Genomic DNA, 115,343 nt, shown 5'->3' on the forward strand with positions numbered 1-115,343 from the left:
CGCTCGATCCAGCACCTGCCGGATGTCCGTTTCGGTCAGCGAGCGCAGCACATAGACACGCGCGCGCGAGAGCAACGCGTTGTTCAATTCGAATGAAGGATTCTCGGTGGTGGCGCCGACGAACACGAAGGTGCCGTCCTCGACCCACGGCAGGAACGCATCCTGCTGCGATTTGTTGAATCGATGCACCTCATCCAGAAACAGCACCGTGCGACGGCCCGCGCGGCGTGCCTCCGCGGCCTGTTCGGCGGCGGCGCGAATGTCTTTTACCCCAGCCATCACTGCCGAGAGCGCGATGAACTGCGCATCGCACTGGGCAGCGACGAGACGGGCGAGCGTGGTCTTGCCGGTGCCGGGCGGCCCCCACAGGATCATCGAATGTAGATGCCCACCTTCGAGCATGCGTCGCAGCGGCTTGCCGGGGCCGAACAGATGGGTCTGTCCGATATAGTCCTCGAGCGATGCCGGGCGCATGCGATCCGCGAGCGGTCGCGCGTCGATGGCATCCTCGAACGGCAGATTCACGGCTTCTGAGTCCCGGTCACGCGCGATCCCACCAGCGATTCCAGACGCTGCGCCCAGCCCCCCAGGAACCACCAGCACAGCAGCAGGCCCGCGACGATACCGGTGCCGTTGGCGAATACATCGTTCACGTCCGCCTGACGTCCCAGCCCCATGGCGCCCTGCGCGAACTCGATCAGTATGCCCATGACGAGCAGGCCGATGCCAATGACCCAGTAGCGCGTGCGTGGATAGATGCCGGCGAACCAGCACGAGAGCAGCAGATAGCAAATGAAATGCTCGGACTTGTCGCTCAGGCTCGGCGGCTGTGGCAGCTGACTGGAGGGCACCAGGCACACGATGATGGCGAGCGTGATGGCGAGCCAGCCCAGGCCCAGCCACAGGCGCGGAAATCTCAACGGCAACATGACCATCAATTCCTGGAGGTATCGCCGATCACGTCGGCACCAGGCGGCACAGTAAAGGTGAATCGTGACGGATCGAGGGCAGGATTGCGTTCCAATTGTGCGAATTCCAGATTGGTGGTCTGACCGAGCTTGTCGGCCAGCTGCATGAACTTGAGCGTATTGCCCTCAAACCCCAGGCGCACCCATTTGAAATCGGTGTCATCGCGCTTGGGCTCCAGGCGCACCCAGAACACCTGGGCTTCCTGAGCGGTCTGCGTGACGTTGAAGTTGTCCTGCAGATTGCCCTGACCACTGAGCAGCATGGCGGGCGTCGCCGACAGGGTGTCATCCAGCTTGCGCACCGTGACCTGTTCGAGATCCGCGTCGTACAGCCAGATGCGTGCGCCATCGGCGACGATGACCTGCTCGTTGGGATCGCGATAATCCCAGCGGAACCGGTCGGGCCGGCGGATCGCGAGCGTGCCGCTCGCCTGCTCGACGGTGAGCCCGTTGCGATCGGTGAGCGTTTGCTTGAACTGCGCCTGCAACGATTGCAGACCTTGCAGAAAGCCTTCGACTCTCTGCCGGCCCGCGGCCGGATCGGAAGCCGCGAGCGTCACCTGCGCGAGCATCGTCAGCAGCAACAACGAGAAACGTTTCATCGTCCTACTCTTCGATTGGCGGCGGCGCCAGCACTTCTCGGGAACCATTGGACTGCAGCGGACCGACCAGACCGGCTGCCTCCATGGTCTCGATCATGCGCGCGGCGCGGTTGTAACCAATCTTGAGCCGGCGCTGCACGCCGGAGATCGAGGCCTTGCGCGATTCGACCACGATCTTCACGGCCTGGTCGTACAGCGGATCGGACTCGGCATCGCCTCCCTCGCCGCCTTCGCCGCCCTCCTCGTCCTCTCCCTTCAGACCCGGAATCGGCGTGGAAGGTCCCTTCAAAATCTCATCGACGTAGGTCGGCGGCGAAGAGCCCTTCAGGCTGCCGACGACCCGATGGACTTCGGCATCCGAGACGAACGCACCATGCACGCGCACCGGCACCGAGGTGCCCGGCTGCAGGAACAACATGTCGCCGTGACCGAGCAGCGCCTCGGCGCCCATCTGATCCAGGATGGTGCGCGAGTCGACTTTCGCCGACACCTGGAAGGCGATACGCGTGGGAATGTTTGCTTTGATCAGGCCGGTGATCACGTCCACCGACGGACGTTGCGTGGCGAGGATCAGGTGGATGCCCGAGGCACGCGCCTTTTGCGCCAGACGGGCGATCAGCTCTTCGACCTTCTTGCCGACGATCATCATCATGTCGGCCAGCTCATCGACGATGACCACGATGAACGGCAAGGGCTCCAGGAACGGCACTTCGTTCGGATCGCCTTCGGGACCGAGCATCTTCAGCAGCAGCGGATCGCGGATCGGCGTCTTGGCCTCCTGCGCTTCCTTGATCTTGCGATTGCAGCCGGCGAGATTTCGCACGCCGAGCGCGGCCATCGTTTGATAGCGACGCTCCATCTCGGCCACGCACCAGCGCAGCGCGTTGGCGGCTTCCTTCATGTCGGTCACGACCGGTGCGAGCAGATGCGGGATGCCTTCGTACACCGAGAGCTCCAGCATCTTCGGATCGATCATGATCAGCCGCACGTGCTCGGCCGAGGCCTTGTAGAGCAGCGACAGCACCATCGCGTTGACCGCGGTGGACTTACCCGAGCCGGTCGTACCGCCGACCAGCAGGTGGGGCATGCGAGCGAGGTCCGCGCACATCGGACCGCCGCTGATGTCCTTGCCCAGCACCAGCGCAAGCGGCGAGGACATGTCGTCGTACGCCTTGGACTTGATGATCTCGCCCAACGTGACGATCTCGCGCTTCTCGTTGGGAATCTCCAGGCCCACGGTCGATTTGCCGGGAATGACTTCCACGACGCGCACGCTGATCGCGGACAACGCACGCGCGAGGTCTTTCGCGAGATTCGTGATCTGGCTGACCTTCACACCCGTGCCGAGACTCAGCTCGAATCGCGTGATCACAGGGCCGGGATTGACCGCCACGACCTCGGCCTCGACGCCGAAGTCCTTCAGCTTGATCTCGACCAGACGCGACATGGCCTCGAGCGCCTCGGACGAATAGCCCTGCTGCTTCGGCGGCGGGTCATCGAGCAGCGACAGCGGCGGCAGCTCCTTCGACTGCGGCGCCTCGAACAGCGCGACCTGACGCTCCTTCTCGACGCGCTCGCTCTTCTCGACTTTCGGCGCGACCGGCTCGATCTTCGGCGGCGGCCGCGCCGCGACGCGCTTCTTCTCTTCGCGAATGACTTCGCTGCGCGCCTCCTTCACCTCGCGGCCTTGTTTGATCTCGCGCGCGGTGTTGAGCCGGCCGGAGAGCCATTCGAACGCACGCAGCGTCGCGCGGCCCGTGACATCCATCACCTGGATCCACGAATGACCGATGAAGAGCGACACGCCCGCGAGCCACAGGGCGAGCAGCATCAGCGTCGCGCCGAGGAAGGACAGGCCGGAGTCCAGACCATGCCCGACCAGCGAGCCCAGCACGCCGCCGGCGGAGTCGGGGTAGCTGCGAATGGTGAAATGCAGGCTCGCAAGGCCGCAGCTGGTGGCGAGCGTCAGCAGGAAGCCCGCGCCTCGAAACGCGAGCGTCGCGCGCGACTGTGCATCGTCCTTGCTGCGATCCCGATACAGCAGCCAGCCGGCGAAGCCGATCATCACCGGGAACAGGAACGCGGGCGCGCCGAACAGCAGCACCAGCAGGCCCGCCATGTGCGCGCCCAGCGGTCCGATGACGTTGGCGATCGGCCCGGGCTCGCCGGTCGTCGCGAACGACGGATCGTGGCGGTCGTAGGTGGTCAGCGCCGCGAGCACGATCAGCGCGAGCGCGCCGAAGACCCACAGGGCCCCCTCGCGCAACGAGCGCACGACCGTGGACGCCAACCCCATTCCCTCGCGAGCGTCAGCCCTGCTGGCCAAATCGAGTCACCCCAACCAAGTGCATAAGAAAAGCTTCGTAAACCACTGATAACGAATATACATTAACCGGGGCCCGCCGGGCCAAGCCGAATCCTGAACGGGACGGACGGGATAGCCGGTGACGCTGTCCGTCGATGACCTGCATCGAACCCGTCTATTTGGCGCCGCCGGGGCGCATTCCTTACCATGCGCGCTCTTGGTCGTTCCCGAGGGGCGGCGGGGTTGCCGTGACACCGCGGCGTTGCTATTCGCGGCCGCTGCCCTCACAGATTGTCAGAACTCTCGAGTCGACGCGTTAAGGATCGTGAAGGTGAATCATACATGAGCACTCCCCGCCACTCCCGGTTGATCATTCTGGGGTCGGGCCCCGCAGGCTATGCTGCCGCCGTCTACGCCGCGCGCGCCAATCGCAAGCCGCTGCTGCTGACCGGCCTCGAGGAAGGCGGCCAGCTCATGACCACGACCGAGGTCGACAACTGGCCGGGCGACCCGCACGGTCTCACCGGACCGAAGCTGATGGAGCGAATGCGCGAGCACGCCGAGCGCTTCAACACCGAAGTCGTGAACGACCACATCAACAGCGTCGATCTGTCGCAGCGTCCGTTCCGCCTCGAAGGCGACCGCGGCGGTTACACCTGCGATGCGCTGATCATCGCCACCGGTGCGACCGCGAAGTACCTGGGCCTCGAATCCGAGCAGAATTTCCGGGGCCGCGGCGTGTCCGCCTGCGCGACCTGCGACGGCTTCTTCTTCAAGAACCAGAAAGTCGCGGTCATCGGCGGCGGCAACACCGCGGTCGAAGAGGCGTTGTATCTGTCGAACATCGCCTCGCACGTGACGCTGGTTCATCGCCGCGACAAGCTGCGCTCGGAGAAGATCCTTCAGGATCATCTGTTCGAGCGCGAGCGCGCCGGCAAGGTATCGATCGTGTGGAATCACAACGTCGATGAAGTGCTCGGCGATGACAGTGGCGTCACGGGCGTGCGCATCGCGCCCATCGCGGGCGGTGCGAAAAAGGATCTCGAGGTGACCGGCATGTTCGTCGCCGTGGGGCACGCACCGAACACGCAGCTCTTCGAGGGTCAGCTGGAAATGAAAGGCGGCTATCTCGTGGTGAAGTCCGGCATCGCCGGCAACGCGACACAGACGAGCGTTCCGGGCGTGTTCGCCGCCGGCGACGTGGCCGACCACGTGTATCGCCAGGCGATCACCTCCGCCGGCACCGGCTGCATGGCGGCGCTGGATGCCGACAAATATCTCGACCAGCTCGATGCGGCCAGACACAAGACCTGAGCCGGGCGCGCTCGTGGTGAGGAGCGCCTCGTTCGCGGGGCACTCTCTCGCCTGATCGGTAAGATCAGCAAAGCAATGGCTGCGACTCTCCAGGCACGCATCGTCACCAGCATCGATCGGCTCCCCGCCGCGCAATGGAATGCGCTGGCGCTCGGGGGCAATCCGTTCGTGCGGCACGAGTTCCTGCTCGCGCTGGAGCGCACCGGCTGCGTGGGCAAAGCCGCCGGCTGGCTCCCCAATCACCTGGTGCTCGAAGAGGCCGATCGACTCATCGCGGCCGTACCGCTGTATCGCAAGAGTCATTCGTGGGGTGAATTCGTTTTCGACTGGAGCTGGGCGCGCGCTTACGATCAGGCCGGCCTGCGCTACTACCCGAAACTCGTGAGCATGCCGCCGTTCACGCCAGCGACCGGGCCGCGACTGCTGATCGCCCCCGATGCGCCGGGCGATGCACGCACGCGCTTGAACACGGAGCTGCTGACGTACGCGAAGTCCGAGCACCTCTCCTCCGCGCATCTGTTGTTTCTGACCGATGAGGATCGTGCGGCGCTGAGCGATAGCGGTTACTCCTGGCGCAAGGACTGTCAGTTCCACTGGCACAACCGCGGCTATGAAACATTCGACGACTTCATCGCGACGTTCCGTTCCGACAAGCGCAAGAAGGCCTTGCGCGAGCGTCGGCGCGTGAGCGAAGGCGGCGTCACGTTTCGCACGCTCATCGGTGCCGAGATGGATGAGCGACTGTGGAACATCGTGTTTGGATTTTCCGCGGCCACCTTCGAGGCGCACGGTCACGAGCATTACTTGAACGTCGAGTTCTTCAAGAGTGTCGCCGCGGTAATGCCGGAATCCATCGTGATCAAGCTCGCGGAATATCAGGGCACGCCGATCGCAACCGCGATTTTCTTTCGCGGCGATGAGGTGCTGTACGGTCGCTACTGGGGCGCGGCCGCGAACTTCCACAGCCTGCATTTCGAGACCTGTTACTACCAGGGCATCGAGTACTGCATCGAGCACGGCTTGAAGCATTTCGAGCCCGGCACGCAGGGCGAGCACAAGGTGCCGCGCGGCTTCGAGCCCACCGAGACCTGGTCGGCGCACTGGATCGCCGATGCGCGCTTTCGCCGTGCGATCGACCACTATCTAAATGATGAGCGCGCGGCGATCGATCAATATATCCTGCAGGTCGAGGAACATACGCCATACCACCGAGGGCCTTGACCCATGCGCGGCTCGATTGTCTGGCTGTCGGAGCACGATTCACCGGATGCCTTCCCGCCGGTTGACCGGGCCCTGGTCGAACCCGATGGATTGCTCGCCGCCGGCGGTGACCTGTCACCGATGCGCCTGCTCGCCGCCTACCGGCGCGGGATTTTTCCCTGGTACTCGCGCGGCCAGCCCATCCTGTGGTGGTGCCCCGATCCGCGCGCGGTGCTGATGCCCGATCAGCTCAAGGTCTCGCGCAGCCTGCTCAAGTCCAGCCGCAATCGCGGCTTTGTCACGCGCATCGACACCGCGTTCCGCGATGTGGTGCGCGCCTGCGGCAGCAGCGAGCTGCGCCCGGGCGGCACCTGGCTGTCCCCGGAAATGCGCGCCGCCTACATCAAACTGCACCGCCAGGGGTTCGCCCATTCGGTGGAGACCTGGCTCGAGGGCCGCCTGGTCGGCGGCCTCTACGGGGTCGCGCTCGGCGGCATGTTCTTCGGCGAATCGATGTTCAGCACCGAGCGCGATGCCTCCAAAGTTGCGCTGAAACGGCTCTGCGAGGAGCTGATTTCGCGGGGCTTTCACATGATCGACTGTCAGATGTCGACCCCGCACCTGATGAGCCTGGGCGCCCGGATGATCCCCCGAGGGGAGTTCACCCAGGTCCTCGGGGAGCAGGTGGGCGCCCCCTTCCAGCCGGGTCTGTGGAACGAGGACACCCGGGCCGCCGGGAACGAAGCGCTGCCCGCGGACGTATGACGTCCAGCGTCAATTGCAATGGCTAGGGCCTTTATGCACAATTCGCGCGCCTTGCCGGCGGGCCCTGCCGGACAGTCATTGAGAGTGCATGTCGAAAGAAGATGCGATTCAGATGGAAGGCCGCGTGATCGACACGCTGCCGAATACCACATTCAAGGTGCAGCTGAATAACGGCCACACCGTCATTGCGCACATCTCCGGAAAGATGCGCAAGAACTATATCCGCATCCTGACGGGCGACGCGGTCACCGTGGAGCTCACGCCCTACGATCTGACCAAAGGCCGCATCGTGTACCGCGGCCGCTGACGAGCCCAACCTGAGGACTCTTCTTCGACAGACGCCCCCACTGCGCTGTCGACACTCCGCTCTCCGCAAATGGCCGGCAGCAGCGGTTACGGCTGCCGATCCACCTCGAGCAGCGCCTGCTCGGTATCCGCGCGTGCTTCCACTTTGAGCTTGTCGTCCGGACCGACCGTCACGAACGCGTGACCGCCGCCGACCAGCCGGCCGAATAGCAGCTCCTCGGCGAGCGGCCGCTTGATCGCTTCCTGGATCACGCGCGCCATCGGCCGCGCCCCCATCTTCGGATCGTAGCCCTTCTTCGCCATCCACTCGCGCGCGGCGTCGTCGATGTGCAACTGCACGCCCTTCGATTCGAGCTGTGCTTCGACCTCCACCAGCAGCTTGTCCACCACGCGCTGAATGGTGCGCGGATCCAGGCCGTTGAACTGGATGATGCCATCCAGGCGGTTGCGGAACTCCGGCGAGAACATGCGCTTGATCGCCTCCATGCCGTCGGTCGCGTGATCCTGCTGGGTGAAGCCGATCGACGGACGATTCATCTCGAAGGCACCGGCATTGGTGGTCATGACGATGACCACGTGGCGGAAATCCGCCTTGCGGCCGTTGTTGTCGGTGAGCGTGCCGTGGTCCATGACCTGCAGCAGCAGGTTGAACACATCCGGGTGCGCCTTCTCGATTTCATCGAGCAGCAGCACCGAGTGCGGATGCTTGTTGATGGCCTCGGTGAGCAGGCCGCCCTGATCGAAGCCCACGTAGCCCGGCGGCGCGCCGATCAGACGCGACACCGTGTGACGCTCCATGTATTCGGACATGTCGAAGCGGATCAGCTCCACCCCCAGGGCCAGCGCCAGCTGACGGGTGACCTCGGTCTTGCCGACACCGGTGGGACCGGCGAACAGGAACGAGCCGACCGGCTTGCGCTGATCGCCCAGGCCCGAGCGCGACATCTTGATGGCCGAGGCCAGCGAGTCGATCGCGGGGTCCTGCCCGTAGATGACCAGCTTCAGATTGCGCTCGAGGTTCTTCAGCACGTCCTTATCGGTCGTCGACACGTTCTTCGGCGGGATGCGTGCGATACGCGCCACCACATCCTCGATCATCTGCGTCGTGACCGTGGTCTCGCGCTCGCCCTCGGGCTTCAGGCGCAGACGCGCGCCCGCCTCATCGATCACGTCGATGGCCTTGTCAGGCAACTGCCGATCGTTGATGTGGCGCGCGGCGAGCTCCGCCGCGGACACCAGCGCATCATCGGCGTACTTCACGTTGTGATGCTCTTCGAAGCGGGAGCGCAGCCCCTTCAGGATCTCCACCGTCTCGGGCACCGTCGGCTCGATGATGTCGATCTTCTGGAAGCGACGCGCGAGCGCGTGATCCTTCTCGAAGATGCCGCGGTACTCGCTGTAGGTGGTCGAGCCGATACAGCGCAGCTCGCCATTGGCGAGCGCCGGCTTGATCAGGTTCGACGCATCCATCACGCCGCCGGACGCGGCACCCGCGCCGATGACGGTGTGGATCTCGTCGATGAACAGGATCGAGCCCGGATTCTTCTTGAGCTCCGAGAGCACGCTCTTCAGGCGCTTCTCGAAATCGCCGCGGTACTTCGTGCCGGCGATCAAGGCGCCCATGTCGAGCGAGTACACGGTGCTGTCGGAGAGCACCTCGGGGACCTTGTCCTCGATGATCATGCGCGCGAGGCCTTCGGCGATCGCGGTCTTGCCGACGCCGGCTTCACCGACGTACAGCGGATTGTTCTTGCGACGACGGCACAGGATCTCGACGGTGCGCTCGATCTCGGTCTTGCGACCGATCAGCGGATCGATGCGCCCTTCCATCGCCTGCTTGTTCAGATTGGTCGTGAACTTCTCGAGCGCGGTGCCGCCATCGGGCTCGCCCCGCTCCGCTTCGGTGCCCGGTGCCGACTCTTCCTTGTCGGGACGGTCCTCGGCGATCTTCGAGAGGCCATGGGAGATGTAATTGACGACGTCCAGGCGGGCCACGTCCTGCATCGAGAGCAGGTAGGCGGCGTGCGAGTGCTTCTCGCTGAAGATGGCCACGAGCACGTTGGCCGCGGTCACTTCCTTCTTGCCGCTCGACTGCACGTGGAACACCGCGCGCTGCAGGACGCGCTGGAAGCCCAGCGTCGGCTGCACTTCGCGATCGTCATCATCCTTTAACCGCGGTGTGGTCTGATCGATGAAATCCTTCAGGTCCTTGCGCAGCCGAGCGACATCGGCGCCGCAGGCACGGAGGATTTCCCGGACTTTCGGCGTGTCCACGATCGCGAGCAGCAGATGCTCGACGGTCATGAACTCGTGCCGCGCTTCGCGCGCCGACTGGAAAGCCTCGTTGAGACAAATTTCGAGTTCGCTGCTTAACACGGACTGACTCTCAGATACCTAAACACTTTAAAGAGTGGACCGCCACCTCGAGCGGAGGTTCGGGGGCCCGCCGCCGTCGGTTTCCAGCGTGGCAGGGCCACGGCGGGATGCGGTGAACCTCTTCACGTTTCTTCCATCGTGCACAACAGAGGATGCTGGTGCTGACGCGCATATGTGGTCACCTGCGCGACCTTGGTCTCGGCGATTTCAAAGGTGAAGACGCCGCACACCCCTTTGCCCTTGGTATGCACTTCAAGCATAACGCGCGTGGCGGTCGTACGATCCATGCCGAAGATACGTTCCAGCACGTCCACGACGAATTCCATCGGCGTGTAATCGTCGTTCAGCAGGACCACCTGATACAGCGGAGGCCGTTTGAGCTTGGGCTCGGCTTCCTCGGTGACCAGTCCCCGCTCATGCCGTGTGCTCTCTTCCGTCATCAACTTAACGCGCAACCAGTTCGCACTCTTTATAGGGGGGAACCCCGGACAATACAAGGCAGCATCCGACGCACTGCACTTTGGCTCCCCGCTACGGTCCAAACGCGTGTCTCAGCGGGTGCCCGGGGTCTTCGATCCCGGTCGGCGCGGCGTCGCGTCACGACGACGGCCGCAGCCACGGACTATGATCCGCGCGCCTGGATTGCTGCCGATTTCGCGGCATCGCCCAACCGCCGGGCGCTGTCGGTCCCAGCGGTCAGCCCGGGGTTTCGGATTCGGGCATTTGCGACAGTGTTTTCATCAATCGGAACAATCTCTTGTGACAAACTAACGCCACTCCGTATCATGTCGTGTCCGGCTGCCTTCGAGCAGCTGCACCGTAGCCAGCACTGATCTGCCGCCGGCTGCGAATAGGTGGAAGACAACACTGGTCGTCTAACTTAGATCTCGTATTCGAACGATGCCGCTGTCCGCCAAATTGCACGAATTTCAGGACCTCACGCCGCAGCAGTGGCTCGACCGGGTGTCGCGTACCGCGCCTCAGGTCGTGATGGTGGTGCTGGTGATCGCGATCGCCTGGCAACTGGTCCAGCTCACCTGGCTATTGTTGGATCGCGGGCCGCAACCTCAAGCCCCCACCGCACCGCCGCCGATGAACGTGGCGCCGGTACGCAGCGGCATCGACATTCAGGCCATCGTGAACGCGCATCTGTTCGACGTGGCGGCCGCGCCGGCCGCGCCCGATGCGGCCAATGCCCCGGCCAGCCAGGCCAACCTCGTGCTCTCGGCGGTGTTCGCCTCCGAGGATCCGACCAAAGGCCTCGCGATCATCGGCGAGTCGGCGCAGAGCGCGAAGGTGTTCGCGGTGGGCGGCATGGTGCGCCAGGGGCTCAAGCTGCATTCGGTGTACATCGACAAGGTGATCCTCGACCGCGGCGGCAGCCTCGAGGCGCTCGCGCTACCGAAGCCCAACTCGGCGCTCGTGATCAATCGCCCGCCGCCGCCTCAGCAGAATCAGGTCGCCGAGAATCTGCGACGCATCGCCGAGACGAATCCCAGTGCTTTTGCCGAAATCATCCGGCCGCAGCCGGTGTTCGCGAACGGCGTGCAACGGGGCTATCGCGTCTACCCCGGTCGCAACCGCGCGCAGTTCAGCAAGCTGGGCCTGGTGCCGGGCGATCTGGTGCTGTCGATCAATGGCACGCCGCTGGACGATCCCCAGCGTGGCATGGAGATCTTCAACACCATCGGCAGCGCCGGCCAGGTCAACGTGACCGTCGAGCGCAACGGTCAGACGCAGGAGCTGTCGCTGAACATGGCGCAGGTCAACGTGCCTGATGCCAACGGTGGTAACGGTGGCGCAGCGTCGCGACCGAACCCACGCCCGAATACACCGCAGCCGCCCGCCGAATGAGCGGTGGCCGCCAAGAACGAACGTCCGCCTTTGCTAGTCAAGGACCGTCCATGACGATTTCTTCAACCAACCCCGCTGCAGGGAAGCCGCAACGCGTGCTCAGCGGCAACCGCTCCGGCCTGCTCGCGCTCACCCTGACATGCCTGCTCACCTGCATGTCGGCGACGGCGCAACAACCGCCGCAGCCCAACGCGCAGCAGAGCACGATCACGCCGAATTTCATCGATGCCCAGCTGACCGACATCATCGATGCGGTCGCGACCATCACCGGCAAGACCTTCATCGTCGATCCCCGCGTGCGCGCGCAGGTCACGATCCGCTCCTCGACGCCGATGACGCCGGATGCGTTCTATCAGACGTTCCTGTCGATTCTGCAGGTGCATGGCTTCATCGCGGTCCCAAGCGGCGAGAACATCAAGGTCCTGCCCGATGCCAACGCGCGTCAGATTCCCGGCAACGATTTACCGAACAGCATCAATCCGAATTCGGACGAAGTGGTCACGCAGGTGATCTCGGTTCGTAACATCAACGCCGCGCAGCTGGTGCCGGTGTTGCGTCCGCTGATTCCGCAGAACGGCCATCTGGTCGCCTACCCCGCCTCCAACATGCTGATCGTCTCGGACCGCGCCAACAACATCGCACGCATCATGCGCATCGTGCAGCGGCTCGATCAGGCGGGCGATGAAGAGATCGAGATCATCCGCCTGGACAACGCGAGCGCCTCGGAAATCGTGCGCGTCGTGAACGCGCTGTCGCAGGGCGCGCAACAGCAGGGCGAAGCCCCCGGCCTGCAGGCGAAGCTGGTCGCCGACGATCGCACCAACAGCGTGCTGATCTCGGGCGAGAAGTCGCAGCGCCTGCGCCTGAAGGGCCTCGTCATGCATCTGGACACGCCGCTCGAAGCCGGCGGCGACACTCAGGTGCGCTATCTGAATTACGCCGATGCCGAGCAGATCGCCGGCAAGCTGAAGGAGCAGGTCACCGGCATCACGCAGGCCGCGCCCGGCGCGCCGGGTGCCGGCGCCACCGCGAGTCCGACCGCAGCGGCCGATCGCAACACCACGATCTGGGCCGACAAACAAACCAACGCGCTGGTCGTGACCGCCGCGCCGAAGATGATGCGTCAGATCATGGGCGTCGTGGACAAGCTCGACATCCGTCGCGCGCAGGTGCATCTCGAGGCGATTCTGGTCGAGATCACGCAGTCGCGCGCCGCCGAGCTCGGTGTGAACTGGGCGGTGTACAGCGAAGAGCAAGGCAGCACCATTCCGATCGGCACGTTCAATCAGCCTGTGGGTGGCACGAGCCTGGGCAGTCTCGCCTCCGCCATCATCAACCCGGACACGGCGACCACCGCGTCGCTGCCCACCGGCCTCACGCTCGGCGCCGGCATGATCAAGGATGGCGGCTTGAACTTCGCGGTGCTGTTGCGCGCGCTGCGTAACGATGGCAGCAGCAACATCCTGCAGACGCCCTCGATCACGACCCTCGATAACGAAGAGGCCGAGATCAAGGTCGCGCAGGAAGTGCCGTTCATCACCGGTCAGTACACCAACACCGGCACCACCAATCAGGGCTCGGTGAATCCGTTCCAGACCATTCAGCGTGAAGAGGTCGGCAACATCCTGAAGATCACGCCGCAGATCAACGAAGGCACGGCGGTACAGCTGAAGATCGAGCAGGAGAACTCCAACCTCACGCAGGGCGTGACCGGTGCGGTCGATCTGATCACCAACAAGCGCACCATCTCGACGACGGTGCTGGTCGAGGACGGCGGCATGATCGTGCTCGGCGGCCTGATCACCGAGTCGGCCAACGAGGGCGAGTCGCGCGTGCCCATCCTCGGCAATATTCCGATCATCGGTGAGCTGTTCAAGACTCGTAACGGCACGAAGGAAAAGCGCAATCTGATGGTGTTCATCCGCCCGACCATCCTGCGCGACGGCGTACAGGCGGCGATCACGACCAGCGCGAAGTACAACGTGCTGCGCGATCAGCAGCTGCAGCGTGGCAACCGCAAAGGCAAGGTGACGTTGCTGCCGGGCGAAAAGCAGCCGCTGCTGCCGCCGATCGAGGAGCTGTCGAAGTACGCCGACCCGACCGCGGGTGCGCAGGCCCCGGCGCCCGGCACGAATCCGGAGGCACCGCCGCCGGCGCAGACGCAGCCTCTGCCCGAGCAGACGCCGCCGCCGAAGCAGTAATCGGCTCGTCATCTCTCACGACATGGTGTTGTCATGAGCGCACAAGTTGAAACTCCCGTCGTCGCGCGTGGCGCGACGACCGTTCCCTCCACGGGGATGCTCTCGTTCACGTTCTGCAAGCGCCATGGCGTGCTGGTGCAGAAGGTGAATGAAACCTCCGCCGAGGCCGTTTATCGCGCCGGCGCGCAGCCCGCCGCCATCGCCGAGGTACGTCGCGTGCTCGGCGTGCCGTTGCAGCTGCGACGCGTGGACACCGATGCCTTCGATCAGCTGCTGCGTCAGCAGTACGAAGGCGGCAACTCGGCCATGCAACAGGCCGGCGCCGGCGTCGAGGAAGACACCGACCTCGCCCACCTCGCGCAGGATCTGCCCGAGCCCTCCGATCTGCTCGAGAGCGACGATCAGGCGCCGATCATCAAATTGATCAACGCCATCCTCACCCAGGCGGTCCGCGAGAACGCCTCCGACATTCACATCGAGCCGTTCGAGAATCGCCTGGTCGTGCGCTTCCGCGTCGACGGCGTGTTGCGCGAAGTGCTGCAATCCAAGCGCGCGGTCGCGCAGCTCGTGGTCTCGCGCATCAAGGTCATGTCGAAGCTCGACATCGCCGAGAAACGCCTGCCACAGGACGGTCGCATCTCACTGCGCGTCGCCGGTCGCGCCGTCGACGTTCGCGTGTCGACCATTCCCGCCGGTCACGGCGAGCGCGTCGTGCTTCGTCTGCTCGACAAGCAGGCGGGGCGACTCGAGCTGAACGCGCTCGGCATGGATCCGCGCACGCAGAAACTGCTGGATGAGCTGATCCACAAGCCTCACGGCATCATCCTGGTCACCGGCCCGACCGGCTCCGGTAAGACCACGACGCTCTACTCCGCGCTCGAGCGCATCAACGACAACACCCGAAACATCCTCACGGTCGAGGATCCGATCGAGTACTACATCGACGGCATCGGTCAGACCCAGGTGAACACCAAGGTCGAGATGACCTTTGCGCGCGGTCTGCGCGCCATCCTGCGTCAGGACCCCGACGTGGTGATGATCGGCGAAATTCGTGACCTGGAAACGGCGCACATCGCCGTGCAGGCCTCGCTCACCGGTCACCTGGTACTCTCGACGCTGCACACGAACACCGCGGTCGGCGCGGTCACGCGTCTACGTGACATGGGCGTCGAACCGTTCCTCTTGTCCTCGAGCCTGATCGGCGTGCTCGCACAGCGCCTGGTGCGCGTGTTGAATCCCGAGACGCGCGAGTCGTATGCCGCCGGTGAGTACGAGCGTCGTCTGCTGAACGTGCCGGAAGGCGCGGCCTCACCCACGTTGTATCGCCCCGGCGCCGATGCAGCCCTGGGCTTCAAGGGCCGAACCGGCATTCACGAGCTGGTGCTGGTCGATGACAGCATGCGCACCATGATTCACGACGGCGCCAGCGAGCAGGAGCTGGAACGTTACGCGCGCACGCTCACGCCGAGCATTCGCGACGATGGCCGATCCAAGGTGCTCTCGGGTGTGACCACGCTCGAGGAAGTCCTGCGCGTCACGCGCGAGGACTGAGCGCGCGTTTAATTACGGGGAGTCGCTTTGAGCGCTTTCGAATACACCGCGGTCGATGCATCAGGTCGCGAACGCAAGGGCGTGCTGGAGGGCGATACCGCACGGCAGGTTCGTCAACTGCTGCGCGATCAGGCGCTCTTGCCGCTCACGGTCAATGAAGTCACACAGCGCGAGCAGAAGCAGCAGAAGGCCCGCTTCTCCATCGGCAGCGGCGTGTCGGCGAGCGATCTGTCGCTGCTGACGCGACAGATCGCAACCCTGGTTCGCTCCGGCCTGCCCCTGGAAGAGGCGCTCGCCGCGGTCTCCGAGCAGACCGAGAAGCCGCGAGTTCGCAGCATCGTCATGGCCGTTCGTGCCAAGGTCATGGAGGGTCACACGCTCGCGGACGGTCTCGCCGACTTCCCCACCGTGTTCCCCGAGCTGTACATCGCAACCGTCGCTGCGGGCGAGCAGTCCGGACATCTCGACACCGTGCTCGAACGTCTGGCCGATTACACCGAGAACCGCGAGCAGATGCGCAGTAGCACGATCACCGCGATGCTCTATCCGGTGCTGCTGTTCTTCGTGTGTATTGCAATCGTCGCGCTGCTGCTCACGTTCGTGGTGCCGAAGATCGTGAAGCAGTTCGAGAACTCCAAGGCGGAGCTGCCCATGCTCACGCAGATCCTGATCGCGATCTCGGATTTTCTGCGCGACTGGGGCTGGCTGATGATTCTGGGCGCCATCGCCGTCGGCTGGCTGTTCAAGCGCTGGTTGCGCGATCCGAACGCGAAGCGTCGCTTTCATGCCCTGCTGCTGCGCCTGCCACTGATCGGCAGAGTGGTGCGCGGCTCGAACACTGCGCGCTTCTCACGAACTTTCTCCACGCTGACCTCGAGTGCGGTGCCAGTGCTGGAGGCGCTGCGCATCTCGGGCGAAGTGGTCACCAACCTGCCGATGCGCGATGCCGTTCAGGATGCGGCGACCCGCGTCCGCGAAGGCGCGCCCATCGGCAAATCGCTGGGCCAGGCGAAAATATTTCCGCCGATGATGATTCACCTGATCTCCAGCGGCGAGTCCAGCGGCGAGCTGGAGACCATGCTGGACCGTGCGGCGACCAACCAGGAGCGCGAGATGAACTCGATCCTGAGCGCGGTGGTGGGCATGCTCGGGCCCCTGATGATCCTGTTCATGGGTGGCATGGTGCTGCTGATCGTGCTCGCCATGTTGCTGCCGATTTTCCAGCTCAACACCTTGATCAAGTGAGCCGTTCCAGGGGCGCGCGCCGGAGCGCGGACGGACCTGGTTCACCGAATTGGCAAAGACGCTATTGCTAGCGGCCCGCCTTCCCTCTATATACTCGCGCCGTAAACACCCCTGGGGCGCTGCGGCAAGCTGTGGGATCGCAGTCGATGAGCGAGAAGCCGGAATCCGAAGAGTTCGATGAAGAAGAGGACGATGGCGGTGCCGTCGAGTCCTCCGAGGATCTCGATGTCGATCATTTGATGGCCGACATCGACAAGCGTAAGAAAAACGTCACCAAAGCCGGCGAGCCGGCCTGGCGGCGGCTCGAGCGCATTCGCGAGGAGCGCGAAACCGCCGCGCAGCTGTCCGATTTCGACGATTACGAGATCGGCATGGACGGCGATGGCGCCGACGACGACGCCTCCACGCTCGACGAAGAGTAGCCGCGTCATTGACCGCAATCGTCCGACGCGACGCGGCGCGTTGGAACCTGTCCGATCGTGCAATCGTTGGCTTTCGTCATGGGAGGCACCCGGCCATCGATCGGCTCCTTACGCGAAGAAGCCCGGCATTGCCGTGCCTGTCCGCTGTGGAAGAGCGCGACCCAGACGGTCTTCGGTGCGGGTCGCGCATCCGCGCGCATCGTGCTGATCGGTGAACAACCCGGTGACCGTGAAGACCTCGAGGGCAAACCTTTCGTGGGTCCGGCGGGCAAGCTGCTCGATCGCGCGCTGGAGCGCGCCGGGATCGAGCGTGCACAAACGTATGTCACCAACGCGGTCAAACATTTCAAGTTCGAGCCGCGCGGCAAGCGCCGCATTCACAAGAAACCCAACGAACAGGAGATCACCGCCTGTCGCACGCAGTGGCTCGATCGGGAGCTGCGAGCGATCGCCCCGACACTCGTGATCGCGCTGGGCGCCACCGCAGCGCGCGCTGTGCTCGGACGCGCGACCGCGATCGGCAGGAGTCGCGGTCACATCATCAAAGGTCAGTCGTTGGTCAGCGAGATCGCGGCGGACGTGATCGTGACCGTGCACCCCTCCTACCTGTTACGAGTGCCAGAGGAGGATCGCGAGAACGCGTTTGAGGAGTTCGTGAAGGATCTGAAGCTGGCGCGTCGATACGCGCCGGCCTGAGCGCCTCAATTGGGGCGGAAGTCGACCCGGTCGCTGGTGGCGGTCGGCACGCAGAAGATGCCGATCGGGCTCGAACGGCCGCGCAGCACCAACGATGGCAGCGGCATCGCGCCCACGTCGACCCCACGCTTGTCGAGCAGATTTTTCACCGCATCCGAGAACAGCATCTCCCCAGCACGCGCGCGCTGACCCAGACGCGAGGCCACGTTCACCGTGTCACCGATGATGGTGTAGTTCATGTACGCGGGCGAGCCGACGTTGCCGGCGATCACTTCACCGACGTTGATGCCGATGCCGAGGCCGGTCTCGACGCCGTAACGATCCTTCCAGCGATGCGCGAGCTCCGAGAATTTCTCCAGCATCTGTTTGGCCGCGACGATCGAGCGCTCGGCACCATCTTCCTGCGCGACCGGCACGCCGAAGCCCACCAGCAGACTGTCGCCCGCCATGCTGAACACCGTGCCTTCGTATTCGAACGTGATGTCGGTGAGCAGCTTGAAGAACTCATTCAGCAAGTCGACGACCTGCTCGGGGTTGAGCCGCTCCGAGAGCGCCGTGAAGCCGCGCATGTCGGCGAACATCACCGAGACCTGCGTGCGCTTGTGCGTGCCGGCGAACATGGTGTCGAGCAGCTCGGGGCTCGCGAGGATCTGATCGGCGAGCTTCGGAGAAATGTAACGACGGAAAGCCGCGCGAATCAGCTCGCGACGCTTCACCTCCTCGGCCAGTTGCTCGGCGGCGAGCTGCCGGCGCGTCGCACTCGCTTTGAGCAGCGAGCGCACCCGGACCAGAAACTCCTCCCGGCGCACTTGATGCGTGAGGAAGTCATCGACGCCCGCCTCGAACGCGAGCAGCCGCTGCTTGGAGGATTTCGCCAGGCCCACCAGCGGCACCAGCAACGTCGTCGGATTGGCCTTGAGCACGCCCGAGACACGCGCGAGCGCAGTCGCATCGGCCTCCACGTCGAGCACGATCAGATCGGGCGCACGGCGCGCGACGCTCGCGATGACCTGGTCGGGCTCGACCATGTCGTCGATGCCGATGTCGGACGCATCGAGCAGTCGCGTGAGCACCCCCCGGGTGCTCTCGGAACTGCTCACCAGCAATGTTCTGTACGTCGCGGACAGGGTCGCGGACATCGTCCGTAATTCCTCGTGGTCTTGAGCTCGTCCCCATCGTCTTCATTCAGGCGACTGCAGGAGGAGGGTCCTGGATAGCCCAACTTTTTCGGCCAGACGATCAGGGCATGTCACACGCACCGCCCGTCGTGCGAGCGCGCGACGGAAACTGCGTAACGACATACGCTTGGCGTCGCATCCTACCGACATTGCGCAACTAACGCCAAACCGCGCTGAGTTCTGTCAAAAGACCGTAAACTGCACCTCAGTCCTCGACCTCGACGGAATGCCCGTGATTGCCAGACTGTTCAGATCGCGCATCGGTCGGGTCGCCCTGCTCGGCCTCGCCTCGCTCGCGGCGGCGGGCCCGGCATTCGCGGCCAGGATCGCCTATTACGACGCCACCTATCGCGCGAGCTTCAAGCCCGGCGTCGATCACGCGCAGGTGGAGCTCGAGTTGCAGGGCGAGAAGCTGCCGAGCAAGGTCGTGCTGCAGGTGGATCCCAAGCGCTACAGGAACTTCCGCTCGAGCGAGCCGCTGGAGGTGGGCGCGAAGGAGATCGTGTGGCGACCGCAAGGTCAGCACTCGAGTCTGCACTACGAGTTCATCGTGAACCATCAACGCGCCTCGGGCAGCTACGACTCCTACATCACCGACAGCTGGGCGCTGTTTCGCGGCGACAAGCTCACCCCGAGCACGCGCGTCACCTCGGCGCGCAATCTTCGCTCGCGCACCGTGCTGCAATTCACGCTGCCCACCGGATGGTCGGCGGTCACCCCCTTTCCGTCCGCGGGTGAACATGCCTTTCGCATCGACGATCCGAAACGGCGCTTCGATGAGCCGGCGGGCTGGATGCTGATCGGCAAGATCGGCGTGCGCAGCGAACGCATCCAGCACGTCAACACGCTGATTGCCGCGCCCGAAGGCGAAAGCGCGCGTCGTCAGGATGCCCTCGCCTTCATCAACTGGAACCTGCCGAAACTGCTGGATGTGTTTCCGGACTTTCCCAAGCGAGTGCTGATCGTCTCGGCGGGCGATCCGATGTGGCGCGGCGGCCTGTCGGGCCCCGCCTCGATCTTTCTGCATTCGGACCGGCCACTGATCAGCGAGAACCGCACCAGCCCGTTGTTACATGAGCTGGTACACGTCGCACTCGGCATCCGCGGTGACAACGAGAGCGACTGGATCGTCGAAGGCCTCGCCGAGTTCTACTCGATTCAAACCCTGCGCCGCTCCGGCGGCATCGGCCAGAAGCGTTACGAGCAGGCGATGGACAACTTGAAGAAGTGGGCGCATCGGGCACCGACGCTGTTCGCCAGGGCCTCGACGGGCCCGACCACGGCGCGCGCCGTGCTGGTGTTTCAACAGGTCGATGCGGAGATTCGCTCGCTCACCCAGGGCAAGGCGAGCCTGGATGACGTCGCGCGCAAGCTCGCCGCCGACCGCGGCGAGATCAGCCTGATCCAACTTCAGGAGATCGCGCAAGCCGTCGCCGGCAAGCCGCTGCAATCGCTGCAGCGGGATCGACTCACGAAACCTTTGGTTGAACCAGGGCCGTGATCTTCATCGCGGTCTCGAGCGCGCGCAGCCCGTCCTCGCCCGTCACCACCGGCGTGCTGCGCTCACGCACCGCTTTCAGGAACGCTTCGATCTCGGCGAGCAGCGCATCGCCCTGATCGAAGTTCTGCTCCTCGATCGAGACCTGCGCGGGCGACTCCACCGGCGCCGCATCTTTCTTCCTGATCACGGTCAGGATCTTCTGCTGCATGTCGACGGAGAGATAGGCATCGTCCTGGAAGATGCGGATCTTGCGCTCCTGCTTCAGGCTGATGCGACTCGCCGTCGTGTTCGCGACGCAGCCGCCCTGAAAGCGCAGTCGCGCGTTGACGATGTCGATCTCGCCCGAGAACACGGTGGCACCGACGGCGTCGATGTGCTCGATGGGCGTGCCGACCAGCTCCTGGATCAAATCGATGTCATGAATCATCAGATCCAGCACCACGCTCACGTCGGTGCCGCGTTGTTTGAAGGGGGCGAGCCGATGCGACTCGACGAAGCGCGGCGTCTGCAGCCGCTCCGCCGCGGCGAGCACCGCCGGATTGAAACGCTCCAGATGGCCCACCTGCAGAATGCGCTTGTGGGTGCGCGCGAGATCCACCAGCTCGCGCGCTTCGGCGACGCTGGTCGCGATGGGCTTCTCGATCAGCACGTCGATGCCGTTCTTCAGCAACTCGCAACCGATCGCGTGATGCAGTGGGGTCGGCACCGCGAGGCTCACCGCATCGACGGCACCGAACAGCTCGCGATAGTCGCTCACCGCCTTCGTGCCCAGCTCGGCGGCGACCTTGGCGCAGGCCTCCGCATTTGCATCCACCACGCCCACCAGCGTCGAACCCGCAATCTGCGCGTACTTCTGCGCGTGGAATCGCCCGAGATAGCCAACGCCGATCACGGCGGTACGCAGCGGCGCGGCGTGGGTTGCTTCTGACATGTGCTTCGAGCCCAAAGGTAAAGATTGCGATGATAGCTGTTGCGAGCCGGGGGACTAGTCGCCAAGATGCGCGCCAATTTATCTGCACAGGCCCGCATGAACGCCGCAGCCCATAACGAGGACGATGTCTCCGAGGAGCAACCCCGCACGCATCGACTGCGCTTCGAGCTGATCTTCGGCAGTCTGTGGCTGGCCCTCGGCCTGTTCGTGCTGCCCGCGCTGATCTACTGGGTCGGCGGCGCCCTGCTCGGTCCCTATGGAGAGAACGCCAGCCTCGGCACGTTCTATAGCGATTTCTTCGGCGATCTGGCCGGCGGCTCCGGGCGCGCCTGGACCATCGCGCTCGGACCACTGCTGCTCATCTATCTGATGCGCGCGATCTTCATCGGCGTGAAGGCCGACGGCGTCGAACGTCCCTCCCTCGACGACGACGAACCGCCGCCGCCACGCCGCGCGCCGCCGCCCAAGGAAAAGGAAGCCAGGCGTCCCGCGCGCGTCGAGCCACGCATGGGTGGGGATTGAGTCGATCGAATCCGCCCAGCGCGCGGGCGCGAAGTTCATTCACAGGGATTCGTGACGCAGCTCACAATTCCCAGTGAAGAACCGGCACCCGCCGAAGCTCGGCGTGTACGCTGCAAGCGGTTGATATTAAAAAGAATCTGTTGGTTTTCTTTACACTTTTTTCGTTGGGAAGAACTGCAGTATGTGGCTGGCCCGGTTATTCGGCGGCCGGAAGGTGAAAGAGACAGAACCGCCCGCGCGAGTCGCGCCGCGGATCTCCGATACCCCCGCTCCGCCCGCGAAACGTCCGCTTGTCGTCGGCAATGCCAAGCGCGGCATCCATGCCGACAAGGTGAACAAGGCTAAGAGTGGCTTCGATCCATACAACAGCGGTTCCTTCGAGCGCGGCAAGGCCTGGGAACGGGTCATCCGCCGTTAGGCGCCCAGAGGATCTCCCCAGCGCCACCTTGAGGGTTTTCCCTCCGGCAGATTCGGGGGTAAAACCGGCGGCGCGGCCGCAGTCTAGATCGTCATTCCGGCCAGTACAGCGCCGCGATGCCGGCGACCACCGCCCACATCGCCAGCTGCGCCAGCCAGCGCCATTTCAGGGTCTTGAGCAGTCCGAGCAGGCTCGCGCCGGAGACCGCCGCGAGCACCAGGAAGACCCCGCTACTGCGCAGGAGCGCGGGGAACTCGCTGCCCATTGCCGGGTTGCTCCCCTTGAGGACCAGGAAAATGACCACCACACCCAGCAGGCCGAACGTAATGGCGGCCGCCGACCCAAAGATGATGGCGTTCAGGACGGCGAGGGGTCTCATGAGCGGCTCCCGCGACCGTGCGTGTTAAGTTCATGCAACCCACGATGGGTCCGTACTTGATCGGAGTGCAGCGTCTCTCTAGCCTTGCCCATAGAATGGATCTGTCCTGCCTTGCTTGCGGTTGAAGGTTTAGGTCGAAATCGGGACCGGCCCGCCTCAATGGCCACGGCCCCCTCCCCCTGATGAGGATGTGAAACAGTGTATCAGTCGCCCTCGCACGAACCCGCCAAGCAGCGGCGCACCACGTTGATTTTCAGCTTGCCCGCGCTGCTGGTGGTCTGTGCGTTACTGGCCGGCACGGCGCAGGCGCCGGTTGCCAAGGCGGTCGCGACCGCGAACCCGCAGGAACTCTCCCCCACCGAGCGCCAGCGACGCGTCAGCAAGCTGGTGAGCAACGTGATCGAGCGCTCGCATTACCGCCAGTCGCCGATCAACGACCCGGTGTCCTCGCTGGTGCTGGACCGTTTCATCGAACAGCTCGATGGCAGCCGCAGCTACTTCCTCGCCTCCGACATCGCCGAGTTCGAGCGCTATCGTTATCAGCTCGACGACGCCGTGGTGAACGGTCAGCTCGAGCCCGTGTTCGCGATCTTCAATCGCTTCCAGCAGCGCAACAAGGAGCGCGTGAAATACGCCGTGGACCTGCTCAAGACCGAGCCGGACTTCACCGTCGATGAATCCTTCGAGTTCGATCGCGCCAAGGCGCCGTGGGCCAAGACTCCCGAGGAGCTGAACGACATCTGGCGCCGTCGCGTGAAGAACGACGCGGTGTCCCTGATGCTCACCGAAAAGACCTGGCCGGAAACCAAGGACATCCTGCAGAAGCGCTATGAGCGCGTGGTCAAGCGCACCGAGCAGGTGACCAGCGACGACATCTTCGAAGTGTTCATGAATGCGTTCGCGCACGTCTTCGATCCGCACTCGAGCTACTTCTCGCCGCGCAATTCCGAGGAGTACCGCATTCAGATGAGCCTGTCGTACGAAGGCATCGGTGCCTCGCTGCAGCTGGTCGACGACTACGTGACCGTGCTCAACGTGCTGCCCGGCGGCCCGGCGGCCATCAACGGCACGCTCGGCGCCAACGATCGCATCATCGCGGTCGGTGAAGGCAAGAACGGCAAGATGGTCGACGTGATCGGCTGGCGCCTGGATGACGTGGTTCAGATCATCCGCGGCAAGGTCGGCACCACCGTGCGCCTCAACATCCTGCCCGCGGGCGCCGCGCCCGGCTCCCCGGAGAAGGTGCTGGAACTGCAGCGTAACAAGGTGTCGCTCGACGCCCAGGCCGCGCAGAAGGAAGTGCACACCATCAAGCGCGGCGATCGTGAGATGAAGGTCGGCGTGATCAACGTGCCGAGCTTCTATCAGGACTTCGAAGCCAAATCCTCCGGCGCCAAGGACTATCGCAGCACCACGCGCGACGTGCAGAAGCTGCTCACCGAATTGAAGGCCGAGAAGATGGACGCGCTGATCATGGATCTGCGCGGTAACGGCGGCGGTCATCTGACCGAAGCGACCGCGTTGTCGGGCCTGTTCATTCCGGCCGGCCCCATCGTGCAGCTGCGCGAGACCGGTGGTCGCGTCGAAGTGCTGGATGATCCGGAACCGGCCACCGCTTGGGACGGCCCGATGATCGTGCTGGTCGATCGCTACAGCGCGTCGGCCTCGGAGATCTTCGCAGCGGCGATTCAGGACTACGGCCGCGGCATCATCGTCGGCCAACAGACCTACGGCAAAGGCTCGGTGCAGAACCTGTATCCGCTGGATCGGTATGCGCTCGGTCCCGATCCGGGCTTCGGCCAGCTCACCGTCACCATCGGCAAGTACTACCGCGTGACGGGCGAGAGCACCCAGCACCGCGGCGTGCAGCCGGACATCTCGATGCCGACGGCCATCAGCCCCGAGGAAGTCGGTGAGAGCACGCGTGAAAGCGCCCTGCCCTGGGATCGCATTCGTCCGGCGGAATTCAACAAGGAAGGTCAGCTGACCCCGGCCATCGCCGCGCTCGAGCAATCGCACGAGCAGCGCATCGCGACCGCGCCGGACTACCGCTCGCTGCTCGCCGACCTCGACGCGTTCGAGAAGGTGCGCACCCAGAAGAAGCTGTCGCTGAACCTGAAGACGCGCGTCGCCGAGCGCGAGCAGATGGAGACGGAACGACTCGCCCGCGAGAATGAGCGTCGCAAGCTGCGTGGTCAGCCGCCGGTCGCGAAGCTCGCCGACCTGACCGGTCAGGAGCCGCCCGATGCGGTGCTGGATGAGACGGTCGAGATCGCCGCGGACTTGAGCGGCATGAGCAATCTGTATCTGTCGCGCCTGAAGGCCCAGGGCGACCGGTCGGATTCGACCCGGAACTAACCGCTAAACGAGCAACCTCAGGCGCTGCTCATTGCAGCAGCGCCTGATACAGATCCCAGTAATCGTCCACCAGGACGTTCACGCCCGCCTTGTCCTTGTTGCCCGTCTCGAGCCCCGACACCAGCGTCACGGCAACCGGCAACGTACCGATCGAGTCCGTCAGCGGCACCGTGTCCGCATCGCTGCGATAAGAGACCACTGCCCGTAACGCATCGGTGCGCTCCTTCAATCCACCGAGATCGTCTTTTTCGTTTTTGACGATGGCGAGCGCCTCGCGCAACAACATCATCAGCCGCGAGCATTCCTCGCGCGTGCCATATTTCATATCGAACACGCGCTTGGTGGTCGTCTCCTTCGCGAGCACCGCGAGGCCGCCGCCGGACAGCGTCACGACCAGCTGTTGCGCATAGGCGATCACCGCGGTATTGACGATGCGACGGCCGTCGATGGAGATTCCCTCGAAGGCCGGTGCGGCCCGGTCTTCGAGCGTATTGCGGTCATCGCTGAGATCGGTGACTTCGGTGGCCGCAAGATCCCATTGTTCACGCTCGGTCGCGATCTCCTCGCTCAGGCGCCGGCGACGCGCGTAGTTCCAGAAGCCGCGCATCTTCTCGAGTTTCACGTCCTGCAGCTTCAGCTGCGCTTCCATCATGTCGGCGCGCGAGCGCGCGGTCGCGATCCGTCGATCGAAATCGGCGAGCTGTTGACGACGCGCGCGATCGAATTCCAAGACGTGACGACGCTGCTCACGATCGGCCTGTTGCTGCTGCAGCTGTTGCGCGAAGCGTGCGACTTTCGCCGACGAGGCGCGCCACAGCGAACGCAATTGGAAATAAACCAAGCCGTGCGGGCCAGTCTCCGGATTGCCCAGAAATTCTTCGAGCTGCAACAGCTGCTCGCTGTGACGAACGTAACTGGCTTCGTGTTTGTTCAGCTGCTCGATCAGCTTGTGACGCTCATCCTGCAGCCGCGACAGCTCTTTCTTCAGCTCGGCGCGATTCCAATAGAGCTGCAGCAGCCGCTCATCTTCAGCAGGGGGACGCGCGCCCGGCGCGAGGAGCTGGCGCAGATTGCTCAGCCGGTCGGAGAATTCCATAGCGAGCCCGGTACGGGCAAAGGGAAGGACGTTCAGGGAGAGTTGATTACCACTCGTCGATTTCGGCTCTGATCAGCGAAGCATTTCACCCAGCTGCCACTTGCCGAAGTCGGGGAAGTCGATACATCCGAGCTTCCTCAGGTGGCTGTCAACGCGGGGAAGTGATGACCACGCTCGACGCAATAATCGAGCCATTTGTTGAGCATGACGTTGCGCAGCCAGCGATCGCCCAGATCGCGTGCCAGCTGCGAGCGCAGCGATTCGAGCATCGCATGACGATGCCAGCGCGCGCACGCCTGCACTTCGGCGAGCCGCGCATCGCGATACACGCGGATCAGCAGATCCGGATCGGCCAGCGGCCCGGCTTCATCGTCGAACACATAGGTGAGCCGCAGCGTGGTCGTGTAGCGGCTGCGCTCTTCGATCGCCAGATGCAACGGACAATCGCCGTCCACCACGGAAATCTGCGTGGCCGCCGCGCGCTCCACGTCCGGCACCAGCCAGGCAAGACGGATGTAATTGCTCTCATACAGCGACATCAAGCTGACGAAGCTGCCCGGACGGGAGCGCCAGCTGACGGGGCAATTCACATCGCTTGCTGTAAGGTCTATCGACATGGTCCGAATATAGCACAGCAGTTTCGCACTACTGCCAGTGGTGTGTGACTTGCGTCACGGGGCAATTCATGTGTCATCCACGCAGTTCCAATACATGCGACATGCGTGCCATGTGTGGGCACTTCGGCTCGCTTGCAAGGGCTCAAGGACGCAGCCGACGCTCCACGCCCGTCCGGTCGAGAATGCGGCTCGCGATCTCCTCGATGGAACATTCGGTGGTGTTGATGCATGGAATGTCGTAGCGACGAAAGATCGCCTCGGCGGTGCGCACTTCGAAGTCCACTTGTGAGGGTGAGGAGTAGTTGCTGTTGGGCCGGCGCTCGTTGCGGATCTGTTGCAGACGTTCCGGCGCGATGGTGAGACCGTACAGCTTGCGCTGATGCTTGATCAGCGCCGCCGGCAGACGCCCGGTCTCGAGCTCCTCGTCAGCGAATGGATAATTGGCGCCGAACACGCCGTACTGCAAGGCCAGGTACAGGCAGGTTGGCGTTTTACCGGTGCGCGAAACGCCGACCAGGATCAGATCGGCGCGCTCGTAGTCGCGCGTGACAGCGCCGTCATCGTTGGCGAGCGCGAAGTTGGTGGCGTTGATGCGCGTGGTGTAGGCGCCGAGGTCCTGCATGCCATGCGCCTTGCCCTGCGCGCGCGAGGACTTGATCTTCAGCTCCATCTCCAGCGGCCCCATGAAGGCGTCGAAGAAATCCAGGAACAGGCCGTTGGCGCGCTTGATGATCTCGCGCAGGTCCTCCTGTACCAAAGTACTGAAAATCACGGGCCGGACGCCTTCCGTCTCACCCGTCGCGTTGATGCGACGAACCGCCTCCTCCGCCTTGTCAACAGTGGAGATAAATGGCAGAGTCACCTGCCGAAATGCCTGCCCATCGAACTGCGTCAGCAGGCTGTGCCCCATGGTCTCGGCGGTCACGCCGGTCTGGTCGGACACAAAAAAAACCGTTCGTCTTTCCATTCTTCTGTCGCCAAGACTCACGCGCCATCGCGTATTGCGGTTAAAATCCCGGGGCTAAGTACATCGCTCGAGTGTCTACGAGGACCGCCCTTGACCGCTTACACAGTACCCTTCGAACAGCTCGGACGCCACGATGTCGACACCGTCGGCGGCAAAAACTCCTCACTCGGCGAGATGATCAGCCATCTGGCCAAGATGGGCGTGAGCGTGCCGACCGGCTACGCGACCACCGCGCAGGCGTATCGGGACTTCCTCAAGCACGAGGGGCTGGCCGAGCGCATCTCCAAGGAGCTCGCCACGCTCGATGTCGATGACGTGGAGAAGCTCACCGAGGTGGGCGCGAAGATCCGGCAATGGATTCTCTCCACGCCGTTCCCGCCGCAGCTCGAGAAAGAAATTCTCGCCGGCTACGAGCGCATGGGCGAGGGTCGCGATGTCGCGGTCGCGGTCCGCTCCTCCGCCACCGCCGAGGATCTGCCGGACGCCTCCTTCGCCGGCCAGCAGGAAACATTCCTGAACGTGCGCGGCAAGGAAGCGCTGATCAAGTGCGTGCACGAAGTGTTCGCCTCGCTCTACAACGATCGCGCCATCGCCTATCGCGTGCACCAGGGCTTCGCCCACGACGTGGTCGCCCTCTCCGCCGGCATCCAGTACATGTGCCGCTCCGACGTGGGCGCAAGCGGCGTGATGTTCACGCTCGATACCGACTCAGGCTTCCGCAACGTCGTGTTCATCACGGCCTCCTACGGCCTCGGCGAGACCGTCGTGCAGGGCGCGGTGAATCCCGATGAGTTCTATGTCTACAAGCCGACGCTGAAGTCGGGCCACGCGCCCATCCTGCGCCGTACGCTCGGCGCCAAGGCGATCAAGATGGTCTACGGCGAGCCGGGCAGCGGCGAGCGCGTGAAGACCGTCGATGTCGCAACCGAGGATCGCAACCGCTTCTCGATCGATGATGCCGACATTCTGGAGCTCGCCAAGCAGGCGCTCATCATCGAGCAGCACTACGGCTGCCCGATGGACATCGAATGGGGCAAGGACGGCGAGACCGGCAAGATCTATATCCTGCAGGCGCGTCCGGAGACCGTGCAGAGCCGCGCCGGCCGCACCGTGCAGCGCTACTCGCTGAAGAAAAAATCCAAGGTGCTCTCGAGCGGCCGCTCCATCGGTCAGCGCATCGGCGCCGGCCCCGCCCGCATCATTCGCGACGTGAAAGAAATGACTCGCGTGCAGAGCGGCGACGTGCTGGTCGCCGACATGACCGATCCGGATTGGGAGCCGGTGATGAAGCGCGCCTCGGCCATCGTGACCAATCGCGGTGGCCGCACCTGTCACGCCGCCATCATCGCGCGCGAGCTCGGCATTCCCGCGGTCGTGGGCTGCACCGATGCGACCGAGACGATCAAGGAAGGCATGGAAGTGACGGTCTCCTGCGCCGAAGGTGACACTGGCTTCGTGTACGAGGGCGCCCTGCCCTTCGAACAGAAAATCGTCGAGCTGGATGCGCTGCCCCCCATCAAGACCAAGATCATGATGAACGTCGGCAACCCCGACCGTGCCTTCGACTTCGCCGGCATTCCGCACAAGGGCGTGGGTCTGGCGCGTCTGGAATTCATCATCAATCGCATGATCGGCGTGCACCCGCGCGCGCTGCTCGAGTTCGACTCGCTCGCCAAGGATCTGCAGCAGACCATCCGTCGCCAGATGAATGGTTACAAGGATCCGGTGAGCTTCTACATCGACAAGCTGTGCGAAGGCATCGCGACCATCGCCGCGGCGTTCGCGCCGGAGCCGGTGATCGTGCGCATGTCGGATTTCAAATCGAACGAGTACGCGAATCTGATCGGCGGCCGTCAGTACGAGCCGCACGAAGAGAATCCGATGCTCGGCTTCCGCGGCGCCTCGCGTTACGTGGATGAAACGTTCCGTCCCTGCTTCGAGCTCGAATGCCGCGCGTTGAAGCGCGTGCGCGAAGAGATGGGCCTGACCAACGTGCAGGTGATGGTGCCCTTCGTACGTACGGTGAAGGAAGCCGAGCACGTCACGCAACTGCTCGCGCAGAACGGCTTGAAGCGCGGCGAGAACGGGCTGAAGGTCATCATGATGTGCGAGCTGCCGACCAACGCGCTGCTCGCCGATCAGTATCTGCAGTTTTTCGACGGCATGTCGATCGGCTCGAACGACATGACCCAGCTCACGCTCGGCCTGGACCGCGACTCGGCCATCATTGCCAAGCTGTTCGACGAGCGTGATGAGGCGGTGAAGGCCTTGCTGAAGCTCGCCATCGACGCCTGTCGCAGGCAAGGCAAGTACGTGGGTATCTGCGGCCAGGGCCCCTCGGATCATCCGGATCTCGCGCGCTGGCTGGTCGAGCAAGGCATCGAGAGCATCTCGCTCAATCCCGACACCGTGGTCGAGACCTGGCTGTTCCTGGCGGGCGGCTCGGTGGCCGCGAAGTAACGTCGTCACGTCGCGGCGGCAGGCATCCCTGCCGCCGCGAATCCGTCCTCAAACCCGCAGAAAGTTCGTCCGGTAGTGCTGCAGCTCGCGAATGGAATCGCGAATGTCGTCCAGCGCCAGGTGCGTCGAGCTCTTCTGGAAACTGCTGTACACCTCCGGCGACCAGCGCCGCGCCAGCTCCTTCAGCGTGCTCACATCCAGGTTGCGGTAGTGAAAATACCGCTCCAGGGCCGGCATCTCGCGTGCCATGAAGCGACGGTCCTGACAGATGCTGTTGCCGCACATGGGCGAGACGCCCGGCTCGATCCAGCGGCTCAGAAACTCCACCGTCTGGCGCTCGGCCTCCTCGACGGTGATGGTGCTGGCACGCACGCGGGCGGCGAGGCCCGAGGCGCCGTGCTGGCGACGGTTCCAGTCGTCCATGGCGTCCAGGGTCTCATCCGACTGATGGATGGCCAGGACCGGCCCCTCGGCCAGGGTGTTCAGGTGCTTGTCGGTGACCACGGTGGCGATTTCGATGATGTGGTCGGTGTCGGGCTTCAGGCCCGTCATTTCCAGATCGATCCAGATGAGTCGGGTCGGGTCGCGGTCGGTCACGGTACGCTCTGCGCATTAAAGATTTGATGGGACATCATAACAGCTGGCGTATCGGCTTCCCCGTCGGGTACAAGGATGTACCCCGCCGCCGCAGGCGGCGGCGAGCGGCAAAAGTCGCACCTTTTGCCAACTCGCACGAGGGTCGTGGCAGGCTGCCCGATCCCGAGTTTTGTGTGTGCCTCGGCACCCATTGGAAAGACTTCAATGCATTGGTTTACCGGATTGTTTCTATTGCTGCTGCTCGCCTCCACGGCGACGCGCAGCTGGCTGAATCAGCGCCAGGTCGCGGCCGTGCGGCGGCACCGCGGCCGGGTGCCCGAGGCCTTCGCCCAGCAGATCGACCTCGAGGCCCACCAGAAGGCTGCGGACTATACGGTCGCCCGCGCCAGCCTCAACCGCTGGGATGTGTTGCTGGATGCGGCCCTCGCCCTGGCGCTCACCCTGGGCGGTGGCATCGATCGCATCGATCACGCGTGGCGGGCGGCGGGCCTGTCGCCGACCTGGCATGGCACGGCCGTCGTCCTGTCGACTTTCCTGATAGTGAGCGCCATCGGCCTGCCGCTGTCTCTGTGGCGTACTTTTGGTATCGAGGCGCGCTTCGGCTTCAATCGCACCACGCCGGGGCTGTATATCGCCGATTTGTGCAAGAGCCTGGCGCTGGGGCTGCTGCTCGGCACGCCGCTGCTGTTCGTGATCCTGTACCTGATGCAGCAGGCCGGCGCGCTGTGGTGGCTGTACGCCTGGCTGGTGTGGGTGAGTTTTTCCGTGCTGATGACCTGGGCGTACCCCGCGATCTTCGCGCCGATGTTCAACAAGTTCACGCCGGTGACCGACGCAACCCTCAAGCAGCGCACCGAGGCGGTCCTGCAACGCTGCGGCTTCGAGTCCAAGGGCGTGTTCAAGATGGACGGCTCGCGCCGCTCCTCGCATGGCAACGCCTATTTCACCGGCATCGGTCGCAACAAGCGCATCGTGTTCTTCGACACCCTGCTCGAGCGTTTACAGGTCGCTGAGGTCGAGGCCGTGCTCGCGCACGAGCTCGGCCATTTCCGGCTGAAACACATTCGCTCGGGCCTGATCGTGTCGGTCGTGATGGCGCTGCTCGGCTTCCTGCTGCTCGATGCGCTGATGCGCTGGCCCGCCTTCTATGCGGCGCTCGGCGTGAGCACGCCCTCCACGCACGCAGCGCTGCTGCTCTTCATGTTCGTGCTGCCCGCCTTCACGTATTTCCTGACGCCGCTCGGTGCGTGGTGGTCGCGCAAGCACGAGTTCGAGGCGGATGAATTCGCCGCTCAACATGCGAACGCAAGCGAGCTTGCGAGCGCGCTCGTGAAACTGCATCGAGACAATGCGAGCACGCTCACGCCCGACAGCCTGCACTCGGCCTTCTACGATTCGCATCCGCCCGCGCTCGTGCGCATCTCGCGCCTGCAGTCGCTGGCGACAGCGCGCTCATGAGCGAGGCGGCTGAGGCGCCGGCACGCGTCACCGAGTCGTTCGGTCGTCGCGTCATCGTCGAAACCCACGCCGGCGAGCGCATGTCGGCCGAGCTCTTCGGCAAGCGACTCACCTGCGTGTGCGGCGATGAAGTGACGATTCGCGGTCCGTCCCAGAGCAGCGGCGACGTGGCAAAAGTCGTGAGCGTCGCCCCTCGCCGATCGTTGTTTGCCCGCACGGACAGTCGCGGACGCACCGAGCCGCTCGCGGCGAATCTGTCACTGATCATCGTGATCGTCGCGCCGAATCCCGAGCCGGATCTCTACATCGCCGATCGGTATCTCGCAGGCGCCGCGCTCGCAGGAATCTCGGGCGCGCTGATCGTGAACAAGTCGGAGCTGCCAGGTGCGGAGGATGCCGAGTTCCAGGCGCGCGTGAACGACTACGAGCGCGCAGGCTATCCGGTGCTACGTGTCTCGGCGAAGAACGAGCCGACGGTTGCGCCCGTGCGCGAGCTGCTCGCCAACCACAGTGCCATGCTCGTCGGCCAATCCGGCGTCGGCAAGTCCACGCTCACCAATCGCCTCGCGCCCGAGTCCGAGCGCGCCACGCGATCCTTGTCCGATTCGACCGGTGAAGGCCGGCACACGACGGTCTCGACCGCGTTGTTTCGTCTCGAAAGTGGTGGCGAGCTGATCGACTCGCCCGGCGTTCGCGACTATGCGCCGCCGCCGGTCGAAGATGCGATGGTGCAGGTGGGCTGGCCGGAAATGCTGAAGCTCGCGCACGACTGCAGATTCAACAACTGCCTGCATCTGCGCGAGCCGGGGTGCGCCGTGCTGGCCGCGCTCGCCGGCAACACGATCTCGGCGCGTCGCTACGAAAGTTATAAACGCCTGCTCAACATCATGCGCGGGCTCGCGCCGGAATACGAGCGCCGGCGCTGAACTGCGGCCTTCCGGGCGCCAGCCTCAGAAATCCTGACGCTCGGGCAGCGACGCCCTGTTGTCGCGCCCCCGCCTGCTTTGCTATCAAAGCAGCCATGACGACGCTCTACCATCCCGACCTGCTCCTTCAGCCCCCCGAACGCCTGAGCCTCGCGCTCGCGCCGACGCCGCTGCATCGTTTATCTCAGTTGAGCGAGTTGCTCGAGACGAACATCTACTGCAAGCGGGACGATCTCACCGGCTTCGGCTTCGGTGGCAACAAGATCCGCAAGCTCGAATATTTGCTGAGCGATGCGCGCCGGCGGGGCTGCGATTGCCTGGTCACCAATGGCAGCAACCAGTCGAACTGGTGTCGCACGGTCGCCGCGGCGGGCGCATCGCTCGGCATGGACGTGCATCTGGTGCTCGCAGGCCCGGTGCCCAACGCCGACACGGGCAACCTGCGCCTGTCTCGTCTCGCGGGCGCGCACATGACCCACATCGACACCGAGGATGACGCGGTACTGGAAGCGGCCTGCAACGAGCTTGCGGAGTCGCTCAGAGCGAGCGGTCGCCATCCCTATCAAATGATCGTCGGCGGCTCGACCGGCCTGGGCTCGCTGGGCTACGTGCACAGCCTGCAGGAGATCATGGAGTACGAGCAGCGCACTCAACTGCGGTTCTCACGAATCATCCACGCCACCGGCTCGGCGGGCACGCAGGCGGGCTTGGTCGCGGGCGCCGCGCTGCTCGGCTGGCCGGGCGAAGTGATCGGCATGGCGGTGTCGCGCGCGAAGGAAGAGCAGATTCCCAAGGTCCGCCGCGTGCTCGAGCAGATGTTGAATCCAGCGGCGCTGGCGCGCGCCAAAATCGTGGTCGAGGATGCCTACGTCGGTGCCGGCTATCGCAAGAACACGCCACAATGCCTCGAAGCCGTGGAGCTGTTCGCGCGCACCGAGGGGATTTATCTCGATGAGGTCTACACGGGCAAGGCGGCGGCGGGCCTGATCGACTACGCGCGCACCAAACGCTTCTCGCCCACCGAAAACATCCTGTTCATTCACACCGGCGGCTCGCCGCAGCTCTTCGAATAACGCCCACCTCCGCCGGAGCCTTCGCATGTCCGCCGACTTCGGTTGGTTGAGCCTCGTGCCGCCCGCGATTGCCATCGGCATCGCGCTTGCGACCAAGCGGGTGTTGATCTCCCTGTCCGCAGGCGTGCTGTGCGCGGTCGCAATCCTTCACAGCGGCGAGCTGCATGTCGTGCCGGCGCGCGCACTCGACCACCTGATCGACACCACCATCAAGCCGGACAACCTGCGCCTGGTGCTGTTCAGCGTACTGGTCGGCGGGCTGCTGCGACTGATGAAGGACAGTCGCGCGTTCGATGCGCTCACGCGGCTGCTGCAGGGACGCGAGCGCGGCTATGGCAAGCGCACGGTGTTCGGTCTGACCTGGCTGTTTGGCGGCTCGCTGATCCTCGAGACCTGGAGCAACGTGCTGATCAACGGCGCGACGATGGGCTCGCTCTACGACCGGCTCAAGATCGCGCGGGTGCGGCTCGCCTATTTCATTCATACCATCGGCATCAACGTGGTCGCGCTGGTGCTGGTGAACTCGTGGGGCGCCTTTTATCTCGCCCTGGTCCAGGCGCAGAACGTGCCGAACCCGCTGGATTTTCTGATCCGCGCCATGCCGTACGCGCTGTACTGCTGGATCAGTCTGATCCTCGTGGCGGTAGTCATGATGACCGGCCTCACCGTAGGTCCGATGCGTCAATTCGACGCGCTCGCCCCCGCCGGCACGACCGAGACCGCCGCGGCCGCAAGCGATGGTCGCGAGCCACGACTGCGTCACATGCTGATTCCGATCGCGAGTCTGATCGGCATCACGCTGTGGAGTCTGTATCTCACGGGCAATGGCGACATCACTGCGGGTGACGGCTCGAAGTCCATTCTCTACGCCGTGGTGGCGACGCTGTTCATCACCGGCCTGCTGTTGCGCATCGATCGGGTCTTCGGCTCGCTGGACATCGAGAAGAAAATCATCGCCGGCAGCGCGGAGTTTCTCGACGTGGGCTTTCTGATCGTGCTCGCGCTCGCGCTCGGCAAGCTCACCCAGGCACTCGGCACCGGTCCCTTCGTCGCGCAGCTGTTACAGAGCTCACTGCCAGTCGCGGTGATTCCCGCGCTCGTATTTCTGCTCGGCGCCGTCATGTCCTTCGCCACCGGCACCTCCTATGGCACGTTCTCCATCATGGTGCCGCTCGCGCTGCCGATCGGCACCGCCACCGGCATCAGTCCCGAACTGTTGTTCGGTGCCTGCATCGCCGGCGGCGTATTCGGCGACAACACGTCTCCCATCTCCGACACCACCATCGTGAGCAGTGTCGCCGCCAACACGCCGGTGATCGATCACGCCCGCACGCAGCTGCCCTTCGCGCTGATCGCCGCGGCGATCAGCGTCGCGGGCTATCTACTGCTGGGTGCGCTTTAACATCCTGCCGAACTTGCCGGCAGGCTCGCCGCGCTCGTAGGCGAGCCTGCCATTGACATAGATGGCATCGACACCGCTCGGTCGAAGCGTGCTCTCGGTCCAGCTGGCGCGGCTGTGCAGATTGTCTGGATCGAGAATCAACAGGTCCGCCTTCTGACCGGCGGCGAGCACGCCGCGATCGAGGCCGAGCGTCTGCGCCGGCAGGCCGCTCATCTTGTAGACGGCGCGCTCCAGACTCATCTTGGGCGCGGGCCCCACGAACTCTTCCAGGATCTTGATGAACGAGCCGGCCGAGCGCGGATGACCGCTGCCCGGCGCGCCATCCGTGCAGATCATCACCTGATCGGCGTAGATGAAACGATCCTGCACGGCGTCCGCCATCAGGAAATGCGCCTGCGCCGGCCCGCCGTAGCCGATGTCATCGATCATCACCTTTTCATACGGCTTCTTCAGTTCGGCCGCGACCTCCGACAACCGCTTGCCGGCATGCGGACCGCCGACGAACAGGATCGCCTGCGCGCCGTTTCTCTCCTCCACGCGCTTGCGCAGATGAGCCTCCAGCTCGGCGCGACGCTGCTTTACCGCGACCTCGTAGGCCTCGCGACCCTTGGCCCATTCCGGATACAAAAAGTGCAGACTGCTGGCGCTCGCGAGATACGGATACACATCGGCGGTCACCCACTTGCCCTGGGCACGCGCGCGCTCGAGCTGCCCGAGCACGGCGTCCGCCTCGGCCGCGCGCTGGCCGGCGACGATCTTCAGATGCGACACGTGAACGTGCGCGTCGATCTGCAGCAGCTCATCGATCGCGCCGCCGATCTTGTCGAAGTCCTCCGAGCGCAGGTGACTCATGACGATGCCACCGTGCTGACCGACCAGATCGCCGAGTGCTTTCTGCTCGGCGATCTGCGAGTACCGGCCGGGTGCATATTCGAGCCCGAAGCTCAGGCCAAAGGAGCCCGACTGCATGTCCGCGAGCAATCGATCCTTCATCGCCTGCAACTGCCCCGCCGTCGGCACGGGCGCATTGCCGATGCCGGCGAGATCGCGCAACGTGCCATGGCCGGTCAGCGTAGCGACGTTGACCTCACTGCCACGCTGATCGATCAGGCTCATTCCAGTGGACAGCGGCAGCTTGTCATCGCCTGGATAGCTCATCGAGCCGCCATCCTGGCCGAGGACCACGGTAGTGATTCCCTGCGCCAGAAAGCTCACGAAGGACTGTTCGGTCGCATCGCCATGCGCATGCGTATCGATGAAGCCGGGCACGACCCATTTGCCTCGTGCATCGACCATGCGCTTCGCCTTGATCTTGCCCGCATCGACCGGACCGACCAGCACGATCTGGTCGCCGGACACGAGCACGTCCGCCTGGGTACGCGCATTGCCGGTGCCATCGACGACCGTGCCGTTGCGAATCCAGACATCGTAGACGGCGGGCGACTCCGCTCGCACCATCGATGCGGCCAGCGTCAGCGCAATCGCCGCGGATAACTCAAAGCTCATTTGCATGCCGGTTCTCTGCCTTGATCTGAGGGATGGACGATCGTGACACGCGCCGCACCGCCGCCGATGCAAGCGCGATCTGTCGAATCGCGGGCGTCACTTCCCGCGCGTAGACATGGGCGGCCTCGGTGAGCATCACGCCTCGTGCCCGCCGCACGAACAGCGTCACGCCAAGAAATGCTTCGAGCTCTTTGACGGTGCGACTCACCGCCCCGGCACACACGCACAGCTCACGCCCGGCGCGGGCGAAGCTGCCATGCCGGGCGGCCGCCTCGAACACTCGCACCCACAGCAACGGAGGAATGCGCGCCGCCATCACTGCAGGATCTTCAGTGCCTGTTCCTGGAGGATCGAGAAATAGCCGCGCCGGCCTTCACGCTCGATCCCATTGGCGGTATTGAAGGCCGCGACCACGCCGCGGCCGGTGACTGGATTGCAATAGAAGAACGATGAGAATCCGCCCTGGCCGCCGGTGTGACCGATGATCCGATGCGGACGCTCGCCGATGATGAAGAACGCCAGTCCCATGTAATCGGTGTCGGCGCGCTCGGACGTCGGATGACGCCGCTCCCACATCTCCTCGAGCGAGGACTGTTTCAGCACGCGCTCATAGCGCTGCGCCAGGCGCTCATCGCCCCTGGTTGCGCGCGTCAGGAACGCGATGTAGGCCGCCACATCCGCGAGCGGTGAGTTCCAGCCGCCATTCGGAATCGTGATGCCGGGATCGAACTCCCCGCCCAGATCCTCGAGCTTCGGCTGGCCGTCCGCGCCTTTGCTCAATATGTAACGATGCGAACGATCCTCGCGCAGATGATTCGGCGACAGGCCGAAGTAACTGCGGCTCATGCCGAGCGGTGCGAAGATGTGCTCGTGGATGTACGCCTGCCACGGCTCGCCGCTCAACTGCTCCTGCAGGTGCGCAAGATAGATCCACGCCGGATTCGAGTAGCTGAACTTGCTGCCCGGCGCGAAGGCGACTTCCTGATACGGCATCATCGCAACGACCTGCGACCACTGCGTCGGCTCGAACGGCTCCCAGGGCTTGCCCTGCTTGTACGGCCACGTGCCCGCCTGAAATCCCGCCGAGTGATCCAGCAGCATGCGCACGGTGATCGCGTCCATCGAGCCGAACGGGTTGTGCACCTGGCGCAGCTCCGGCACGTGCCCGGTGATGGCATCGTCCAACGACAGCTTGCCCGCATCGCGCAGCTGCATGACCGCGATGCCGTTCAAGGTCTTGGTGATGGACGCCCAATGAAACACCGTGTCGTCATCGACGCGCCGGCCGCGCTCCTTGTCGGCGAAGCCGTAGTTCTTCCGCGCAACCATCCGTCCGTTCTCGACCAGCGCCACGCTGCCGCCGACGATGCCATCCTCCTGCAAGGTCTGATCGAACATCGATACCAGCTGTTTCCATTCGGGCGAGCGGGTCGCATCGGCGAGCGACGCGGATGACCACGCCAGCAGGCCCAGCGTCACGATCCAGGATCCACGCAATGTTTGTTTCATGCTCTTGTCTCGATTTCAAGGACGGGCGGATTTGAGCCGCTGAAAATAACGATCCCGCAGGTCGCTCTGGCGCGAGCGCATCTCGATGGCCGCCCCGCCGATCCACACCTGCTCGGCGAGCGAGGACAGCTCCAGGGGATCGCCGCTCCACAACACCAGGTCAGCGGCCTGCCCCACCGCGATGTGACCCCGCGTGGCGCCCACGCCGAAGATCTCGGCCGGCGTCGCAGTGATCGCAGCGAGTGCGACCTCCCAGGGCAATCCGTGCGCCACGGTGTTGCCGGCGACCTGACGATTCTTGCGTGCGTTGTGAACGTGACCGGAGGAGAACGCGACGCGAACGCCCGCCCGGTGGAGCAACGTCGCGTTGTCCAGCCGCGCGCCCATCATGTCGAAGTTGTCCGGCAGGTTATCCAGCGGATTGAGCAGCACCGGAATGTTTGCACGCGCGAGCTCATCGGCTACGCGCCAGGCTTCGGCGCCGCCTGAGATCACGGGTTTCAAGCCATTGCGCCGTGTGAAATCGATCAGGCGGCGGATGTCGACGGCTCGATCGACGTTGAACACGATGCGCCCGCCGTTGAGATAGCCCGCGAATGCCTCGCGTCCGGCCGGCAGCATCAGCGCCCGATCCGCGGCGGCCGGCGGCGATCTCACTTCCCGAATCGCCTGTTGCATCAGCATGAAGAGCCCGGCGCGCGTGCCGCCGACCGAGTCGCCGTCATGCCACTGCACGAACAGCGAGCGACTGCCGGGAATCAGTGCGTCGTAACGACCGTCATAGGTGACCGCGCCGCCCTGCCCCGCAACGATGGAATCGCCGCGATAGGGCGCGAGCACGCCCCACGTCATGCCTTCGATGCGATTGACGGGAATCAGCGAGGACGCCGGGTTGTAAGCGAGCGTCACATCGAACTCCGGTCGCCATTGCTGTTCCCAGACGGGCATGCGCAGCCTGAAGCTCTCATCCGAAGTATCGGGGACCGCCGCCACTTCGACGACGCCCAGGCTGCCGACGCCGGCGAACAGGCCGGGCGTGAGCGGACGATGGGCCGCGTCGATGACAGTTGCATTCGAGGCGGCGAGATTGCTCCCGACCGCCACGATCTTGCCGGCGCGAACCAGCACATCCGCGCCATCGAGCGTGCCCGCACTCGTCATCGTGTGAACGCGCGCATTGCGGATGAGAATGTCCTGCGCGGCGACCTGCTCACCCATCAGCACGATCGCAAGCGCGCAGACGACTCTCGTGACGACCCTTCGCATCGTGCTCATCGCAGCTCCTCGTTCGCGTCCTGTCCCAGCATGAAGTCCGAGCGCGCCGGCGCCTGCGGCTGCGAGCGATCGAACTGCATCGAGCCGTCGATGAACACCTGCTCGGCGAGCGAGTACACGCTGAACGGGTCGCGATTCCAGATCACGACGTCGGCATTCATGCCGGTGGCGAGCGTGCCGATGCGATCGCTCAAGCCGAGCGCTTTCGCGGCGTTGGAGGTGAGCCAGCGGATCGCGCGCTCGGGCGGGATGCTCAATCCCAACGCGCGGGCGTGCGCCATCGATTTGGCCGATTCCTGATTGAGACGCTGGATGCCTTCGGAGGAATCCGAATGCGTGATGGCGCAGCTGTCTTGCGGATAATCGACCAGCGCGAGGTTCTCCTGGATGCCGTCGTACGCCTCCATCTTGAAGCCCCACCAGTCGGCCCACAGCGCGCCGCAGACGCCGCGCTCGGCCAGACGGTCGGCGATCTTGTAAGCCTCGACACCGTGATGAAACGCCGCGATCTTGAAGCCGAACTCATCGGCGAGCGCGAGCATGTTCGACATGTCATCGGCGCGATAGCAGTGGATGTGCACCCGGGCCTCGCCGTTCAACACCGAGACCAATGTTTCCAATTTGAGATCGCGCTTGGGCGGCGCGGGCGGCTCCTCCTTGCCTTTGTCGTCGTCGGCCTTCTTCTTGCGCGAATCGGCCGGCGCCGCTTCGGCCGCCTGGTACTTCGCGAGCTCGCGCTGATACTTCTGCAGCTGCCGCTGATAATCCTGCGCGTCGCTGAAGGCCTGTCGAAAGCCCGCGACGTTGCCCATGCGAGTCGAGGGCGCCGTGCCCTTGTCGCCATACACCCTCTTCGGATTCTCACCGCACGCCATCTTCACGCCGATGGGTGCGCCTGGAAATTTCATGTCCCGCACCGACACCGCCGGCACGTTCTTCAGCACGACCGAACGGCCGCCGACCAGATTCGCGGAGCCCGGCAGGATCTGCAGCGTGGTGATGCCGCCTTCCAGCGCGGTTTGAAACGCCGGGTCCTGCGTCCACACCGAATGCTCCACCCACACATTCGCCGTGACCGGATTGGTGACCTCGTTGCCGTCGGAGTTGGCATCGACGTAGGGGCTGGGCAGCACCCCCACATGTGAATGCACGTCGATCAACCCCGGCGTGACCCAGCGGCCACGCGCCTCGAGGATGCGCGCGCCCGCCGGCGCGCTGAGCCCCCTTCCCACCGCTGCAATCTTCCCATCGACGATCAGCACGTCACCGTTGTCGATGCGCGTGCCGTCGCCGATGAGCAGCGTGGCATTCCTGATCAGGGTCGGCGGACTGACGCTCGCCCGGTAGATCGAGCCGTAGCTGTCCGTGCCCGCCGACTCGGCGGCCAGTCCCACCGAGGCAACCCATGAAGTCAGCAGCGCGAGCGCCGCCCCCGATACCGCGTACCGGATGTTCTCGTTGACACGCATGAGTGAGCTACCAGCGCTTGGTGAAACGTGCGGAGATGAAGCGCCCGGTGGCATCGGCGTTGAACACGTCGTAGCCGATGTTGTAGATCGGCGTGACCGCGTGCGGCGGCTCCCGATCGGTGACGTTCATGACCGCGAGCGACACGCGCGTGCCTTCCAGGAAGGAGGACTGCGTGCGTCCGTCGAAGTTGTAAGTCAGCGTCAGATCCGCGGTGGTCCACGAGCCCACCGGCTCATCGTTCGCGAGACTGGTGTTGACGTAGCCGTCGGCGTAGTTGAGCACCATCGTCGTGCTCAGACCGCCACGGAGCCACGTGCCCATCAGGCGCCCGCGCCAGTCGAGCGGCTGATTGAACGTATCGACCAGATTGAACGTCGCGGTATCGTGGTCGAGCGAGGTGAGAATCTCCTTCAGATGCGTCACGTTCAACTGCAGGTCGAAGGCGTCGCGTGCCAGCTCGAACTTGTATTGCACGGTGGCATCGAAGCCGGTGAGCTGAGTTCTCGCCGCGTTCTGCTGGCGCAGATCGTAGAGATAGCGCACGCCGGTCGAGCCGATCTCCTCCCAGTCCATGAAGAACCAGCCCTCGGCGAGCCGCGCGTCGAGATAGGCGGCCGCGGCCGCATCGTTCGCGAACTCGCTGATGAACCGGCCATAGTCCCCGCGTCGCGCCAGCGCGCCGGCATCGAACGGCGCCGACTGAATCCGGTCCGTGTAGTCGATGTCGAAATAATTCATGCTCAGCTCCAGCCCCCGCAGCGACTCGGGACGGAACGTGAATCCCACGCCGATGTTCTCCGACTGCTCGGCGGTGATCGGCAGACTGCCGTTCAGATAGAACATCGGAATCAGGCCGCCGTTGCCGCTCGGATCATCGAACATGCCCGTCGAAACCTGCGTGGGACGTCCGACCTGCGCTTTCTCGGCGACCGCCGGCGCGCGGAACGAGGTGCTGTAGCTCGCGCGGATGTCCAGGCTGTTCGTCGGCGACCACACCAGACCGACGCGCGGATTGGTGGTGCTGCCAAAGTCGGAATAATCGTCGTAGCGGCCCGCGATCGACAGATCGATGCGCTTGGCCCACGCGAGGTTCTGCGCATCGCCGACGATCGGAACATACATTTCGGCGAACGCGGCCGTGACATCGCGCTCGTCGTCGGCACGCACTTCACGCCGCACGATCGGTATCAGCCGCCAGCGCGTCGAGATCAGATCGTCCTTGCGATACGAGGCGCCTACCGCGAGACGCACCGGACCGGCCGGCAGATTGAACAGCGTGCCGTCGGCCTTCAGATCGGTCGACCAGGTATCGTATTCGTCGCGATAGTCCTGGATCAGCAGCGTGGTCTCGCCGGTCTGCAGATCCGAATAGGTGAAATCGCTGTTCGGCTTGACGCGCGCGATCAAGCCGTCGAGCGAGATCCGCCAGCCGCCCGGCGCGTTGTAACCCAGGCCCAGCGTCGCGCTCCACTGATTGGTGTGCGGGGTCTGCCGGTCCATGATGTCCTGCCGCGTGCTCTGCGAGATAACCTCTTCGTACGAGTACAGAATGTTGGTGGAGAGATCGAAGTTCGCGGGCAGCCGCTGATCGAGCGTGAACAACATCGTGCCGAGCTTGCGCCGGGGCAGCAGATCCGTGCCGGGATTGCCGCCCGCCGCCAGAATGAAGTCGCGGTCCGCGACATCCAGATTGCTGCGGTGGTAGTACTCGGCGATGAACAGCGCATTGCCGGTGTCCCAGCGTGTGCCCACCGTCTGCGAGACGCGCTGATCGTCGAACGAGCCGTCGGAGGCCGAGCCATACTCCAGCCCGCTCTCCGCGCCCTGGAAATCCTTGCGCAGGATGATGTTCACGACGCCTGCGACCGCATCGGCGCCGTAGATCGCCGAGGCGCCATCGCTCAACACCTCGATGCGCTCCACCGCCGACATGGGAATCGTGCTCACATCGACGAACTGACCCTGCGCCGAGGGCGCGACCCTGCGTCCATTGATCAACGTGAGCGTGGAGACCGAGCCGAGACCGCGCAGATTGAAGCCCGTGCCACGCGTGAGATTCTGACCATATGAGGGCGCGAGGCCGAATTCGCTCGATTCGCTCGCGCCGGAGTTGCCGCCCTTGAAGTTCATCGGCATGGCGTTCACCACCTGTTGCATGTTGGTGAAGCCGGAGCGCTCGATGTACTGACGATCCATCACCGTCACCGGCGCGGTGTCGTTGGTCACGCCGCGAATGTGCGAGCCGGTGCTGACGACCTCTTCGAGAATGTCCTCTCGATGCACGTTCTGCGGCGCCGGCCCCTCGTTCGACTCGCCCGCGGCCGAAGTGGCCTGGGCCACGCGCAGGAATCGGGCGCGCGGCTCGTTCATCGCCGTGTCGTTCGAGATCGTCGTGACCTCGCGCGCACGTTCGTTCGGATAGATCGCCACCGTGCCCTGGTCGATGCGCTCGAAGGTGAGGCCGGTCGCGTTCAACAAGGTTTGCAACGCCTGCTCCGCGGTCATCTTGCCCGCAAGGTTCGGCGCGCTGCGCCCTTCGGCGATCTTGGTGAAGTACGAAATCTGCAACCCCGTCTGGTCGGCGAACTGGCGCAATGCGGACTGCAGCGATGCGCCCCGGATATCGAATTGATAGGTCGGCTCCGCCAGCGCCAGGTTGGTCACCAGCAGCAGAGGACCGAACATCGCGACGGCGCGCTTACCCTTCTTGCTCATCATGACTCCCCGTATGGCGATCGTTGTGGCCGCCTTGTGATGACATGACGGGAGAGCACGATGTTTTTGGCTACCGGCGCGGTGTGAGAATGATTCGATCGTCCTCGATGCGTGCCGACTCGATCACGTTGGCACGCTCGAGGAAGCGCACCAGCGCCTGCGGCTTGTCGGCATCGAACACGCCGCTCAACTGCTCGGCGGAGAGCTGCGAGTCTCGCAGCACGATCTGCGTGCGGTTGTATCGGTTGAACTCGGCGACGACCTCGGAGAGCGCCTGGCCATCGAAGATCAACCGACCCGACTTCCATGAGGTGACCGCCGCGATGTTTGCAACGGCCGATGTTTGAATGTCGGCGGCGACGATGTCGGCGCGCACGCCCGCCGACAAGCGCAGCGCCTGCGCCGGCACCTCGGCGCTCGCCGCGATGCTCGGCTGATCGAAGCGCGCGACCGCGACCTGCCCTTCGATCACGGTGACCACGGTGTCACCGTCATTTCGCCGCACGACGAAGGACGTGCCGATGGCCTGCGCGATGGCACCATCGCTCAGCACCCGAAACGGACGCGCCGGATCCTTCGCGACGTTGAAGAGCGCCTCACCACGCAACAGGCTCACGCGACGCATGTGCTCGGTCAACTCCACGCGTACCGCGGTGTCGGTGTTGAGCGCGATGGTCGAGCCGTCCTCGAGCTTGATCGTGCGCTGCTCGCCCACGCCCGTCGAATAACGGCCGGGCACGAGCGCCTGGAACGCGAACAGCGCTGCGACGGCGAACACCGCGCAGGCGGCCAGGGCCGCACCGAAACGTCGTGGCGAGCGCCGGCTCGGAGGCGCTCCGGACACCGTGGCAGCCGGCTCCAGCTCGATGACATTGCTGTCCTCAGCGGCGAGCAGGTCGGCCACGCTGACTGTTCTATCGGCATCCACCTCGCCGAGCTCGGTCCAGGTGCGCTCCATTTTCAGGTACTCGCCCAGATGCACCGGGGAGCGCTTCAACCAGGCGACGAACTCTCGCCGCTCCTTCACCGACACCTCCGGCGCGCCGAGCCGCACCAGCCATTGCGAGGCCTCATCGATGATCGCGTCCACGTTCCGGTTGGCTCGAAGCTCATCCATGGCTATTCCTCCCCTTGCGCACGGCCACGTTGCCGTTCCATCTGTTTCTGGCACGCGGCCAGTCCTTTGGCCATGTACTTCTTCACCATCGCCACCGACAGCTTCATCTCCGCGGCGATCTCCTGATAAGTCATGCCATCGCGACGATGCATGAGCAGCACCGCCTGGCATTTGGGGCTGAGCGTCGCGAGCACCTCGCGCAGCGCGTGCAGCCGATCCTGCTCCTCCAGCACATCGGCAGGATCGGCGAACTCCGCCACCAGCTGCTGCAACTCCTCCTCCGAGTGCTGCAGCCGGTTCCGGGCCAGCATGCGCCATTCGTGAGCGGCATGAGCCGCGAGGTGGATGACGAACGAGCGCGGATTGCGGATCAGGCCGACGTCATCCATTCGCAGCAGGCGCAAATAGACCTCCTGGGCCAGATCCTGGGCGAGATCGCCGTGCCCGAGCCGCGAGCGCAGGAAGCGCAGCAGATCGCCACCCACGGTGGCGACCAGCTCGTGGAACCAGCGCTCGCGACGATCTTGTTCGGTCTGCAAAGGGCAGCGACCTGCGCTTGAGAAAAGGAAGGCACGACAATGACGGGTCGAGCCCGGCGAAAAGGCTACCCCGGTGCGAGCACGTTTCGTGCCGCACCTTTGGCCAATCGCTTTCGCGTCCTCAACCCCAGACCTCGCCCAGCACGCGGGCGAAATTGCCCCCCAGCACTTTGTGGATACGCGCCTCGGAGTGGCCACGCGCCGAGAGCATCGCGCCCAGGGTCTGCAGACGCTGCGGGTGATTCAGGTCGGGGATGAACGTGTACAGCTCCGCCGGCCGGCCCTGCTCGAAGATACCGGATTCGACCATGCTGGCGATCATCGCGCGATTGTCGGCCTCGAACTGCGGGGTGCGCGCGATCTCGTTGATGGTCGCGTCGGTGCCGATGCCGACGTGATCCTCGCCGCAGACGTTGATGGCGTGCTCGATGTGCTCGATCACGTCGATGGCCAGGGGCTGCTTCACCTTGCGCAGGTACGGCCAGAAGATGATGCCCGCGACGCCGCCACGATCGGCGAGCGCCCGGAGCACGTCGTCGGTCTGATTGCGTGGCAGATCGGTCAGCGCGGCACAACCGGTGTGGCCGAGGATCGGCGGCTTCTTGGTGGCCTTGATGGCTTCCATCGTGGTGCGCCGGCCGCCGTGCGACAGATCGACCATGATGCGACGGGCTTCCAGCGCCTCGATCATCTGATGGCCGAAGTTGCTCAGGCCCGCGTTGCCCGGCTCCGTCGCGCCGTCGCCGACGAGGTTGCGTCGGTTGTGAGTGAGCTGAATGACGCGAACGCCGCGCTGGTAGAACCCATCGATGCGGCTCAAGTCCTCGCCGATCGGTGAGGTGTCCTGGAACCCGAAGATCACTCCGACGCGCTTCTCCTTGTGCGCGCGGGCGATGTCGGCGCCGGTGCGAACCGGCAGGAACGTGTCGGGATACCGGGCGAACCGGTCTTCCCACAGTCGGAACTGAGCCTCGCGCTTTTCGACCGCTTCCGGACCGAACCAGAACGCGCCCTGAGGCGCGATGGTGACATTGATCGCGCTCAAGCCCGTGGCGCGGATCTCGGCCAGCTCTTGTGCACTCAGCGCGTCATCGCCGTCGTTGCCGACGCCCGCCTGCAGGTCGATCGCGATAGTGTTGGCGTACGGCGCCCAGCGCAACGGCGTGTTCGCCCGGGCGAACGACGCCGGCGCCAATGCTCCCATCAGCGCCGCCGCGCCGCCCGCGACCGTGAACTCTCGTCGATTCATTTCCCCCATCCTCTGCGTCAGCTTCACTGACGCAGAGACGGGATTACTGCGGGGAAAGAGCTACCTGCTCACCTCGTCGCTGCCACAGCTGCCACACGCCGTACGTGAGCAGCGGCAACACATAGACCGCGATCAACACATACGACAGCGTGCGATAGCCACTTGCGATCAACGCCACCAGACCGAAGCGGTCGGCGAAGAACATCGCGATGACGAGCAGCACACCGGCGCAAACGAAACGCGCACGCGCCGGCAGATCGCGGTTGAACCGAGCGCGCCACACCTGCGCGATGCGCTGATTCACCGCGTGCACGCTGCCGGTGCCGCTTTCGAGCAGTGCCGCGAAGATCATCAACTGGAACAGCCCGTGAAACAGCGGGAAGCCCAGTCGCTGCAGCATGTAATCCGACGGCAAGGCCTCCGCCGAGATCTCCGGGTAATACGCCACCATGCAGACGAAGAACAGAATCGCCGGAATCATGGCGAGCGGCCCGCACAGCGCACCGGCGATGACGGCGTCGCGATTGTTCCGCAGGTGACGCAGCACCGGCAGAATCGCGACCGCGCCCACGATGTTGTAGCCGGTGTAGGTCACCGCCGCGAACGCCCAGCCATCCGTCGGCACGTCCAGCGCGAAGTTGGCCGCGATCCGGTCGCCGAACTTGCCCAGCGCCAGGATCAGAAACAGTCCATAGACGCCGTACAGGAAGAACGACACCCACTTGAACAGCTCCTCCACCGAGGCGTTACCGAAGGCGACGAACAACGCGATGCCCAGCATCAGACACAGCGTGCCCACCAGCGGCGGCCAGCCGAACAGCGCGGCGCCGAGCGCGCCGGCGGCGGCCCCGAACACCGCCAGGATCAGCACGATCAGCAGACAGTAGGAGATCTCGAACACGACCCAGCCCCGGCCGAGCAGGTGCTTGAAGAACGTCCGATAGTCGGCGCTGTGCGTGGCCCGGGCAAACAGGAACGTCGCGATACAAATGACGCTCCAGATCACCCCGGCGAAGATCATGCCCAGCAACCCGCCGTGCGGACCGCTCGGCAGGAAGAACTCGACCAGCTCGCGGCCGGTCGCATAGCCGCCGCCGATGACCACCGCCTTGAAGGCGAAGCCCGGCAGCAGGTAGCGTTGAAACCAGGACGAGGTTTGCATCAGCCGTTCAAGCAATGATCGAGCAGGCGCTCGAACTCATCGCCGCCGCGGATCGGATCGGCGACCGGCAGGCCCAGTCGTTTGCTCTCCGCAGCCATCAAGGCCCGCGCCTCGCTCTCCGAGAGCTTGGAGGTGTTGAGACTCACGCCGCCGCAGCGGATCGCCGGGTTGGTCCGCCGGCCCAATCGCAAATTCATATCGATGGTTTCCTCGAGGCTGGGTAGCGCATAGTCTGGCATGCCCAGCACGTGCGTGCGCCCTGCTTCGTGACACACGACGATCACATCGGGCTGGCTGCCATGGAGCAACCCGAGCGAGACGGCCGCATAGGCGGGATGAAACAGCGAGCCCTGCCCTTCGATCACGTCCCAGTGATCCGGTGCCGCCTCCGGCGAGAGCACTTCCGCCGCGCCAGCCTCGAAGTCCGACACCACCGCGTCCATCGGCATGCCGCTGCCGGCGATCATGATGCCGGTCTGGCCCGTCGCCCGAAAATCCGCCTTCACGCCGCGGCGCTTGAGCCCCTTCCAGATCGCGAGCGCGGTGTACTTCTTGCCGAGCGCGCAATCGGTGCCGACCGCCAGGATTCGCTTGCCACTGCGCTTGCGACCCGTGCCGGTCGGAATGCCTCGCGGTGGCGTGCGAACGTCGATCAGACGACGCCCGTGACGCTCGGCGGCCGCAACCAGCGCCGGCGTGTCGACCAGCCGGGTGTGCATTCCTCCGACCAGATCGAGCCCCGCTTCCAGGGCTTCGATCAGCGAGGGCATCCAGCTGTCCAGGATGCGCCCGCCCATGTTGGCCACGCCGATGATCATGGAGCGTGCGCCCTTCGCGTACGCCTGCGCCGGCGTGAGCTTGGGCAGGCCCAGTGAAATCGCATCGGGCGAGCAGGCGAGCTCGCCGACGCATTGTTCGGGCGCCCAGTCCCTGAGGCCAAAGGCCGTTTTGGCGAAGCCCGCCTCGGTCGTATCGCCCAGGAACAGCAGATACGGTTGCGGCAGATCCAATGTGGTCGAGAGGTTTGCTGTTGTCACGTTGAAGTCAACTTGTATCACTTAGAACTGGAAATCGATGCTCAGACCGACGGTGCGCGGCTGAAGCACGGCGAGGTCCAGACGCACGGGCTGATTGGCACCGTCGGTCGTGACGCCGCCGCCGGTAAAGGCGCGCTCGTCGGTCAGATTCTTCACAAACAATCTCGCCGTCACCTTATCGAACTGCAGCTCGCCGTAAAGGTCCACCACATCGTACGCGGGCAACGCATACGCAAGATTGTCCTCGGTCGTGACGACTTGCGACCAGCGCTCATCGATATAGCGCCAGCCGCCGCCGACGTTGGCCTCGTGGCCGCCGAAGGCCGTAAACGAATAGTTCGCGGTGATCGCGCCACTGTACTCCGGCACGCCCGGCAGCTGCTCGTCCAGCTTGTTCGGCAGATCCGACGGGGTGGACTTCAAGGTCGCATCCGTATACGCGAGATTCAAACCCAGCTGCAGGCCGTCGGTTACGTTGAATAGCGATTCGAGCTCGAGGCCCACGCTGCGCGCGTCACCGGCGTTATCCAGACCGCTCACACCGGCGAAACTGCGGGCCTGCTGGATGTCGTCCCAATCGATGCGGAAGATCGCAGCGTTGATCAGCGCGCGACCGTCCATGAACAGGCTCTTCACCCCCACCTCGTAATTGGTCAGCTCATCGGCATCCACCGAGCGCGGCAGGTTGAGCGAGATGGTGTTCGGACCGCCCGGCCGATAGCCCGTCGCGACACGCACGTACAGCATGGTGTCATCGCTCAGGTGCCAGCGCGGACTCACCGCGTAGGTGAAGACGTCTTCATCGGACTCGCCCGGATCGTTCGCGGTAGGCAGGACGGCACCGCCACTGACCTGACGAAACTTCTGATCGTTGCGCGCGAAACGCAACCCGGTGATCACATCGAAGCTGTCGGTGATCTTGAAGGTCACATCGCCGAACACCGCGAGCTCCTTGTATTCCGAGGGCAGCGAGGCGAACGCGAAATACGGCAGGAATCCGGGGATCGGCACGTAATTGAAATCGGTGGCGTCGACGATCTGCTCGTTCTTGCTGTCTTCCTCGGTATAGAACGCACCGACGCGCCATTCGATGGCGCCCTCGCCGCTGGAGGCGAGCCGGAACTCCTGCGTCCACTTCTCGTGATCGAGCTTGATGTTGAACTTCGCGAGGCCCGGATCGAAGGGCGCGCCCGGCAGTTCCAGCAGCACGCTGTAGATGGGGAAGAACGCACCGAACGTGATGCTCGCATCCTGCGTCTGCACGGTATGCGTCTTCGAATAACTGGTGGCGGACACGAACTCGCCCCACCCCAGGCCCCAGTTGAGCGTCGCCGAGTAATAGTCCACGTCCTTGCTGAACGGCTCCGCGTTTGCAATCGAGTTGCCGAGATCGCCGTAGGTGCGCGTGCCGCGATACGGATCGGTGCTGGTCAAGCCCAACGCCATCGTGCCGTTGGCGTCCGAATCCAGACGCTGCCACATGCCACCGAGCTTCAACGAGGCGTTCTCGTTGATCTGCCATTTCAGCGCGAGGCGGCCGCCGCTCTGCTCCACCTCGTTCACGTCTTGCCGGTTCGTGTAGGCGTTGTCGATGTAGCCTGGCGTGTTTTGCTGGAAGTAGCTGGCACGCAGCGCCACCGTGTCGCCGAGCGGGACGTTGACGCCGGCACGCGCACCCCAGCCCAGATCGTCGGCGCCACTCACATCGGAGCCTTCCACACCGGCGCGGAATTCGAGCGCCTCGGTGGTCGGCTCTTTCAATACATACTTGAGCAGGCCGCCCATGGAGCCTGCACCGTACAGCGTGCCCTGTGGACCGCGCAGCACTTCGACGCGCTCGATGTCATAGGGCATGAGATCGAGCGCGAAGCTGGTCGCGCGAGCATAGTTGTTGCTCGCACCGAGCGGCGTGTCATCGACATACGTTCCCACGACGGAGCCCGGGCCCACCGGCGCGATACCACGCAAGGTGATGCTAGTCTGACCGGGGCTGCCGCCGCTCGTGATATTGATACCGGGCATGTAGGCCGCGTAGTCCTGCAGCTGCGTCGCGTGTACGCGCGACAACTGCTCCTCGGCGAACGCGCTCACCGACACCGGCACGTCCTGCACGCTTTCGCTGCGCTTCTGCGCGGTCACGACGATCTCGTCGATCACGCCCGACGGGCCCTCCGCCGCTCTTACATTGGTCGCGCTCATCATCAGCGCGAAGGCGCTGGTCGAGACTCCTATCGTCATCCTTCTCGACAGACTCGAAACATTACTCATGGTCGCTCCCCGTATGTTGTCGATCACCGCACCACAGGCGGACTACTTGCTGTCTCCCCAAACATTGCTTGCGCAGTACACGCTGCCGTCCCGATAGGTGATGCTGGGCTGACGGTCTTCCGCCAGAAACACCGGCCCATCCAGATCCACGTAGTCGCACAGCTGCGCGACCACGAACGACGGCGCCATGGCGAGGCTGGTGCCCACCATGTTGCCAACCATGACTTGCATGCCCAGACGGCGCGCCTCGTGCGCCATCGCAAGTCCTTCCGTCAAACCACCGCACTTGTCGAGCTTGATGTTCACGACCTGGAAGCGGCCTTGCAGACCGCGGATGTCGGCGAGCCCCTGCACGCTCTCATCGGCAGCGAGCGGAATCGGGCTCTTGAATCCGTCGAGGTCGGCCTCGCGCCCGCGCGGCAACGGCTGCTCGACCAGCTTCACGCCGGCCTCGACGAACGCCGGCATGATGGCCTTCAACTTCTCGATCGAATAACCCTGATTCGCATCGACCCCGATCCAGATATCCGGACGCAGGCGGCGCACGGCGCGCACGCGCTCTTTATCCATCTGCAGATCGCCATCGAGTTTCAGCTTGAGCGCTTTGGCATGCGGTAGCGCTTCGGCTGCGCTCACGACCGCCGGCGGACCGTCGGCGCTCAAGGTGAATGTCGTGATTTTCGGCACGAGACTTTCCACGCCCGCCAGTCGCCACACCGGCACGCCGGCATGTTTGGCTTCCAGATCCCACAGCGCGCAGTCGAGCGCGTTGCGAGCACCGCCCAGCGGCAGCAGCTCAAGCAGCTGCGCCCGCGTGAGGCCGCTCTCGATGATCCGGCGGTGGGCCTCGAGCGTCTCAACGATCTGCTCGGGCGTGTCTTTGAGGTAGTACACACCGGCCGCTTCACCGCGACCGCGGGCGCGCTCGCTTTCCAGGGTCACCACGACCACGGGCACTTCGGTGAACGTGTAGCCGGAGATCCGGAACGGATTGCGCAATCGCAACCGCTCGATCTCGACCTGCATCTGCATGGGAACCGCGGTGCTCATCATCATCGACTCGGCAGTGCTCATTGTTTCCTCAGTAGTTCGCATCGAATGCGATGAGATGGAACGTCAGCGCGAGATACAGCAGCAGGAGCAGCGACAGCGCCACCACGACCGCCCAGAATTTCGCGTACCACTTGCGCGGGCCGCGCACGACCACCCAGGCATTCCAGACACCGAAGATCGCGCCGCCGACGAACACGACGAGCGACAGCAACTGCATCAGCCACACCCAGGCATCGGAGCTCTCCGAGAGCAGCACCAGGTTGCCCATCATCTTGCCGATCGTCATCGCCCAGCCGATGCACAGCACGACGGCGGCGGTCGCGGCGATGCGAACCCAGCGATGCGCCTTGGCATCCTCACCGGACAATCCGTAAGCCACGCCGTAGTGACGACGCACCAGCGCGGACACCGGCCAGGCGAGACTCGTGAGCAACAGCGCGATCACGCCGAGGATCAGCGCAGGCAGCAGCCAGCTGGGCGAACGCGACGCCGGCGTGCGATCGAACATCATGAACGGCGAGATCCCATCGAAGCTGAACCGGACGACCTGCCCGTCGGTCACCTGCGCGGACAACAGATTCTTGCCATCGACATCGCGATACACGAACGGCTCGATCTCACGCCATTTGATGGGCGCACCCGCGAGGTTCCGGGCCATCGACACGCTGATGGTGTGGTCCGGATTGGGCATGACTTTGATGGGACCGGCGAGGCCCAACAGCTTGAAGAAGCTCGAGTCGGCGCGACGCGAGTTCTCATACACCCCGGCCATCATGCGGGCGTGCTCGGCCGCGGTTTTCTCATCGACCTTGCCGTCGAGCGGCGCGCCCGGCAGATACCGGTCGGCGAACTGATCGAACAGCGTGCTGCGGATCTGGTGAGAGGCGCCCGGCTTGCCGGCGCTGTTCAAGGAGATATACATGCCGACGCCGTCGTCGATGAACAGATGCAGATCGCTGTGGAACCAGTTGGTGTCGCCGCCATGACCGAGCGCACGATGACCGTTGTAGTTCTGCTCATAGAAGCCGAGCAGCATCCGCTGCACGCGCGGCAGGATGGTGAGCGCGGTGGAGTGCATCTGTTTCGCGGTGTCTTCCTGCAGAATGCGCACCGAGCCGAACGCGCCGTTTTGCAGATGAGCGATCATGAACTTCGCCATGTCCGCGCCCGACGCGGCAAGGCTGCCGGCCGGCGACACACCGACAATTTCATACGGCTTGGCTTCGCCTGAAGAGGCAAGCTCATAGCCACTCGACATCAGCGGCTGCAGATTCTCGGGCAACGGCTGACGGAAGCTTGCATGCTGCATGCCCAGCGGCGCGAAGATGTTCTGTTCGATGTAGTCGTAGAACGGCACGCCCGAGACACGCTGCACGATATAACCGGCGAGCGCGGTCGCGTAGTTGGAGTACGCCGGCGTCGTGCCCGGTGCGAAGATCCGCTCCGGCACCCAGTTCTTCAGCCGCTCATCGAAGGGCTTCACCGACGCGCGATTCTCGCCCATCAAGCCCTTGAGCTGCTCTTCGAAGCCGGCCGTGTGGGTCATGATGTTGCGCAGGGTGACGGGCTGACCGTCGCGCGCCGGAATCTGGAAATCCAGATACTTGTTGACGTCGGCATCCAGATCGAGCTTGCCCTGCTCGACCTGCTGCATCACCGCCGTCCAGGTGAACAGCTTGGAGATCGAACCGGGACGAAACAGCGTGAGCTCCGGATCGACCGGCTTGCGGGCTTTCACGTCCGAGTAGCCATAGCCCTTCTGCACCAGGACCTGACCGTCCTTCACGACGACCACGACGGCGCCGGCGACATCGCCGGTCTGCAGCGCATACGGCAGATAGCCATCGAGCCAGGCCTCGACGTTCTCACGGGTCAGTGGCGCCGCCCCGGCCGGTTCCGCCGGCGGCACGGTCGCTTCGGTCGCAGGCCCCGGCGGCGGCAGTGGAGCGCCCTCCTGGGCCAAGCCCAGAGTGGCCCAGGAAAACAGGGCAGTACACAACGTCGCCCTCGTTATCGCCTTGGCTAAGCGCATCGCATCCTCACCTGACATCGGGGACCGCTCTGGCGGCGGCGGTATTTTCTCCTATTGGCAATAATAGTCCTGATTAGAGAATCGTCAACCTGATCATGCAAAACAACGCCGGTGCGCGCCTCGGCCGGTCCGTTACAATCCGACCTCAATGAAAACACCCAAAGCTGCCGAAAAATCCGCTGTTCCGCCCGCCGAGCGCCCCGCGGACAAGCCGACGCTCGGCCGCGTCCTGCGCGCCCTGCGGACCCGCAACGACTGGACCTTGAAGGAAATGAGCGATCGCACCGGCATTCCGCTGTCGACGCTCGCGAAGGTCGAGCACGACCGGCTGACGCTCACCTACGACAAGCTGTTGCAGCTGAGCGAGCGTCTGAAAATCCGCATGTCGGATCTGTTCGCCGAGTCGAGCGAGCCCACGGCGCAGCCGGTCACCGCCCGACGCAGCATCGGCAGAATGGAGCGCGCGATCCGCGTCAACACGCCGAACTACGATTATTTCTATTTATGCGCGGAGCTGCGCCGTAAACGGATGATTCCCATCCTGACGCGCATCCGCGCCAAGAGCGTCGAGGAATTCGGCGAGCTGGTGCATCACTCCGGCGAGGAATATATCTACGTGCTGGAAGGCCAGGTGGAGATCCACACCGAGTTCTACGATCCCATCGTGCTGTCCGCCGGCGAGTCCATCTATATCGATTCGAACATGGGCCATGCGTACGTCGCCGCCGAGGGCTGCGACGAGGCGACCGTGCTCGGCGTGTGCTCGAGCGCCGATGAGGAGGATCTGATGGAGTCGCTGATGGAATTGCACGGCGACGATCAGGTGCGCCTGTCGCCGCCGGAAGAAACATCGCGCGCGACGCCGGCCGCCAAGCCCAAAGCGCGCTCGAAAAAGACCGCGGCTTAAGTCAGCAGCTTCAACGTGCTGGCGCTGGTCAGGGCGATCGCGACAGCGACTGTGACTGCGAGCGCCACGATGCGGCCGCCGAGCTGACGCATCGAGTCGACCGACACTCCGAGCCCCATCGCGCACATCCCGGCGATAAGGAGCCAGCTCGACACGCTGCCGGCGACCGCTAGCAGCGCATTCCATCCTTGCCGAGCCACCGAACCGGCGCTCAACCAGGTATCCGCCGCCATTCGTAGCGCCGCGAGCGCGATGAACGCGAGGATGAATCCGGGCAGCACATCCAGCAGACGCGGCCGCTTCGATGCATCCACCGACTCGCCGCGCACATTCATCAGCGTCGCGAGCAATGGCACCAGGATCAGCAACGACAGATTGCGGAACAGCTTGGTCGCCCCCGCCATCGCGGCGGCGCCCGGCACGTCGAAGTGCTGTTCGTACAGCAAGGCGGCGCCGATCACCTGACTGGTGTCGTGAATGGACGTGCCCAGAAACACCGCGGCCGCGCGCGGATCGTTTGCAAACAGCTCCTGCGCAAGCCACGGATAGAACAACATCCCTGCGCCGCCGATCAGTACCACGCAGCACAACGCCGCCCCCGTTTCTTCCGCTCGCGCGCGAACGACCGAGGCCGTCGCTGCGATCGCGGTACATCCACACACGGCACTGCCCACCGCGAGCAGCGCCCGCAGCGGCGCTCTGATCGACAGCCACCTGCCGATGACCGCGCTCACGAGTAATGCCACGCTGATGCAGGCGACGATGACCGGCAGCGCCAGACCGATGACGGATTCGACGCCACGCAGCGTCAGCTGCAATCCCACCAGCGCGATACCGGTCCGCAGTAACTGGTGAGCAATCCATTCGACGCCAGGTCGCGATTCATCGGCCACGCCGTGCCAATGGCGCCAGCAGATGCCGAGCGCGATGGCAAAGAGCACGGGACTCAGCACCGGTTTGGGAGAATCGCTCAGCGGCGCGCTCAGCATCTGCGCCGCCATGGCACCGGCGAGCGCCAGCACCGACACCAGCACGATGCCCGGTGCCCGACCGCGCCAGCGCTCCATCCAATGGGCAAACGCGACCGTCATCGCGACGGCCAGTCGTGTGGGGACTTCATGCCGGCCAGCTTAGTCAGCCGGCCGGGCGACACGATTGCGAAGTTGAGGAAGCGGACCGCGCCGGACGCAACATTGTTGCGCCATCGTGCGCTGGTTGGATCAGCTCAGGGTGCGGCGGCCGGCGAGCGCATGGGCGAGCGTGCCGCCGTCCACATACTCGAGCTCACCGCCGATCGGCACGCCGTGAGCGATGCGACTGGATTTCACGTTGCGACGGGCGGCGATCTCGGCGATCACGTGCGCGGTGGCATCGCCCTCCACCGTCGTGTTGGTGGCGAGAATCGCCTCGGTGATCTCGCCCTCAGCCAGCAATGTTTCCAATTGCGCGAAGCCGAGCTCATCGGGTCCGATGCCATCCAGCGGCGAAAGATGGCCCATCAGGACGAAATACGTGCCGCGATAACTGCCTGACTGCTCGATCGCCGCGACATCGGCGGGCGACTCCACCACGCACAGCGTCCCGCGATCGCGCGAGGCGTTGGCGCAAATTGGACACAGATCCGCATCGGCGAACATCCGGCAGCGCTGGCACCGGCCGACGCCGACCACTGCCTTCTGCAAGGCATCGGCCAGCAGGCTGGCGGCGTTGCGATCCTTTTCCAGCAGATGAAACGCCATGCGCTGCGCCGACTTCGGCCCGACGCCGGGCAGACAACGCAGCGCCTCGATCAGGCGAATGAGAGAGGGTGGGTAGATCATTCGACATCAAAAGCGCCGGCCGAACGATGCGGTCGGCGCGAGCGGACGATTCCTTCAGAACGGCATCTTGAAGCCCGGGGGCAGATTCAGGCCGCCCATCAGGCTCGACATTCTTTCCTGGGTGGTGCGATCGACCTTCTGCACGGCGTCGTTGATGGCCGCGGCGATCAGATCTTCCAGCATGTCCTTGTCGTCGCTGCTCACGATCGACGCATCGAGCGACACGCGACGCACTTCGTGCTTGCCGGTCATCACCACCTTGGCCATGCCGCCGCCCGCCTCGCCCGTGACTTCGAGCTGGGCGATCTCGGCCTGCGCGCGCTGCATGTTGGCTTGCAGCTGCTGCGCCTGTTTCATCATGTTGCCGATATTGCCTTTCATAGCTGAAACACTCCGTCAGTGATTGTCGGTCGGCCGGATCGACTCGGGTGTGACCGTCGCGCCGAAGATCTCTTTCATGGCACGAATGTTGGGATCGTTCTCGATGGACGAGCGCGCATTCTGCAGCCGGTCATCCGCCGCGGCCTTGAGCTGACGGGCCGGCGTGTTCATCACCTCACCGCCGCTCGCCTCGCCTTCGACGAACTCCAGCACCACCGACTCGCCGTAGTAGGTGCTCAACGCCTGCTTCAGTTTCTCTTCCATCATTGCCGTGCGGTAGTGCGCGCCTTCTGGCGCAAGCGACAGACGCACTTTGTTTCCTTGCCGGCCGAGGAACGCGCAATTCGCCGCGAGCTGACGCGTGATGCCACCGAGGCCCATCTGCGCGACCATCGCATTCCAATCGCCATCGCTGCCCGAGGCCGCCGCCGGTGCGGCGGGTGCCGCTGGCGCGGACGGCGCAGCGTGCGCCGCCTGAACAGCCGGTGCAGGCGACTGCGTGGGCGCAGGCGCGGCGGCCGCGGCACGCACGGAGGCCGGCACACCACCACCGGAAGAGGCACCCGCTGAACGAGCCGGCGCGGGCGCCGCCGACGGCGCACTGCCCGCCGAGGCCACCACTTCCTGCGCGCTGAACGCCAGCATGCGCAACAACACCATCTCGAATCCACCGCGCGCATCGGGCGCGAGCTCCAGATCGCGACGGCCGACGATGGCGATCTGATAGAACAGCTGCGCATCCTCCGGCGTGATCGCGGCGGCGAGCTTCTTATAGGTTTCTACGTCATCCGACTCATCGATCTGCAGATCGGGCACAGCCTGCAGCAGCGCGAGCTTCTGTAACAGCGACGCGAGCTCCGCGAGCACTTCGCGATAGTCCGGCGCGTGCTCATCCAGCTCGTTCACTCGATCGAGCACCTTGCGCGCATCGCGAGCCATCAACGCCTCGACGATGCCGAACACCTGCGCACGATCCAGCGTGCCGAGCATGGTGCGCGTGTCCTCGGCGGTGAGCTTGCCGCCACCGAACGCAATGACCTGATCGAGCAGACTGAGCGCATCACGCATGCTGCCCTCGGCAGCGCGCGCGACCATGCGCAGCGCGTCGATTTCGAACTCGATGCTCTCCTGCTCACAGATGAACTTGAGCCGGTTCAGAATCATCGCCGGCGGAAAGCGCTTCAGGTTGAACTGCAGACAGCGCGACAGCACCGTCACCGGCAGCTTCTGCGGATCGGTGGTCGCGAGCAGGAATTTGACGTGCGGCGGCGGCTCTTCGAGCGTCTTCAGCAACGCATTGAACGAATGCGTCGAGAGCATGTGCACTTCGTCGATCAGGTAGACCTTGTAGCGACCACGCGCGGGTGCGTACTGCACGTTGTCGAGCAGCTCGCGCGTGTCGTCGACCTTGGTGCGCGAGGCGGCGTCGACTTCGATCAGGTCGACGAAGCGGCCCTCGTCGATCTCGCGACAGGCGCTGCAGACACCGCACGGCGTCGGCGTCATGCCGGTTTCGCAATTCAGCGACTTGGCGAGAATGCGCGCGATGGTCGTTTTGCCTACGCCGCGCGTACCGGTGAACAGGAACGCGTGGTGCACCCGCCCGGTCTGCAGCGCGTTCACGAGCGCGCGCATCACGTGATCCTGGCCAGCCAGCTCAGTAAAACTGCGCGGCCGCCATTTGCGGGCGAGAGCTAGATAGGACATGCGGGAACCTTGATGGAGACGGCCCGCGCCGGCGCTTCTCCGGCGCCCGATATCACCGTTACCGTTGCTCCCTTCCGGGCCTGGCGGGGTTCGCGGCTGATCGTCGCGGAGAAACCGACGCGAGCCGCCATAGAAGCCCACGAAAATCGGCAGTCGATTTGAGGCGGCGGAATATACCAGACGCCTACGGTTTGCCGTAGATCTTGACTAACGAAACCTACGGCGCGCCGTAGCGACGCCCTGCTAGCCTCGCCCCCGGTACCCAGGTACGCCCTGGTCCGGCAGCCACAGGTCCTTGGGAGGCGCTCCGGTCTGCCAGAACACATCTATGGGGATGCCGCCGCGCGGATACCAGTACCCGCCGATGCGCAGCCAGCGCGGTTTCAGGAAGTCCACCAGGCGTGCACCGATGGCGACAGTGCAGTCCTCGTGGAATGCGCCGTGATTGCGGAACGAGCCCAGGTACAGCTTGAGCGACTTGCTCTCGACCAGCCACTGCCTGGGCACATAGTCGATCACGAGATGCGCAAAGTCAGGCTGCCCCGTCACCGGACACAGCGAGGTGAACTCGGGCGCCGTGAAGCGCGCAAGATACAGCTTGTCCGGATGCGGATTCGGCACGCGCTCGAGCGTCGCCTCCTCCGGCGAGGTCGGCCACGCGACGTTCGAGCCGAGCTGACTCACGTGCTCAGCGACATCCGCGCCGCGTTTCTTTTTTGAACCCTTCGCCATGGCTCAAAGAATCTCGGACGCGTAGTCCGCCAGGCGCGAGCGCTCACCCCGCATCAGCGTGATGTGCCCGGCGTGCGACCAGTCCCGGAACCGGTTGACCACATAGGTCAAGCCCGACGTGGTCTCGGTCAGATACGGCGTATCGATCTGCGCGATGTTGCCGAGGCACACCACTTTCGTGCCCGGACCCGAGCGCGTCACCAGCGCCTTCATCTGCTTGGCGGTGAGATTCTGTGCCTCGTCCAGAATCAGAAACCGATTCAGAAAGGTACGACCGCGCATGAAATTCAGCGAGCGGATCTTGATCCGGTTGCGCAGCAGATCGTTGGTCGCCGCGCGGCCCCAGTTGCCGCCCTCCTGGCTCTGCGTCAGCACTTCCAGGTTGTCCATCAGCGCGCCCATCCACGGCTCCATCTTCTCTTCCTCGGTGCCGGGGAGGAAGCCGATATCTTCGCCGAGCGGAATGGTCACGCGCGTCATGATGATTTCGGCGAAGCGATTGCTTTCCAGCGTCTGCGCCAGCCCCGCCGCGAGCGTCAGCAGCGTCTTGCCGGTGCCGGCCGGGCCGAGAATGGTCACGAAGTCGATCTCGGGATCGAGCAGCAGATTCAGTGCGAAGTTCTGTTCGCGATTGCGTGCGTTGATGCCCCAGATGCTGTGCCGCTCGTTGCGAAAGTCCCGGATCAGCTCGAGCACCGCCTCGTTGCCGTCGATCTTGCGAACGATGGCTTCGATGCCGGTCGCATCCTGCTGATACAGGAACTGATTGACGTGCCAGTCGCGCACCATCGGGCCGTGCACCCGATAATAAGTGCGCGTCTGCTCCTGCCAGGAGTGCATGTTCTTGCCATGCTTCTCCCAGAAGTTCGCCGGCAGCTCCTGCAGGCCGGTGTACAGCAGATCGGCGTCTTCGATGGTCTTGTCGTTGTAATAGTCTTCCGAATAGACGCCGATGATGGACGCCTTGATGCGCAGGTTGATGTCCTTGGACACCAGCGTGACGCGCGCATCCGGATGTTCCTTCTGCAAGGCCAGCGCCTGACCGAGGATGGCGTTGTCCGCGCCGTGACCGGGCAACGTGTCCGGCAGGCCGCCCACCAGCACTTTGGTCTGGAAGAACAGCCGGCCGGCGACGGCCTTCTTCTGGCCGTTGATATATTTGCTGGTCGGCAGCTCGATGCCCGCATCGATCGCCGCCTTGTCGACACCGACCATGAGCTCATCGAGGAAGCGGCTCACCTGCCGCACGTTGCGCGCCGCCTCCGACAACCCCTTCTTACCGGCGTCGAGCTCCTCCAGCACGATCATCGGAATGTAGACGTCGTGCTCGTCGAAACGAAAGATCGAAGTCGGGTCGTGCATCAGGACGTTGGTGTCCAGCACGAAGATCCGTCGCGGGCCGCGTTTGCCCGGGCGACTGCGCTTGTCGCCGGCCTTGTGTTCGCTCGATTCGGCTCTGGCCATGAGAGGTGTCGTCACTCCTTACGTGGATATGGACTGCAGAGTAGAGACTGGGTGTTACAGAGCTTTGGCAGCGTCGAGCACGGCCTCGGCGTGACCCGGCACTTTCACCTTGCGCCATTCCTGCCGCAGCACGCCGTCCGCGCCGATCAGGAACGTGCTGCGCTCCACGCCCATGAACTTGCGACCGTACATGCTCTTCTCCTTGATCACATCGAACAGCTGGCACAGCGCCTGGCTCTCATCCGAGAGCAGCTCGAACGGGAACCGATACTTCGCCTTGAACTTCTCGTGCGAGGCGATGCTGTCGGTGGAGACCCCGAGAATCACGGTGTTCGCTTTCTTGAACGCCGGCGCGAGATCGCGGAACGCCTCGCCTTCGGCCGTGCAACCGGTGGTGTTGTCGCGAGGATAGAAATAGATCACGAGGTTCGAGCCCGCCGCCGCGCTCGACTTCCACGAGCCGCCGCCCGTGACCGCACTGGAGAACGCGGGGACCTTCTTTCCTACCGCGACCTTGCCCGAGCCGCCGCTACTCTTGACCGGCGCGCTGTTGGCGACCGGGGCTTTCTTCGCAGGCGCTTGCTTGGCCGATTTCTTTGCGGCGACCGAGGTTTTTTTAGCCGGCATTGCTTAGGACTTGACGGGTTCGAGAATGGCGTCGAGGTTCAGCTGATCGCACAAATCCATGAATTCCTCGCGCAACGCCGCGATATGAATCTTGGCTGGAATGTGGACGACCATCTGTACGGAAAACATTGGCGCGCCGGTATGCGCGGCGGCGTAGCTGCGCGTGTTCAGCTCGGCGATATCGATGCCGCGCGCGCTGAAAAAACCGGCCAGGTTGTGCACGATGCCCGGCTGATCCAGGCACACCACGTCGACCGAATACGTGACCACGTCCTTGCGCGGCGGCCGCTGGTCGGTGCGCCGGAGACTGATGGTGATCCCGGAGGAATCGCTGAGCTTTTTCAGCTCGGTCTCCAGCTTGGCGAGCGTGTGCCAGTTACCGGACACCAGCAACAGCATGGCGAACTCGCTGCCGAACGAGCTCATGCGGCTGTCGACGATGTTACCGGAGCAGTCGAGCACCACGCGGGTCAGATCGTAGACCAGACCGGTGCGATCGCTGCCAAGAGCGGAAATGACGATGAACTGCATCGAGTGCCTGAGCGGGATTTACGGGTCGCCAGTTTACACGCACCGCGCGCTTGGCGTGCCTAACTGCCGTCAACTTTGGTAGGATCGCGCCCCTTCCCCTTCGAGGATGACCATGTTTAGCGGCAGCATCGTGGCGCTCATCACGCCGATGCAGGCGGATGGCACTGTGGATCACAGCGCCCTGGACCGTCTGGTCGACTTCCACGTCTCCAATGGCACCAACGCCATTGTCGCCGTCGGTACCACCGGCGAATCCCCGACGCTGAGCGTCGAGGAGCACATCGGGGTGGTCAAACGCGTGGTCGACCGCGCCGCCAGGCGCCTCCCCGTCATTGCCGGCACCGGCGCCAACTCGACCCGCGAGGCCATCGAGCTGACCCGGCTGGCCAAGGACGTGGGCGTGGATGCCTGCCTCTCGGTCGTGCCCTACTACAACAAGCCGACCCAGGAAGGCCTGTATCAGCACTTCAAGGCCATCGCGCAAGCCGTGAATGTGCCCATCGTGCTGTACAACGTGCCCGGTCGCACCGTGGTCGACATGAAGCCCGAGACGGTCCAGCGCCTGACCGAGTTCTCGAACATCATCGGCCTGAAGGAAGCCTGCTCCCTGGAGCGCAACCGCGAATTGTTGAACCGCGTCGGTGGCCGGCTCGCGCTGTTCTCAGGCGACGACGATCTGGCCTGCGAGGCCGTGCTGGCCGGCTTCAACGGGGTCATCTCCGTGACCGCCAACATCGCGCCGCGCCAGGTCCGGGCGGTGATCGACGCCGCGCTGGCCGGCAAGCGGGAGGAAGCCCGCAAGCTCGACATGAAACTTCAGCCGCTCCACAAGTCGATGTTCCTGGAGAGCAACCCGATTCCGGTGAAATGGGCCGCGTCCCGCCTCGGCCTGTGCGGCGACACCGTGCGCCTGCCACTGGTGCCGCTGTCCCGCCAGCATCAAGCGCCGATCCTGGAAGCCATGCAGGCGGCGGGGATTGCGTTCGTCTGAACGAGGCGCTGGCAACCTTTGCTCCATGAAAAAGCCCCTTCGCAGGGGCTTTCTTGTTTGATGCCGGCGCTCAGAATGAACCTTTGATGGCCAGCTCGAAGCTTCGGGGCGTGCCATAGCGGTTGTTGCCCACCGTCGTGCCGACGGTCTGATAGTAACGCCGGTCCGCCACGTTCTCGATGTTCAGCGCCACCAGCCACCGGTCCGTGAGGTGATATCTGGCGGCGGAGGAGACGATGGCACGAGCCGGCTCCGTGAACGAGTAATCCACCGAGGTCCCGGGCACGCACGCCTGGCGCCCGGTCACCGGATTCGGTACGTCAGGGGTACACGTCGTACCCGCCACATAGGTCGCGGTCTGCGCGTTGATGCCGAGGCTCAGCTCCAAACGACGCCACGCCCCCGACGGTCGCAACGTCGACCAGACCTTCAGCAGATGCTTGGGAGTCTGAGATTGGAACGACGTGCCCTCAATCTCACCGAACGACGAGCCTTCCTGGGAATTCTGGTTGAAGGTGTAGCTCGCCTGCAGCTCCAACATCGGCAGCACCTGCCCTGCCACCTCCAGGTCCACGCCCTGGCTCAGCATGGAGCGGTTGGGATCGGCGATGTAGCAACAGGTGCGGCCATTGCCGTAGTTCACACGCGGGACGCTCAGATCCGAGATCCCGAAATTCTTCTGCTCCAGGCGATAGAAATCGAACGTTGCGGTGAGTCTGCCATCGGCCGATTGCGCCTTCAGGCCCAGCTCCAGGTTGTCTCCGGTCACCGGCGCCAGCGGCTCGCCACTGGCCGTGAGCTGGTCTGCCTGTCCCCTGTTGATCGAGGCGTAGGAACCGTAGACCGACAGACTCGAAGTGATGTCGTAGATCACCGCGAACTGCGAGGGTTCGAATTCATTCCGCCGCCACAGATACACCGTCGGTGCGCGCGGGACGCCACTGCTCGAATAGCTCTGCTGCACCTGTTCGTACTCATACCCGCTCCAGCGCACACCCAACGGAAAATGCCAGCGATCCCACAGCGTCAGGTTGAGCCTCGCGTAGGCGCCCCATTGCTTCTGCCCCATGGCTGGATAGAGCGAGCGCCGGTAGTCACTCAACGGCTCAGGGAAATCGGTCGGCTCGAAGCTGAAAATATCGGGAATGGAAATGCCCGACTCTCCCGTGAACACATAGAGCTCGTATTCGCCGGCATCCACGTCCTGGTAGTTCGCCCCGACCGTCAGGCGCTGGCGCTCGCCGAACAGCTCGAACTCGCCGTTCAACGTGGCGTCCGCGACGAATTGTTTGCTGGAGTAGAACTCCCGCTGCGCCGACAGACTGGTACCGCCGCCTGTCTGCGTGCCGATGGCACCGTACAGCGCCGCGTATTTCAGCTTGGTCTGCTGATCGGTCCACGTGCTCTTGAGATCCAGGCTCCACCGCTCGCCCAGCCGCTGCTCGGCGCGCAGGAACACCTCGGACGACTCGGTGTCGAAGTAACCCCAGTCGACACAGGCACACAGATCCCTGGGCAGGTGCAGATCGGTGCCATCGAGATAGCGCGGCCAGCCTGTCATGAGGGGAATGGAATCGCGCTTCATGGCGCTGCCGCCGATGCTCAGCAGCGTACCGGGCGACAGGTCGGCCTCGAAAGTGAGCGACTGCGTCTCGAGCGTCGATTCGGCAACGTCGAAGAAATAATCCTGGTCCTGATAGGTGGCGATGAAGCGCGCGCGCAATCTGCCATCGAACGCGATCGGCCCGGTGGCATCGCCCACCAGTCGATACTTGTTCCAGGAGCCGGCCGACGCTTCGGTGCTCAGCTGCACATGCGACAGCGGCCGTTTGCGAACCAGGTTGATGGTCGCGCCAGGGTCGCCATAGCCGCTGAACAGGCCATCCGCGCCGCGCAGCACTTCGACATGGTCGTACTGCGCCATCTCGAACAGATTCTGATAGGAGTAAGTGGCGCCCATCGAGACCGGGGCACTGCCATCGACTTGCACACGCGTCACCTCAAAAGCACGCGAGTACGGCGTGAGTGGATTGGTACCGCCGCCCAGCATCGTGATGCCAGCCGCTTGATTCAAGACATCGCTCAGCGAGGTGAGATTCTGATCGTCCATCCGCTGACGCGTGATGACACTCACGGTCTGCGGCGTATCTTTGATGCTCTCGGGAGATTTGGTTCCGATGCTGATCGCACTCGTCGTGTAGCTGCGCGTGCCTTCGGTCGCGGTGGTATCGGTGCTGCCGTTGATGCCGGCATTCGCGTTGGCGCCCTGCACCCCTTCCACTCGAACCGGGCCAAGCGTGCGCGAAGCTTCGCGCGACACGCGGATCAGTGTCGCCGTCATGGCGCCGGTGAAGCGGGCTTCGAGGCCGGTGCCCGCGAGCAGCGCGCCGAGCGCTTCGGTCACCGTGTAGTCACCGGAGATGCCTGCCGTCTTCATGCCGCTCGCAAGATTGCTCGGATACACGAGCTGCATGCGACTGACCTCCGAGAACGAGCTGAGCGCCTTGCTCAACTCACCCGCGGCGATATCGAAGCGCAGTCGCTGCTGACTCGCGGACTCTTTCTTATCCGATTGCGCGTGTGCCGTTTGTATCGAACAGATGAGCGCCGCGCCGAGCAATCCGCCTGCAATCACGCCCGCGCCCGCATTGTGTCTGATCATTCCCGTCCCCATTTCTTTCGCGACCATCTACGCCGCAAAAGAGAGACCAGCCAATGAAAATTTCCCTAACCGCGCGGCGTGACGATCAACAGGAATGGCAGGCGTCGCAGCTGCAATCCTGAACCGGCGGCGAGCGCATCCAGACCGCCGTTGAGATCCTGCACCGACAGCGAGCCGCTCATCGGCATCGCCCCGATGTCGTCATCGAGAAGAATGACAAACCCACGACGATAGCGCTCGACGATGCGCAGCGTGTCCTCGAGGCTGGTGTGATCGAGCACGATCCGGCCGGCGCGCCACGCACCTTCGGCATGTGAATCGAAGCCGTGCACGCTCGCCGTTGTGCCGGCAACGAACTGCGCCGACTCTCCACTCGCAAGCGGCGTGACGGTGTCGTTGAAATCGACCTCGACGCGACCGTCGCTCACGCTCACTTGCAGTCGCGCATCGTGTGTATCGACGGTGAACGCGGTGCCGATGTCGCGAATCACGGCATTCATGGCGCGCACCTGGAACGGGCGACCCGCGTCATTGGCGATCGCCACGTGCACTCGCCCGGCACTCACTTCGAGCACTCGCGCTCGAGCATCGTTACGAAAATCTACCGCCGCGCCGCTGTCGAGCCACAGCGTGCTGCCATCGGGCAATCGCGCCTGACGCACCTCTCCGACCGGTGCGCTGAAGTCGTGCTGAAACAGCCACGGCATCACCGCGAGCAGCATACAAGCGGCGGCCGCGAGCAGCGCCGGGACGATGAATCTAGAGCGTCGCGGTGGCGCGCGGACTGCGGGCTCAACGGCAGCGAGCCCCGCATACATTCGTCGCGCGCGGTCGAACGCCCGCCGATGCGATGGATCGCGGTTCAACCACTCCTTCAGTTCCGCCACGTCCTGTTGGGAGACGGCGTCGAGCGACAGACGCGCGACCCAGCGCACCGCTACATCGGTCACGGTCCGCGGATCGTCTACGGCAGCCACGATTGCATCCATGGAGAAAGAGAGACCAGTGAGAATGCAAAACCCCAACCTGCCGGCGTCATCGCTCGTCGTCCTGGGTCGCTTCCAACAGCAGCGACAAGGCATTGCGCAGGTGTTTCTCCACCGCTGTGGTGGAGATCCCGAGCCGCTGCGCGATCTCCACTTGCTTCATGCCCTCGAACCGATTCATCGCGAGAATCTGCCGGGTACGCTCCGGCAACCGGCTCAACGTGCCGGTCACCCGGGTGAGCTGCTCGGTCGCGAGGAAATTGCGCTCCGGCGTGGCTTCATCGATGCCGGACCAGAGCAGATCCTTCACCTCTTCAGTCAGCTCGCTGCGCCGGCGAGCCACGGCTCGATGATTGGTGGCCAGATTGACGGCGATCCGAAACAGGAACGCGCGTGGGTCGTGCACCGGCTCGGCCGGTGGCGAATGAATGCGAAGGAAGACTTCCTGGACGATGTCCTGCGCGGTCGCACGACAGCCGATGCGGGCAGCGATGAATCGCAGCAACGCAGGCTCGTGCTCGCGGAACGAAGTGAGCAGGTCGACCGCAGCGGCCGATCCGCCGGCATCGATGTCGCCGAAGTCTGTCACTCCGCACGCTCCGCGAGCGCTGCGGCTCCCGGTGCGGTCATGGATCAATCCAGGGTCGAGGGGCGCCTACGGCAAAGAACGTCCGGGCCTCGGCGGGACCGCAATTCGCACCCGCCACTCGCCACTCGCCCGCCGACGGCGTCGCACCGGTCAGCGCAAGTCCCCGTTCCCGGTCGGCAATCCGGTCCCCGGCCCCTGACAAATTTCAGCAGTTTTCAGCGGACTTCAGCCCCTGGCACGGCCGGTCAGAGACCGGGGTTTGCCGACCCGCGCCGCGCCGTGTACCCTTCGCGCCCTGACCGGAGAGATGGCCGAGTGGTCGAAGGCGCTGGACTGGAATTCCAGTAACATCCTCACAGGTGTTCCAGGGTTCGAATCCCTGTCTCTCCGCCACCTATCCAAGAAAAATAAGAATTTACGAACGACTTCCCCGTTTGTACCCCAAACCAACCCTCAAAAAGTTACCGGTTGGAGGGGCTTTAATAGTTCGTTGGTGCCTATGCCCTGCTAGCTTTAGATTTCTCCTGGCATGAGCATCCCGCAAAACAGTAGCAACTTGCCAAGATCAATCTCGGCGCGAGTCCAGTTCTGCGGCATACCTCCTTCTTTGGAGTCGCACACGAACTGTGGGGCTGCATCTGCGGAGAACTGCCATCGGTAGCCCGTGCCGTGAATGACCTTATTCGCAATATCCCGGAGCGTCAGCGCGCGCGTTTGACCGCTGGCAACGATCAAGGTCCCGAACTCAACGTCAGTATGCTCCTTCATATGCTTTCCAACGTTCTCTTCGTCATCTAGTGCGCGCAGGTACACGGCTAGTTCTAAGAAAGCTTGTATTGCTCGATGCTCCGCCATTTCGAATACAACGACGCCCAAGTTCGCGAACTCCCCTCTGAAATTCTTCTGGCAGTAAATCTCAAGCGGCGTCCGGCTAAACGCAAATTGGAACACCACACACATGTTGCGTTCCATTAGCTGCTTCATTGGGAGCGGAATCTTTAGCGTACTCATAATTCAACGATGCACTTCAGTCATAGAGACCGTCAAGTTGGGTATAGAAAAGACCGGGCAGAAAGGACGCACTACCCGGCAACCGCAATCGCAACGCCGGCACTGAACTCTGCGATTAGTCGAAGCCGCCAACGCGGGAATTCATCTTGCTGGCTTGCAACTTATCGGCGAAGTACATGCACACTTTCGCCGCCGTCGCCTTGAACTTGACCGGTACATCCTGAAGCGCGTCGCTGCGCTCCATCTTTTCCCATACCTTGGGCCCATGGGTCTTGATGGCATCAAAGCGCATGCTGCTGTGAGCCTTCTCGTTCAATCCGAGTAGGAACGACTCGGAATTGAAAAGCACAATGACAATGTTCTTGTTCGTTCGAACAAGGTCATACAGCTTCGTAACACCGTCTTCCCTCGCAGCTTGTTCGCGAATGAATGTCATGATGGCCGCGTCGCATGCCAACTGATCAGTCGCTTGCAAGTAGCACAGGTCAACGCGAAATTTGTCTGCGGACGAGATTCAGTGTGTGCGAGCTGATGACAAGCAATGGATGCGCTCAGGACCTCCGCAGTTCCCATAGAACCGCACCACTTCTAACGCATCCACTGGAATTGCGCAGGGTTGAACGGAGCACTTCCCACCGCGCCCACGATCAGCGCGAACCCGATGACTCCGATGAGCCTTCTATTCTGTAATACACGATGGCGAGCGACGGCATAGATGGTGCGATCGATCAATGGCCAAACGAACTTGTGGAGCAGAACGACACCGAAGACGATGGTGAACACAGACGCGGTTACCACCAGAAAGGCTCGACTTGCCATGAGGAGCACCAGAAATGACCCCAGCCATGGATTCCGGTGCATAACGCCAGCAATCATTCCGGATTGCCCGACAGTAAGCAGAATACCTGGCGCGGCGAGATAGATAAGAAGTGATATGAGCGTTGGCAACAGCTTCTGCGATGCACTCACCTTGCGCGAGACCCACCGGACAAGTAATGACCACAGGAAATCGATTGGGACCGACAAGGCCAATGAGCCGACAAAAATGTAGTTGATGAGCAAGAATTCCGGGCCATATGGATCGGGGCGACGGACATACTCTGATGCAATCGTCCAAGTAAACATGATCAGGAATATTGCAAAAGAGAGTGGCAGCAGGAATATCAAGCGTTCGATCCTTCTGCCGCCCATGAGCGCCGGCAAACTGCCGAGCGCAACAAAAATGACTGGCATGGCCCATACTGCTGGAATATTCGGTCGGCCCGTGGCAGCAATCAAGTACACGGACATCGAAGCGAGCGCGTAGCTAAAGGACACCCCAACTGCTCGAACCGAAAACAGGGTGGGACCGAAGATCGCGTCAAATGCTCGCGAGCTTAACTTGGCAGTTTCGGTAACTAGGCGCCGTATGAATGTGCTTGCATTATCGGACCGATCGTTGACGCGAATCCATAAGTTCTCGAGAGCGTTATGCAGCCGGCTCTCTTCATCCTCATAGAGAAAGAACGCGATGTACAGACAAAGGCTGCCGACTGCGATTGCAAGGATTTGGATGGCCATTGTTGATGCTTCTGTCATGATCGATTTCGGACGACCTCCTCACACCGTAGTCATAGTCGGCGAATGTCAACTTCTCAGCGGGCCTGGTCCTGCGACACTGCGCCCAACGTTCCATAGACCCTGCCACACGGGAACGAGCCGGCAATGTCGCATTATATGCGAGAAGACGTGAGCAAGGGTCGGTCCGCACGACAGGAAATATTTGATCGAGTTCACGACCTTTTATTGGAAACAGCGGGTCAAGCCGATGGTACTGCTCAAACCGACAAAGGCGAACCGGCAGAGATCGACCAAGCCATCGACCGTCGATGGGGCTACGCGCGTTTCTTGAGGTGACCTAGACTGAGTTGCTTGATATTGCGACTAGCCAGGACTGGAAAACGAAGAAAGCCTATAACAACGGACTCACACCGCTGCGCCGTGCTTTCGCGTTCGAAAATCATCTGGACGGGAAGAACCCGGCGGAGAATCTGGAGAACTTTCGGGTCACGATAAAGATCGCCGACCGTCGAGGAGCCCTCACCGCGCAAGAGACCGCACTCATCATCGCGTCCATTCATGGCAAACGGGGGGCGAGCTCATCGGCAACTATGATGAGTTCCAGTTTTTCACCGGCCTGCGGTAGTCGGAGCAGATTACGCTATGTGCGCACAATGCAGCCGGTTGGACCGAAGAAGATATCGTGCGAACAAACAAGCAATGGCGGCGAGGTAACCGGCGGGCGCATCAGGGCGCCCTCGCATGCCCGCAGGCTCCCCAGCAAACGCAACTTGAAGCCATCCGCTCCGGTTGGGAACCAAGTAAGTCACTGACTTTAATGGCGACTTGAGCCCAAGGCCACCTGAAGTCCCCGCTCCTACCACCATAGCTGCCACCAATTGCGCGTCGAGGGCGCCCTCCAGCTGACTCTCTCCGAGCGTTATTTTTGAAAAAAATATTTAATCGTAGCCCTACTACGATTATCTTGAAAAATTTAAACTTTGGAGGAATACTTGTATTCGTAGCATGACTACGACACGACACACTATCCTAAAGACCGTCCTGGCGCGTTTGCCCGCCGGTGCTCCCGTGACCTCGGCCGACCTGACCGGGTACGGAGTTTCGCCGGACCTCGCCGTTCACTATGTTCGAGCCGGGTGGCTCAACCGGCTCGAGCGCGGTGTGTTTCTACGCCCTGGCGATACGTTATCGCTCGCTCCCTCTCTGCTGTTGCTAGAACGCAAGCTGACCGGATTGCATGTCGGTGGGAAATCGGCGTTGGAGTGGCACGGCATACGCCACTACGTCTCGCAGCAGACGACGCTGCATCTTTACGGCTGGGTGGCGGGTCGCCTTCCCGCGTGGTTCACAGACCAATTCCCCTCGGACTACCACCGCAAACGCCTTTTTAAAGAAAAGCCAGAGACCCCGCTGCATGTGGCTCGCTTCGAAGGGCTGCAAGCGGGCGGCAACCCACTGGTGTCGTCGCCTGAGCGCGCCCTACTCGAACTGCTTAGCGAGGTCGGCGTCCGCCAGCCACTGTCGGAAGCTCGTGAGCTCACCGAAGGCACTCACACACTGCGTGCTAGCGCCTTATCGAATCTGCTCAAACACTGCACGAGCGTTAAAACGGTCCGCCTCTGCCTCACGCTTGGACGGGAACTCTCCTCACCCTGGGTTAGCAAACTCGATCCCAAGCAACTTCCCACGGGCAGTGACAAACCGTGGGTGTCGCGATCCTCCGAAGGCACACTGGTATTGAAGCCGTGAATCAGGTGTATCTCGACACCGCTCGCTTGCTCACGCAAGTCGCACCTCTCGTGCTGAACACAGATGACTTTGCCCTCAAAGGCGGCACTGCAATCAACTTGTTCCTCCGAGACATGCCACGGCTGTCGGTCGACCTCGATCTCGCATTCATCGATCACACCCTCTCGCGCGAGGACGCACTCAAGCGCATCAGCGATACACTCCATGGAAGCCGAAAACAGCTGCAGCGATTGGGCTTCAACGTCAGAACCGTTGCGGTTGCAAGCGCTCCGGACACCAAAATGTTCGTCCGTCGACAGAACATCGAGATCAAAGTTGAAGTCAATTTCGTCACTCGCGGCCTGGTCGGCCGCGTGGTCTCACGATCACTCACGCAGCGAGCACAGGACGCTCTCCAGGCGGAAACCGAAGTCCCCATCGCCTCGAGCGAGGACGTCTATGCGGGCAAGCTGGTCGCAGCGCTCGACCGACAGCATCCACGCGACCTGTTTGATGTAATGCAGCTATTTGAGCACGAAGGCATTACACCAGCGATCCGCCGTGCGTTCGTCCTCTATCTCGCCAGCCACGATCGCCCGCTTCACGAAGTGCTCGCCCCAAAGCGTCGAGACCTCACGCTGGACTATGAAGGCGCCTTTAAGGGCATGACGGCTGACGTCGTTCCCCTGGATCAACTCGAGGGGGCACGCGAACGTCTCGTCGCTGATCTCCAACGGGACCTCGATGCGACCGAGCGCCAGTTCCTCCTATCGTTTGTGAACCTGACACCTGAATGGGCGCTGCTGAATATTCCGCACGCTGCAACCCTGCCCGCGCTTCGCTGGAAGATCTCGAACTTGGAACGCCTGCGGGAGAAGAATCCAGCAAAGTTCGCCCAGCAGGCGGATTCATTGGCCGCAGTCCTCAATATGTAGCTCGCGAGTTTCTCTCATTTTCTCGTCAGGCCGACGGCGACGAGACCATCGTGGCGCAGAGACGCGCGTGTTCATGTGCGCTGTGGGTATGCTAAAAAGCAATGGCCAATTTTCTTCGGTCGCAATCGCTGCCTTTTTCCAGACGCCGTCCTCGCCGGCTGAAAATCCATAGGAGTTTCGCAGTGCGCTTACCCGGGCCTGAGCCAGCCCGCTCGTATACAATCAAGCCGCTTAAGATGCTGGAACGGAGCGACGAGGCCTCGAACTTTCGGTACGCGCGCCGTCGAGCTTGGCGGTGAAGCCGGTACCCATTCTGTACCCAACAGAGGAAAAGCGAGCGTGATCTGGGGTAACGAAGAGCCTTCGAGTTTGGCTGTAACACCTTACGCTGGCTCATGTTAGCTGTTAGTCGCTGCTGTGAAGATGAGACTGGAATTCCAGTAACATCCTCACAGGTGTTCCAGGGTTCGAATCCCTGTCTCTCCGCCAGATCCCCCCCTCGTGCCGGCGCACGCCTCTCAATACTCCTTTTTGAATTGAGGGTGCACCCAGCGAAACTCCTGCCGCTTCGAGAGCACCCGAACCAGGCCGCCGTAGTTCGCCGCCGGGTCCACTCGCCTCAGCAGGGCATGGAACTCTCTCAAGCCGGCGCCATCCGCCACGACGACGGCGCCGGGACCTTGCAACCAACGCTCGCTCTCGGCGGCCGTCTCATCTAGGAGCTCTCCGGCACCGAGCGTCGCGTCGATCACCTCCTTGGAGAAATCGAGCTGATGCTCGAGCTCCTTGTACCGCGCCTCCTCGATGAGCAGCGGCGCGCCGGAAACCGCCACGGGCAGAACAAGCCTCAGCGCGGTATTCATCACCTTCAAATAAGGCGCGACCGTTTTGAACCAGGCTCGGTCCAGCTCGATCTCATACACCCCGACGCGCTCGTCGCCGCCCAGGAAATGGGTCGGCAGGCGCGAATGTTCGCACCATAGGGTGATTCTGAATTTCGCGGAGAGCCACTGCCGCGGATGAAACTTGCTTCGCTCGACGGGCGCCACGCTGATCAGACGCGGTCCGTTGACGGCCTCATCGGTCAAAGAGCGAACGATGGCGGCATAGCAACTGTCGGCGCGACTGAGCAGCTCGCGCTGCCCCGCCGTCAGCTCCGACACTCGAGCGATGAGCGCACCGTGATGCGCGGTGAGCAGTTGCCGGATGTCACGCAGCTCCTGAACGATGCGCGCGCCTTGTAAATCAGCCGGCACCGGCGCGGCCGGAAGCGCATTCCGAAGCAAATGGTCGATCTGCTGCCACATGCCGCACGTCGGACAGGGAAACTCGGAGCGCCCTCCGCGCTTGCTCGCCAGCAGTGGATCCACGCGAAACAGACCGGTGCCCGCCGCGCCCCGACCGCACGGATGAACGCATGGGACCATGACTTCGCACTCCAGTCCGGTCCAGTAGCTCTCCACCAGATATTTCACCTCACTGGTGAGCATCGCAAGCAAGCGCTCGGGGTAAGCCGCGCGCACCGTGATGCGAACGTTCGAATCGACGTACTCGAGCAACGCCCGGCCGTTGTAGCTGTCATCGACCACCAGTCCGCGCTGCCAGTGCACGCTGTGAGCGAAGTTCACACGCCCCAGCGAGTACTTATGCAGACGCACGATCAATTGATAAAACAGCCCCTCGGCCAGTGCCGGAGTCCCTTTGCCGTCGACGATTCTGCAGATCTGCTGCTGCTGCTGATCCCCGCTCTGGAGCGAGGCGTCGGGCCAGACCTGCTGCAGATCGACCATCGGCCTGACATCGGGAACGAGCTGAGCGATGAGGCTCGTGTAAGCAAGCGGGCGCGCGTCGATGACCGCGTGCGACACGTGACTGGCCGCCTGCAATTTCACCTGCTGGCTGAAACTCAGACTATCGATCGGCTCACCCGCGAGCACGACCTTGTAAGAGATGTCGAATCGTTCCATGAGCCGCAGAAACAATGGATGCAGATCGGGCGCATATCGGACTGCCTCGGGCCGCCGCGGATCGTTCCAGAGTTGACTCAGGCGCGTGAAGCTCACCAGGCCCCGGCTGTCCCGCGTGACCTTGTCGTCGAGCACGAAACTGATCGCGGTGGCGAGCCAATCCGGCTTGAGAATGACGAGATCGCGCAGCGCCAGATCGTGTTCGTAGTGAATCAAGTGGCCGAGCCGATGTGAGATTGCGAGGAACAGCGCGATCTCCTCGTCGCTCATCGCGAAGCCACGACAAATCTTCCGGACTGTCTCGACACTCAGGTAAGGCGCGCCCCGATGCAACAGTCGCTGACGGGCTCCGCGCCATTTGAGCGGTGCGACCCGTCGGACATCCGGTAACTCGAGCGCCGCACGGCCAATGGCCTCTCTGAGCTCCGGGACACCGCGACGATGCCGCTGGGAGTCGGGCTTGTTCTCGACATGAAAGAAATCGAGCACGGTGTCGCGCCCGAACAGATCCCACAACTCCTGTCGGTCGATATCGGGCTGCCGTTCATCCGGGCCACCGTGCGTGCCCACCACGAAGATTTTCGCGGCGGGCGCACGATGCAAGATCAGGCGAATCCACTCCTTCACCAGATTCTGCTGTGCCCCCTCGCGCGGTTTCCAGACCACCAGGTAAATCGCAGGCGCGGAGAAGAACAATTGATGCGTGGGCCGATAGACGCGCTGCCCGCCGAAATCCCAGCAGTTCAGCGACAGCCCCGGCGCCCCCGGTGCGCTGATTTTCATCGGCTGAACCTGGATGCCGTGCGTCGAGGAGTGTTCCTTCCACGGCCGCTCGCACAGCGCATCCAGCAGACACGTCTTGCCCACCTCGCCTTCGCCGACCAGGATGAGCTTCGCCTCGAACAGCGGCGCGTGTTCCAGCTTCTGCGCCTTCAGGTACGTCTTGAGCGACGGGAAACCCAGTTCGATCGCGGCTCGCAACTCGTAGGACAGCGGATTCTTCCCGCTCTCCAGATAGGAGAGATTGCACTCAGCCAACGACGGCGGCAGCGTGACGAGGTGGTTGCGATCGACCCAGAGGCTCTGCAGGCCCGTATTGCCGATCGAGTCCGGCAGGTTCATCAGCTCGTTCTCGGAGAGTCGCAACTCCCGCAGGTTCCTGAGAGCGCCAATGGCATCGGGCAACGACCGCAGCTTGTTGCGATGAAGAATCAAGACTTCCAGAGCGCGACACCGTGTCAGCTCCGCCGGCAATTCCGTCAGCGCATTGTTGTGAGCAAATAGCTCCCGAAGCGAGCGCCACTCACTGCAGTAGCCCGGCAGACTCTGCAGACGATTGTTCGAGATCAACAGCGCTCTGAGCGACGCCATCCCGCGCAGAGCATCGCCCATGCGCTCGATCCCACAACTGGTCAGATTCAGATACTCCAACTGCGACAACAGCCGCAACGACTCCGGCAGCGTCGGCAGATGAGCGCTCGCGAGGCTCAGCCGTTTCAAGGTTTTCAGTTGATAAAGCGACTCCGGCAGCGCGAGCAAACGCGAGCCGTCGGCAGCGGGCTCGAGCACCAGCTCGGTGGCGCCGCCGGCGCGCGCCGCTTCGATCTTGGCGGCAGCCTTGACGTAGGCTGCGTTGAGCGTATACGGGGGCGGCCCCTTGCCGCGATCTGTCATTCTCACGATCGTTCTTCCATCCCCTGTGTGAGCCCCGAAGAGCGCCGGGGCGAATGGCCTCTTCCAGGTAGACCGTCGCATTCTGAGTCATGAGCCCTGAAGAGAGGTGTCGGATCAGCGCGGCTCCTCCACACCATGGCCCGCGGCACGCAGGCTGGCCACGACACCCTTGCCCCGTGAGACCACGTGGATGGGTAACACCACCAGCGTCGTCTCATTGCGATTCAGCGCCCGTTCGAGCGCGCTGAGCAGCTTGTTCTCCGCCTCCAGCTGCAGCTGCCCCACTTGCTGCTGACTGAGAAAGGGCCAGCTGTACGCCAACGATTGAGCGTACGAAGCATCCGCTTCCACCAACGTCCGCAACACCTCCATGTCGCCCCGGGCCCAGGCATTCGCGCGAGCGCGCGCCTGTGTCATGTCGATTTCCAAACGATCCATCGTCTCGACCAGATAGTTGACGGCGTTCTGGCGAGACAGCCGCGAGCTGTTCTTGTCCGGTGTCACCGGCCCCATCTCATATTGCAGCCCGCGAATGGGCACCGCATGCGCGCCCGCGACCTGATAGATCCTGCGCCACACGTCATCGCCGTAGCTGAGCCCGATGCGCTCATATGCTCGCGACCGAAGCAGCAGGGCCGCCGCCGTCGGCAATAGTTTCTCCGTCTCGGGATCCTCGCCGATGTACTCGTCCCGCAACGTTCGCCACCGCGCATACACCTTGCGAGGCAAGACATCTTTGAGTCTGCTGCCTTGAGACTGATAGGGCTGCACCTGCTTCACTCGCAACGAAGCCGAGTACGGTCCCAGCACTTCGTTCGACGCCGCGATCACTTCTTCCACCTGCTTCGATCGCCACACCATTCCTCGGGGCGTCGGAACATATGTTCCGAGAATCCACAATGTGTGCGAGCCCTTCGTCACTTTCCAGAGCCCTGGTCCCGGCTGCTCGCCGAGCACCAGCACTTCTTCCGGCACGCCCACGGGAGTGCTTTCCTCCGACGCGCATGCATCCCATGCCACTGCAAAAAGCAGCCGGCAGAACCAGGCACAGCCCACGCCGATGTTTCTGATCTTTTCCATGAGACGCAGCTCACACCTCTCGTCACGAGATCATAAACGACTCCTTGACCTCTAACTCCACATATGTAGACTTATCGCCATGGCACGCACCCGACGCCCCTCCGGTCAGACGCTCAATCTGTTCCGCAGCCTCATCGAGGAGCCGAAGCAGTGGCGCCATGGATATGAGCTTTCCAAGGCGACGGAGCTCATGTCCGGCACGCTCTATCCCATCTTGATGCGCCTGTCCGAGCGAGGTTTGCTCGAACACAAGTGGGTACCGCCCGACGATGGCGGCCGCCTGCCCCGCCACGTCTATCGCCTGACCGCGAAGGGTCTCGCGCACGCCCGGGAACAGATCGAGCTGTGCGCGGCGACGAATGCACCGGCCGGTCGTCCCCTGCGTCACGCATGAACGATCTCATCTCACTGTGCCTGCGCCTCACGTCTGCGCTGATGGGCAAGGACGGCAGTGAGTGGTCGCGTGCGATGTACGTCGAATTGAATCACGTGCCCCACGACGACCGACTCTCGTGGGCACTGGGCTGTGTGATTGCGGGCATGAAATGGAGGATTGAAACCATGCGCAGCGGGAATCTTCGGGTCTCGCGCGGAGTGCTGTTCCTGGAATTGCTCCTTTGTTTCCTGCCAATCACGCTGGGCTGGTGGGATGCGGTGTTCGGGGCATCCGGCGTGCTCGGCCTGAACCAAAGCACCCTCCAGGACTACTTCCTGGCCACGCCACTCGGCCGCGCCATCCTGGGCATGATGATCGGCGGCGCCGTCATCGGCCTGTCGGGACCGATCGGATTGTTTCTAACCTCACGAGCGGTGATCACGGGTGCCGGCCTGCGCAGTCGCCCGCTCGGCATCGCGATGATTGCCGGCGTCACGCTCTTCATCCTGGCCTCCATCCTGCTGCGGCTGATCGCCGCGCCCGGCGCCTACGCCGCGAACTTCAGCTTCGTCGTTCTGATCGGCCTGTTGCCCGTGCTCGGCACGGCGCATCTCATGTATCTCTCACACACCGAGCCTCGCGCCGGGTTGTCCGTTTCTAGATAATTCCTGTCCCGAACGAACGAGTCACGAGCGCGCGATCTCGACGACTGGACGAGCCGACTCACCGCCGTGCATCATCGCGGCGGTTTTCCAACGTCCCGCGTGCGCAATGAATCCACGTCCTTCGCTCTTTTGCCTGCTCGCCCTGCTTTTCTTCGCAGCCACCTCCGCGATGAGCGCGGAGCAGCCGCTCGACGTACTCATCGTCAACGCGCGCATCGTCGATGGCGGCGGCAATCCCTGGTATCGCGGTAGCGTAGGCATCCGTGACGGGCGCATCGTTGCCGTCGTGCCCGGACCGCTGCAAGCGCCGAGCAAGCGCACGATCGACGCCGCCGACCGGGTGCTGGCGCCGGGCTTCATCGACCTGATGGGACAGGAAACATTTGTCTACCTGACCGATCCCGACACCGCGCGCTCTCGTCTGTATCAAGGCGTGACGACACACGTGAGCGGCGAAGGCTCCTCCCATGCGCCACAGAACGAGCGTACCCAGAGCAAGCCCGAGATGCTCGATGGCAAGCCGGTGCGCTGGCGCAGCTACAAGGAATACTTCCAGATCCTGGAGTCGCACGGCGTGCCCATCAACGTGGCACACAACGTCGGCGCGGGCCAGATTCGCTCGGTGGTCATGGGCGAGGCGGATCGAGCGCCGACGCCGGCCGAAATGGAACAGATGAAGAAGCTCGTCGCGGAGGCCATGGACGACGGCGCGTTTGGCCTGTCCACCGCGCTCATCTATCCGCCCGGCGCATATGCGACGACGCAGGAGATTGCCGAGCTCGCCAAGGTGGCGGCGAGCCGCGGCGGGTTCTACTCGACTCACATGCGCAACGAAAGCGTCGGCCTGCTGCAGGCCATCGATGAGAGCATTCAAATTGGAGAGCTGGCCGGACTGCCGGTGCACATCTATCACTTGAAGGCCGCCGGCAAGCGACAGTGGCCGCTGATGACCCAGGCCATCGACCGCATCGATGCGGCACGCGCTCGCGGACTGGATGTGACGTCCGATATCTATCCTTACATCCGCAACGGCATCGGTCTCGAGTCGTTCCTGCCGCCGACGCTCTATGCCAATGGCTTCGAGGCGGCGAAGAAACAGGTTGCCAAGGCAGCCAAGCGGCGCGAGCTGCGCACGGAGCTGGAGAATCCGAACACGACGTGGGAGAACTGGTATCAGCACGTGGGTGCCGACTGGAGCAAGGTGCTGGTCACCGATGCAGGCAAGTACCCGCGCGAGGCCGCGGGCCTGTCAGTGGCGGACATTGCCAAGAAGGAAGGCCGCGACGTCTGGGAGACCTTCTTCGATCTGTCGATGGCGCAAGTGACCGTGGCCCCGGAGAGCATGGATGAGGAACAAAAGCGCGCGGCCCTGCATGCACCGTGGGTGATGATCGAGACCGACACCCCGCCGGTCAACATCGCCACCGCCAAGAGCACCCATCCGCGCGCACTCGGCGCGTTTCCTCGCGTGCTGGCGAAATATGTTCGTGACGAAAAAGTCCTCACCCTGGAGGACGCCATCCGCCGCATGACCTCCATGGTGGCCAACCGCCTCGGCCTGACCGACCGCGGCCGGATCGCCCCCGGCATGGCGGCCGATCTGGTGCTGTTCGATCCTGCGCGCATCAAAGACGAAGCAACGTTCGAGCAGCCGTTGCGCTTCTCCAGCGGGGTCGACTATTTACTGATCAACGGCCAGCTGAGCATCGACAACGGCCAGGCGACCGGCGCGCTCGCCGGCCAGGTGCTGCGCCATAGTCGATGATGGCGCATCTCCTCTGCCTCAGGCGCTGAGCCGCAGGCGACTGACCAACGCCCGCAGCTCCGCCGGCGGCTTCTGCTCGATGCGACGATATTCGCTGCCATCGAGCGTGCGCTGAACCAGCCGCCAGCCGATCAGCGCCCGTCGCAGCAGCGCGTGATCGCCGAACACGTGCCAGCGCTTGATCCGCTCGCTGATTTGTTTCTCGGTAAAAGTCTCGCGACTTTCGAGTCGAGACCACAGCACCCATAAACAAAGATCCTGAAGCGCGGCCGCCGTCGGCCAGCGCAACAGTCGACCTTGCTCATCGAACAGGCGCACCGCTCGCTCGACGAGCGCGTAATCGACGGGCACGGCCACCGGTGGGGCCGGCAGTTGCAGACGTTGCTGGGCCTCGCTCACGCCCTTGCAATGCTGATAGTTTCTGAAGCCCGCCGACCGGCACAGCAGGTTCAGCATCTCGACGTGACCCGGCGGCTCGGGAAATTTGCCGAGCTGCTCACGCACGGATTTGGCGAACCCCGACAGATCGGGAATGTGTAACGACAGGGCGACTCTGGACATGACTCATCCTCTGCGCGCCGTTCTGTAACGAAACGTCGATGGTCGCCGGCTTTCGACAACGGCACGGGACAAGTGCGTGTCTATGGGAAATTGAGCAGGTTTAGCTCCCCTGGAATGGGGCGGCGACGCCTCGGTGAACTGCAGACCGTGGCGTCATGATAGCGGCATCCACGCCCGAAGGCGACAGCTCTTGTCACCCGAGGCCGCGGGGCCCGCGCGAGGCGTCACTTTAATTGTTGGTCGTGCCGTCGTTGTTCATGCGCTCGTGATCCTGAATGGGGCCACGCATTCTGGACAGATAATCGGCCACGGCCGTCGCCTCTTCGGTATCCAGGCTGTCGAAGTACCGCACCAGATCCGCATCGACATTCAGCCGATGCCAGGACGCGATCGAACGCATCTGGCGCACCAGATATGAGTAGTGCTGATCACGCACCGAAGGAATGAAGCCGTCGTCATCGCCACGGCCGTCCTGCTGATGACAGGAGGCGCATTGATCCTGAAAGATCGCTTCGCCCAGTTCCAGGCCACGGCCGTCGCCGGTCTGCGGGAAGCTGGCACGTGGCAAGGAGTTCAGATAGCCGGACAGATCGGCCCACGCCTGCTCATTGGCGATCTCGGGTTTGCTGATGACGGCGTGCATCTCGCGACTCGCACGCTCCTCTTCGCTGAAGTCCGCGAGCTGCTTCACCAGATAAGCGCGCCGTTGACCGGCAAGCGAGGGAATCACCCGGCTCGCGCTGCCGAGCGCCCGCTGCCCGTGACATTGCGCGCAGTGAGTTGCGTATAGCTTTTCGCCGCGCGCGGCATCCTGATCCAGCTGCAAGGCGTTGCGAATCTTCTCATCGACGCTCAACGGCGATGCGAGCACGGTGCCGGCAGCCATCGCGGACAGCAGCGCCGTGGCGACCACAAGTCGTAAAACGGGCATGTGGGAGTCGATGGCCACTGAAGCTGCACCCCTTGAATCGCTGCGGTCGGAGGACCGATAGAGTGTCGAACCTGAGCGCTCCTGTCCACCATGCGCGAAACGCCCTACCCGGTACGTGATCCCACCGAGTGACCCGGCCCGGCAGTACAGTAGTTTGTGCTCGCTTCCTGGCCCGAGATGCCCATGAATGAACACCCCTGACGCCAGCCCGCTCAAGCTCGAGTCGTTGAGCCAGGCCGAGGCGGCGCGACGGTTGAGTGCGGACGGTCCGAATGAGTTGCCCGGTCAAGGTCCGCGCAGCCTGGCCGGCATCGCCCGTGAAGTGCTCACCGAACCGATGTTTCTGCTGCTGATCGCGGCGGCCGCGATCTACGTCGTGCTCGGCGATGTGCGCGAGGCGACGATACTCGCGGCCTCGATCGTCGTCGTGGTCGGCATCACGGTCTTGCAGGAGCGTCGCACCGAGCAGGCATTGTCAAAACTACGCGACCTGTCGAGTCCGCGCGCACTGGTCATTCGCGATGGCGAGGAGAAGCGCATCGCCGGTCGCGATGTCGTCGCCGGCGATCTGGTTCTGTTACGCGAAGGCGATCGCGTTCCGGCGGACGGCGTGATGCTCGACGCCACTGCGCTCAGCGTGGATGAGTCGATTCTCACGGGCGAGTCGCTGCCCGTCGAGAAGCTGCCCTCCGCCGCCGATGAGCACGGCCGCGTCTACTCCGGCAGCCTCGTCGTTCAAGGCTACGGCACCGCCCGGGTCACCGCGACCGGCGCACGCACTGAAATAGGAAAGATCGGCGGCGTTCTGAAAACATTGGAGCCCGAGACGACCGCACTCTTCGGGGAAGTGCATCGACTCGTGCGATGGGTCGCCACCGCCGCGCTGATCCTCTGTGCCGCCATCGCTGTGATCTACAGCCTGTCCCGACACGACTGGCTGGCCGGCGTGCTCGCGGGCATCACGGTCGCGATGAGCGTGCTGCCCGAGGAGTTTCCGCTGGTGCTCACCGTGTTCCTCGCGATGGGTGCCTGGCGCATCTCGCGCGTCGGCGTGCTCACCCGTCGCATGCCGGCGCTCGAATCCATTGGCGCCGCGACCCTCCTCGCCGTCGATAAGACCGGCACGCTCACCGAAAACCGGATGCAGGTGATTGCGATCGAAACCCGCACCGACCGCATCGAAACGCAGGCCGGTGTATCGATCACGGAGGATGCTCGGGAGGTGCTCGGCATCGCCCTCGCAGCGAGCGAACGAGCTCCGTTCGATCCGATGGAAAAAGCCATCCATGCAGCCGCGCAGTCCTTTGCATCAGCGGCGGCGGAGCAGCTACGCGGAATGAACCTGATCCGCGAATACGATCTCACGCCCGAGCTGCTCGCCGTCACGCACGTCTGGCAGGCACCCGACGAAAATCAGGCGTACGTCGCCGTGAAGGGCGCGCCGGAAACGGTGCTGGCGCTGTGTCACGTCGAATCCGCCGAGCGCGCGGAGCTCATGAAGCGCGTCAACGCCAACGCTCAACGCGGACTGCGCATCCTCGGCGTTGCTCGAGGAACGACTTCGAGCAGCGCGTTGCCCGAGACCCCGCGAGACTTCGAGCTGCGATTCCTGGGGTTCGTGTGCCTGGCCGATCCCTTGCGGGACGATGTGCCGGCCACGCTCGCCGAGTGCAAGCAGGCCGGCATCCGAGTCGTCATGATCACCGGCGATCATCCCGGCACGGCACTCGCCATCGCCACGCAGGCGGGATTCGACGTCGGCGCCGGCGTGCTCACTGGCGCTGACATCGAAACACTGGACGATGAAACATTGCGACGGCGGGCGCGCGAGGTGAACATCTACGCGCGCTCCCGGCCCGAGCACAAGTTGCGCCTCGTGCAAGCGTTCAAAGCCGACGGCAACGAAGTCGTGATGACCGGTGACGGCGTGAACGATGCGCCCGCGCTGAAGGCCGCTCACGTCGGCGTCGCGATGGGCGGTCGCGGCACCGATGTGGCCCGCGAAGCCGCGTCGCTGGTGCTGGTCGACGACGATTTCAGATCGCTGGTCGCCGCCGTGCGACTGGGGCGTCGCATCTACACGAACATCCGCCACGCGATGAGCTACATCGTCTCGGTGCACATTCCGATTGCGGGGATGGGCCTGGTGCCGGTGCTGCTCGGCTGGCCGCTGCTGCTGTTCCCCGTGCACGTATTGTTTCTGGAGTTCGTGATCGATCCGGCGTGTGCCTTCGTCTTCGAGGCCGACCCGGAATCGGACGATGTCATGAAACGCCCGCCCCGCCCGCGCGAGGAGCCGCTGTTCTCCTCCGAGATGCTCAAGCGAAGCATCGGCCTCGGCACGTGCGTGATGGTCTGGAACGTCTGCGTCTATGGCGCGGCGTTGCAATGGCTCGATGAATCGAGCGCGCGGGCCCTGGTGTTCGTGAGTCTGGTGCTCGCCAATGTGGCACTGATCTTCGTCAGCCGCTCGCGCAGCGCCAGCGTGCGTGCGATCGCCAGACGCCACAACAATATTTTCTGGATCATGGCGGCGCTCGCGAGCGTCGCGCTCGCGTGCGTCATTTACATACCGGGCATCGCGGCGGTGTTTCGATTCACACCGCCGCAGTGGGAGATGATCCTGGCAGTGGCCCTGGCGACCGTCGCGCTGGTGCTCGTGACGGGGCGCTGGCTGCGAGTCAGCCCGTCCGCAGCTCGCCCTTGATCGTCACCGGCCGATGTTGAGTGAGATCCAGGAACGCCGCATCGCGCGCCTTGCGCGTTCGTACCTGTCGGGGCGGGAAGCGATGCAGGGCCTCGCTCACCCGACGCGGCGTGCCCAGATCGCTCCATCCACACGGCGGCACCGTCAGCACGCGCAACAGCTCCGGCGAGCACTGCAGGATGTCGCGAGAGAAATCGAGCGCCGGCGCGCGATCATATAAATCGGCAAGAGCGTCGGCCTGCGCCAGAGGATTGGGCGAGGACACGATCTCCCACAGGTCCAAGGCAAGCTGACGACAGCGTTGCTCGAACGCACGCAGCAACGTCCTGCCCCGAGCCGCGAAAATGAAAGAATTCCAGACGCCGCCGCGAGCGATCAGCATGCGCGCCACCGCCGGGCTGGGCTTCTCCACGAACTCGCTGACCGATCGCAGTCCCGATGCACGACTGGTGCGGGAGACGATGTAACCCAGCTCCGGATCGGCCTCGTCCGGCGAGATGCCGAGCATCACGATCCGATCCGGCTGTCGTCGAATCTCGCGCACCGCCGCCTGCAGACTCTCCGCGAGCACGGCCTCGTCGCACACGAAGTGATCCGACGGCAGCACCAGCAGCGTCGCGTTCGGATCACGATGAAGAATTTGTAACAGCGGCAGCAGAATGCCGATGGCCGTGCCGCGATTGGACGGCTGGCGAATGACGTTCGCCGAAGGAATCCGCAGATCCATCGCCTGCCACCACAAGCGGTGATGCTCGGACACCACGACACACGTGCGCGCCGGAGTCGTGACGGTCTGCGCCCGACGCAGCGCATCGTGGAGCAGAGACGCTTCGCCGCCAAACGAACAGAATTGCTTGGGAATCGCGACGCCCGAGGCGGTGGTCGTAAGCGACTGCAGACGACTGCCCTCACCTCCGGCCAGAATCAGGGCCCAGCTCTGGCCCGTCTTCGATGAGATACGAATCCGATGCTGTTCGTGAGGCATGATCGGCTTTCCTCCACCGCTGAATTTGCTGGCGGAGTAGCCTCTCACTTTGACATGACAGAATCAGTAGTGACTCCCACCGTACATCTACGTAACCACGCGCAGTCGCCGCGATCCGATCGCGGCGACTTCGTCGCCCCTCAGAAATCCAGGCTGACAGACAAGAAATAATTCCTCGGCCGCGAGTAGATCACTTCCGCATAGCCCGCCGACGTACTGAACGAGGAGTTGCCTGCGACTCGATATTGCTCATCGGTGAGATTGTTCACCCCTGCCCGCAGCCGCCACGCACCCCACTCCAGTGTGAGCGACGCATTGAGCAAGGTCACATCGTCGAGTTGCGCGACCTCGGCCGAATTGGCCGCGTCGAAGTACTGTTCCGAGGTGTAGCTCAGGTTGATCCGCGGCGTCAGCGTGGCGCTGCCCACGTCGAAGTCGTAACCCACGCCGAGGCTGGCCTGCCATTCCGGTGCGAACGGCAGCGTGTTGTTCGGCCCGACCGTTTGAGTCGTGCCCGGCACCACCGCGATCTCATCGAATTTGTTGTCGAGGTAACCTGCGCTCGCCTCCACCAGCAACGCACCCGGCGCGTAGGTCAGCTCCAGCTCCGCGCCTTCGATCGAGGACTTGCCGGCATTGAACAGCAACGGCACGATGCCCAGCCGGTAGGTCAATTGCATGTTGTCGTAGTCGGTACTGAAGATCGCGCCATTCAGGCGCAGATCGGCGCCCAGCTCCGTCTTGAAACCCAGCTCGAACGTCTCGGCGGTCTCCTCGTCGAACGCCACCGGCAGATTGCCCGGCGGTGCCAGGTTGTAACGTTGATTGAAGCCGCCGCTCTTGAAGCCTTGCGACCAGCTCAGGTACGTCATCACCGAGGGATTCCAGCGATACTGAATGCTGGCCGAGCCGGTGGTGGACTGGTACTTGTTCTGGAACTGTCGCGGAATGATATTGAGACCCGGACCGGCAACCAGCGGCGTATTGAGCGTCGTCGGAACGACCACGGGGGCCGTCAAGGGGGTGACTGTGAACGAGAGGATGCGAATGCCCTTGGTTTCCTCGGTGTAGCGCGCTCCCGCCGTCAGGCTCAGCGCCTCGGTCACGTCGAAGGTCCATTGCGTGAACAAGGCGAAATTGTCGTTGTCGATGAAGGCTCGCTGATAATCCAGCGAGCCCGGGATCGCCCCGCTGGCCACCAGCGGCGGCGGCGCCGCGAACGGCACCCGCAGGAAGTCGTCGATGCTCTCCTGGAAATAGAAAGCACCGACCACGCCGCGCAGCCGCTCGGTCTCGACCAGCGCCTGCAGCTCCTGGCTGAACTGATCGCCCGCGCTGGTGTAGTCCGTATGCAGCACCAGCAGCCCGGTGTTGTCCGCGTCACGACTGCCGCTCCAATCCAGCTCGCGATACGCGCTGATCGACTTCAGCGCAAACGTATCGTTCAGTTTCCATTGCAGCGTGCCGGACACGCCCCAGTTTTCGAGCGTGCTCTTCGCGGGCGCATTGCCGCCATTGCGATACTTGCCGAGATTCCACGTAGCATCATTGGCGCAACGCTGATCCACGACATTCTGCGGCACGGAGGGCGGCGGGAAAGTCGCGCCCGGGCAGCCTGCGCCGCGACTGATCGCGGCTGGAAACACCTGCGACTCGTTGATCGCGGCGAACACGAACGGCGAACCGTTTTCATCTTCCTTGCTGTAGTCGCCGCGCAGCGTGAGCGTGAGACTGTCGCTCGGCAGCCATCGTAACGACGACTGCACGGTGTATGTGTTTTCGTCGCCCAGATCGAGACCGTCGTAGACGCGCGTGACATAGCCGTCACGTTGACGCGCGCCCACCGAGAGCCGCGCGCCCAGCTCATCGGTTATCGGCAGATCGATGGCCGCGAAGCCTTCGTGCAGCCGATCATCGCCGATACCGACCCGCGCCGTGCCTCCAAACTCCTTGCCCGGCAAAGTCGTCGTCAGCAGCACCGCGCCGCCGATGGTATTGCGTCCAAACAAGGTTCCCTGCGGGCCGCGCAGGATCTGCACGCTGGAGACATCGCGAAAGTCGAGCACGCCGCCCACCGAGCGGCCCATATAAACATCGTCGATATACAGGCCCACACCCGGATCGACACCGGACGAGCCATCGCTCTGCCCGATGCCGCGGATGTAGACCTGAGCGGCGGAGTTGTTACCGGTCAGTGGACCATAGCTGGCGAATTGCAGATTGGGCGCGACTTGATCCAGATCCTCGGTGCTGGTGATCTGCTGACGTTCCAGCGCGGCGGCCGAGAAGGCGGAGATCGCGATCGGCGTATCCTGCAGGGATTCCTCGCGCTTGCGAGCGGTCACCACGACCTCTTCCAATGCCCCCGCCTGGCGGCCCTCGTCGGGATTCGCCGCGGCCCCCGGCGTCGCCATCCCCATGGTCAAAGTGATGAGCGGCACCTGCCATACAGCCGCTCGCACGCGTGTGTTCGTGATTCTTCCTCTCACATTCATCGCTGCCCCCTGTTTGATCATGGCCCGCGCCATGTCGATGTTTTGAACCCGATCTCAGTACTGCACGACCTCGTCGGCCTCGTCCGTCACGCCGCGATTTCGATCCGTACCACCTGCGGCGGCGGCTCGGTTCGATACAACGCCTCGACCCACGGCCCGCGATGGCTCAGCACGGCGCGTTGATTGATCGATCCCTTATCGGTGATTTCGCCTTGATCGAGCGACGGCGGCGTCGGCAACATCAGCGCTCTGCGCACGCAGCGGGTACTGGCCGGATTGCGCCGGGCATGCGCGCTCAGGCGCTGCTGAATCGCCGTCAACAGCTCGCGATTGGTGACCACCGCCTCGTGGCTCAGGGCTGCGCTCGAACCCAGCATTCGAGCGCAACCGCGCAGGTCGGGAATGATCAGGATGGCGAGATACTCTTCATTGATTCCCGCGACCACCACGTCCTGCGCCATCGGCGAGAGCGTCGCAATCAGCTCCGCTCGCAAGGGACCGACACTGACCCAGGTGCCATTGGACAGCTTGAAGTCTTCGCCGATGCGACCGTCGAACGCCAGTCCGCGCGCGGGATCGGCGTCGTCGAGCAGTCGAACCGCATCGCCAAGTCGATAGAACCGCTCCTCATCGAAGGCCGCGGCCGTCAGCTCGGGCTGGCGCCAATAGCCCGGCGTCACATTCGGACCGCGCACACGCAGCTCGAGCTTCTCCGCGACCGGTGCGAGTTTCACGAGATTGCCTTTCGCCGGCAGCCCGATCAGACCGGCGCGCCCGGCCGCGGGCGTCGTGAAGGTGACCGACGGCCCCGTCTCCGTTGCGCCCAACCCGGCGAGCATGGGAATGCGCACTCCGACTTCCTGCACCGCCGCCTCATCGAGCGCACTCCACGTGTGCTGCGCCAACGCCGCGCCTCCGAAGAAGTACGCACGCAGTCGGCTGTAGAAGTTGCGACGAAGCTGCGAGTCCGCGTTCAAGTGATGCGCCAGCATCTCGAAGCCCTTCGGCACGTTGAAATACACGGTCGGCGCGATCTCGCGCAGATTGCGCAAGGTCTCCTGAATGCCCGCCGGCGTCGGCTTGCCATCGTCGATGTAGAGCGAGCCGCCGTTACTCAGCACCAGCCCGACGTTGTGACTGCCGCCGAACGTGTGATTCCAAGGCAGCCAGTCGACCAGCACCGGCGGCTCGTCGACCAGAAACGGCATCGGCTGTCGCAACATGTGCGCGTTACTGCACAACATGCGATTGGAGGTGATCACCGCCTTCGGCTGACCGGTCGAGCCGGAGGTCAGCAGGAACTTCGCGATGGTGTCGGCGTTGGTGCGCGCGTGCGCGCTCTCCAACGCTGAGCCCGGCGGCGCCTCCAGCGCTTCGAGCGAGGTCACCGGGCCGGCATCGCCAACGATTTCGATCGAGCCCGACACGCCCTGCAACGCTCGCTCGAACGCGGGCGTATCGAACGCCGCAATCAGCCCCGGAGTGAGCAGATCCAACACGTAGCGCAGCCTCCGCAAGTCCGTGGAGACCTGCGAATACGACGGCGACACCGGACAGTAGGGAATGCCCGACCACATCGCGGCGAAGGCCAGCGTCAGATGCTCGATGCTGTTGCCCGAGAGAATGGCGATGGGCCGCTCGGCCGACAGATCGCGCGTCAGCAGGCCCGCCGCGATCCGTCGCACGCGCGAGAGCATTGCGCCGTAAGTGACGGTCTGCCACTGCCCACCTGCGACCCGGCGTGCAACGAGCACGCGCCGAGGCGACGTCGTCGCCCAGCGCTCGAGCGAGTCCATCAGCCGCTCTGGATACGCCGACAGCGCTTCCGCGGGGCGCAGATACACCGTGCCATCGGCGCGCCGCTCCACCTCCGTATGAAACGGATCCGGCGACCATGACAGCTGTCTCGGCAAGTCTTCGGCTTGCATTACTTGCGATGTGTCCGGCTACGAAAGCTTCAGGGCGCGAATCGCGTTGCGTTTCAGAATCAGATCGTGCACCTCGGGCTTGAACCCCGCTTCCTTGAAATCCTTGATCCAGCGATCCGGGCTGATCAACGGATAGTCCGAGCCGAACAGCATCCGGGTCTTCAGCTGCGAGTTCGCGTACTGAATCAGCTGCGGCGGAAAGTATTTCGGCGACCAGCCCGACAGGTCGATGTACACGTTGGGCTTGTGCAGACAGACCGACAACGCCTCGTCCTGCCAGGGCCAGGACGGATGCGCGATGATGACGGTCATATCCGGAAAGTCTGCGGCGACATCGTCGAGGTGAATGGGATTGGAATATTTCAGCCGCAGCCCGCCGCCGCCCCGCATGCCGGTGCCCATGCCCGAGTGACCGCTGTGGAAGATCGCGGGCAGCTGGTGCTCGGCGATGACTTCGTACAGCGGATACGCCAGCCGATCGTTCGGGAAGAAGCCCTGCAACGTCGGATGAAACTTGAAGCCCTTGATGACGCCATCCTTGATCAGGGCCCGCGCTTCACGCACGCCCATCTTGCCTTTGTGCGGATCGATGCTCGCGAACGCCATCATGATGTCGCTGTTGTCGCGCGCCGCGTCCGCCACTTCCTCGTTGGGGATGCGCCGGGCGCCGATCTGGTATTCCGAGTCGACCGTGAACATGACCAGGCCGATCCTGCGCTCACGGTAGTACGCGATGGTCTCGTGGATGTCGGGCCGCTTGCCCGCCTTGAAGTATTTCGCCGACGCCGCCTCGAACGGCAGCCAGGCCTCGTCCGGTTCCTGCCGGCAGGACACTTCGGCGTGCGTGTGCACGTCGATGGCGATCAGCTCGTCGATGTTCATCGTGCCCCCTCTCGCAGCCCGGCTCCCGTCCTCAGAGATTCGTAGTCGCCGAGGGGCAGCTTCCGTTGCACCAATTCCACCAGCAGCGGCGCCGGCTGCCAATGCATCGGACCGAACGTGTCCTGGTACTTGCGCATGCCGGCGAGCAGCACTTCGAGGCCGAGAGTCTCGGCGTAGAACATCGGGCCGCCGCGATAGCGCGGGAAGCCGTAACCTGCCGTCCACACCACGTCGATATCGGAGGCACGCAGCGCCACACCCTCGCCCAGGATGCGCAGCCCCTCGTTCAGCAGCGGATACAGGCAACGCTCGACGATCTCCTGCGTCGTGTGCCGACGCTGCGGCACCCGCAGCTGTTCGGCACGCTCGGCGATGATCCTGATCGCTTCGGGATCGTCGATGCGGGAACGATTGCCGGGCTCGTAACGGTAATAGCCCTGGCCGTTCTTCCGACCGAGACGGCCCGCGTCATGCAAAGCGAAGTCGGCCTGGTAATACGTCGGATCGGGCGGAAATTGCGCAGCATTCGCCTTGTGCACGTTGACGCCGACATCGATGCCCGCCATATCGAACACCGCGAGAATGCCCATCGCCATGCCCCACGCCTCCAGCGCGGTATCGATCTGACGCGGAGTCGCGCCTTCCAGCACCATGCGCTCGGCTTCGCGAGCGTAACCCTCCATCATGCGATTGCCGATGAAGCCGTAGCAGACCCTGGCCAGCACCGGCGTCTTGCGCAGCGGCCTGGCGAGATCCATCACGGTGCGAATCGTCTCGTCCGATGTCTGGCTCGTGCGCACGACTTCGAGCAGCGGCATGACGTTCGCCGGCGAGAAGAAATGCATGCCGATGACGTCCCGCGGCCGCCGGGTGACCGCCGCGATCTGTTCGATATCCAACGTCGACGTGTTGGTCGCGAGCACCGCGCCGGACTTCGCGACGCGGTCGAGCTCGGTGAAGATCCTGCGCTTCAGGTCCATGCTCTCGAACACCGCTTCGATGATCACATCCGCGTCCGAGAGGGCGTCGTACGACAGCGAAGTGCCGATCAGCGCCATGCGCCCGGCCTTGTCCTCGGCGCTCAGCCGGCCGCGATCCACCATCGACTGATAGGTCGCCTCGACATTCGCGAGGCCCCGGGTCAGCCCCTGCTCGTTGGCATCGAGCAGCACCACCGGAATGCCTGCGTTCGCGAAACAGATGGCGATGCCGCCGCCCATCGTGCCCGCGCCGATGATGCCGGCGCGCTCGATCGGACGCGCTGTCACGCTGTCGGCCAGGCCGGGGATACGACGCGTCTCGCGCTCGGCGAAGAACACGTGCACCGCGCCCTTCGACTCGACACTGTCTTTGCATTCGTTGACGCGCTTCGTTTCGTACTCGAGTCCTTGCTGGAACGGCAGCGTGGTCGCTGCCTGCACGACGTCGACCGCGACCTGCGCAGCGTTGCGATTCGGATAGAGCTTGCGAGCCTGCGCACGCGCGCGCTCGAACACCTCCGCGGTCGCGCTGGCAACTGCAACGGTCATCTCGCCGGTACGCCGTGGCCCTCGACCCGTCTCGACCAGCGAGCGCAGATAGTCGATCGCCCCGGACCGCAGCTCTGCCGTGATGATCTCATCGATGAATCCCAGCTCGCGGCCTCTGGCGGCGTCGACGGGACGCGCCGTGACGATCAACTCCAATGCCTGCTCGGCACCGATCAAACGGGGCAGGCGTTGCGTGCCGCCGGCGCCGGGGATGATGCCCAACGTGACCTCGGGCATGCCGAAACGGGTGCCCGCCGCGGCCACGCGATAATGGCACGCGAGGGCGATCTCGAGACCGCCGCCCATGACCGTGCCGTGCATGGCGGCGACCACCGGAACGCCCAACGCCTCATAGCCATTGAACAGCTGCCGATATTCCTGTTCCTTCGGCGGACCGCTGAACTCACCGATGTCGGCGCCGGAGCAGAACGTGCTGCCCTCACACAGCAACAGGACGCCGCGCAGGTCCTTGCTGGCCTGGAGCTGATGAAGGGCCTCCCGCAGGCCAGCCCTGACCGCCGCGGTGATGGTGTTGACCGGCGGATTGTCGATGATGACTGATGCAAGCTCGCCGTCGCGCTGCACGCGCACGACGCTGGACGATGACACGATTGAACCCCCTGATACGAGTCACTGACGGCAGTGATCGAAGGCGATTTCGCCTGCATCCCAGTCATTTGGAAAGAGCGGTAACAGGTATATAAGATATAAGCACCATGGATATCGCCGACGTCGATCTGAACCTGCTCGTCGTGTTCGACGCCCTGCTCCGCAGCCGCAGTGTGAGCGGCGCCGCCCGCACCCTGAAAATGAGCCAGCCGGCCACCAGTTTCGCCTTGAACCGGCTGAGAAAGATGTTTGGCGAGCCGCTGTTCGTCCGCACCGCGCGCGGCATCCACCCGACGCCCTATGCCGAGAGCCTGAGCGCACCGCTGGAGGCGATCCTGGAGCGGATCCGCTCCGACCTGCTGCAACAGCCGACCTTCGATCCGGCGACCGAACAGCGTTCGGTCACGTTCAACATGCAGGACATCGGCGAGCTGGTGTTCCTGCCGCGGATCCTGGGCCGCCTGAACAAGATCGCGCCGGGCGTGCAATTGCGCACGGTCAATCTGCCCGCGCCCCTGCTCGAGCCGGCCTTGCGCTCGGGAGAAGTGGATATCGCACTTGGACATTTCCCGGACCTGGCCGGCGCCGCGTTGTTTCAACAGCGGCTGTTCTCGCATTCGTTCGTCTGTATCGTGCGCGCCGATCATCCGACCATCCAGGATGAGATGACGCGTCGTCAGTTTCTCGATGGCCTGCATGCGGTGGTCCATCCGGCCGGTCACATGAACGACTCACTGGAGGCGGAGTTGCAGGCGCAGGGGCTGGTGAGAAAGGTGTCGGTGCGCATCGAGCACTTCCTCGCCGTGCCGACCATCCTCAGCCAATCGAATCTGATCTTCACCGTGCCCTATGCGATCGGTGAGGGACTTGCCAGGCTCGCGGACATCAAGCTGGTGAAACCGCCGTTCAAGGCCAAGCCGCGCGTCATTCACCAGCACTGGCACGCACGATTCCAGCGCGACGCCGCCAATCGCTGGCTCCGCTCGGTGGTGGCGGAGCTGTTCATGGACAAGGAGATTCGCCCGCGCGCGCGAACGCCGAAGCGCCAGGCCAGTCAAAGCGGCAGGCCGACGTAATTCTCGGCCAGCGCCTTCTGCGAGGATTCCGACTGAAACAGATACTGCAGCTCACTGCCGCGAATGCGGCCGAAGAAAGGATCCTCGCCCGGGAATCGATGCAGCAGCGAAGTCATCCACCACGAGAAACGGACCGCCTGCCACACGCGCCGCAGCGCTCGTCCAGAATACTGATCGAGGACCTCGCGCGGCTTGCCTCGGTAGTAACCGGCCAGCGCCTCGTGCAGATAGAACACATCGCTGGCCGCGAGATTGAGCCCCTTCGCCCCGGTCGGCGGCACGATGTGAGCCGCATCGCCAGCCAGAAACAATTGTCCATACCGCATCGGCTCGACCACGAAACTGCGCAGTGGCGCGATGCTCTTTTCGATGGAGGGCCCGACGGTCATGCGGGCCGCGACATCCTCACCCACGCGTCGCTTGAACTCCTCCCAGAACCGCGCATCGCTCCAGTGCTCGACCTTGTCGTCGAGCGAGCACTGCACGTAACAACGTATCCGCTTCTCCGAGCGCATGCTGGCCAACGCGAAACCTCGCTCGGAGTCCGCGTAGATCAACTCATCCCAGGCGGGTGGAACATCTGCGAGCACGCCGAGCCAGCCGAACGGATAAACGCGCTCGAACGCTGACAGCGCCTCGGCGGGAATGGAACGTCGGCTGACCCCGTGATAACCATCGCAGCCGGCAATGAAATCGCAGTCCAGCCGTTGCTCGATGCCCTGGTGAACAAACCTCACCCAAGGTCGGGCGCTGGTGAGGTCGTGAAGCTCGACCGACTCAGCTTCGTAGATCGACGGCGCGCCACAGGCCGCTCGCGCGTCCATGAGATCGCGCGTGACTTCGGTCTGGCCATACACTGTCACAACTTTGCCGACCAGATCTTTGAAAGCGATCCGGTGGCGACGCCCGCCCGTACCAATCTCGACGCCGCCATGAATCAACGCCTCGGAGTGCAAGCGCTCACCGACGCCCGCCAGATCCAGAATATCGACCGTGCCCTGCTCCAGCACCCCGGCCCGAATGCGGCCCAATACATGGTCCGGCGTGCGTCGCTCGAGAATCACGGCCTCGATGCCCGCCTCGTACAGCAGCTGACCGAGCAACAGCCCCGCCGGCCCCGCGCCAATGATCGCAACTTGTGTCCGCAACGCCCGTCCCCCTCGACACACGCACAAGATGCCGCGCCGGGGGCTCGGATGACGATGGAGAAAAAACAGCACTTCTTGGACATTTCCCAACCTGCCCGTCGCGGCTCGCGGTAGGATGTCGATCGACATCACCTTGGAGCGCACCGTGGCGCGGCGTGGGATTCCTCAATATTTCCTGTATGGCGAGGCGACGCACGACGTCGACGAGCGCTTTCTGCACATCGAATCCATCGCCGAACGCAGCCGCCTGCACGACTGGAAGATCCGGCCGCACGCTCATCAGGATCTATATCACTTCTTACTGGTGACTCGCGGCGGCGGCTTTTTTTACGCCGAGGGCGAGACGATTTCGTTCAATCATGCCGTCCTGATCTCGGTGCCACTGGCGTGCGTGCACGGATTCGATTTCAAGCCGGGCACCGATGGCTGGATTCTCACCGCGTCGGGCGCGCTGATCGAGCGCATCGCCCATGAGAACGCGGAGCTGCGACCGGTGTTGTCGGAAGCGAACGCGATGCCGCTGCCGGCGGAGGTCACCGGCGCGATGGCGACGAGGTTTGAATCGTTGATGATGGAGTTTCGCGGCAACCTGCCCGGTCGGCGTACCGCGGCCGAGGCGTTGCTCATCGGCATTCTCGTCGCGGCCCTGCGTCGGAAGCTGCAGCTGCTGCCGAACGAGGAGAACAAGACCGGCGCGGATTCGGTACTGGCCTCGAAGTATCGATTGCTGGTCGAACAACACTTCCGGACCACACTCAAGGTCGCAGACTATGCGAAGCGTCTGTGCGTGAGCTCGGAGCGGTTGCGACAGGCCTGCGTACGAAGCACGGCCAGCTCGCCGCTCGCGCTGCTGAATGCAAGACGATTGCTGGAGGCGAAGCGCTCGCTGCTCTATACGGGCATGAGCGTGGGATTGATTGCCGAGGCCTGCGGATTTCCAGACCCGGCGTACTTCTCGCGATTCTTCACGCAGCGAACTGGCGTATCGCCGATGGCGTACCGGACCAGACAGCAACGAGCACACGCGAGAGAAAGCTAGCTCAGCCGGCGTTCGGCGTCGCTTCTGTGTCGATCTCAGTCAGCGTGTCCGCAGGATAACGCGGGCCACTGACAGTCTCGGCATTGATCAGTCGTTCGAGGGTGTCGAGCGTCTCGGCCGACAGGCGCACTCGCGATGCGGCCACATCTTCTTCCAGATGCGCGATCGACGTCGTGCCGACGATCGGCAACACATGCGGCGCCTTCGCCAACAGCCACGCCAGCGCCAGCTGCGCGGGCGTGCAACCGGCTTCCCACGCCACCTTGTTGAACTCATCGAGCAGCTTTCGATTGCGAGCGAAGTGCGGCGGATTGAACCGAGGCATCGTGCGGCGAAGGTCCTTCTCCGTGAACTCTCTGGGATCAGCAACGCCGTTTGCGAGAAAGCCGCGCGCCAGCGGCGAGAACGCGACGAGTGCGACGCCCAATTCCTTGCACGCGCTCAGCAAGGCGATCTCCGGATTGCGAGTCCAGAGCGAGTATTCATTCTGCACGGCCGCGATCGGATGCACAGCATGGGCCTTGCGCAACGTGGCCGCGGAAACTTCGGACAGACCAATGGAACGAATGTGCCCCTCGCGCACCAGATCGGCGAGCCCACCGACGCTCTCCTCGATCGGCACTCTCTTGTCCCACCGATGCAGGTAATACAGATCGATGACATCGGTGCGCAGCCGAGTCAGCGCTTCCTTGCAGGTCTGTTTCAACGTCTCCGGCCGACCGTCCATGACGCGCGTGCCGTTGACGCCGGTCATGCCGCACTTGCTGGCGAGAAAGAAACGATCACGGAACGGATGCAGAATTTCGCCGACCAGCGATTCGTTGCGCCCGAAGCCGTAGAGCGCGGCGGTATCGAGATGATCGATGCCCAGATCGAGCGCCGCGTGAAACAGCGCCTTCGCCGCCGCCGGATCCGAAGGCGGACCGTAGGCGTGACTGACGTTCATGCAGCCGAAGCCGATTTCGGCGACGGCTCTATTGGCAAGGGTTCGCCGGTTCATCCCTGTGCCTGCAACTGCTGCTCCAGCTCATGCAGCGTGCGATAGCACCCCAGCACCTGATGCACGCTCGAGTTCGGCTCCCGCCGCTCCCGAATGGCCGCGAAGAACTCGCGATCCTGCAGCTCAATGCCATTCATGGACACCGCCACCTTGGACACGTCGATCTTCTCTTCCTTCCCGTTCACCAGATCGTCATAGCGCGCGATGTACGTGCCGTTATCGCAGATGTATCGGAAGAACGTGCCCAGCGGCCCGTCGTTGTTGAACGACAGCGACAGCGTGCAGATCGCGCCCGACGGCGTCTTCATCTGGATCGACATATCCATCGCGATCCCGAGCTGCGGATGCTTCGGCCCCTGCACGGCGTGCGCGATCGACACCTCCTCGCCCGTCTGATATCGAAACAGATCCACCGTATGCGCCGCGTGATGCCATAGCAGGTGATCCGTCCACGATCTGGGTTGACCCAGGGCATTCGTGTTGGTGCGACGGAAAAAATACGTCTGCACGTCCATCTGCTGAATCTTCAGCTCACCCGCCCGCAGCCGCTTGTTCAACCACTGATGCGAGGGATTGAACCGCCGCGTGTGGCCGACCATGCACACCAGGCCGGTTTGCTTCTGCAACCTGGCGACGGCCTGCGAATCCTCCCAGCTATCAGCGAGCGGAATCTCCACCTGCACGTGCTTGCCCGCCTGCATGCACGCCTGCGCCTGCGACGCGTGCATCTGCGTCGGCGTGCACAGGATCACCGCATCGACGTCGGGCCGCGCCAGGCTGTCCGACAGCTCGGTCGTGACGTGCCCCACCGAAAACTTCCTGGCGATCTCGCGCGTCTTGTCCAGCTCGCGCCCCACCAGCGACGTGACCTGCACGTCCTTGATGTTTTGAATGCCCTCGAGATGTTTGACGCCGAACGCGCCGGCACCGGCGAGCGCAACCCTGAGGGTGCTCATTGCGAATTCTCCAGAATCAGATGGCCGACGGCCGTGTTGCTGGCCGGCACGTGGTAAAAACGATGCGCCACCCGCGGCGGGCGATCGCTCATCGCACCTCGTGCGATCAGCCACATCACCAGCTCGATGCCTTCGGAGCCCGCCTCCTGCACGTACTCCAGATGCGGCAAGTCGGCCAGCGCCTCCGGTTCCGCGATCAACCGATCCAGAAACCGATTGTCCCATTCCCGATTGATCAATCCGGCACGCGGCCCTTGCAACTGATGACTCATGCCGCCTGTGCCCCAGATCTGCACTTTCAGCGGCTCGTCGTACAGCGCCACCGCCTTGCGAATCGCCCGCCCCAGATTGAAACACCTGCGGCCCGACGGCACCGGGTACTGCACCACATTCACTGCGAATGGAATCACCGCGCACGGCCACTGCTGTACCTGCCCGCATACCAGTGACAGCGGCACCGTCAGGCCGTGATCCACATCCATGCGATTGACGATGGTGAGATCGAAGTCGTCCTGAATCACCGAGTGCGCGATATGCGCCGCGAGCTGCGGATGGCCTTTGACGACTGGCACCGGCCGCGGCCCCCAGCCCTCATCCGCCGGCTGGTACTCGGCGGCGCAGCCGATCGCGAACGTCGGAATCATGTCCAGACTGAACGCGGTGGCGTGATCGTTGTAGACCAGAAAGATCACATCCGGCGTATTGTCCTTGAACCAGGCCTTCGACGGCTCATAGCCCGCGAACAGCGGCTTCCAGTAATCGTCGCCGCTCTTGCCCAGATCCAGCGCCGCGCCGATCGCGGGCACGTGCGAGGTATAAACACTGGCAGTGATGCTGGCCATCATCGTTTCTCCCGCGGATCGCGCAAGGGGCTGCCGGGCACGCGGCCCCCTTGCAACATCATCCTGGCGTATTCCTCCTGAGTCATGCCGGTCATGCTGGCCGCCATGAACTGGAAGCTCCTGCCGTCGGTGGCGCCGATCTTGGCCAGGAAATAAATATTGCCGCCCAGCTCGATACAGCGATTCAGGTCGCGCGCCAGGACGGCGAGCTTCTGATCCTCGCTCATCGGCCATTCATCCAGATAGGCGCGCTCGTTCGCTTTGAAACGCTCGCGGTTCTGCGCCTTCATCAGCGACATGCAGAACTGATTCAGGTGGTAGCCCCGGCGCGCCTGCTCCGCATCGAAGATGGTCGTGCCGGGAATGCTCTTGTACGGCTTGTCCAGCGCCATATCAGCGACTCCAATACAGGGTCATGGGGTTGTCGACCAGCAGCTTACGCTGCAACTCAGGCGTGCGTGCGATGCGTGGAATGAAATCGACCAGCTTGCCGTCGTCCGGCATGTGCGACTTCAGGTTCGGATGCGGCCAGTCCGTGCCCCACAATACGCGATCCGGAAACGTCTCGACGATGCGACGCGCGAACGGCACCACGTCGTCATAGGCATCGGGTCCGGTCTTCGACAGACGCTCGGGACAGCTGACCTTGGACCAGAAGTTGGTGTGCTCGCGCATCAGGCGAACGAACAGCTCGAACTCCGGGCCGTCGACCGGCTTCGTGACATCGGGCCGGCCCATGTGATCGACCACCACCGTCGTCGGCAAGGACGTGAAGAAGTCGTAGAGCTCGTGCAGCTCCGCCGCCTCGAAGTAGATGACGATGTGCCAGCCGAGCGGCTTGATGCGCTCGGCAATCGCATGCAGCACCTCGCGCGGCGTCGTGTCGACCAGTCGTTTGACGAAGTTGAACCGCACACCGCGCACGCCAGCGGCATCGAGCGCCCGCAACTCGTCATCCGTCACATCCTGCTTCACCGTGGCGACACCCCGCGCCCGGTCGTTGGACGCCTGCAACGCATCGACGAGCGCCCGATTGTCCGCGCCATGACACGTTGCCTGCACGATCACGTTGCGCTCGAAGCCGAGATGGTCCCGCAGCTCCCACAGCTTTTCCTTCGGCGCATCGCACGGCGTGTACTTGCGCTCGGGGGCGTACGGAAACACGTCGCCCGGTCCGAACACGTGGCAATGCGCATCCACCGCGCCCGGCGGCGGCCGGAATGCCGGCCTGCTCGGTGATGGGTGGAACACCAGCCAGTCGCGGTCCATCTGAAACGTTGCCATGACGGTCTCTTACTGTCCCCGCGATTTCAAGATTGCATCCAGGCGCGGGAATACGCGACGGGCATTGCCTTCGAAGATGCGACGCTTGTCCACCTCCGAGATATTCAATGCATCGATGTAACGCTTGGTGTCATCGTAATAGTTGCCCGTCTCCGGATCGATGCCGCGCACCGCGCCGACCATTTCCGAGCCGAACAGAATGTTCTCGATGTCGATCACCTTGACCAGCAGATCGATGCCGGGCTGGTGATAGACGCACGTGTCGAAGAACACATTCTTCATGACGTGCTCGGACAGTGCCGGCCGCTTCAGCATGTCCGCGAGGCCGCGATAGCGACCCCAGTGGTACGGCACCGCGCCGCCGCCGTGAGGAATGATGAAACGCAGCGTCGGAAAATCCTTGAACAGGTTGCCTTCGATGAACTGCATGAAGGCCGTCGTGTCGGCGTTGATGTAGTGCGCGCCAGTGGCGTGGAAGTTCGGATTGCACGAGGCCGACACGTGAATCATCGCCGGCACGTCGAGCTCGACCATCTTCTCGTAGAACGGATACCAGTGCCTGTCGGTCAGCGGCGGCGAGGTCCAGTGGCCGCCGGAGGGATCGGGATTCAAATTGCAGCCGATGAAACCGAAGTCCTTCACACAACGCTCGAGCTCCTGCACCGAGTGCGAGATCGGCACGCCCGGCGACTGCGGCAGCTGACACACGCCGACAAAGTTCTCCGGATACAGATCGACGACCCGCTTGATCAGATCGTTACAGGCGCGCGTCCACTGCTGCGACACCGCCTCATCGCCGACGTGGTGTGCCATCGCCGACGCTCGCGGCGAGAAGATCGTGATGTCCGCTCCCCGCTCCTTCTGCAGCTTGAGCTGGTTCTTCTCGATGGTCTCGCGGATCTCATCGTCGCTGATCTTCGCCGGCGTCGGCGTGGGCGCGAGCGGATCCTTCAGCTTCGCGAGCTGTTGATCTCGAAACTTCTGATGGGCGTCGGGAGCGGTCGTGTAATGGCCGTGACAATCGATGATCAGCATCAGGGTTTCTCCGCCGTCGCGCGGGCCAGCACCGCGTCCAGCATCGCATCCAAGTCTTCGATCGAGGCCGCGTCGCGGAAGCTCGCCGCCCAGTCCTGGCGTTCCGCGCAGGCCGCGCTCATGTGAGGCTGCAGTCCCGCTTCCTCCACGGTCCTTGCAACCTCGCGCATCTCTTCGGCCCGACGCTTACCATGGATGAACGAGCGCGAAATCATGTATCGAGCCAACGTCGACCAATCCGCCGTCGGAAACAAATTGCGCAGCGAGTCGATCACGGTCGACTCGACGCCGTAATGGCGCGCCGACAGCAACGATTCGGTCAACAGCGCCTCCATGCCTTTGATCATGACGCTGCGACACATCTTGGCCGCCGATGCCCGACCGATCTGATCCGAGAACACCTGCGCGCCGCTGAAGCCGAGCGCTCGAGCCAGCGGAAGAAACGCTGCCGCGTGCCGGCCGCCGAACAGCATCGGCGAGCCGACGCGTTTCGGATGGATCGGCGACATGACGACCGCTTCGACATAGCGGGCGCCGCTACCGTCGATCAACCCCGCCGCCTGCGTCTTCACGCCGGGAGACACCGAATTCACGTCCAGAAAATACGCGCCCGGCTTCATCGCCCCGACAACCGAGCGCGCGGCGGCCACGTCTTGCGCGGCTGTCACCGCGCTCACGACCAGATCTGCCGTCGCGACCGCTTCCTCCGCGCTCTTCGCGACCCGCACGTTCGTTTCGACGGCGGCGCGCGCGCAGGCGCTCGCCGGATCCTTGAACAGCACGTCGAATGCACTGAGCTGTGTGATCCCCGCGGCCTGGAAGTCCGCCGCCAGCGTCTGCCCGACTTCGCCGAAGCCGAGCAGACAAATGCGCTCGATCCCGCTCATGTCCCGCTCCACACGCGACCGGGCACGAACACGTCGCCGCTCATGAGCTTGCGAGCCGTCCGTAACAACGCCGAGCGCCGCACCTCGACCTTGCCATCCGTCACCGCGACATCGATGTCGACGGTGAAGAAACCGGTGGGATGCTCGACTTCCAGCCGCTGCGCCGAGCCGTTTCCAGACACCTTTGCAACCTGAGCGGCCACCGAGCCCGGGGTCACACAGGCGGTCGCGACGCTGACGGCACCGAGCACGCCGATGGACTCGTGCACCCGGTGCGGAATGAACGTGCGCGTGGAGATCGAGCCACCCTGCGTTGGCGGCGACACCAGGCACATCTTCGGCACCGTCTTCTTGGTCACATCGCCCAGGTTCATGCGCGGCCCGACGGCGAGCCGGATCGCTTCGACCCGCTGCTTCAAAGTCGCATTGCTCTCCAGCTGCTCGGGCGTTTCATCGCCGGACAGACCGAAATCCCCGGCACGCAGAATCACGACCGGCATGCCGTTATCGATGCACGTGACGGATACGCCATTGACCTCATCGACCGCAGCGCCCGTCGGCAACAACGATCCGCAGCTCGACCCCGCGACATCCAGGAACTCCAATGGAATGGCCGCGGCCGTGCCCGGAACGCCATCGATGCGTGCCTCACCCTCATACTCCACCGCGCCGCCCGGCGTCGGCACATACGCCACTGCGATGCTGGCGGTGTTCAGCATATGAATGCGTACGGGCGTGACATCACCGGCAATCGAGACCAGACCGTTCTCGATGGCCCATGGACCGACGCCCGCAAGAATGTTGCCGCAGTTCTGGCTGTCGCTGACCTCGGCCTTGTCGACCACCACCTGCAGAAACAGATAATCGACATCGGCATGCGCCACGGTCGAGCGACGAATGACCGCGACCTTGCTGGTCAACGGATGCGCACCGCCGACGCCGTCGATCTGCCGAACATCGGGCGAGCCCATGGCCGCCAGCAACACGCGATCCCGTTGCTCACGATCGGCAGGAAGATCGGCCTCGTTGAAGTACAGGCCCTTCGAGGTGCCACCGCGCATCAACGTACAGGGAATGGACTTCAGCATGACGAATCGACGTACTTCAGACCCTTCTCCGCGAGGCGCTGACGCATGCCATAGATATCCAGGCCCAACTCGCCAGCTTTCAGGCGAGCTCGCACCGCCGCTTCCTTCTTCTCGCGCGCGCTCGACTGTTCGAGCACGGTGGCGGCCTTCACCCGCGGCACCACGCAAACGCCGTCGTCGTCCGCAATGATCACATCGCCCGGCTCGATCGACGCCCCCGCGCACACGATGGGAACGTTGACGCTGCCCAGAGTTTCTTTCACCGTGCCTTGCGCGGACACGTAACGGGACCAGACCGGAAAGCCGAGCGCCGTCAGATCTCTTACGTCGCGCACGCCGGCTTCGATGATGAGCCCGCGAACGCCGCGTGCCATCAATGAGCACGCCAGTAACTCACCGAAATAGCCCGTGTCACAGGCGGACGTCGGAGAGACGACGAGGATGTCGCCCTCCTGACATTGCTCCACTGCGACGTGAATCATCCAGTTGTCGCCCGGCGGAATGCTGACAGTGACCGCCGAGCCTGCGATGCGCGCGCCGGCGTAAATCGGACGCATGTAAGACGCCAGCAACCCAGTGCGGCCTTGCGCCTCGTGCACGGTCGCGACGCCGGACTCGGCCAGGCCATCGATGAGCCGACGCTCGGCCCGCGGAATGTTTCTGACGACCACTGACATTGCTGATTCCTCGCTCCCACATGCCCCTGACACCAGGGTCTCCAGCGCGTCACCGCAGTGTGACGCGCCCGCCCGGCCCGGCTCATTCAATTTCGCACCAGGCTATCAGGCGACGCTATAGACAACAGGCCACCCTCAGTAGGCCGGACGGCGGCAAAAGCTCAGCGCAAAGACCGCCGCGCCCGCGACCGCCGCGAACGGCACCAGGAACTGCACGACGCTGCCGCTGCTGGTACCGCCGCCCATCAGCAGGCCGGGCAACAACGGCCCGGCGATGGAGCCGATTCGACCGACCGCCACGCTCGCACCCGAGCCGGTGCCTCTGGCATTCAACGGGTAGTAAGTCGCCGCGACGCCGTACAGCGCATAGTTCGCGCCAAGCAGGAAAAAGCCGGCGGCACCGCTCAACAGCACGGTCATCCCCAAACCGCTCGAGGTGCTCAACGCGATCAGAGACACGATCAGTCCGAGGTAGGCGACCGTCATGGGCCAGCGGATGTTCATGCGATCCACCAGCCGGCCCAAAAACAGCGCACCCGCCACGCTCGCGAAGTTGAAAGCCAGCGACGCCCGCGGCGCGACGGCGCGGTCCAGGCCGTTTGCGACCACCAAGGTCGGCAACCAATTCAAGATGAGATACAGAATGAGCAGCGTCGGCAGGAACGTGAGCCACAGCAGCAGCGTCGGAACCGCGCGCCCTTCTCCGAACAACCCATGCATGACATCGGTCCGCGGCGCGTGCGTAGCACGCTTGGTGAGTGTCTCTTGCATCAGGAAATAGATGGTCGGCGCCAGCAGCAGCGGTAAAACGCCCCCCACTTCGAACAACAGACGCCAATCGAAATCCGGCGGCAACAACTGCGTCAGCAGCGCCGACGTACCGCCGCCGATCGGCATGCCACAGAACATCGCAGCCGCCGTGGACGCCCGCTTTTCAGGTGCGCTCACCTCCGCAGCCAGCGCCATCATGTTCGGTAACGCCGCGCCGAAGCCCAACCCGGCGCAAAACCGCACGACGAGCAGCGATTCGTACGTGCCCACCAACGACGTGAACAGTGTGAACAAACCGAATGAGAGCACCGCTCCGATGAACACCGGCTTGCGCCCCACGCGGTCGGCCAGCCAACCGCCGAAGCTCGCACCGATCACCAGGCCGATGTTACTGATCGCAAAGATCAGACTCATCTGTTGCGGATTGAAGCCGAACTGCGGTGCCAGCCTGGGCGCCGCGACTCCCATGGCCTGGATGTCGAAGCCTTCGACCACGGCGACCAGGAAACACAGCGCCACCGTGATCGTCACGTTGGGCGTTTGAACCAGCGCGCTGCGCTCACGAGGCATGCCATCCCCCCAGCTCATCGTTTGGCCGATTCTGTGCCCGGGAGCGCCGCGCCGGCTAATCGAATTGGCACGCGGTCATTAGAGATTGCTATAGACCTCGGACGGCCGCGATCCGGCCATCACTGGCACTACTCGACGGCCAGGGCGCCGACGAAATTCAGCACGATGAACTCGCCAGCGCCCGCGTATTGCAAGGTGATGGCATCGTACTGCCGACCGCTGACCGATCCGACGGTGCCCACGGTGCTGCGCTCTCTCTGCAAGGGAACCGATGTGTGGATCCGACCGGTGACGACGGCACCCAGCAGCTTCATGCCATCCGCCGAGGACGCAACCGCGGCCCAGTTTCTTTGCAGCTCGCGCTCCCTCCAGCTCTGGCCGGCATCGCTCGATGCATAGAGATAGCCGCCGATCTCCGCCGCCAACAGTCGCTGGCCATCGGCGGAAGATGCGACGGCGAACCAGCCCCTGGTGGCGTCGCGCGCGGACCAGGTCGCGCCGGCATCCGTCGAGGTATGGAGTTGACCGAGAAATTCACTGGCAAGCAGCCGTTGGCCGTCCGCCGAAGCGGCGACAGCAGTCCATTCCCTGTTCGAATCGCGCGCTGTCCAGCTCACGCCGCCATTTCCAGAAGTGTAGATCTGGCCTTGCGAGACAGCCGCGACCAGTCGCTGACCATCGGAAGAGGATGCCACGGACACCCAGGCTCGGCTGGCCGCTCGCGCCACCCAATTCAGTCCGCTATCGCTTGACGTGTAGATACGGTCACCCGACGCGGCGGCCACGAGGTGTGTGCCATCGGCCGAGGATGCGATCGAGCACCAGTCTCTGGCGGACTCATATGTGGCCCAGGTCACGCCGGCATCGCTCGATATATATATTTGCCCGCCCGACTCCCCCGCGGCCAGGCGCTGACCATCCGCAGACGAGGCAACGGCACGCCAATACCTGTTCGCCTCCCGCGCGACCCAGTTCATCCCGCCATCAATCGATGTATAGAGCTGACCGCCGTAGTCAGCAGCGAGCAGCCGCTGACCGTCGGCCGAGGACGCCACTGCCTGCCACGATCGATCGGCTTCGCGTTCCGTCCAGGCCGCAGCGATTTCGCCCGCGAGATGACGAGTGACGATGAACTGGCCTGTGTTCTGAGCAATCCGCCATCCTCCCGCGCCCACACCGGTGATCTGCAGGAGGTCGCCTGGCGCGGGGGCCGATGGCAATGTCACAACCAGTTCCGCAGTGCCGCTGGTGGCAAGATAGCCGCGATTCGGGACTGCCTGTACGGCTGCGCCAGAAATGTCTTGCCAGGTGAGCCCCGCCCCCGGCGCACCGTTGCAAGCGTAGGCATTCACGGTGACTTCGCTCGGTTCGAGCAGCGCGTTGCCGTTTACATCGAGGCCCGCGCCGATACGCGTGCCGCCATAGGCACAATTGAGACCGGGCGTTTCGTTGTCGGTGCGGATCAGCGTGCTGGCGCCACTGGCACCGCCGCATACATACTGAGTATTCGTGACCTCGGCAGGATCGAGCGCACCGCTCTGGTTGATGTCGGCGCCGGAGCTCATTCGCACGCCACCGCCCGGACAATTCGCACCGGCGGGTTCCGCCGCCACAGCCGTCAGCGCAGCGACACCGGTGCCGCCGGGCTCGCCGTTACATATATACCCGCTGGTTCGAATCTCGCTGACATCAAGCACGCCGTCGCCATTTCCATCCAGGCCCGCGGTGAATTGTTTCCCCCCCGTGGGGCAATGACTTCCGGCAGGCTCATCGTGCATCTCGACCAATGAGACAGCGCCGCCGCCGCTACAGACATACTGCGTGCCGGTGATCTCCGTTGTATCCAGCACATCGTTGCGATTTGTATCCACGCCGCGATCGATGCGGCTGCCCCCGTTGACACAATTCTGGCCAGGCGCCTCGGCGGTGATCGAGAGCAGCGCGGGCCCGCCACTGGCCGTGCCGCTACTGCGCGAACCGCCCAAGCGCGCGTCATCATTGTCTTTGTCCAGGCGACACGCCACTACCGCGCTCGTCAGCACGAAAACAAGCAGAACTCGCGGCAGGCAGCGGTGGTCCGGCATCGACGTATCCTTGTCTCTCGAACGCACGCTCTCAGACCATCCTGGGAACGTTGGTTTTCTTTGTTTGATCAGGCCATGGCCGCGAAATCCTCGGACCGGCACGTCGATGCTGTCAAGACAAGTGACGGAGAACTGAGATCGGCCGCACGAATTGCCGTGCGGGGCGCCATGATGGCCCGCTCGATCCATTTGCGCCGCCGGTATTAGCGATTGCTATAGCCACGTGGGCCAGCGCGTGCCACGATGGCCGCATGACAGTGCCCAATCTACGCCATCTACAGGCTTTCCATGAAGTCGTGGCGAGCGGCAGCATCAGTGCCGCGGCGCTGCGGATGCATTTGACGCAATCCGCGGTCACGCAAGCGATCGCAGCGATCGAGCGATACTTCGGCGCCGTCCTGTTCACTCGCAGCCCTTATGGCATGCGTTCTACGGCGGCGGGCGCGGTCTGCGCCGATCGCATCGAGCGCGCGCTGACCCAACTGCGCGAGGGCATTCAGGAACTGGGCGGCTCGGACGCCGGCAAGCGGGAACAATTGTTTCGTCGGATCAGCGGGCCGCAGCTCAATTCGTTGATCACGCTGGTGGAGTTTCGGAACTTCACGCATGCGGCCCGCGCCACGGGCGTCTCGCAGCCGACCCTGCATCGCGCCGCCCGCACGCTGGAACGAACGCTGGATGCCAGGCTGTTCGAAAAGACCAGCTACGGTGTCGTCCCCACGCGCGAAGCGGAAAAGCTCTCCCGCCGCGCGCATCTCGCCTTCGTGGAGATCGCTCAAGCCCGCGCCGATATCGATGCGCTGGACGGACGCGAATCGGGTCGCACGGTCATCGGCTCGATGCCGCTCGCTCGCAGCTTTCTCATTCCCAACGCGCTCATCCGCTTTACGCGCGAGCAGCCCGAGCACGCGGTCGCCATCATCGATGGCACGTACGAACATCTGCTCGGCGCGTTGCAATCCGGTCAGGCGGACTTTCTGATCGGCGCGCTGCGAGACATCCGCGTCAGCGGCGGCATCAAGCAGGAACATTTGTTCGACGATCCATTGTCCATCGTCGTGGGCGCCGGCCATCCACTGGCGAAGAAGCGCAAGCTGACGGCCGCGGACCTCGCGAGTCATCCCTGGATCGCGCCGCGCGCCAGCTCGCCGCTCAAAGCGCACTTCGAAGCGCTGTTCAAGGACCGGGGTATCGAGCCCCCGCAGCGTTTCATCGAATGCAACTCACTCGGCGCCGCGCGTGCATTTCTGATGGGCAGCGATCACATGATGTTGTCGTCCACCAATCAGGTTCACTACGAGCTGCAAGCGGGCATGCTGGTCTGCCTGCCCCACCCAGCCGGCAAGGTCGTGCGAAAGATCGGGCTCACGGTGCGGGACGATTGGCGCCCGACGCGGGCGCAGGCGCGACTGCTGACGATCGTTCGGGAGACGGCGGGTCAGCTGTCACGTTGAGCTATCTCGGCATCACCAGCAGCGTGAGGTGCGATGGGCACTCTGCCCGAGCGACCCGCTGTTTACATAAGGACTTCTGGTTGCTCTTATCGACTCGCGCACCGCCGCGCTATGGCACAATGCGCGTCAATCACCAAACGAAACGGATCTTTTTCGAATGCGGATGCATGTGCGCTTTGTTGCTGTTTCGACGGCTCTGTTTGCTTTATCTGGATGCGGTGGCGGTGGAGGTAGCAACAACAATGAAGCACCTGCCCCGACGCCGACCTACAGCGTCGGCGGCAGTGTCAGCGGCCTGGCGGGTTCCGGCCTGGTGCTCACACTCAACGGCGGTGCGGATCTCGCGATCGGCAGCGCTGGCAGTTTCTCATTTCCCGCCCCGCTGGCGAGCGGCGCCAGTTACTTGGTGGCTGTCAAGACTCAGCCCACGAGCCCCCATCAGACCTGCGTCGCCACCAATACTTCCGGAACGGTCAGCGCCGCGGTCACGAACATCTCGGTCAGCTGCACCACCAATAGCTACTCGATCGGAGGCGCGGTCGGCGGCCTGAGCGGCGGAGGCCTGACGCTTTCTTTGAACGATGATGTGGAGCTGGCGATCGGCACCAGCGGGAACTTCACATTTCCCAACAATCTCGACAGCGGATCCAGCTACTCGGTCGAAGTAACGACTCAGCCAACCGGTCCCGCGCAAACCTGCGCCATCACGAACGCGACCGGCACGGTTGGCGGCGGCCCCGTGTTCAACGTTTCCGTCGCCTGCGCCACGAACCGCTTTCTGGTCGCTGGCTCGGTCAGCGGCCTGACAGGATCGGGCCTGCAGCTGCGCTTGAATGGGACGACGAGCTTGCCAGTGAGCGCGAACGGTGACTTCTCGTTTCCCGCCCCTCTGGCGAGTGGCGCCAGCTACTTCGTGACGATCCAGTCGCAACCCGTCGGCCCGTACCAGACCTGCCTGCTCACGAACGGCTCCGGTACCGTAACCAATGGCAATACCAACATCTCGGTGAACTGCACGACCGATCGGTATTCGGTGGGCGGCACGGTCACTGGTTTGACCGGCTCGGGGCTGGTCCTGCGGCTCAACGGCAGCCAGGATTTGCCCATCGCCGCCGACGGCGCGTTCGAGTTTCCGACCGAGCTGCTGAGCGGCCAGACGTACCAGGTGACAGTGAGCTCGCAAACGAGCGCTCATCGCGAGCTGTGCGCGGCCACCAACGCGAGCGGCAGCGGGGCGACGCTGGACGTAACCACGGTCAAGGTTGAATGCGCGACCGTGCTCGGCTTCATGTATGTGGTCGGTGCGAACAATCAGCTGGTTGAGTATGGCATTCGTCCCGACACCGGCGCACTGCTGCCGATCGGGCCGATAGCGACGGTAGGCAGCAACTCGAGAGAGATGATTGCCTCGCCCGATGGATCGACGTTGTATGTCTCCGACACTCCATCGAGCACGATCCGCGCGTTCTCGGTGGATCAGAGCAAAGGCACTTTGAGCCCGGTAGCCGCGCCGGTCGCTACCGGAGCCAGCGGCTGGGGCGCGGACCATCTCGCGATCACCCCGACGGGAGAGTTTCTCTACGCGACTCATATCAGCGCGGGAACGATTCATTTACTGACCGTCGATCCCGTGACGGGTGCGTTAACTCCGCAGGGCGTCGTGGCAACCGGCCTCATGTCCGGATTGAGCGCGAGCCATCGGGTCGCGATGACGCCGGACGGCGCGTTCCTCTATGCGCTGAGTTACATCGGCGCGTCGGCGAAGCTCGATACCTTTGCCATCGATCCGGCGACCGGAGCGCTCTCGCCGGTCACCTCATCGACGCCGAGCGATATCGATGGCATGACCATCGATCCACTCGGACGCTTCCTTTACTTGCGCAACCAGCTGCCCTCGGCCAATGTGACCCGCTCGGACACCACGGTGTACCCGTTCACTATCGACGCGGTCACGGGCCTGCTCACTCCGGTTGTCACCATTACCGTGGAGAGCAGCGGACACCAGATGACGATCGATCCCACCGGCCGCTTTGCATACCTGCTCGGTGCCTTCAACTACGTTCCCACCGACAATCACATCGACACGTTCGCGATAGACCAGACCACCGGCGCACTGACTGTCATCGGATCGCCGGTGCTCGTGTCGGGCCGTCCCTGGGCCGGACTCGCCTGCGACGCGACGGGGCGGTTTCTGTTCGTCGCAAACCAGAAGACCACGTTCAGCCCCTCGGCCCCTTATGATGCGTCGACCTTCCCCATTCACGGTGCGGGTCCCACCGAGGGACAGCTGTCGCCGGCTGGCTCGGGTGGCACCACCGAGGCTGTGAATTACGCGATCGTTGTAATCCAGTAACGCACGTTCGGCCGGGCTGGTCGGTCGCTGCTGCTTGCACGAAGCAAGCGGCAGCGAGACGACCAGCGCGCAACGTTGCAGCGTTAGAACGTCATCCTGAGTCCGATCTCTGCGGTGCGGCCCAGCGGATTGGCAGTCCACGGGTCGTAGCCGAACTCTTACTGCGCCGGCGACGGATCGCGGTCGAACGCGTTCGCCACGCTCGCCGAGAATCAGGTTCACTACGAGCTGCAAGCGGGCATGCTGGTCTGCCTGCCGCACCCGGCCGGCAAAGTCATGCGACAGATCGGGCTCACGGTGCGGGACGATTGGCGCCCGACGCGGGCGCAGGCGCGGTTGTTGGAGATCGTTCGCGAAACCGCGCAGCAACTGGCCTGAACGGCTGAAATGAATGCGCGCTGCGCTCAGCTGCCGCGATGGCCCCGAGCGCGCATCAGGAACAGCGGCGTCCGGGCACCAGCAGTCGCAGCCAGCGGGGCGTCCAGGCGAGCACCATGGCGACGATCAAGGCAGCACTGGCCAGGTTCATCACCCACACGAGCGAAGCCATCGACGCGTGATCGACCCGCAGACACAGCGCCAGCGAAGCCGCCAATCCCATCCAGCCCAGGATTCGCAGCCAGCGGGCCGTGGTGCGACCGGGCGGCTCGCTGGACCACACCTGACGCCAGTGTGCGTCCATCGCGAGCGCCAGCCAGCCGAAGCTGATCACACACAACAGCAGCGCGATCGCCAGCAACGCGGCATCAGACATGGGCAACCCCCACCGCCGGATCGCCTTCAGACACGCCAGCGCCGCGCGCCCGGGGGCTCGCGGCCCGTCGGCGTAAATGATTGGCGGCGAGCACAGCCACCGCCGCGGTCGTCAGCAAAGCCAGGTCGATGCCCGCCACCGGCCAGTAGCCGACGGCTAACGTATGCAGCAGGTGATCGCCCGTCGTGATCCAATTCAACACCACGGCGAGTACCGCCATGACCGCAATGATCCAGCATTGCTCCGACCACGCCGACGTCCGCTGCCCCTGAGCCACGGGACCGGTGCGCCAGAATGCATGCATGAGTGCCAACAGCCACGCCCCCCAGAAACTGCTTTGCTCGAACAGCTCCCGCGTCGTCAGGCTCTCCGGCAGCACTCGATTCGCGACCAGCAGGCTGAGCGTCGCAATCACCATGCCTGTGACAAACGTGACCGCCAGGGCGCTCACGACGCGCGCGCCACTCACTCCCTGTCTGGCGTGCTGACGCTTGCGCTTTTCGATGAAGAAGATGAATCCAGTGGCGATACAAACGGCGCCGAGCAGGCCGCCGAATACATATAGCCAGCGCAGCGTCCAATGACGGAAGTGCTGCAAATGCAGCCCCACCAGGAAATCGGTAACACCGCCGACCGCCGAGCTGGGCGGCTCCTCGTACAGCACTTCCCCGGTGCTCGCCTTGAAATGAATCCCTTCGCCGAGCAGCCCGATCCGGTCCGTGCCGGCGCGGAAGACACTCACATAACCGTTCGCATCTCCTACGTGTCGCACGATCAACAGACCGACGTCGCCGGATGCCCCACGCTGCGCCCAGCGCTGCCGCGCTTCGGCCACCATGGCATCGACGGATGCCAGCGGCGCCGCGACGCCGGCGCGATCGTGTGGCAGCCCCGTCTGCTGCTCCTCGAGCTTCTCGTAATACTCGTGAAGCGGCTCGAGCTGGACATGCGCGACCGGAAAATAGACCCCCGCCATGATCACCAGCCCGGTGAACGCAAACATGAAATGGAACGGCAGCGCCGCCACGCCACTCAGGTTATGCAGGTCCAGCGTGCTGCGCTGGAGTTGTTTGTCGGGCCGGAAGGTGAACAGCTCCCGGAACAGCTTGCGATGCATGACCACGCCGCTCACCAGCGCCACCAGCATGGCGAGCGCGGCCAGGCCGACCAGCCACTCACCCAGATCCAGCCAGTGCAACTGCAGGCTGTAGTGCAGTGGAAAAAAGAACTGGCTGCCGATGCGCAGTTGATTGTCGGGAACCACCGCGCCGCTGCGAGGATCGATGGTGCGCGAGCCGAACACGTCGTCGTCCGGATCGCGGGCATTGGGCACTTCGTAGATGGCGTTGAGCCGCATCACCGGATCGCGATGGGTCGTGTACAGCGTCCAGGCACGCACCGTGTCGAAATGCTCCGGCATCGGACCGTGCACCCGGCCCCGCATTTCATCGATGCTCTCGCGCGACGGCTCGATGCTCTCGAACACCGGCCGCAGCAGCGTATCGAACGACGGTAGCGGCTGCGCCTCGAACCGAGTCTGCGGAATGCCCCACCGATCGAACTCTCGATCGAACACCGACAATGCGCCGAAAAAGAACGCCACCATCAGCACGAAGCCCAGCACCAGGCCGAACCAGGTGTGCAGCCAGGTCATGGTCAAACGGAAGTTCTGGAACATCGGATCAGCCCCCGGCGGATCGAAGCACGACGTACTGAAGGAGCGATGCGGTCACCGCCAGCGCCGCACCGCCGCCCGCCAGCACGACCCATACTCGTGACAGGCTCAGGGCCGAGAACGCCCACAGAAAGGCCGCGAGATACAACAGGATCGCGAGCATGCCGCTCAGATTCTCGGCGTCTTCGAACGACAGGCCGGCACTCGGCAGCGCCGCGATCAGCAGCGCGACGGCGCCCCAGGTCAGCACATAGCTGCCCAGCACTCCCGCCGCGATACGCCCCAGAACCACACCTTGCGCAGATTGTTGTTTCATAGCATCGCCACGACTCAAGCCTGGACTTCCGGCCACCGCGGCCTCATGGATGCAATCCGATGAGCCGCGACACAGCGTCGAGCGCGCCCGCTCGTGGCCAAATCATAGAATGCGAGCACCGGCTGCGCGATATCTCGCCGGGGACAGAAACCGACGCGCCCAGGCCAAATCCGCGCGCCGCACCGGAAGGCGAACATCGCCCGGCGCACGATCGGGAGTTCCCGCTGTGGCCGCCTGCCCACCCGCTTGGCAACTCTACCGTGCCTCGGCCTACGCAGCCGCCACGGCCATGCCACGGCCATGAAGCATGGCCGTGAACGACGGCTCCTGCCGCACGGCTTCGAGCATCGGCAATGTCGGAGCATACAAAGTCCAGGCGGCGGCATCGGCCGTCGCGGCTCGAAACCAGGAGATCGCGCGCTTGGTCTGGCCGAGCGCGGCTGCAACCAGCATGGCGGCCTCCGCAAACGACGTCGATCGTTGTGCGTTCGCCTCGATGGCATGGAACTGATGTAGCGCTCGCTCACGCTCGCCGAATCGCGCCAGCGCGCTCGCATAGATGCCGCGAAATATCGGCGTACTCGGCGACAGCTCCACCGCGCGGCGCCCCAGCTGCACGGCGTCCGCTTGCCCCAGCATCATCGCATTCAACGCACTGAACCCGAGCGCGCCGGCGGTGTGCGAATCGAGTGCCAGGGTTCGTTGTAACTGTTCCTGCGAGTCTTCGAAGCGGCCCGCCATGTGTAACAGCTGGCCCAACTGCGTGTTGACGACGACGCTCTCCGGCGCGCGTGCCACCGCCAGATGCGCGACATGCACCGCAGCCTGCACACGCCCCTGGGAGACCAGAAAGTCCGCATACCACTGCAACGCCGCCGCGTTCGAATCATCCAACTGCATGGCACGCAACAGTTCCCGTTCGGCCGGCG

98 protein-coding genes, 1 tRNA gene and 1 other RNA gene (2 of these 100 cut by a window edge) are annotated in these 115,343 nt (G+C 63.7%); 33 read left to right on the forward strand and 67 right to left on the reverse strand.

Annotated elements, in window-relative coordinates; all coding sequences use genetic code 11:
• The 4 genes in view from EKO19_RS16245 to EKO19_RS16260 are tightly spaced (at most 47 nt apart) and all read right to left on the reverse strand, a layout consistent with a single transcriptional unit that may run on beyond the window.
• Window positions 1–474: the beginning of a replication-associated recombination protein A gene (locus EKO19_RS16245; RefSeq protein ID WP_129778492.1), read on the reverse strand. The gene continues 759 nt to the left of window position 1, outside the view; 474 of the gene's 1,233 nt are visible here — the first part of the coding sequence; its start codon is at window positions 472–474; its stop codon lies off the left edge, out of view.
• A 47-nt stretch (window positions 475–521) separates the two neighbouring features.
• Window positions 522–929 carry a VanZ family protein gene (locus tag EKO19_RS16250; RefSeq protein WP_129777518.1) on the reverse strand — a complete coding sequence of 136 codons (408 nt, stop codon included), beginning with the start codon at window positions 927–929 and terminating at the stop codon, window positions 522–524.
• Window positions 930–934: 5 nt separating this feature from the next.
• Window positions 935–1,570: an outer membrane lipoprotein periplasmic chaperone LolA gene (gene lolA / locus EKO19_RS16255; RefSeq protein ID WP_157995290.1), complete on the reverse strand. Its 636-nt coding sequence runs from the start codon at window positions 1,568–1,570 to the stop codon at window positions 935–937.
• Between the two features lie 4 nt (window positions 1,571–1,574).
• Complete coding sequence (locus tag EKO19_RS16260; protein WP_129778493.1) at window positions 1,575–3,866, reverse strand: DNA translocase FtsK; 2,292 nt, start codon at window positions 3,864–3,866, stop codon at window positions 1,575–1,577.
• Window positions 3,867–4,217: 351 nt separating this feature from the next.
• Between EKO19_RS16260 and trxB the strand changes: the two genes are divergently transcribed.
• The 4 genes from trxB to infA all read left to right on the forward strand — a co-directional run bounded on the left by trxB (window position 4,218) and on the right by infA (window position 7,461).
• Window positions 4,218–5,189, forward strand: coding sequence for a thioredoxin-disulfide reductase (trxB, locus tag EKO19_RS16265; RefSeq protein ID WP_129777520.1), 972 nt, complete (start codon window positions 4,218–4,220; stop codon window positions 5,187–5,189).
• Between the two features lie 75 nt (window positions 5,190–5,264).
• Window positions 5,265–6,410, forward strand: coding sequence for a GNAT family N-acetyltransferase (locus EKO19_RS16270; protein ID WP_217705404.1), 1,146 nt, complete (start codon window positions 5,265–5,267; stop codon window positions 6,408–6,410).
• Window positions 6,411–6,413: 3 nt separating this feature from the next.
• Window positions 6,414–7,154, forward strand: coding sequence for a leucyl/phenylalanyl-tRNA--protein transferase (gene aat / locus EKO19_RS16275; RefSeq protein ID WP_129777522.1), 741 nt, complete (start codon window positions 6,414–6,416; stop codon window positions 7,152–7,154).
• Between the two features lie 88 nt (window positions 7,155–7,242).
• Window positions 7,243–7,461 carry a translation initiation factor IF-1 gene (gene infA / locus EKO19_RS16280; RefSeq protein ID WP_116810962.1) on the forward strand — a complete coding sequence of 73 codons (219 nt, stop codon included), beginning with the start codon at window positions 7,243–7,245 and terminating at the stop codon, window positions 7,459–7,461.
• A gap of 86 nt (window positions 7,462–7,547) precedes the next feature.
• Here infA and clpA read toward each other — a convergent pair whose 3' ends face one another.
• Window positions 7,548–9,836, reverse strand: coding sequence for an ATP-dependent Clp protease ATP-binding subunit ClpA (gene clpA / locus EKO19_RS16285; protein WP_129777523.1), 2,289 nt, complete (start codon window positions 9,834–9,836; stop codon window positions 7,548–7,550).
• Window positions 9,837–9,958: 122 nt separating this feature from the next.
• Window positions 9,959–10,276 carry an ATP-dependent Clp protease adapter ClpS gene (gene clpS, locus EKO19_RS16290; protein WP_129777524.1) on the reverse strand — a complete coding sequence of 106 codons (318 nt, stop codon included), beginning with the start codon at window positions 10,274–10,276 and terminating at the stop codon, window positions 9,959–9,961.
• A gap of 460 nt (window positions 10,277–10,736) precedes the next feature.
• Here clpS and gspC point away from each other — a divergent pair, with 460 nt between their 5' ends.
• From gspC to EKO19_RS16320, 6 genes are all read left to right on the forward strand, one after another.
• Window positions 10,737–11,690, forward strand: coding sequence for a type II secretion system protein GspC (gene gspC / locus EKO19_RS16295; RefSeq protein WP_129777525.1), 954 nt, complete (start codon window positions 10,737–10,739; stop codon window positions 11,688–11,690).
• 50 nt (window positions 11,691–11,740) lie between these two features.
• A complete protein-coding gene (gene gspD, locus EKO19_RS16300) occupies window positions 11,741–13,891 on the forward strand; it encodes a type II secretion system secretin GspD (RefSeq protein WP_157995291.1) in 2,151 nt (716 codons plus the stop codon).
• Between the two features lie 33 nt (window positions 13,892–13,924).
• Window positions 13,925–15,442 (forward strand): type II secretion system ATPase GspE, encoded by a 1,518-nt coding sequence (gspE, locus tag EKO19_RS16305; protein ID WP_129777527.1) that lies wholly within the window; start codon window positions 13,925–13,927, stop codon window positions 15,440–15,442.
• 27 nt (window positions 15,443–15,469) lie between these two features.
• Complete coding sequence (gspF, locus tag EKO19_RS16310; protein ID WP_129777528.1) at window positions 15,470–16,687, forward strand: type II secretion system inner membrane protein GspF; 1,218 nt, start codon at window positions 15,470–15,472, stop codon at window positions 16,685–16,687.
• A 146-nt stretch (window positions 16,688–16,833) separates the two neighbouring features.
• Window positions 16,834–17,109 (forward strand): hypothetical protein, encoded by a 276-nt coding sequence (locus EKO19_RS16315; protein WP_129777529.1) that lies wholly within the window; start codon window positions 16,834–16,836, stop codon window positions 17,107–17,109.
• Window positions 17,110–17,166: 57 nt separating this feature from the next.
• Window positions 17,167–17,805: a UdgX family uracil-DNA binding protein gene (locus EKO19_RS16320; RefSeq protein ID WP_217705405.1), complete on the forward strand. Its 639-nt coding sequence runs from the start codon at window positions 17,167–17,169 to the stop codon at window positions 17,803–17,805.
• A gap of 5 nt (window positions 17,806–17,810) precedes the next feature.
• Here EKO19_RS16320 and EKO19_RS16325 read toward each other — a convergent pair whose 3' ends face one another.
• Window positions 17,811–18,944, reverse strand: coding sequence for an adenylate/guanylate cyclase domain-containing protein (locus EKO19_RS16325; RefSeq protein ID WP_129777530.1), 1,134 nt, complete (start codon window positions 18,942–18,944; stop codon window positions 17,811–17,813).
• A gap of 271 nt (window positions 18,945–19,215) precedes the next feature.
• On the opposite strand from EKO19_RS16325, the gene EKO19_RS16330 reads away from it, so the two are divergent.
• Window positions 19,216–20,484, forward strand: coding sequence for a hypothetical protein (locus EKO19_RS16330; RefSeq protein ID WP_129777531.1), 1,269 nt, complete (start codon window positions 19,216–19,218; stop codon window positions 20,482–20,484).
• On the opposite strand, the gene EKO19_RS16335 is transcribed toward EKO19_RS16330, so the two are convergent.
• On the reverse strand, window positions 20,453–21,415 hold the full coding sequence (locus EKO19_RS16335; RefSeq protein WP_129777532.1) for a Gfo/Idh/MocA family protein: 963 nt from the start codon (window positions 21,413–21,415) through the stop codon (window positions 20,453–20,455). The genes EKO19_RS16330 and EKO19_RS16335 overlap by 32 nt on opposite strands.
• A gap of 96 nt (window positions 21,416–21,511) precedes the next feature.
• On the opposite strand from EKO19_RS16335, the gene EKO19_RS16340 reads away from it, so the two are divergent.
• Both EKO19_RS16340 and EKO19_RS16345 read left to right on the forward strand, forming a co-directional pair.
• Complete coding sequence (locus tag EKO19_RS16340) at window positions 21,512–21,937, forward strand: hypothetical protein (protein ID WP_129777533.1); 426 nt, start codon at window positions 21,512–21,514, stop codon at window positions 21,935–21,937.
• Window positions 21,938–22,118: 181 nt separating this feature from the next.
• Window positions 22,119–22,355: a hypothetical protein gene (locus EKO19_RS16345; RefSeq protein ID WP_129777534.1), complete on the forward strand. Its 237-nt coding sequence runs from the start codon at window positions 22,119–22,121 to the stop codon at window positions 22,353–22,355.
• 91 nt (window positions 22,356–22,446) lie between these two features.
• On the opposite strand, the gene EKO19_RS16350 is transcribed toward EKO19_RS16345, so the two are convergent.
• Entirely contained in the window at window positions 22,447–22,734 is a 288-nt protein-coding gene (locus tag EKO19_RS16350; RefSeq protein WP_129777535.1) for a hypothetical protein, read from the reverse strand.
• Window positions 22,735–22,932: 198 nt separating this feature from the next.
• Between EKO19_RS16350 and EKO19_RS16355 the strand changes: the two genes are divergently transcribed.
• Window positions 22,933–25,092, forward strand: coding sequence for a carboxy terminal-processing peptidase (locus tag EKO19_RS16355; protein WP_129777536.1), 2,160 nt, complete (start codon window positions 22,933–22,935; stop codon window positions 25,090–25,092).
• A gap of 28 nt (window positions 25,093–25,120) precedes the next feature.
• On the opposite strand, the gene EKO19_RS16360 is transcribed toward EKO19_RS16355, so the two are convergent.
• The 3 genes from EKO19_RS16360 to ppsR form a co-directional block, all read right to left on the reverse strand.
• The gene (locus tag EKO19_RS16360) at window positions 25,121–26,188 is read right to left on the reverse strand and encodes a hypothetical protein (protein WP_129777537.1); all 1,068 of its coding nucleotides are present in this window, start codon (window positions 26,186–26,188) and stop codon (window positions 25,121–25,123) included.
• Window positions 26,189–26,325: 137 nt separating this feature from the next.
• Entirely contained in the window at window positions 26,326–26,778 is a 453-nt protein-coding gene (locus EKO19_RS16365; protein WP_217705406.1) for a DUF1249 domain-containing protein, read from the reverse strand.
• Between the two features lie 169 nt (window positions 26,779–26,947).
• Entirely contained in the window at window positions 26,948–27,772 is an 825-nt protein-coding gene (ppsR, locus tag EKO19_RS16370) for a posphoenolpyruvate synthetase regulatory kinase/phosphorylase PpsR (RefSeq protein ID WP_129777539.1), read from the reverse strand.
• A gap of 90 nt (window positions 27,773–27,862) precedes the next feature.
• Between ppsR and ppsA the strand changes: the two genes are divergently transcribed.
• Window positions 27,863–30,232, forward strand: coding sequence for a phosphoenolpyruvate synthase (ppsA, locus tag EKO19_RS16375; protein WP_129777540.1), 2,370 nt, complete (start codon window positions 27,863–27,865; stop codon window positions 30,230–30,232).
• A gap of 48 nt (window positions 30,233–30,280) precedes the next feature.
• Here the strand turns inward: ppsA and orn are convergent, their stop codons facing one another.
• Entirely contained in the window at window positions 30,281–30,829 is a 549-nt protein-coding gene (gene orn / locus EKO19_RS16380; RefSeq protein WP_129777541.1) for an oligoribonuclease, read from the reverse strand.
• Window positions 30,830–31,033: 204 nt separating this feature from the next.
• On the opposite strand from orn, the gene EKO19_RS16385 reads away from it, so the two are divergent.
• From EKO19_RS16385 to EKO19_RS16400, 4 genes are all read left to right on the forward strand, one after another.
• On the forward strand, window positions 31,034–32,287 hold the full coding sequence (locus tag EKO19_RS16385; protein WP_129777542.1) for a M48 family metallopeptidase: 1,254 nt from the start codon (window positions 31,034–31,036) through the stop codon (window positions 32,285–32,287).
• Window positions 32,284–33,213: a ribosome small subunit-dependent GTPase A gene (rsgA, locus tag EKO19_RS16390; protein ID WP_129777543.1), complete on the forward strand. Its 930-nt coding sequence runs from the start codon at window positions 32,284–32,286 to the stop codon at window positions 33,211–33,213. The genes EKO19_RS16385 and rsgA overlap by 4 nt, the downstream gene beginning before the upstream one ends.
• A 95-nt stretch (window positions 33,214–33,308) precedes the next feature.
• Window positions 33,309–34,286: a D-cysteine desulfhydrase family protein gene (locus tag EKO19_RS16395; protein ID WP_129777544.1), complete on the forward strand. Its 978-nt coding sequence runs from the start codon at window positions 33,309–33,311 to the stop codon at window positions 34,284–34,286.
• Between the two features lie 25 nt (window positions 34,287–34,311).
• A complete protein-coding gene (locus EKO19_RS16400; protein WP_129777545.1) occupies window positions 34,312–35,688 on the forward strand; it encodes a Na+/H+ antiporter NhaC family protein in 1,377 nt (458 codons plus the stop codon).
• Here EKO19_RS16400 and EKO19_RS16405 read toward each other — a convergent pair.
• From EKO19_RS16405 to EKO19_RS16470, 14 genes are all read right to left on the reverse strand, one after another.
• Complete coding sequence (locus tag EKO19_RS16405) at window positions 35,668–37,200, reverse strand: N-acyl-D-amino-acid deacylase family protein (RefSeq protein WP_129777546.1); 1,533 nt, start codon at window positions 37,198–37,200, stop codon at window positions 35,668–35,670. The genes EKO19_RS16400 and EKO19_RS16405 overlap by 21 nt on opposite strands.
• The gene (locus EKO19_RS39525) at window positions 37,184–37,510 is read right to left on the reverse strand and encodes a LysR family transcriptional regulator (protein ID WP_129778495.1); all 327 of its coding nucleotides are present in this window, start codon (window positions 37,508–37,510) and stop codon (window positions 37,184–37,186) included. Before EKO19_RS39525 ends, EKO19_RS16405 begins: the two co-directional genes overlap by 17 nt.
• A complete protein-coding gene (locus EKO19_RS16415) occupies window positions 37,510–38,703 on the reverse strand; it encodes a serine hydrolase domain-containing protein (RefSeq protein WP_129777547.1) in 1,194 nt (397 codons plus the stop codon). The genes EKO19_RS39525 and EKO19_RS16415 overlap by 1 nt, the downstream gene beginning before the upstream one ends.
• Before the next feature lie 15 nt (window positions 38,704–38,718).
• Entirely contained in the window at window positions 38,719–39,978 is a 1,260-nt protein-coding gene (locus EKO19_RS16420; protein ID WP_129777548.1) for an amidohydrolase family protein, read from the reverse strand.
• Window positions 39,975–41,447, reverse strand: a complete 1,473-nt coding sequence (locus EKO19_RS16425; protein ID WP_129777549.1) for an amidohydrolase — start codon at window positions 41,445–41,447, stop codon at window positions 39,975–39,977. Before EKO19_RS16425 ends, EKO19_RS16420 begins: the two co-directional genes overlap by 4 nt.
• 7 nt (window positions 41,448–41,454) lie before the next feature.
• A complete protein-coding gene (locus tag EKO19_RS16430; RefSeq protein ID WP_175597086.1) occupies window positions 41,455–44,163 on the reverse strand; it encodes a TonB-dependent receptor in 2,709 nt (902 codons plus the stop codon).
• A gap of 70 nt (window positions 44,164–44,233) precedes the next feature.
• The gene (locus EKO19_RS16435) at window positions 44,234–45,280 is read right to left on the reverse strand and encodes a FecR family protein (RefSeq protein WP_129777551.1); all 1,047 of its coding nucleotides are present in this window, start codon (window positions 45,278–45,280) and stop codon (window positions 44,234–44,236) included.
• A 2-nt stretch (window positions 45,281–45,282) separates the two neighbouring features.
• On the reverse strand, window positions 45,283–45,819 hold the full coding sequence (locus EKO19_RS16440) for an RNA polymerase sigma factor (RefSeq protein WP_157995292.1): 537 nt from the start codon (window positions 45,817–45,819) through the stop codon (window positions 45,283–45,285).
• Window positions 45,820–45,940: 121 nt separating this feature from the next.
• Window positions 45,941–47,068 carry a dipeptidase gene (locus tag EKO19_RS16445; RefSeq protein WP_157995293.1) on the reverse strand — a complete coding sequence of 376 codons (1,128 nt, stop codon included), beginning with the start codon at window positions 47,066–47,068 and terminating at the stop codon, window positions 45,941–45,943.
• Between the two features lie 43 nt (window positions 47,069–47,111).
• Window positions 47,112–48,230 carry a YkvI family membrane protein gene (locus EKO19_RS16450; protein WP_129777554.1) on the reverse strand — a complete coding sequence of 373 codons (1,119 nt, stop codon included), beginning with the start codon at window positions 48,228–48,230 and terminating at the stop codon, window positions 47,112–47,114.
• Entirely contained in the window at window positions 48,230–49,267 is a 1,038-nt protein-coding gene (locus EKO19_RS16455; protein WP_129777555.1) for a DUF1611 domain-containing protein, read from the reverse strand. The genes EKO19_RS16450 and EKO19_RS16455 overlap by 1 nt, the downstream gene beginning before the upstream one ends.
• Window positions 49,268–49,288: 21 nt before the next feature.
• Complete coding sequence (locus tag EKO19_RS16460; RefSeq protein ID WP_129777556.1) at window positions 49,289–51,535, reverse strand: TonB-dependent receptor; 2,247 nt, start codon at window positions 51,533–51,535, stop codon at window positions 49,289–49,291.
• A gap of 42 nt (window positions 51,536–51,577) precedes the next feature.
• Window positions 51,578–52,609: a dipeptide epimerase gene (locus EKO19_RS16465; RefSeq protein WP_217705407.1), complete on the reverse strand. Its 1,032-nt coding sequence runs from the start codon at window positions 52,607–52,609 to the stop codon at window positions 51,578–51,580.
• 7 nt (window positions 52,610–52,616) lie between these two features.
• Window positions 52,617–54,587 carry a serine hydrolase domain-containing protein gene (locus EKO19_RS16470; protein ID WP_217705408.1) on the reverse strand — a complete coding sequence of 657 codons (1,971 nt, stop codon included), beginning with the start codon at window positions 54,585–54,587 and terminating at the stop codon, window positions 52,617–52,619.
• A 181-nt stretch (window positions 54,588–54,768) separates the two neighbouring features.
• Between EKO19_RS16470 and EKO19_RS16475 the strand changes: the two genes are divergently transcribed.
• Window positions 54,769–55,527 carry a helix-turn-helix domain-containing protein gene (locus EKO19_RS16475; protein ID WP_129777558.1) on the forward strand — a complete coding sequence of 253 codons (759 nt, stop codon included), beginning with the start codon at window positions 54,769–54,771 and terminating at the stop codon, window positions 55,525–55,527.
• Here EKO19_RS16475 and EKO19_RS16480 read toward each other — a convergent pair.
• The 9 genes from EKO19_RS16480 to EKO19_RS16520 all read right to left on the reverse strand — a co-directional run bounded on the left by EKO19_RS16480 (window position 55,524) and on the right by EKO19_RS16520 (window position 62,789).
• The gene (locus EKO19_RS16480) at window positions 55,524–56,618 is read right to left on the reverse strand and encodes a YeiH family protein (RefSeq protein WP_129777559.1); all 1,095 of its coding nucleotides are present in this window, start codon (window positions 56,616–56,618) and stop codon (window positions 55,524–55,526) included. The two genes, EKO19_RS16475 and EKO19_RS16480, sit on opposite strands and share 4 nt — an antisense overlap.
• A gap of 129 nt (window positions 56,619–56,747) precedes the next feature.
• Window positions 56,748–57,347, reverse strand: a complete 600-nt coding sequence (recR, locus tag EKO19_RS16485) for a recombination mediator RecR (protein ID WP_175597087.1) — start codon at window positions 57,345–57,347, stop codon at window positions 56,748–56,750.
• Window positions 57,348–57,401: 54 nt separating this feature from the next.
• Window positions 57,402–57,728: a YbaB/EbfC family nucleoid-associated protein gene (locus tag EKO19_RS16490; RefSeq protein ID WP_129777560.1), complete on the reverse strand. Its 327-nt coding sequence runs from the start codon at window positions 57,726–57,728 to the stop codon at window positions 57,402–57,404.
• A 15-nt stretch (window positions 57,729–57,743) separates the two neighbouring features.
• Window positions 57,744–59,435, reverse strand: a complete 1,692-nt coding sequence (dnaX, locus tag EKO19_RS16495; protein ID WP_129777561.1) for a DNA polymerase III subunit gamma/tau — start codon at window positions 59,433–59,435, stop codon at window positions 57,744–57,746.
• Window positions 59,436–59,458: 23 nt separating this feature from the next.
• Window positions 59,459–59,555: signal recognition particle sRNA small type (ffs, locus tag EKO19_RS16500), an RNA gene on the reverse strand.
• A gap of 123 nt (window positions 59,556–59,678) precedes the next feature.
• Complete coding sequence (gene queF, locus EKO19_RS16505) at window positions 59,679–60,167, reverse strand: preQ(1) synthase (protein ID WP_129777562.1); 489 nt, start codon at window positions 60,165–60,167, stop codon at window positions 59,679–59,681.
• A 3-nt stretch (window positions 60,168–60,170) separates the two neighbouring features.
• Window positions 60,171–61,529 carry a PhoH family protein gene (locus EKO19_RS16510; protein ID WP_407676654.1) on the reverse strand — a complete coding sequence of 453 codons (1,359 nt, stop codon included), beginning with the start codon at window positions 61,527–61,529 and terminating at the stop codon, window positions 60,171–60,173.
• A 156-nt stretch (window positions 61,530–61,685) separates the two neighbouring features.
• Window positions 61,686–62,258, reverse strand: a complete 573-nt coding sequence (locus EKO19_RS16515; protein WP_129777564.1) for a peroxiredoxin — start codon at window positions 62,256–62,258, stop codon at window positions 61,686–61,688.
• Window positions 62,259–62,261: 3 nt separating this feature from the next.
• Entirely contained in the window at window positions 62,262–62,789 is a 528-nt protein-coding gene (locus EKO19_RS16520) for a glycine cleavage system transcriptional repressor (protein ID WP_129777565.1), read from the reverse strand.
• Between the two features lie 112 nt (window positions 62,790–62,901).
• Between EKO19_RS16520 and dapA the strand changes: the two genes are divergently transcribed.
• Window positions 62,902–63,780 (forward strand): 4-hydroxy-tetrahydrodipicolinate synthase, encoded by an 879-nt coding sequence (dapA, locus tag EKO19_RS16525; protein WP_129777566.1) that lies wholly within the window; start codon window positions 62,902–62,904, stop codon window positions 63,778–63,780.
• A gap of 70 nt (window positions 63,781–63,850) precedes the next feature.
• Here dapA and EKO19_RS16530 read toward each other — a convergent pair whose 3' ends face one another.
• The 3 genes from EKO19_RS16530 to EKO19_RS16540 all read right to left on the reverse strand — a co-directional run bounded on the left by EKO19_RS16530 (window position 63,851) and on the right by EKO19_RS16540 (window position 68,017).
• Window positions 63,851–66,442 carry a TonB-dependent siderophore receptor gene (locus tag EKO19_RS16530; RefSeq protein WP_175597088.1) on the reverse strand — a complete coding sequence of 864 codons (2,592 nt, stop codon included), beginning with the start codon at window positions 66,440–66,442 and terminating at the stop codon, window positions 63,851–63,853.
• Between the two features lie 65 nt (window positions 66,443–66,507).
• Complete coding sequence (locus EKO19_RS16535; RefSeq protein ID WP_175597089.1) at window positions 66,508–67,419, reverse strand: FecR family protein; 912 nt, start codon at window positions 67,417–67,419, stop codon at window positions 66,508–66,510.
• Window positions 67,420–67,477: 58 nt separating this feature from the next.
• Complete coding sequence (locus tag EKO19_RS16540) at window positions 67,478–68,017, reverse strand: RNA polymerase sigma factor (protein WP_157995294.1); 540 nt, start codon at window positions 68,015–68,017, stop codon at window positions 67,478–67,480.
• A gap of 301 nt (window positions 68,018–68,318) precedes the next feature.
• On the opposite strand from EKO19_RS16540, the gene EKO19_RS16545 reads away from it, so the two are divergent.
• Window positions 68,319–68,410, forward strand: a tRNA-Ser gene (locus EKO19_RS16545).
• Between the two features lie 120 nt (window positions 68,411–68,530).
• Here EKO19_RS16545 and EKO19_RS16550 read toward each other — a convergent pair.
• From EKO19_RS16550 to EKO19_RS16560, 3 genes are all read right to left on the reverse strand, one after another.
• Window positions 68,531–68,989: a hypothetical protein gene (locus EKO19_RS16550; RefSeq protein ID WP_129777570.1), complete on the reverse strand. Its 459-nt coding sequence runs from the start codon at window positions 68,987–68,989 to the stop codon at window positions 68,531–68,533.
• Window positions 68,990–69,143: 154 nt separating this feature from the next.
• Entirely contained in the window at window positions 69,144–69,464 is a 321-nt protein-coding gene (locus EKO19_RS16555) for a hypothetical protein (protein WP_129777571.1), read from the reverse strand.
• A 152-nt stretch (window positions 69,465–69,616) separates the two neighbouring features.
• Window positions 69,617–70,606: a hypothetical protein gene (locus EKO19_RS16560; RefSeq protein WP_129777572.1), complete on the reverse strand. Its 990-nt coding sequence runs from the start codon at window positions 70,604–70,606 to the stop codon at window positions 69,617–69,619.
• Window positions 70,607–71,593: 987 nt separating this feature from the next.
• Between EKO19_RS16560 and EKO19_RS16565 the strand changes: the two genes are divergently transcribed.
• Together EKO19_RS16565 and EKO19_RS16570 are read left to right on the forward strand one after the other, a co-directional pair.
• Window positions 71,594–72,337: a type IV toxin-antitoxin system AbiEi family antitoxin domain-containing protein gene (locus EKO19_RS16565; RefSeq protein ID WP_129777573.1), complete on the forward strand. Its 744-nt coding sequence runs from the start codon at window positions 71,594–71,596 to the stop codon at window positions 72,335–72,337.
• On the forward strand, window positions 72,334–73,251 hold the full coding sequence (locus EKO19_RS16570) for a nucleotidyl transferase AbiEii/AbiGii toxin family protein (protein ID WP_129777574.1): 918 nt from the start codon (window positions 72,334–72,336) through the stop codon (window positions 73,249–73,251). Before EKO19_RS16565 ends, EKO19_RS16570 begins: the two co-directional genes overlap by 4 nt.
• A 518-nt stretch (window positions 73,252–73,769) precedes the next feature.
• Here the strand turns inward: EKO19_RS16570 and EKO19_RS16575 are convergent.
• Together EKO19_RS16575 and EKO19_RS16580 are read right to left on the reverse strand one after the other, a co-directional pair.
• On the reverse strand, window positions 73,770–76,892 hold the full coding sequence (locus EKO19_RS16575; protein ID WP_129778498.1) for a COR domain-containing protein: 3,123 nt from the start codon (window positions 76,890–76,892) through the stop codon (window positions 73,770–73,772).
• Between the two features lie 114 nt (window positions 76,893–77,006).
• Window positions 77,007–77,972 (reverse strand): TraB/GumN family protein, encoded by a 966-nt coding sequence (locus tag EKO19_RS16580; protein ID WP_129777575.1) that lies wholly within the window; start codon window positions 77,970–77,972, stop codon window positions 77,007–77,009.
• A 79-nt stretch (window positions 77,973–78,051) separates the two neighbouring features.
• Between EKO19_RS16580 and EKO19_RS16585 the strand changes: the two genes are divergently transcribed.
• From EKO19_RS16585 to EKO19_RS16595, 3 genes are all read left to right on the forward strand, one after another.
• Window positions 78,052–78,366, forward strand: a complete 315-nt coding sequence (locus EKO19_RS16585) for a PadR family transcriptional regulator (RefSeq protein WP_129777576.1) — start codon at window positions 78,052–78,054, stop codon at window positions 78,364–78,366.
• Window positions 78,363–79,013: a hypothetical protein gene (locus tag EKO19_RS16590; RefSeq protein ID WP_129777577.1), complete on the forward strand. Its 651-nt coding sequence runs from the start codon at window positions 78,363–78,365 to the stop codon at window positions 79,011–79,013. Before EKO19_RS16585 ends, EKO19_RS16590 begins: the two co-directional genes overlap by 4 nt.
• 106 nt (window positions 79,014–79,119) lie before the next feature.
• Window positions 79,120–80,778, forward strand: a complete 1,659-nt coding sequence (locus EKO19_RS16595; RefSeq protein ID WP_129777578.1) for an N-acyl-D-amino-acid deacylase family protein — start codon at window positions 79,120–79,122, stop codon at window positions 80,776–80,778.
• 18 nt (window positions 80,779–80,796) lie between these two features.
• Here EKO19_RS16595 and EKO19_RS16600 read toward each other — a convergent pair whose 3' ends face one another.
• The gene (locus EKO19_RS16600; RefSeq protein WP_129777579.1) at window positions 80,797–81,339 is read right to left on the reverse strand and encodes a DUF2087 domain-containing protein; all 543 of its coding nucleotides are present in this window, start codon (window positions 81,337–81,339) and stop codon (window positions 80,797–80,799) included.
• Between the two features lie 229 nt (window positions 81,340–81,568).
• On the reverse strand, window positions 81,569–82,270 hold the full coding sequence (locus EKO19_RS16605) for a c-type cytochrome (RefSeq protein WP_129777580.1): 702 nt from the start codon (window positions 82,268–82,270) through the stop codon (window positions 81,569–81,571).
• Between the two features lie 187 nt (window positions 82,271–82,457).
• On the opposite strand from EKO19_RS16605, the gene EKO19_RS16610 reads away from it, so the two are divergent.
• Window positions 82,458–84,977 (forward strand): cation-translocating P-type ATPase, encoded by a 2,520-nt coding sequence (locus tag EKO19_RS16610; protein ID WP_129777581.1) that lies wholly within the window; start codon window positions 82,458–82,460, stop codon window positions 84,975–84,977.
• Here EKO19_RS16610 and EKO19_RS16615 read toward each other — a convergent pair.
• From EKO19_RS16615 to EKO19_RS16635, 5 genes are all read right to left on the reverse strand, one after another.
• Window positions 84,952–85,962, reverse strand: coding sequence for a sugar phosphate nucleotidyltransferase (locus EKO19_RS16615; RefSeq protein ID WP_129777582.1), 1,011 nt, complete (start codon window positions 85,960–85,962; stop codon window positions 84,952–84,954). The two genes, EKO19_RS16610 and EKO19_RS16615, sit on opposite strands and share 26 nt — an antisense overlap.
• A 140-nt stretch (window positions 85,963–86,102) precedes the next feature.
• A complete protein-coding gene (locus EKO19_RS16620) occupies window positions 86,103–88,478 on the reverse strand; it encodes a TonB-dependent receptor (RefSeq protein ID WP_175597090.1) in 2,376 nt (791 codons plus the stop codon).
• A gap of 65 nt (window positions 88,479–88,543) precedes the next feature.
• Complete coding sequence (locus EKO19_RS16625) at window positions 88,544–90,385, reverse strand: feruloyl-CoA synthase (RefSeq protein ID WP_129777584.1); 1,842 nt, start codon at window positions 90,383–90,385, stop codon at window positions 88,544–88,546.
• 18 nt (window positions 90,386–90,403) lie between these two features.
• Window positions 90,404–91,267, reverse strand: coding sequence for an amidohydrolase family protein (locus EKO19_RS16630; RefSeq protein WP_129777585.1), 864 nt, complete (start codon window positions 91,265–91,267; stop codon window positions 90,404–90,406).
• On the reverse strand, window positions 91,264–93,405 hold the full coding sequence (locus tag EKO19_RS16635) for a 3-hydroxyacyl-CoA dehydrogenase NAD-binding domain-containing protein (RefSeq protein WP_217705410.1): 2,142 nt from the start codon (window positions 93,403–93,405) through the stop codon (window positions 91,264–91,266). The genes EKO19_RS16630 and EKO19_RS16635 overlap by 4 nt, the downstream gene beginning before the upstream one ends.
• A 107-nt stretch (window positions 93,406–93,512) precedes the next feature.
• Between EKO19_RS16635 and EKO19_RS16640 the strand changes: the two genes are divergently transcribed.
• Entirely contained in the window at window positions 93,513–94,481 is a 969-nt protein-coding gene (locus EKO19_RS16640; RefSeq protein ID WP_129777586.1) for a LysR family transcriptional regulator, read from the forward strand.
• On the opposite strand, the gene pobA is transcribed toward EKO19_RS16640, so the two are convergent.
• Window positions 94,460–95,629, reverse strand: coding sequence for a 4-hydroxybenzoate 3-monooxygenase (pobA, locus tag EKO19_RS16645; protein WP_129777587.1), 1,170 nt, complete (start codon window positions 95,627–95,629; stop codon window positions 94,460–94,462). The genes EKO19_RS16640 and pobA overlap by 22 nt on opposite strands.
• Before the next feature lie 115 nt (window positions 95,630–95,744).
• Between pobA and EKO19_RS16650 the strand changes: the two genes are divergently transcribed.
• Complete coding sequence (locus tag EKO19_RS16650; protein WP_129777588.1) at window positions 95,745–96,668, forward strand: helix-turn-helix domain-containing protein; 924 nt, start codon at window positions 95,745–95,747, stop codon at window positions 96,666–96,668.
• 1 nt (window position 96,669) lies between these two features.
• Here EKO19_RS16650 and EKO19_RS16655 read toward each other — a convergent pair whose 3' ends face one another.
• From EKO19_RS16655 to EKO19_RS16705, 11 genes are all read right to left on the reverse strand, one after another.
• Entirely contained in the window at window positions 96,670–97,668 is a 999-nt protein-coding gene (locus EKO19_RS16655) for an aldo/keto reductase (protein ID WP_129777589.1), read from the reverse strand.
• Window positions 97,665–98,624, reverse strand: a complete 960-nt coding sequence (locus tag EKO19_RS16660; RefSeq protein ID WP_129777590.1) for a Gfo/Idh/MocA family oxidoreductase — start codon at window positions 98,622–98,624, stop codon at window positions 97,665–97,667. Before EKO19_RS16660 ends, EKO19_RS16655 begins: the two co-directional genes overlap by 4 nt.
• Window positions 98,621–99,466 (reverse strand): class III extradiol dioxygenase subunit beta, encoded by an 846-nt coding sequence (locus tag EKO19_RS16665; RefSeq protein WP_129778500.1) that lies wholly within the window; start codon window positions 99,464–99,466, stop codon window positions 98,621–98,623. Before EKO19_RS16665 ends, EKO19_RS16660 begins: the two co-directional genes overlap by 4 nt.
• Window positions 99,466–99,858 (reverse strand): protocatechuate 4,5-dioxygenase subunit alpha, encoded by a 393-nt coding sequence (gene ligA, locus EKO19_RS16670; protein ID WP_129777591.1) that lies wholly within the window; start codon window positions 99,856–99,858, stop codon window positions 99,466–99,468. The genes EKO19_RS16665 and ligA overlap by 1 nt, the downstream gene beginning before the upstream one ends.
• A gap of 1 nt (window position 99,859) precedes the next feature.
• On the reverse strand, window positions 99,860–100,750 hold the full coding sequence (locus EKO19_RS16675; RefSeq protein WP_129777592.1) for an amidohydrolase family protein: 891 nt from the start codon (window positions 100,748–100,750) through the stop codon (window positions 99,860–99,862).
• A 9-nt stretch (window positions 100,751–100,759) separates the two neighbouring features.
• On the reverse strand, window positions 100,760–101,782 hold the full coding sequence (locus tag EKO19_RS16680) for an amidohydrolase family protein (protein ID WP_129778501.1): 1,023 nt from the start codon (window positions 101,780–101,782) through the stop codon (window positions 100,760–100,762).
• Between the two features lie 2 nt (window positions 101,783–101,784).
• The gene (locus EKO19_RS16685) at window positions 101,785–102,672 is read right to left on the reverse strand and encodes a DUF1932 domain-containing protein (RefSeq protein WP_129777593.1); all 888 of its coding nucleotides are present in this window, start codon (window positions 102,670–102,672) and stop codon (window positions 101,785–101,787) included.
• The gene (locus EKO19_RS16690; protein WP_129777594.1) at window positions 102,669–103,760 is read right to left on the reverse strand and encodes a 4-oxalomesaconate tautomerase; all 1,092 of its coding nucleotides are present in this window, start codon (window positions 103,758–103,760) and stop codon (window positions 102,669–102,671) included. Before EKO19_RS16690 ends, EKO19_RS16685 begins: the two co-directional genes overlap by 4 nt.
• The gene (locus EKO19_RS16695) at window positions 103,754–104,437 is read right to left on the reverse strand and encodes a 4-carboxy-4-hydroxy-2-oxoadipate aldolase/oxaloacetate decarboxylase (RefSeq protein ID WP_129777595.1); all 684 of its coding nucleotides are present in this window, start codon (window positions 104,435–104,437) and stop codon (window positions 103,754–103,756) included. The genes EKO19_RS16690 and EKO19_RS16695 overlap by 7 nt, the downstream gene beginning before the upstream one ends.
• Window positions 104,438–104,572: 135 nt before the next feature.
• Window positions 104,573–105,796, reverse strand: coding sequence for an MFS transporter (locus EKO19_RS16700; RefSeq protein WP_129777596.1), 1,224 nt, complete (start codon window positions 105,794–105,796; stop codon window positions 104,573–104,575).
• A gap of 110 nt (window positions 105,797–105,906) precedes the next feature.
• Window positions 105,907–107,862 (reverse strand): WD40/YVTN/BNR-like repeat-containing protein, encoded by a 1,956-nt coding sequence (locus tag EKO19_RS16705; protein WP_129777597.1) that lies wholly within the window; start codon window positions 107,860–107,862, stop codon window positions 105,907–105,909.
• 251 nt (window positions 107,863–108,113) lie between these two features.
• Here EKO19_RS16705 and EKO19_RS16710 point away from each other — a divergent pair, with 251 nt between their 5' ends.
• The 3 genes from EKO19_RS16710 (at window position 108,114) to EKO19_RS38320 (ending at window position 112,047) form a co-directional block, all read left to right on the forward strand.
• Window positions 108,114–109,316 carry a LysR family transcriptional regulator gene (locus EKO19_RS16710; RefSeq protein ID WP_129777598.1) on the forward strand — a complete coding sequence of 401 codons (1,203 nt, stop codon included), beginning with the start codon at window positions 108,114–108,116 and terminating at the stop codon, window positions 109,314–109,316.
• A 157-nt stretch (window positions 109,317–109,473) separates the two neighbouring features.
• A complete protein-coding gene (locus tag EKO19_RS16715; RefSeq protein WP_129777599.1) occupies window positions 109,474–111,669 on the forward strand; it encodes a lactonase family protein in 2,196 nt (731 codons plus the stop codon).
• Between the two features lie 240 nt (window positions 111,670–111,909).
• Entirely contained in the window at window positions 111,910–112,047 is a 138-nt protein-coding gene (locus EKO19_RS38320) for a hypothetical protein (protein WP_157995295.1), read from the forward strand.
• 55 nt (window positions 112,048–112,102) lie between these two features.
• Here the strand turns inward: EKO19_RS38320 and EKO19_RS16720 are convergent, their stop codons facing one another.
• From EKO19_RS16720 to EKO19_RS16735, 4 genes are all read right to left on the reverse strand, one after another.
• Complete coding sequence (locus EKO19_RS16720) at window positions 112,103–112,423, reverse strand: DUF3325 domain-containing protein (protein ID WP_129777600.1); 321 nt, start codon at window positions 112,421–112,423, stop codon at window positions 112,103–112,105.
• On the reverse strand, window positions 112,416–114,101 hold the full coding sequence (locus EKO19_RS16725) for a PepSY-associated TM helix domain-containing protein (protein ID WP_129777601.1): 1,686 nt from the start codon (window positions 114,099–114,101) through the stop codon (window positions 112,416–112,418). The genes EKO19_RS16720 and EKO19_RS16725 overlap by 8 nt, the downstream gene beginning before the upstream one ends.
• Before the next feature lie 4 nt (window positions 114,102–114,105).
• A complete protein-coding gene (locus EKO19_RS16730; protein ID WP_129777602.1) occupies window positions 114,106–114,414 on the reverse strand; it encodes an iron uptake protein in 309 nt (102 codons plus the stop codon).
• Between the two features lie 270 nt (window positions 114,415–114,684).
• Window positions 114,685–115,343, reverse strand: partial view of a winged helix-turn-helix domain-containing protein gene (locus EKO19_RS16735; protein ID WP_129777603.1) — the end only. The gene runs 1,045 nt beyond the window's last position; the window shows 659 of its 1,704 coding nt (coding positions 1,046–1,704); its start codon lies off the right edge, out of view — the gene reads right to left on this strand; it ends in the stop codon at window positions 114,685–114,687.

It is taken from the genome of Peristeroidobacter soli, from assembly GCF_004138485.1.
Taxonomy (GTDB): domain Bacteria; phylum Pseudomonadota; class Gammaproteobacteria; order Steroidobacterales; family Steroidobacteraceae; genus Steroidobacter; species Steroidobacter soli.

Coding starts and splice junctions, on each gene's coding strand:
- EKO19_RS16250 (WP_129777518.1), bottom strand. CDS start 929: ATGTTGCCGTTGAGATTTCCGCGCCTGTGGCTGGGCCTGGGCTGGCTC.
- lolA (WP_157995290.1), bottom strand. CDS start 1,570: ATGAAACGTTTCTCGTTGTTGCTGCTGACGATGCTCGCGCAGGTGACG.
- EKO19_RS16260 (WP_129778493.1), bottom strand. CDS start 3,866: ATGGGGTTGGCGTCCACGGTCGTGCGCTCGTTGCGCGAGGGGGCCCTG.
- trxB (WP_129777520.1), top strand. CDS start 4,218: ATGAGCACTCCCCGCCACTCCCGGTTGATCATTCTGGGGTCGGGCCCC.
- EKO19_RS16270 (WP_217705404.1), top strand. CDS start 5,265: ATGGCTGCGACTCTCCAGGCACGCATCGTCACCAGCATCGATCGGCTC.
- aat (WP_129777522.1), top strand. CDS start 6,414: ATGCGCGGCTCGATTGTCTGGCTGTCGGAGCACGATTCACCGGATGCC.
- infA (WP_116810962.1), top strand. CDS start 7,243: ATGTCGAAAGAAGATGCGATTCAGATGGAAGGCCGCGTGATCGACACG.
- clpS (WP_129777524.1), bottom strand. CDS start 10,276: ATGACGGAAGAGAGCACACGGCATGAGCGGGGACTGGTCACCGAGGAA.
- gspC (WP_129777525.1), top strand. CDS start 10,737: ATGCCGCTGTCCGCCAAATTGCACGAATTTCAGGACCTCACGCCGCAG.
- gspD (WP_157995291.1), top strand. CDS start 11,741: ATGACGATTTCTTCAACCAACCCCGCTGCAGGGAAGCCGCAACGCGTG.
- gspE (WP_129777527.1), top strand. CDS start 13,925: ATGAGCGCACAAGTTGAAACTCCCGTCGTCGCGCGTGGCGCGACGACC.
- EKO19_RS16315 (WP_129777529.1), top strand. CDS start 16,834: ATGAGCGAGAAGCCGGAATCCGAAGAGTTCGATGAAGAAGAGGACGAT.
- EKO19_RS16325 (WP_129777530.1), bottom strand. CDS start 18,944: ATGTCCGCGACCCTGTCCGCGACGTACAGAACATTGCTGGTGAGCAGT.
- EKO19_RS16335 (WP_129777532.1), bottom strand. CDS start 21,415: ATGTCAGAAGCAACCCACGCCGCGCCGCTGCGTACCGCCGTGATCGGC.
- EKO19_RS16340 (WP_129777533.1), top strand. CDS start 21,512: ATGAACGCCGCAGCCCATAACGAGGACGATGTCTCCGAGGAGCAACCC.
- EKO19_RS16345 (WP_129777534.1), top strand. CDS start 22,119: ATGTGGCTGGCCCGGTTATTCGGCGGCCGGAAGGTGAAAGAGACAGAA.
- EKO19_RS16350 (WP_129777535.1), bottom strand. CDS start 22,734: ATGAGACCCCTCGCCGTCCTGAACGCCATCATCTTTGGGTCGGCGGCC.
- EKO19_RS16360 (WP_129777537.1), bottom strand. CDS start 26,188: ATGGAATTCTCCGACCGGCTGAGCAATCTGCGCCAGCTCCTCGCGCCG.
- ppsR (WP_129777539.1), bottom strand. CDS start 27,772: ATGGAAAGACGAACGGTTTTTTTTGTGTCCGACCAGACCGGCGTGACC.
- EKO19_RS16385 (WP_129777542.1), top strand. CDS start 31,034: ATGCATTGGTTTACCGGATTGTTTCTATTGCTGCTGCTCGCCTCCACG.
- rsgA (WP_129777543.1), top strand. CDS start 32,284: ATGAGCGAGGCGGCTGAGGCGCCGGCACGCGTCACCGAGTCGTTCGGT.
- EKO19_RS16395 (WP_129777544.1), top strand. CDS start 33,309: ATGACGACGCTCTACCATCCCGACCTGCTCCTTCAGCCCCCCGAACGC.
- EKO19_RS16400 (WP_129777545.1), top strand. CDS start 34,312: ATGTCCGCCGACTTCGGTTGGTTGAGCCTCGTGCCGCCCGCGATTGCC.
- EKO19_RS16405 (WP_129777546.1), bottom strand. CDS start 37,200: ATGCAAATGAGCTTTGAGTTATCCGCGGCGATTGCGCTGACGCTGGCC.
- EKO19_RS39525 (WP_129778495.1), bottom strand. CDS start 37,510: ATGGCGGCGCGCATTCCTCCGTTGCTGTGGGTGCGAGTGTTCGAGGCG.
- EKO19_RS16415 (WP_129777547.1), bottom strand. CDS start 38,703: ATGAAACAAACATTGCGTGGATCCTGGATCGTGACGCTGGGCCTGCTG.
- EKO19_RS16420 (WP_129777548.1), bottom strand. CDS start 39,978: ATGAGCACGATGCGAAGGGTCGTCACGAGAGTCGTCTGCGCGCTTGCG.
- EKO19_RS16425 (WP_129777549.1), bottom strand. CDS start 41,447: ATGCGTGTCAACGAGAACATCCGGTACGCGGTATCGGGGGCGGCGCTC.
- EKO19_RS16430 (WP_175597086.1), bottom strand. CDS start 44,163: ATGAGCAAGAAGGGTAAGCGCGCCGTCGCGATGTTCGGTCCTCTGCTG.
- EKO19_RS16435 (WP_129777551.1), bottom strand. CDS start 45,280: ATGGATGAGCTTCGAGCCAACCGGAACGTGGACGCGATCATCGATGAG.
- EKO19_RS16445 (WP_157995293.1), bottom strand. CDS start 47,068: ATGAATCGACGAGAGTTCACGGTCGCGGGCGGCGCGGCGGCGCTGATG.
- EKO19_RS16450 (WP_129777554.1), bottom strand. CDS start 48,230: ATGCAAACCTCGTCCTGGTTTCAACGCTACCTGCTGCCGGGCTTCGCC.
- EKO19_RS16460 (WP_129777556.1), bottom strand. CDS start 51,535: ATGAGTAATGTTTCGAGTCTGTCGAGAAGGATGACGATAGGAGTCTCG.
- EKO19_RS16465 (WP_217705407.1), bottom strand. CDS start 52,609: ATGAGCACTGCCGAGTCGATGATGATGAGCACCGCGGTTCCCATGCAG.
- EKO19_RS16475 (WP_129777558.1), top strand. CDS start 54,769: ATGAAAACACCCAAAGCTGCCGAAAAATCCGCTGTTCCGCCCGCCGAG.
- EKO19_RS16480 (WP_129777559.1), bottom strand. CDS start 56,618: ATGACGGTCGCGTTTGCCCATTGGATGGAGCGCTGGCGCGGTCGGGCA.
- recR (WP_175597087.1), bottom strand. CDS start 57,347: ATGATCTACCCACCCTCTCTCATTCGCCTGATCGAGGCGCTGCGTTGT.
- EKO19_RS16490 (WP_129777560.1), bottom strand. CDS start 57,728: ATGAAAGGCAATATCGGCAACATGATGAAACAGGCGCAGCAGCTGCAA.
- dnaX (WP_129777561.1), bottom strand. CDS start 59,435: ATGTCCTATCTAGCTCTCGCCCGCAAATGGCGGCCGCGCAGTTTTACT.
- queF (WP_129777562.1), bottom strand. CDS start 60,167: ATGGCGAAGGGTTCAAAAAAGAAACGCGGCGCGGATGTCGCTGAGCAC.
- EKO19_RS16510 (WP_407676654.1), bottom strand. CDS start 61,529: ATGCACGACCCGACTTCGATCTTTCGTTTCGACGAGCACGACGTCTAC.
- EKO19_RS16515 (WP_129777564.1), bottom strand. CDS start 62,258: ATGCCGGCTAAAAAAACCTCGGTCGCCGCAAAGAAATCGGCCAAGCAA.
- EKO19_RS16520 (WP_129777565.1), bottom strand. CDS start 62,789: ATGCAGTTCATCGTCATTTCCGCTCTTGGCAGCGATCGCACCGGTCTG.
- dapA (WP_129777566.1), top strand. CDS start 62,902: ATGTTTAGCGGCAGCATCGTGGCGCTCATCACGCCGATGCAGGCGGAT.
- EKO19_RS16530 (WP_175597088.1), bottom strand. CDS start 66,442: ATGATCAGACACAATGCGGGCGCGGGCGTGATTGCAGGCGGATTGCTC.
- EKO19_RS16550 (WP_129777570.1), bottom strand. CDS start 68,989: ATGGAACGCAACATGTGTGTGGTGTTCCAATTTGCGTTTAGCCGGACG.
- EKO19_RS16555 (WP_129777571.1), bottom strand. CDS start 69,464: ATGACATTCATTCGCGAACAAGCTGCGAGGGAAGACGGTGTTACGAAG.
- EKO19_RS16560 (WP_129777572.1), bottom strand. CDS start 70,606: ATGACAGAAGCATCAACAATGGCCATCCAAATCCTTGCAATCGCAGTC.
- EKO19_RS16565 (WP_129777573.1), top strand. CDS start 71,594: ATGACTACGACACGACACACTATCCTAAAGACCGTCCTGGCGCGTTTG.
- EKO19_RS16575 (WP_129778498.1), bottom strand. CDS start 76,892: ATGACAGATCGCGGCAAGGGGCCGCCCCCGTATACGCTCAACGCAGCC.
- EKO19_RS16580 (WP_129777575.1), bottom strand. CDS start 77,972: ATGGAAAAGATCAGAAACATCGGCGTGGGCTGTGCCTGGTTCTGCCGG.
- EKO19_RS16585 (WP_129777576.1), top strand. CDS start 78,052: ATGGCACGCACCCGACGCCCCTCCGGTCAGACGCTCAATCTGTTCCGC.
- EKO19_RS16590 (WP_129777577.1), top strand. CDS start 78,363: ATGAACGATCTCATCTCACTGTGCCTGCGCCTCACGTCTGCGCTGATG.
- EKO19_RS16595 (WP_129777578.1), top strand. CDS start 79,120: ATGAATCCACGTCCTTCGCTCTTTTGCCTGCTCGCCCTGCTTTTCTTC.
- EKO19_RS16600 (WP_129777579.1), bottom strand. CDS start 81,339: ATGTCCAGAGTCGCCCTGTCGTTACACATTCCCGATCTGTCGGGGTTC.
- EKO19_RS16605 (WP_129777580.1), bottom strand. CDS start 82,270: ATGCCCGTTTTACGACTTGTGGTCGCCACGGCGCTGCTGTCCGCGATG.
- EKO19_RS16610 (WP_129777581.1), top strand. CDS start 82,458: ATGAACACCCCTGACGCCAGCCCGCTCAAGCTCGAGTCGTTGAGCCAG.
- EKO19_RS16615 (WP_129777582.1), bottom strand. CDS start 85,962: ATGCCTCACGAACAGCATCGGATTCGTATCTCATCGAAGACGGGCCAG.
- EKO19_RS16620 (WP_175597090.1), bottom strand. CDS start 88,478: ATGATCAAACAGGGGGCAGCGATGAATGTGAGAGGAAGAATCACGAAC.
- EKO19_RS16625 (WP_129777584.1), bottom strand. CDS start 90,385: ATGCAAGCCGAAGACTTGCCGAGACAGCTGTCATGGTCGCCGGATCCG.
- EKO19_RS16630 (WP_129777585.1), bottom strand. CDS start 91,267: ATGAACATCGACGAGCTGATCGCCATCGACGTGCACACGCACGCCGAA.
- EKO19_RS16640 (WP_129777586.1), top strand. CDS start 93,513: ATGGATATCGCCGACGTCGATCTGAACCTGCTCGTCGTGTTCGACGCC.
- EKO19_RS16650 (WP_129777588.1), top strand. CDS start 95,745: ATGTCGATCGACATCACCTTGGAGCGCACCGTGGCGCGGCGTGGGATT.
- EKO19_RS16655 (WP_129777589.1), bottom strand. CDS start 97,668: ATGAACCGGCGAACCCTTGCCAATAGAGCCGTCGCCGAAATCGGCTTC.
- EKO19_RS16660 (WP_129777590.1), bottom strand. CDS start 98,624: ATGAGCACCCTCAGGGTTGCGCTCGCCGGTGCCGGCGCGTTCGGCGTC.
- EKO19_RS16665 (WP_129778500.1), bottom strand. CDS start 99,466: ATGGCCAGCATCACTGCCAGTGTTTATACCTCGCACGTGCCCGCGATC.
- ligA (WP_129777591.1), bottom strand. CDS start 99,858: ATGGCGCTGGACAAGCCGTACAAGAGCATTCCCGGCACGACCATCTTC.
- EKO19_RS16675 (WP_129777592.1), bottom strand. CDS start 100,750: ATGGCAACGTTTCAGATGGACCGCGACTGGCTGGTGTTCCACCCATCA.
- EKO19_RS16685 (WP_129777593.1), bottom strand. CDS start 102,672: ATGAGCGGGATCGAGCGCATTTGTCTGCTCGGCTTCGGCGAAGTCGGG.
- EKO19_RS16690 (WP_129777594.1), bottom strand. CDS start 103,760: ATGCTGAAGTCCATTCCCTGTACGTTGATGCGCGGTGGCACCTCGAAG.
- EKO19_RS16695 (WP_129777595.1), bottom strand. CDS start 104,437: ATGTCAGTGGTCGTCAGAAACATTCCGCGGGCCGAGCGTCGGCTCATC.
- EKO19_RS16700 (WP_129777596.1), bottom strand. CDS start 105,796: ATGAGCTGGGGGGATGGCATGCCTCGTGAGCGCAGCGCGCTGGTTCAA.
- EKO19_RS16705 (WP_129777597.1), bottom strand. CDS start 107,862: ATGCCGGACCACCGCTGCCTGCCGCGAGTTCTGCTTGTTTTCGTGCTG.
- EKO19_RS16710 (WP_129777598.1), top strand. CDS start 108,114: ATGACAGTGCCCAATCTACGCCATCTACAGGCTTTCCATGAAGTCGTG.
- EKO19_RS16715 (WP_129777599.1), top strand. CDS start 109,474: ATGCGGATGCATGTGCGCTTTGTTGCTGTTTCGACGGCTCTGTTTGCT.
- EKO19_RS38320 (WP_157995295.1), top strand. CDS start 111,910: ATGCTGGTCTGCCTGCCGCACCCGGCCGGCAAAGTCATGCGACAGATC.
- EKO19_RS16720 (WP_129777600.1), bottom strand. CDS start 112,423: ATGTCTGATGCCGCGTTGCTGGCGATCGCGCTGCTGTTGTGTGTGATC.
- EKO19_RS16725 (WP_129777601.1), bottom strand. CDS start 114,101: ATGTTCCAGAACTTCCGTTTGACCATGACCTGGCTGCACACCTGGTTC.
- EKO19_RS16730 (WP_129777602.1), bottom strand. CDS start 114,414: ATGAAACAACAATCTGCGCAAGGTGTGGTTCTGGGGCGTATCGCGGCG.